The organism is Curtobacterium sp. BRD11, assembly GCF_031844345.1.
Classification (GTDB): Bacteria; Actinomycetota; Actinomycetes; order Actinomycetales; family Microbacteriaceae; genus Curtobacterium.
This window is the reverse complement of sequence record NZ_JAUZUZ010000003.1, coordinates 344,976-459,729: the sequence shown is the minus strand read 5'-3', so window position 1 is coordinate 459,729 and position 114,754 is coordinate 344,976. Positions and strand designations below refer to the sequence as shown.

Annotated in this window: 106 protein-coding genes, 1 tRNA gene and 1 riboswitch (2 of these 108 only partly in view); of the genes, 71 read left to right on the top strand and 36 right to left on the bottom strand. The window is 72.8% G+C overall.

Going from position 1 to position 114,754, the window contains the following annotated elements; genetic code table 11:
• The 10 genes from Q9R28_RS10000 to Q9R28_RS09955 all read left to right on the top strand — a co-directional run.
• On the top strand, nt 1–484 hold the 3' end of the coding sequence (locus Q9R28_RS10000) for a Gfo/Idh/MocA family oxidoreductase (RefSeq protein ID WP_311205991.1). It extends 710 nt beyond the left edge of the window; 484 of the gene's 1,194 nt are visible here — the last part of the coding sequence; its start codon lies beyond the left edge, outside the window; it ends in the stop codon at nt 482–484.
• Nucleotides 484–1,185: a ThuA domain-containing protein gene (locus Q9R28_RS09995; protein WP_311205990.1), complete on the top strand. Its 702-nt coding sequence runs from the start codon at nt 484–486 to the stop codon at nt 1,183–1,185. The genes Q9R28_RS10000 and Q9R28_RS09995 overlap by 1 nt, the downstream gene beginning before the upstream one ends.
• Nucleotides 1,170–2,267: a Gfo/Idh/MocA family protein gene (locus Q9R28_RS09990; protein WP_251155295.1), complete on the top strand. Its 1,098-nt coding sequence runs from the start codon at nt 1,170–1,172 to the stop codon at nt 2,265–2,267. The genes Q9R28_RS09995 and Q9R28_RS09990 overlap by 16 nt, the downstream gene beginning before the upstream one ends.
• An 83-nt stretch (nt 2,268–2,350) precedes the next feature.
• Nucleotides 2,351–3,427: a sugar phosphate isomerase/epimerase gene (locus Q9R28_RS09985; RefSeq protein WP_235426493.1), complete on the top strand. Its 1,077-nt coding sequence runs from the start codon at nt 2,351–2,353 to the stop codon at nt 3,425–3,427.
• A gap of 135 nt (nt 3,428–3,562) precedes the next feature.
• Nucleotides 3,563–4,909 carry an ROK family transcriptional regulator gene (locus Q9R28_RS09980; RefSeq protein ID WP_209683821.1) on the top strand — a complete coding sequence of 449 codons (1,347 nt, stop codon included), beginning with the start codon at nt 3,563–3,565 and terminating at the stop codon, nt 4,907–4,909.
• Entirely contained in the window at nt 4,906–5,952 is a 1,047-nt protein-coding gene (locus Q9R28_RS09975; protein ID WP_066652463.1) for an NAD(P)-dependent alcohol dehydrogenase, read from the top strand. The genes Q9R28_RS09980 and Q9R28_RS09975 overlap by 4 nt, the downstream gene beginning before the upstream one ends.
• Nucleotides 5,953–6,120: 168 nt before the next feature.
• Complete coding sequence (locus Q9R28_RS09970; RefSeq protein ID WP_311205988.1) at nt 6,121–7,500, top strand: MFS transporter; 1,380 nt, start codon at nt 6,121–6,123, stop codon at nt 7,498–7,500.
• Between the two features lie 85 nt (nt 7,501–7,585).
• Nucleotides 7,586–9,013: a bifunctional UDP-N-acetylglucosamine diphosphorylase/glucosamine-1-phosphate N-acetyltransferase GlmU gene (gene glmU, locus Q9R28_RS09965; protein WP_311205987.1), complete on the top strand. Its 1,428-nt coding sequence runs from the start codon at nt 7,586–7,588 to the stop codon at nt 9,011–9,013.
• A 55-nt stretch (nt 9,014–9,068) separates the two neighbouring features.
• Nucleotides 9,069–10,046: a ribose-phosphate diphosphokinase gene (locus Q9R28_RS09960; protein ID WP_066652469.1), complete on the top strand. Its 978-nt coding sequence runs from the start codon at nt 9,069–9,071 to the stop codon at nt 10,044–10,046.
• Nucleotides 10,047–10,092: 46 nt separating this feature from the next.
• Entirely contained in the window at nt 10,093–10,878 is a 786-nt protein-coding gene (locus tag Q9R28_RS09955; RefSeq protein ID WP_311205986.1) for a putative protein N(5)-glutamine methyltransferase, read from the top strand.
• Nucleotides 10,879–10,894: 16 nt separating this feature from the next.
• Here the strand turns inward: Q9R28_RS09955 and Q9R28_RS09950 are convergent, their stop codons facing one another.
• Nucleotides 10,895–12,496: a molybdopterin-dependent oxidoreductase gene (locus Q9R28_RS09950; protein WP_311205985.1), complete on the bottom strand. Its 1,602-nt coding sequence runs from the start codon at nt 12,494–12,496 to the stop codon at nt 10,895–10,897.
• 139 nt (nt 12,497–12,635) lie between these two features.
• Between Q9R28_RS09950 and Q9R28_RS09945 the strand changes: the two genes are divergently transcribed.
• Nucleotides 12,636–13,322 carry a hypothetical protein gene (locus tag Q9R28_RS09945; protein ID WP_251155290.1) on the top strand — a complete coding sequence of 229 codons (687 nt, stop codon included), beginning with the start codon at nt 12,636–12,638 and terminating at the stop codon, nt 13,320–13,322.
• Nucleotides 13,323–13,466: 144 nt separating this feature from the next.
• Here Q9R28_RS09945 and gndA read toward each other — a convergent pair whose 3' ends face one another.
• Nucleotides 13,467–14,939: an NADP-dependent phosphogluconate dehydrogenase gene (gene gndA, locus Q9R28_RS09940; RefSeq protein ID WP_311205984.1), complete on the bottom strand. Its 1,473-nt coding sequence runs from the start codon at nt 14,937–14,939 to the stop codon at nt 13,467–13,469.
• A gap of 113 nt (nt 14,940–15,052) precedes the next feature.
• Between gndA and Q9R28_RS09935 the strand changes: the two genes are divergently transcribed.
• On the top strand, nt 15,053–15,592 hold the full coding sequence (locus Q9R28_RS09935) for a gluconokinase (protein WP_311205983.1): 540 nt from the start codon (nt 15,053–15,055) through the stop codon (nt 15,590–15,592).
• On the opposite strand, the gene Q9R28_RS09930 is transcribed toward Q9R28_RS09935, so the two are convergent.
• Nucleotides 15,579–15,824, bottom strand: a complete 246-nt coding sequence (locus tag Q9R28_RS09930) for an SHOCT domain-containing protein (protein ID WP_209683798.1) — start codon at nt 15,822–15,824, stop codon at nt 15,579–15,581. The two genes, Q9R28_RS09935 and Q9R28_RS09930, sit on opposite strands and share 14 nt — an antisense overlap.
• 216 nt (nt 15,825–16,040) lie before the next feature.
• Here Q9R28_RS09930 and Q9R28_RS09925 point away from each other — a divergent pair, with 216 nt between their 5' ends.
• Complete coding sequence (locus Q9R28_RS09925) at nt 16,041–17,459, top strand: histidine kinase (RefSeq protein ID WP_311205982.1); 1,419 nt, start codon at nt 16,041–16,043, stop codon at nt 17,457–17,459.
• A complete protein-coding gene (locus tag Q9R28_RS09920) occupies nt 17,456–18,139 on the top strand; it encodes a response regulator transcription factor (RefSeq protein WP_251155288.1) in 684 nt (227 codons plus the stop codon). Before Q9R28_RS09925 ends, Q9R28_RS09920 begins: the two co-directional genes overlap by 4 nt.
• Here Q9R28_RS09920 and Q9R28_RS09915 read toward each other — a convergent pair whose 3' ends face one another.
• The 4 genes from Q9R28_RS09915 to Q9R28_RS09900 all read right to left on the bottom strand — a co-directional run bounded on the left by Q9R28_RS09915 (nt 18,140) and on the right by Q9R28_RS09900 (nt 25,200).
• On the bottom strand, nt 18,140–18,763 hold the full coding sequence (locus tag Q9R28_RS09915) for a class I SAM-dependent methyltransferase (RefSeq protein WP_311205981.1): 624 nt from the start codon (nt 18,761–18,763) through the stop codon (nt 18,140–18,142).
• 190 nt (nt 18,764–18,953) lie between these two features.
• Nucleotides 18,954–22,364 carry an SdrD B-like domain-containing protein gene (locus tag Q9R28_RS09910; RefSeq protein ID WP_311205980.1) on the bottom strand — a complete coding sequence of 1,137 codons (3,411 nt, stop codon included), beginning with the start codon at nt 22,362–22,364 and terminating at the stop codon, nt 18,954–18,956.
• 220 nt (nt 22,365–22,584) lie between these two features.
• Nucleotides 22,585–24,024: a glucuronate isomerase gene (gene uxaC / locus Q9R28_RS09905; protein WP_066657811.1), complete on the bottom strand. Its 1,440-nt coding sequence runs from the start codon at nt 24,022–24,024 to the stop codon at nt 22,585–22,587.
• A gap of 135 nt (nt 24,025–24,159) precedes the next feature.
• Nucleotides 24,160–25,200, bottom strand: coding sequence for a LacI family DNA-binding transcriptional regulator (locus tag Q9R28_RS09900; RefSeq protein ID WP_251154665.1), 1,041 nt, complete (start codon nt 25,198–25,200; stop codon nt 24,160–24,162).
• Between the two features lie 143 nt (nt 25,201–25,343).
• On the opposite strand from Q9R28_RS09900, the gene Q9R28_RS09895 reads away from it, so the two are divergent.
• The 9 genes from Q9R28_RS09895 (at nt 25,344) to Q9R28_RS09855 (ending at nt 35,427) form a co-directional block, all read left to right on the top strand.
• A complete protein-coding gene (locus Q9R28_RS09895) occupies nt 25,344–26,696 on the top strand; it encodes an extracellular solute-binding protein (RefSeq protein ID WP_311205979.1) in 1,353 nt (450 codons plus the stop codon).
• Nucleotides 26,696–27,709 (top strand): sugar ABC transporter permease, encoded by a 1,014-nt coding sequence (locus tag Q9R28_RS09890; RefSeq protein ID WP_311205978.1) that lies wholly within the window; start codon nt 26,696–26,698, stop codon nt 27,707–27,709. Before Q9R28_RS09895 ends, Q9R28_RS09890 begins: the two co-directional genes overlap by 1 nt.
• Entirely contained in the window at nt 27,706–28,653 is a 948-nt protein-coding gene (locus tag Q9R28_RS09885; protein ID WP_066652496.1) for a carbohydrate ABC transporter permease, read from the top strand. The genes Q9R28_RS09890 and Q9R28_RS09885 overlap by 4 nt, the downstream gene beginning before the upstream one ends.
• Nucleotides 28,654–28,778: 125 nt before the next feature.
• Nucleotides 28,779–29,615, top strand: coding sequence for a sugar phosphate isomerase/epimerase (locus Q9R28_RS09880; protein WP_209683783.1), 837 nt, complete (start codon nt 28,779–28,781; stop codon nt 29,613–29,615).
• On the top strand, nt 29,612–30,796 hold the full coding sequence (locus Q9R28_RS09875; RefSeq protein WP_251154668.1) for a Gfo/Idh/MocA family protein: 1,185 nt from the start codon (nt 29,612–29,614) through the stop codon (nt 30,794–30,796). Before Q9R28_RS09880 ends, Q9R28_RS09875 begins: the two co-directional genes overlap by 4 nt.
• Nucleotides 30,793–31,665, top strand: coding sequence for a sugar phosphate isomerase/epimerase family protein (locus tag Q9R28_RS09870; RefSeq protein ID WP_251154669.1), 873 nt, complete (start codon nt 30,793–30,795; stop codon nt 31,663–31,665). The genes Q9R28_RS09875 and Q9R28_RS09870 overlap by 4 nt, the downstream gene beginning before the upstream one ends.
• On the top strand, nt 31,662–32,942 hold the full coding sequence (locus Q9R28_RS09865) for a mannitol dehydrogenase family protein (RefSeq protein ID WP_066652516.1): 1,281 nt from the start codon (nt 31,662–31,664) through the stop codon (nt 32,940–32,942). Before Q9R28_RS09870 ends, Q9R28_RS09865 begins: the two co-directional genes overlap by 4 nt.
• The gene (gene manD / locus Q9R28_RS09860) at nt 32,939–34,294 is read left to right on the top strand and encodes a D-mannonate dehydratase ManD (RefSeq protein ID WP_235426496.1); all 1,356 of its coding nucleotides are present in this window, start codon (nt 32,939–32,941) and stop codon (nt 34,292–34,294) included. The genes Q9R28_RS09865 and manD overlap by 4 nt, the downstream gene beginning before the upstream one ends.
• 182 nt (nt 34,295–34,476) lie before the next feature.
• Nucleotides 34,477–35,427 (top strand): hypothetical protein, encoded by a 951-nt coding sequence (locus Q9R28_RS09855; RefSeq protein WP_311205977.1) that lies wholly within the window; start codon nt 34,477–34,479, stop codon nt 35,425–35,427.
• A gap of 13 nt (nt 35,428–35,440) precedes the next feature.
• Here the strand turns inward: Q9R28_RS09855 and Q9R28_RS09850 are convergent, their stop codons facing one another.
• Nucleotides 35,441–36,052 (bottom strand): hypothetical protein, encoded by a 612-nt coding sequence (locus Q9R28_RS09850; protein WP_311205976.1) that lies wholly within the window; start codon nt 36,050–36,052, stop codon nt 35,441–35,443.
• Between the two features lie 115 nt (nt 36,053–36,167).
• On the opposite strand from Q9R28_RS09850, the gene Q9R28_RS09845 reads away from it, so the two are divergent.
• The 7 genes from Q9R28_RS09845 (at nt 36,168) to mfd (ending at nt 47,015) form a co-directional block, all read left to right on the top strand.
• Entirely contained in the window at nt 36,168–37,370 is a 1,203-nt protein-coding gene (locus Q9R28_RS09845; RefSeq protein ID WP_066652525.1) for a sensor histidine kinase, read from the top strand.
• Complete coding sequence (locus Q9R28_RS09840) at nt 37,367–38,023, top strand: response regulator transcription factor (protein WP_251159914.1); 657 nt, start codon at nt 37,367–37,369, stop codon at nt 38,021–38,023. The genes Q9R28_RS09845 and Q9R28_RS09840 overlap by 4 nt, the downstream gene beginning before the upstream one ends.
• A 10-nt stretch (nt 38,024–38,033) precedes the next feature.
• Nucleotides 38,034–38,996 (top strand): hypothetical protein, encoded by a 963-nt coding sequence (locus Q9R28_RS09835; protein ID WP_311205975.1) that lies wholly within the window; start codon nt 38,034–38,036, stop codon nt 38,994–38,996.
• 335 nt (nt 38,997–39,331) lie between these two features.
• On the top strand, nt 39,332–39,964 hold the full coding sequence (locus Q9R28_RS09830; protein ID WP_066652537.1) for a 50S ribosomal protein L25/general stress protein Ctc: 633 nt from the start codon (nt 39,332–39,334) through the stop codon (nt 39,962–39,964).
• 32 nt (nt 39,965–39,996) lie between these two features.
• Complete coding sequence (gene pth, locus Q9R28_RS09825; protein ID WP_058742290.1) at nt 39,997–40,581, top strand: aminoacyl-tRNA hydrolase; 585 nt, start codon at nt 39,997–39,999, stop codon at nt 40,579–40,581.
• A gap of 160 nt (nt 40,582–40,741) precedes the next feature.
• Nucleotides 40,742–43,342 carry a hypothetical protein gene (locus Q9R28_RS09820; protein ID WP_311205974.1) on the top strand — a complete coding sequence of 867 codons (2,601 nt, stop codon included), beginning with the start codon at nt 40,742–40,744 and terminating at the stop codon, nt 43,340–43,342.
• 61 nt (nt 43,343–43,403) lie between these two features.
• Nucleotides 43,404–47,015 carry a transcription-repair coupling factor gene (gene mfd, locus Q9R28_RS09815; RefSeq protein WP_066652554.1) on the top strand — a complete coding sequence of 1,204 codons (3,612 nt, stop codon included), beginning with the start codon at nt 43,404–43,406 and terminating at the stop codon, nt 47,013–47,015.
• A 203-nt stretch (nt 47,016–47,218) separates the two neighbouring features.
• Here the strand turns inward: mfd and nhaA are convergent, their stop codons facing one another.
• On the bottom strand, nt 47,219–48,397 hold the full coding sequence (nhaA, locus tag Q9R28_RS09810) for a Na+/H+ antiporter NhaA (RefSeq protein WP_311205973.1): 1,179 nt from the start codon (nt 48,395–48,397) through the stop codon (nt 47,219–47,221).
• Between the two features lie 103 nt (nt 48,398–48,500).
• Here nhaA and Q9R28_RS09805 point away from each other — a divergent pair, with 103 nt between their 5' ends.
• The 8 genes from Q9R28_RS09805 to Q9R28_RS09770 all read left to right on the top strand — a co-directional run bounded on the left by Q9R28_RS09805 (nt 48,501) and on the right by Q9R28_RS09770 (nt 56,877).
• Nucleotides 48,501–49,163 carry a MazG family protein gene (locus Q9R28_RS09805; RefSeq protein ID WP_311205972.1) on the top strand — a complete coding sequence of 221 codons (663 nt, stop codon included), beginning with the start codon at nt 48,501–48,503 and terminating at the stop codon, nt 49,161–49,163.
• A gap of 324 nt (nt 49,164–49,487) precedes the next feature.
• The gene (gene hisS / locus Q9R28_RS09800) at nt 49,488–50,732 is read left to right on the top strand and encodes a histidine--tRNA ligase (RefSeq protein WP_251159908.1); all 1,245 of its coding nucleotides are present in this window, start codon (nt 49,488–49,490) and stop codon (nt 50,730–50,732) included.
• Between the two features lie 98 nt (nt 50,733–50,830).
• Nucleotides 50,831–52,114 carry a phosphopyruvate hydratase gene (eno, locus tag Q9R28_RS09795; protein WP_058728084.1) on the top strand — a complete coding sequence of 428 codons (1,284 nt, stop codon included), beginning with the start codon at nt 50,831–50,833 and terminating at the stop codon, nt 52,112–52,114.
• Between the two features lie 378 nt (nt 52,115–52,492).
• Nucleotides 52,493–53,050 (top strand): septum formation initiator family protein, encoded by a 558-nt coding sequence (locus Q9R28_RS09790; RefSeq protein ID WP_066652590.1) that lies wholly within the window; start codon nt 52,493–52,495, stop codon nt 53,048–53,050.
• 68 nt (nt 53,051–53,118) lie between these two features.
• Nucleotides 53,119–53,667 carry a DUF501 domain-containing protein gene (locus tag Q9R28_RS09785; protein ID WP_066652599.1) on the top strand — a complete coding sequence of 183 codons (549 nt, stop codon included), beginning with the start codon at nt 53,119–53,121 and terminating at the stop codon, nt 53,665–53,667.
• 47 nt (nt 53,668–53,714) lie between these two features.
• A complete protein-coding gene (locus Q9R28_RS09780; RefSeq protein ID WP_066652606.1) occupies nt 53,715–55,190 on the top strand; it encodes an NAD(P)/FAD-dependent oxidoreductase in 1,476 nt (491 codons plus the stop codon).
• 82 nt (nt 55,191–55,272) lie between these two features.
• A tRNA-Leu gene (locus tag Q9R28_RS09775) sits at nt 55,273–55,346 on the top strand.
• 202 nt (nt 55,347–55,548) lie between these two features.
• The gene (locus tag Q9R28_RS09770) at nt 55,549–56,877 is read left to right on the top strand and encodes a threonine/serine exporter family protein (protein WP_081984684.1); all 1,329 of its coding nucleotides are present in this window, start codon (nt 55,549–55,551) and stop codon (nt 56,875–56,877) included.
• A 390-nt stretch (nt 56,878–57,267) separates the two neighbouring features.
• Here Q9R28_RS09770 and Q9R28_RS09765 read toward each other — a convergent pair whose 3' ends face one another.
• Nucleotides 57,268–59,652 (bottom strand): Ig-like domain-containing protein, encoded by a 2,385-nt coding sequence (locus tag Q9R28_RS09765; RefSeq protein WP_311205971.1) that lies wholly within the window; start codon nt 59,650–59,652, stop codon nt 57,268–57,270.
• Between the two features lie 237 nt (nt 59,653–59,889).
• On the opposite strand from Q9R28_RS09765, the gene Q9R28_RS09760 reads away from it, so the two are divergent.
• On the top strand, nt 59,890–60,471 hold the full coding sequence (locus tag Q9R28_RS09760) for a LemA family protein (protein WP_311205970.1): 582 nt from the start codon (nt 59,890–59,892) through the stop codon (nt 60,469–60,471).
• Nucleotides 60,472–60,494: 23 nt separating this feature from the next.
• Nucleotides 60,495–61,397, top strand: coding sequence for a M48 family metalloprotease (locus tag Q9R28_RS09755; RefSeq protein WP_066652624.1), 903 nt, complete (start codon nt 60,495–60,497; stop codon nt 61,395–61,397).
• A 310-nt stretch (nt 61,398–61,707) separates the two neighbouring features.
• On the opposite strand, the gene Q9R28_RS09750 is transcribed toward Q9R28_RS09755, so the two are convergent.
• Nucleotides 61,708–62,970 (bottom strand): winged helix-turn-helix domain-containing protein, encoded by a 1,263-nt coding sequence (locus Q9R28_RS09750; RefSeq protein WP_271826620.1) that lies wholly within the window; start codon nt 62,968–62,970, stop codon nt 61,708–61,710.
• A gap of 93 nt (nt 62,971–63,063) precedes the next feature.
• Between Q9R28_RS09750 and Q9R28_RS09745 the strand changes: the two genes are divergently transcribed.
• On the top strand, nt 63,064–64,302 hold the full coding sequence (locus tag Q9R28_RS09745) for an AI-2E family transporter (protein WP_066652641.1): 1,239 nt from the start codon (nt 63,064–63,066) through the stop codon (nt 64,300–64,302).
• Nucleotides 64,303–64,367: 65 nt separating this feature from the next.
• Nucleotides 64,368–65,627, top strand: coding sequence for a threonine ammonia-lyase (gene ilvA, locus Q9R28_RS09740; protein ID WP_251159904.1), 1,260 nt, complete (start codon nt 64,368–64,370; stop codon nt 65,625–65,627).
• A gap of 343 nt (nt 65,628–65,970) precedes the next feature.
• Here the strand turns inward: ilvA and greA are convergent, their stop codons facing one another.
• A complete protein-coding gene (gene greA / locus Q9R28_RS09735; RefSeq protein WP_066652650.1) occupies nt 65,971–66,459 on the bottom strand; it encodes a transcription elongation factor GreA in 489 nt (162 codons plus the stop codon).
• Between the two features lie 67 nt (nt 66,460–66,526).
• The gene (locus Q9R28_RS09730) at nt 66,527–66,841 is read right to left on the bottom strand and encodes a DUF4307 domain-containing protein (protein ID WP_268746777.1); all 315 of its coding nucleotides are present in this window, start codon (nt 66,839–66,841) and stop codon (nt 66,527–66,529) included.
• 256 nt (nt 66,842–67,097) lie between these two features.
• Between Q9R28_RS09730 and mca the strand changes: the two genes are divergently transcribed.
• Both mca and Q9R28_RS09720 read left to right on the top strand, forming a co-directional pair.
• Complete coding sequence (gene mca, locus Q9R28_RS09725) at nt 67,098–67,988, top strand: mycothiol conjugate amidase Mca (protein ID WP_144411239.1); 891 nt, start codon at nt 67,098–67,100, stop codon at nt 67,986–67,988.
• Nucleotides 67,985–68,278, top strand: a complete 294-nt coding sequence (locus Q9R28_RS09720; RefSeq protein ID WP_081984689.1) for a hypothetical protein — start codon at nt 67,985–67,987, stop codon at nt 68,276–68,278. Before mca ends, Q9R28_RS09720 begins: the two co-directional genes overlap by 4 nt.
• Before the next feature lie 159 nt (nt 68,279–68,437).
• On the opposite strand, the gene Q9R28_RS09715 is transcribed toward Q9R28_RS09720, so the two are convergent.
• Entirely contained in the window at nt 68,438–69,136 is a 699-nt protein-coding gene (locus Q9R28_RS09715; RefSeq protein WP_209683735.1) for a hemolysin III family protein, read from the bottom strand.
• Between the two features lie 86 nt (nt 69,137–69,222).
• Between Q9R28_RS09715 and Q9R28_RS09710 the strand changes: the two genes are divergently transcribed.
• The 3 genes from Q9R28_RS09710 (at nt 69,223) to Q9R28_RS09700 (ending at nt 72,967) form a co-directional block, all read left to right on the top strand.
• Complete coding sequence (locus tag Q9R28_RS09710; protein WP_235426501.1) at nt 69,223–70,008, top strand: isoprenyl transferase; 786 nt, start codon at nt 69,223–69,225, stop codon at nt 70,006–70,008.
• Between the two features lie 112 nt (nt 70,009–70,120).
• Nucleotides 70,121–71,230 (top strand): aminotransferase class V-fold PLP-dependent enzyme, encoded by a 1,110-nt coding sequence (locus Q9R28_RS09705; protein ID WP_066652665.1) that lies wholly within the window; start codon nt 70,121–70,123, stop codon nt 71,228–71,230.
• A 375-nt stretch (nt 71,231–71,605) separates the two neighbouring features.
• Complete coding sequence (locus tag Q9R28_RS09700; RefSeq protein WP_209683731.1) at nt 71,606–72,967, top strand: PhoH family protein; 1,362 nt, start codon at nt 71,606–71,608, stop codon at nt 72,965–72,967.
• Nucleotides 72,968–73,131: 164 nt separating this feature from the next.
• On the opposite strand, the gene Q9R28_RS09695 is transcribed toward Q9R28_RS09700, so the two are convergent.
• The 5 genes from Q9R28_RS09695 to xseA all read right to left on the bottom strand — a co-directional run bounded on the left by Q9R28_RS09695 (nt 73,132) and on the right by xseA (nt 77,530).
• Nucleotides 73,132–74,505 (bottom strand): class II fumarate hydratase, encoded by a 1,374-nt coding sequence (locus Q9R28_RS09695; protein ID WP_311206001.1) that lies wholly within the window; start codon nt 74,503–74,505, stop codon nt 73,132–73,134.
• 164 nt (nt 74,506–74,669) lie between these two features.
• Nucleotides 74,670–75,284 (bottom strand): carbonic anhydrase, encoded by a 615-nt coding sequence (locus tag Q9R28_RS09690; protein WP_311205969.1) that lies wholly within the window; start codon nt 75,282–75,284, stop codon nt 74,670–74,672.
• Nucleotides 75,285–75,319: 35 nt separating this feature from the next.
• Nucleotides 75,320–75,955 (bottom strand): DUF4245 domain-containing protein, encoded by a 636-nt coding sequence (locus tag Q9R28_RS09685; protein WP_066652670.1) that lies wholly within the window; start codon nt 75,953–75,955, stop codon nt 75,320–75,322.
• Nucleotides 75,952–76,224 carry an exodeoxyribonuclease VII small subunit gene (locus tag Q9R28_RS09680; protein ID WP_066652672.1) on the bottom strand — a complete coding sequence of 91 codons (273 nt, stop codon included), beginning with the start codon at nt 76,222–76,224 and terminating at the stop codon, nt 75,952–75,954. Before Q9R28_RS09680 ends, Q9R28_RS09685 begins: the two co-directional genes overlap by 4 nt.
• Nucleotides 76,225–76,288: 64 nt before the next feature.
• Nucleotides 76,289–77,530: an exodeoxyribonuclease VII large subunit gene (gene xseA / locus Q9R28_RS09675; RefSeq protein ID WP_066652675.1), complete on the bottom strand. Its 1,242-nt coding sequence runs from the start codon at nt 77,528–77,530 to the stop codon at nt 76,289–76,291.
• A 137-nt stretch (nt 77,531–77,667) separates the two neighbouring features.
• Here xseA and Q9R28_RS09670 point away from each other — a divergent pair, with 137 nt between their 5' ends.
• Together Q9R28_RS09670 and Q9R28_RS09665 are read left to right on the top strand one after the other, a co-directional pair.
• Nucleotides 77,668–78,732, top strand: coding sequence for a 4-hydroxy-3-methylbut-2-enyl diphosphate reductase (locus Q9R28_RS09670; RefSeq protein WP_081984691.1), 1,065 nt, complete (start codon nt 77,668–77,670; stop codon nt 78,730–78,732).
• Nucleotides 78,733–78,782: 50 nt separating this feature from the next.
• Entirely contained in the window at nt 78,783–79,487 is a 705-nt protein-coding gene (locus Q9R28_RS09665; protein WP_311205968.1) for a DUF6264 family protein, read from the top strand.
• Between the two features lie 38 nt (nt 79,488–79,525).
• Here Q9R28_RS09665 and Q9R28_RS09660 read toward each other — a convergent pair whose 3' ends face one another.
• Nucleotides 79,526–80,095, bottom strand: a complete 570-nt coding sequence (locus Q9R28_RS09660) for a TetR family transcriptional regulator (RefSeq protein WP_311205967.1) — start codon at nt 80,093–80,095, stop codon at nt 79,526–79,528.
• 85 nt (nt 80,096–80,180) lie between these two features.
• On the opposite strand from Q9R28_RS09660, the gene Q9R28_RS09655 reads away from it, so the two are divergent.
• Nucleotides 80,181–81,302, top strand: coding sequence for a zinc-binding alcohol dehydrogenase family protein (locus tag Q9R28_RS09655; RefSeq protein WP_311205966.1), 1,122 nt, complete (start codon nt 80,181–80,183; stop codon nt 81,300–81,302).
• A 46-nt stretch (nt 81,303–81,348) separates the two neighbouring features.
• Here Q9R28_RS09655 and Q9R28_RS09650 read toward each other — a convergent pair whose 3' ends face one another.
• Together Q9R28_RS09650 and fbaA are read right to left on the bottom strand one after the other, a co-directional pair.
• A complete protein-coding gene (locus tag Q9R28_RS09650; protein WP_251154687.1) occupies nt 81,349–82,608 on the bottom strand; it encodes a M18 family aminopeptidase in 1,260 nt (419 codons plus the stop codon).
• Between the two features lie 94 nt (nt 82,609–82,702).
• Nucleotides 82,703–83,731: a class II fructose-bisphosphate aldolase gene (gene fbaA, locus Q9R28_RS09645; RefSeq protein WP_066652690.1), complete on the bottom strand. Its 1,029-nt coding sequence runs from the start codon at nt 83,729–83,731 to the stop codon at nt 82,703–82,705.
• 120 nt (nt 83,732–83,851) lie between these two features.
• Between fbaA and glpX the strand changes: the two genes are divergently transcribed.
• Nucleotides 83,852–84,841: a class II fructose-bisphosphatase gene (gene glpX, locus Q9R28_RS09640; protein WP_081984693.1), complete on the top strand. Its 990-nt coding sequence runs from the start codon at nt 83,852–83,854 to the stop codon at nt 84,839–84,841.
• Between the two features lie 147 nt (nt 84,842–84,988).
• Here glpX and rmuC read toward each other — a convergent pair whose 3' ends face one another.
• A complete protein-coding gene (gene rmuC / locus Q9R28_RS09635; protein ID WP_066657838.1) occupies nt 84,989–86,251 on the bottom strand; it encodes a DNA recombination protein RmuC in 1,263 nt (420 codons plus the stop codon).
• Between the two features lie 148 nt (nt 86,252–86,399).
• Between rmuC and iolC the strand changes: the two genes are divergently transcribed.
• The 8 genes from iolC (at nt 86,400) to Q9R28_RS09595 (ending at nt 95,408) form a co-directional block, all read left to right on the top strand.
• Nucleotides 86,400–87,413: a 5-dehydro-2-deoxygluconokinase gene (iolC, locus tag Q9R28_RS09630; RefSeq protein WP_066652693.1), complete on the top strand. Its 1,014-nt coding sequence runs from the start codon at nt 86,400–86,402 to the stop codon at nt 87,411–87,413.
• Nucleotides 87,406–88,395 carry a deoxyribose-phosphate aldolase gene (locus Q9R28_RS09625; RefSeq protein ID WP_311205965.1) on the top strand — a complete coding sequence of 330 codons (990 nt, stop codon included), beginning with the start codon at nt 87,406–87,408 and terminating at the stop codon, nt 88,393–88,395. Before iolC ends, Q9R28_RS09625 begins: the two co-directional genes overlap by 8 nt.
• Nucleotides 88,392–89,915, top strand: a complete 1,524-nt coding sequence (locus Q9R28_RS09620) for a CoA-acylating methylmalonate-semialdehyde dehydrogenase (protein ID WP_066652707.1) — start codon at nt 88,392–88,394, stop codon at nt 89,913–89,915. Before Q9R28_RS09625 ends, Q9R28_RS09620 begins: the two co-directional genes overlap by 4 nt.
• Nucleotides 89,916–89,923: 8 nt before the next feature.
• Nucleotides 89,924–90,832: a 5-deoxy-glucuronate isomerase gene (gene iolB, locus Q9R28_RS09615; RefSeq protein ID WP_066652709.1), complete on the top strand. Its 909-nt coding sequence runs from the start codon at nt 89,924–89,926 to the stop codon at nt 90,830–90,832.
• Nucleotides 90,829–92,766: a 3D-(3,5/4)-trihydroxycyclohexane-1,2-dione acylhydrolase (decyclizing) gene (gene iolD / locus Q9R28_RS09610; protein ID WP_245171578.1), complete on the top strand. Its 1,938-nt coding sequence runs from the start codon at nt 90,829–90,831 to the stop codon at nt 92,764–92,766. The genes iolB and iolD overlap by 4 nt, the downstream gene beginning before the upstream one ends.
• A gap of 31 nt (nt 92,767–92,797) precedes the next feature.
• Nucleotides 92,798–93,748, top strand: coding sequence for a sugar phosphate isomerase/epimerase (locus Q9R28_RS09605; RefSeq protein WP_209683706.1), 951 nt, complete (start codon nt 92,798–92,800; stop codon nt 93,746–93,748).
• A 17-nt stretch (nt 93,749–93,765) separates the two neighbouring features.
• Entirely contained in the window at nt 93,766–94,806 is a 1,041-nt protein-coding gene (locus tag Q9R28_RS09600; RefSeq protein WP_209683703.1) for a Gfo/Idh/MocA family protein, read from the top strand.
• A gap of 194 nt (nt 94,807–95,000) precedes the next feature.
• The gene (locus tag Q9R28_RS09595; RefSeq protein WP_066652713.1) at nt 95,001–95,408 is read left to right on the top strand and encodes a tautomerase family protein; all 408 of its coding nucleotides are present in this window, start codon (nt 95,001–95,003) and stop codon (nt 95,406–95,408) included.
• Between the two features lie 18 nt (nt 95,409–95,426).
• Here the strand turns inward: Q9R28_RS09595 and Q9R28_RS09590 are convergent, their stop codons facing one another.
• Both Q9R28_RS09590 and Q9R28_RS09585 read right to left on the bottom strand, forming a co-directional pair.
• Nucleotides 95,427–96,185, bottom strand: coding sequence for a GntR family transcriptional regulator (locus Q9R28_RS09590; RefSeq protein WP_209683699.1), 759 nt, complete (start codon nt 96,183–96,185; stop codon nt 95,427–95,429).
• A gap of 97 nt (nt 96,186–96,282) precedes the next feature.
• Nucleotides 96,283–96,948: an exonuclease domain-containing protein gene (locus Q9R28_RS09585; protein ID WP_311205964.1), complete on the bottom strand. Its 666-nt coding sequence runs from the start codon at nt 96,946–96,948 to the stop codon at nt 96,283–96,285.
• Nucleotides 96,949–96,998: 50 nt separating this feature from the next.
• Here Q9R28_RS09585 and Q9R28_RS09580 point away from each other — a divergent pair, with 50 nt between their 5' ends.
• The 3 genes from Q9R28_RS09580 to ychF all read left to right on the top strand — a co-directional run bounded on the left by Q9R28_RS09580 (nt 96,999) and on the right by ychF (nt 98,901).
• Nucleotides 96,999–97,541: a hypothetical protein gene (locus tag Q9R28_RS09580; protein WP_311205963.1), complete on the top strand. Its 543-nt coding sequence runs from the start codon at nt 96,999–97,001 to the stop codon at nt 97,539–97,541.
• 24 nt (nt 97,542–97,565) lie between these two features.
• Complete coding sequence (locus Q9R28_RS09575; RefSeq protein ID WP_066652723.1) at nt 97,566–97,766, top strand: hypothetical protein; 201 nt, start codon at nt 97,566–97,568, stop codon at nt 97,764–97,766.
• Nucleotides 97,767–97,827: 61 nt separating this feature from the next.
• Nucleotides 97,828–98,901 (top strand): redox-regulated ATPase YchF, encoded by a 1,074-nt coding sequence (gene ychF / locus Q9R28_RS09570; RefSeq protein ID WP_066652725.1) that lies wholly within the window; start codon nt 97,828–97,830, stop codon nt 98,899–98,901.
• A gap of 49 nt (nt 98,902–98,950) precedes the next feature.
• Here ychF and Q9R28_RS09565 read toward each other — a convergent pair whose 3' ends face one another.
• Nucleotides 98,951–99,577 (bottom strand): TetR family transcriptional regulator C-terminal domain-containing protein, encoded by a 627-nt coding sequence (locus tag Q9R28_RS09565; RefSeq protein ID WP_066652727.1) that lies wholly within the window; start codon nt 99,575–99,577, stop codon nt 98,951–98,953.
• Between the two features lie 147 nt (nt 99,578–99,724).
• Here Q9R28_RS09565 and Q9R28_RS09560 point away from each other — a divergent pair, with 147 nt between their 5' ends.
• Both Q9R28_RS09560 and Q9R28_RS09555 read left to right on the top strand, forming a co-directional pair.
• Nucleotides 99,725–100,090: a hypothetical protein gene (locus tag Q9R28_RS09560; protein WP_144411241.1), complete on the top strand. Its 366-nt coding sequence runs from the start codon at nt 99,725–99,727 to the stop codon at nt 100,088–100,090.
• 99 nt (nt 100,091–100,189) lie between these two features.
• Complete coding sequence (locus tag Q9R28_RS09555; protein ID WP_066652733.1) at nt 100,190–100,537, top strand: hypothetical protein; 348 nt, start codon at nt 100,190–100,192, stop codon at nt 100,535–100,537.
• Nucleotides 100,538–100,636: 99 nt separating this feature from the next.
• On the opposite strand, the gene Q9R28_RS09550 is transcribed toward Q9R28_RS09555, so the two are convergent.
• Entirely contained in the window at nt 100,637–100,924 is a 288-nt protein-coding gene (locus Q9R28_RS09550; protein ID WP_066652736.1) for a hypothetical protein, read from the bottom strand.
• Nucleotides 100,925–101,236: 312 nt separating this feature from the next.
• Complete coding sequence (locus tag Q9R28_RS09545; protein WP_311205962.1) at nt 101,237–102,013, bottom strand: isocitrate lyase/phosphoenolpyruvate mutase family protein; 777 nt, start codon at nt 102,011–102,013, stop codon at nt 101,237–101,239.
• A gap of 161 nt (nt 102,014–102,174) precedes the next feature.
• Between Q9R28_RS09545 and Q9R28_RS09540 the strand changes: the two genes are divergently transcribed.
• From Q9R28_RS09540 to Q9R28_RS09530, 3 genes are all read left to right on the top strand, one after another.
• On the top strand, nt 102,175–103,443 hold the full coding sequence (locus Q9R28_RS09540; protein ID WP_311205961.1) for a hypothetical protein: 1,269 nt from the start codon (nt 102,175–102,177) through the stop codon (nt 103,441–103,443).
• Nucleotides 103,440–104,861 (top strand): DUF4041 domain-containing protein, encoded by a 1,422-nt coding sequence (locus Q9R28_RS09535; protein ID WP_251159893.1) that lies wholly within the window; start codon nt 103,440–103,442, stop codon nt 104,859–104,861. Before Q9R28_RS09540 ends, Q9R28_RS09535 begins: the two co-directional genes overlap by 4 nt.
• Before the next feature lie 244 nt (nt 104,862–105,105).
• Nucleotides 105,106–106,293 (top strand): MalY/PatB family protein, encoded by a 1,188-nt coding sequence (locus tag Q9R28_RS09530; protein WP_251159892.1) that lies wholly within the window; start codon nt 105,106–105,108, stop codon nt 106,291–106,293.
• 125 nt (nt 106,294–106,418) lie between these two features.
• Here the strand turns inward: Q9R28_RS09530 and Q9R28_RS09525 are convergent, their stop codons facing one another.
• From Q9R28_RS09525 to Q9R28_RS09515, 3 genes are read right to left on the bottom strand one after another with little or no spacing between them, the layout of a single operon-like run.
• Nucleotides 106,419–106,616 carry a hypothetical protein gene (locus tag Q9R28_RS09525; RefSeq protein ID WP_209683687.1) on the bottom strand — a complete coding sequence of 66 codons (198 nt, stop codon included), beginning with the start codon at nt 106,614–106,616 and terminating at the stop codon, nt 106,419–106,421.
• A gap of 17 nt (nt 106,617–106,633) precedes the next feature.
• Entirely contained in the window at nt 106,634–107,092 is a 459-nt protein-coding gene (locus Q9R28_RS09520) for a GNAT family N-acetyltransferase (protein ID WP_251159891.1), read from the bottom strand.
• A gap of 24 nt (nt 107,093–107,116) precedes the next feature.
• The gene (locus tag Q9R28_RS09515) at nt 107,117–107,602 is read right to left on the bottom strand and encodes a GNAT family N-acetyltransferase (RefSeq protein ID WP_251159890.1); all 486 of its coding nucleotides are present in this window, start codon (nt 107,600–107,602) and stop codon (nt 107,117–107,119) included.
• Nucleotides 107,603–107,670: 68 nt separating this feature from the next.
• Here Q9R28_RS09515 and Q9R28_RS09510 point away from each other — a divergent pair, with 68 nt between their 5' ends.
• Nucleotides 107,671–108,549, top strand: coding sequence for a LysR substrate-binding domain-containing protein (locus Q9R28_RS09510; protein ID WP_251159889.1), 879 nt, complete (start codon nt 107,671–107,673; stop codon nt 108,547–108,549).
• Nucleotides 108,550–108,590: 41 nt separating this feature from the next.
• On the opposite strand, the gene Q9R28_RS09505 is transcribed toward Q9R28_RS09510, so the two are convergent.
• The 5 genes from Q9R28_RS09505 to Q9R28_RS09485 form a co-directional block, all read right to left on the bottom strand.
• On the bottom strand, nt 108,591–109,877 hold the full coding sequence (locus tag Q9R28_RS09505; RefSeq protein WP_311205960.1) for a hypothetical protein: 1,287 nt from the start codon (nt 109,875–109,877) through the stop codon (nt 108,591–108,593).
• A 75-nt stretch (nt 109,878–109,952) separates the two neighbouring features.
• Entirely contained in the window at nt 109,953–110,207 is a 255-nt protein-coding gene (locus tag Q9R28_RS09500) for a hypothetical protein (protein WP_311205959.1), read from the bottom strand.
• Nucleotides 110,204–110,686 carry an FBP domain-containing protein gene (locus tag Q9R28_RS09495; RefSeq protein WP_081985224.1) on the bottom strand — a complete coding sequence of 161 codons (483 nt, stop codon included), beginning with the start codon at nt 110,684–110,686 and terminating at the stop codon, nt 110,204–110,206. The genes Q9R28_RS09500 and Q9R28_RS09495 overlap by 4 nt, the downstream gene beginning before the upstream one ends.
• Before the next feature lie 48 nt (nt 110,687–110,734).
• Complete coding sequence (locus tag Q9R28_RS09490) at nt 110,735–111,469, bottom strand: M56 family metallopeptidase (protein WP_209683672.1); 735 nt, start codon at nt 111,467–111,469, stop codon at nt 110,735–110,737.
• Between the two features lie 13 nt (nt 111,470–111,482).
• The gene (locus Q9R28_RS09485) at nt 111,483–111,872 is read right to left on the bottom strand and encodes a BlaI/MecI/CopY family transcriptional regulator (RefSeq protein WP_066652757.1); all 390 of its coding nucleotides are present in this window, start codon (nt 111,870–111,872) and stop codon (nt 111,483–111,485) included.
• 95 nt (nt 111,873–111,967) lie between these two features.
• Nucleotides 111,968–112,058, top strand: a riboswitch (glycine riboswitch).
• A gap of 170 nt (nt 112,059–112,228) precedes the next feature.
• Here Q9R28_RS09485 and gcvT point away from each other — a divergent pair.
• The 3 genes in view from gcvT to gcvP are tightly spaced (at most 4 nt apart) and all read left to right on the top strand, a layout consistent with a single transcriptional unit that may run on beyond the window.
• Complete coding sequence (gcvT, locus tag Q9R28_RS09480; RefSeq protein ID WP_066652765.1) at nt 112,229–113,332, top strand: glycine cleavage system aminomethyltransferase GcvT; 1,104 nt, start codon at nt 112,229–112,231, stop codon at nt 113,330–113,332.
• Nucleotides 113,333–113,336: 4 nt separating this feature from the next.
• Nucleotides 113,337–113,714 carry a glycine cleavage system protein GcvH gene (gene gcvH / locus Q9R28_RS09475; protein WP_066652768.1) on the top strand — a complete coding sequence of 126 codons (378 nt, stop codon included), beginning with the start codon at nt 113,337–113,339 and terminating at the stop codon, nt 113,712–113,714.
• On the top strand, nt 113,711–114,754 hold the 5' portion of the coding sequence (gene gcvP / locus Q9R28_RS09470; protein WP_311205958.1) for an aminomethyl-transferring glycine dehydrogenase. It continues 1,872 nt past the right edge of the window; only the first 1,044 of its 2,916 coding nucleotides appear in the window; the start codon lies at nt 113,711–113,713; its stop codon lies off the right edge, out of view. The genes gcvH and gcvP overlap by 4 nt, the downstream gene beginning before the upstream one ends.

The window sequence follows — 114,754 nt, the reverse complement described above, 5'->3', positions numbered from 1 at the left end:
GCTCTCCGGCACCGCGTCGAGCGAGCGCGGACAGGTCACCGTCGACGACGCCGCGTTCTTCCTCGGTCGGCTCACCGGCGGCGCTGCCGACGGTGCGATCGGCACCTTCGAGGCCACGCGCTACGCGACCGGGCGGAAGAACGGCCTGACGCTCGAGGTCAGCGGGTCCGAGGGCGCGATCCAGTTCGACCTCGAGTCCATGAACGAGCTGCGCCTGTACGAGTCGTCGGCGCCCGCGGGGGAGCAGGGCTTCCGTCGCGTCCTCGTCACCGAGCCGGAGCACGAGTACATGGCCGCGTGGTGGCCGACCGGGCACCTCATCGGCTACGAGCACACCTTCAGCCACCAGGTCGCCGACCTCGTGCGGGCGATCGTCGCGGGCACCGACCCCTCGCCGTCGTTCGCCGACGGCCTGCACGTGCAGCGCGTCCTCGACGCGGTCGAGCGCAGCGCGTCCGACGGCAGCGCCTGGACGGCGATCTGATGGCCGACACGACGAAGCGAGCGCTGGTCGTCCGTGGCGGGTGGGACGGGCACATGCCCGTCGAGACCACCGACCTGTTCGTCCCCTTCCTGCGCGACAACGGCTTCGACGTCCGCGTGTCGGACTCGACGGCCGTGTACGCCGACGAGTCCGTGATGGCGGACGTCGACCTGATCGTCCAGGTCGTCACGATGTCGACGATCGCCGACGACGAGTTCGCGGGACTGCAGCAGGCGGTGCTCGGCGGCGCCGGGCTCGCCGGGTGGCACGGCGGGATCGCGGACGCCTTCCGGAACACCGCCGACTACCTGCACATGGTCGGCGGGCAGTTCGCGCACCACGCGGGCAAGCACCCGTCCGAGCGCACCGGCGAGCAGTCCGACAACTACATCCCGTACACGGTGCACATCACCGAGGCCGGGCACGAGCACCCGATCACGCAGGGCATCGAGGACTTCGACCTCGTGACCGAGCAGTACTGGGTGCTCTCCGACGAGTACAACGACGTGCTGGCGACGACGACGCAGGAGGCCCGGGACTTCGACGCCTGGAACCGTCCGGTCACCGCGCCGGCGATCTGGACCCGGCAGTGGGGGCAGGGACGCGTGTTCGTCTCGGCACCCGGGCACCGGCTCGAGGTCGTCGAGTCGCAGCCGCTCCGCACGATCATCGAGAGGGGACTCCTGTGGGCAGCCCGATGAAGGTCGGTGTCGTCGGGGTCGGCGTCATCAGCCAGCAGTACTTCGAGCACTTCCCGGCACTGCCCGGGCTCGAGCTCACCGCCGTCGCGGACATCGACGTGGCCCGGGCACGGTCGGTGGGCGAGACGCAGGGCGTCCGCGGTTCCTCGGTCGACGAGCTGATCGCCGCGGACGACGTCGACGTCGTGCTCAACCTGACGATCCCGGCGGCCCACGCCGAGATCGCCACGCGGGCGCTCGAGGCCGGCAAGCACGTGTACGGCGAGAAGCCGCTGGCGATGTCGACGGCCGAGGCGCGCCCCGTGCTCGACCTCGCCCGTCGCTCGGGCCTGCGGGTGGGCAGCGCGCCGGACACCGTGCTCGGCACCGGGATCCAGACGGCGCGGCAGGCGCTCGACAGCGGCGCGATCGGCACCCCGGTCGGCGCCGCCGTGTCGTGGTCGGCGCCCGGGCACGAGCTCTGGCACCCGGCGCCGGCGTTCTACTACCAGCCCGGCGGCGGCCCGCTGCTCGACATGGGGCCGTACTACCTGACGAGCCTCGTGTCGTTCTTCGGCCCGGTCGTCCGGGTCAGCGGAGCCTCGACCCGGTCGGACCGCGAGCGCACCATCGCGACCGGCCCCGCGGCCGGCACCCCGCTCCGGGTCGACATCGACACGCACGTTGTCGCCGTCCTCGAGCACGCGGACGGCGTCGTCTCGACCGTCACGGTGTCGTTCGAGGTCTGGGCCACCAGGGCGCCGCTGTTCGAGGTGTTCGGCACCGCGGGCACCCTCGGCGTCCCCGACCCGAACCGGTTCTCCGACACCGTGTCGATCGCCGACGCCGCCACCCGCGAGTGGCGGGACCTGCCGACGAGCGCCGGGTACGCCGACGCCGGACGCGGCTACGGCCTGGCCGACATGGCGCACGCGATCGCGACGGATCGCCCGCACCGCGCGTCCGGCGACCTCGCGTTCCACGTGCTCGAGGTGATGGAGGCGGTCTCCACCGCGGCCCGCGAGCACACCGTGGTCGAGGTCCGGTCGCGCGTCGACCGCCCCGACACCGTGCCGGCCGGTGCCACCCCCGGGTCCTGGTGAGCCAGACTCGGCAGCAGCAGCAGCAGCAGCAGCAGCAGCAGCACGACGCGACACGACACGACAGGCGAGGAAGGACGACGACGATGACGACGACGGACGGAACCGGCGAGACCGGGGCGAGCGGCGCCTCCAGGCCGGACGGCGGCGGCCGCTCGACCAGGCCGGTGACCCTGTTCACCGGGCAGTGGGCGGACCTGCCCTTCGAGGAGGTCGCACGGCTGGCGGGCGAGTGGGGTTACGACGGGCTGGAGATCGCCTGCTGGGGCGACCACCTGGACGTCCGACGCGCCGCGACGGACCCGGCGTACGTGGCCGACCGGAAGGCGGTCCTGGAGCGCAACGGACTGCAGGTCTGGACGATCGCGAACCACCTGACCGGTCAGGCCGTCTGCGACGACCCGATCGACCAGCGGCACGAGGACATCCTCGCGCCGCACGTGTGGGGCGACGGCGACCCCGAGGGCGTCCGGCAGCGGGCGGCGGAGGAGCTGCAGTGGACCGCCCGTGCGGCCGCTGCGCTCGGGGTGTCGACCGTGACCGGCTTCTCGGGGTCGTCGATCTGGAAGACCGTCGCCGGGTTCCCGCCCGTGCCCCCGGCGATGATCGAGGCCGGGTACCAGGACTTCCACGACCGCTGGTCGCCGATCCTCGACGTGTTCGAGGAGGTCGGCGTCCGCTTCGCGCTCGAGGTGCACCCGTCCGAGATCGCCTACGACTACTGGACCGCGAAGCGGGCGCTCGAGGTGTTCCGGGACCGCCCGTCGTTCGGGTTCAACTTCGACCCGTCGCACTTCGTGTGGCAGGACCTCGACCCCGCCGCGTTCCTGCTCGACTTCGCCGACCGGGTGTACCACGTGCACTGCAAGGAGTCGGTGAAGCAGCTCGACGGCCGCAACGGTCGACTCGGATCGCACCTGCCGTGGGGCGACCCCCGTCGTGGGTGGGACTTCGTCTCCGCCGGGCACGGGGACGTGCCGTGGGAGCGGGTGTTCCGCGTGCTGAACCACATCGGGTACGACGGCCCGACGAGCGTCGAGTGGGAGGACGCCGGCATGGACCGACTCGTCGGCGGCCCCGAGGCGCTCGCGTTCGTGCGTCGCCTGGGGACGATCGCCCCACCGGACGCCGCGTTCGACGCCGCGTTCTCCCGCTCGCGCTGAGCCGCGCGCGGGTACGGACGGACCCGCGAGACTCGGCACCGCGGACAGTTCCGCGGTGCCGAACCCGCGAAGGTGTCCGCCGAGCCGAGACTCGGCCCCCCACACCACACCACACCACCACCACGAGGAGGACCCATGGCCAGGTCGGCCACGACCACGCCCGGGAACGTCGCGCGCGTCCTCCGCATCGTGCACGAGGGCGGGCCGGTCACCCGTGCCGAGCTCACCCGTCGGACGGGACTCAACCGGTCGACGGTCCTGGCGCTCGTCGGGGAGCTCGTCGAGCAGGGGTTCGTGCACGAGGAGCTCCCGGGAGCCGGGGCGGACCGTCCCGCCGGGGTCGGTCGGCCGAGCGCCGTCGTCCGGGCATCGCGCGACGTCGTGGCCGCCGCGGTGACCGTGGAGATCGACGCCGTCGCGGTGGCGCTCGTCGCGCTCGACGGCACCGTGCGCGACCGCCTCGTCGAACCGCAGTCGAGCGTGCCCGGTGCCGCCGCAGCGATCGACGCCGTGGCCCGTGTCCTCGCCACGCTGACCGCACGCGCCGATCCGGCACTGCGGCTCGTCGGCGTGGGCGTCGCTGTCCCGGGCATCGTCCGGGTCGAGGACGGGGTCGTCCGCGACGCCCCGCACCTCGGTTGGCGGGACGAGCCCTTCGCCGGGCCCCTCGCCGAGCGTCTCGGGCTGCCCGTCCGCGCGGCGAACGACGCGAACGTCGGTGCGTGGGCCGAACGGCTCTACGGCAGCGCGCGCGGCGTCGACGACCTCGTGTACCTCAACGGCGGCGCCAGCGGCATCGGCGGTGGGATCGTCAGCGCCGGCCGCCCGTTCAGCGGCGCGGACGGGTACGCGGGCGAGCTCGGGCACACCTTCGTCGCGGCGAACGGCATCCGCTGCCACTGCGGGGCGATCGGGTGCCTGGAGACCGAGGCTTCACGCGGGGCCCTCACCGCGGTGACCCGGACCGCGCCCGACGACCTGGACGCCCTCGCCGCCGCCCTGGCCGAGCGACACGACGCGGTCGAACGGGTCGTGGACCGCCAGGTGACCGCGCTCGCGACGGCGATCCGGAACGCCATCCACACCGTCGACCCGCAGGTCGTCGTGCTCGGGGGGTTCCTCGGCGTGCTGCTCGGGCACGTGGGGGACCGCGTCGAGGACGACGTCCGGGCGCAGACGATGGCCGCGATGACCGACCGGCTGCGCATCGTGCCGGCGGAGCTCGGCCGTGACGTCCTCGTCCGGGGCGCCGCCGAGCTCGGCTTCGCCGACCTGCTGCGCGACGGGACGCTGCCGACCACGACCGGCGCGACCACGACCGGCCCGAGCGGCGCGACTCCGACCGGCGCGACCACGACCGGCGCGACCACGACCGGCCCGAGCGGCGCGACCACGACCGGCGCGACCGGGACCCGCGCGTCCGACACCGACCACACCACAGCCGACCGCGACGACGCGGTCGAGGAAGCGAGATCCGCATGAGCACCACCTCCGACACCCAGCGCGCGAGCGTCCTGCTCGGCACCGAGGACCTGACGATCGAGGACCGCCCCGTCCCCGAGGTCGCCCCCGGCGACGTGCTCGTCCGCGTGGCCGCCGTCGGCGTCTGCGGCTCCGACGTCCACTACTACCGCCACGGCCGCATCGGCGACTTCGTCGTCGAGGAGCCCCTCGTCCTCGGCCACGAGCTCTCCGGCACGATCGCCGCGGTCGGCGAGGGCGTCGACCCCGCCCGCGTCGGCGAGCGCGTCGCCGTCGAGCCCCAGCGCCCCTGCCACCGCTGCGCGCAGTGCCTGGCCGGCCGCTACAACCTCTGCCCGCACATGCGCTTCTACGCGACACCGCCGGTCGACGGTGCCTTCGCGGAGTACGTGACGATCGAGGCCGAGTTCGCGCACGCCCTGCCCGACACGGTGTCCTTCGAGGCCGGCGCACTGCTCGAGCCGCTGTCCGTCGGCATCGCCGCGGCGCGCAAGGCCGGCATCGTGCCCGGCTCGAGCGTCCTGATCGCCGGTGCCGGTCCGATCGGGGTCATCTGCGCCCAGGTCGCCCGGGCGTTCGGCGCGACCCGCGTGGTCGTCAGCGACCTCGTCCCCGAGCGGCGCGAGCGTGCGCTGTCCTTCGGCGCCACCGAGGTCGTCGACCCCGTCTCGGTGGACGTCACGTCGGACATCGTCCCCGTCGACGCCTTCATCGACGCCAGCGGTGCGCCCCGTGCCGTCTCGGACGGCATCAAGGCCGTCGGACCGGCCGGCGCGGCGGTGCTCGTGGGCCTCGGCAACTCCGAGATGGTGCTGCCCGTCGAGCACATCCAGAACCTCGAGGTGACGGTCACCGGCATCTTCCGCTACACGAACACCTGGCCGGTCGCGATCGGTCTGGTCGCTTCGGGCCAGGTCGACCTCGACGCGCTCGTCACCGGGCGCTTCGGACTCGACGCGGTCCGCGAGGCCCTCGAGAGCGACACCGACCCGGCCTCGCTCAAGTCCGTCGTCTACCCGAACGGCGTGCCCGCGGGCGCGTGAGGACGCGAGCCGACGTGCGCGACGCGGGGTCGCGCCGTCCGGTGAGCGGTCGACGGACGGGAGGCGCGGTGCCGGCGGGTGCCGTCCTCCCGTCCGTCGTCCGGTCACCACGGCGAGCCGTGGCCGGGTCGGCCCCGCCGCGACACCGCGACGCGCTACGGTTCGGCCATGACCGCGACACCGGCGGCGGCAGTGCCGCGACGCACCGACCGGCGGGCACTCGTGTCCTGGGCGCTCTGGGACTGGGGGTCCTCGGCGTTCACCGCCGTCGTCACCACCTTCGTCTTCAGCACCTACCTGGCGAGTCGGGCGTTCGTCGACCCGCGGCTCGTCGCTGCCGAGGACTCGTCGACGGCCGCTGCGCAGACGGTCGAGCGGGAGCTGGCGCACAACGCCGCGACGGTGTCGACGGCCCTGACCCTGGCGGGGATCGTCGTGGCGCTCGTCGCACCCGCGGTGGGGCGGCTGGCGGACTCGTCCGGGCACCGCCGCCGGTCCGTGCTCATCGGGACGATCGGGGTGGCGCTGTCGATCGGGGCGATGGTGTTCGTCGCGCCGCAGCAGCCGTACCTGGTGCTCGGCGCAGCGCTCCTCGGCATCGGGACCGTCGCGTACGAGGTCGCCACCGTCGGCTACAACGCGATGCTCGGCCAGGTGGCGTCGGGCCCGCAGACCGGACGCGTCTCGGCGATCGGCTGGGCCGCCGGGTACTTCGGCGGGATCGTGTTGCTCGTCGTCCTGCTCCTGCTCTGCATCCAGGACTTCGGCACCGAGGGCGTCGCCGGCCTGCTGCAGCTGCCGTCGACCGTCGCGTCCGGGTCGTGGGACGTCCGGGTCGCGATCGGGATCGCCGCGGTGTGGCTCGCGGTCAGCTCGGTCCCGCTCTTCCTGACCGTGCCCGAGGCGGCGCCGGACCGTTCGCGCACGGGCGGTCTGCTCAGCGCCTACCGTGACCTCGGACGGCACGTCGCCCGGCTGTGGCGGGAACGCCGCAACGTCCTGGTCTTCCTGCTCGCGAGCGCCGTGTTCCGCGACGGCGTCGGTGCGGTCTTCACCTTCGGCGGCATCGTCGCCGCGCAGGTGTTCGGCTTCAGCCCGTCGCAGGTGATCCTCTTCGCGATCGCGGCGAACGTGGTGGCGGGTGTCGCGACCTTCGCCTCCGGGCGGCTCGACGACCGCTTCGGTTCCCGGGCGGTCATCACGGTCGCGCTCGTCGGGCTCGCGCTCACCGGCATCGGGGTGTTCCTGATCGGGAGCGCGACGGCCGGGTTCTGGGTGCTCGGGCTCACGCTGGCGATCTTCGTCGGGCCGGTGCAGTCGTCGTCCAGGGCGTACCTGGCACGACTCGCCACCCCGGGACGCGAGGGCGAGCTCTTCGGCCTCTACGCGACGACCGGGCGTGCGGCGTCGTTCCTCGCGCCGGCGCTGTTCGGCATCGCGGTGACGGTCGGCGGCTCGACGCGGTACGGGATCATCGGCGTGGTCGTGGTCCTCGTCGCGGGCCTCGTGCTCATGGCGTTCGTGCAGCGGGAGCCCGCGCGGGCGTAGCGCACGGTCCGCTAGCCCCACGCCGGGCCGGCGCTGCCGGTGCGGGTCGAGCACCCGGTCGGAGCACATGCGCCAGGATGGGTGCATGACCGACCAGCGGATCGCCGTCGTCGTCCTCGCCGCCGGGCAGGGCACGCGCATGAAGTCGTCCACCCCGAAGGTGCTGCACCGCCTCGCCGGCCTGCCCCTGCTGGCGCACGTGCTGCGCACGGCGTCCTCGATCGAGCCGGAGCACGTCGCCGTCGTCGTGCGGCACGAGCGCGAGCGCGTCGCGGCCGAGGTCGCCGAGCGTGCCCCCGGGGCGATCGTGGTCGACCAGGACGAGGTCCCCGGCACCGGACGCGCCGTCGAGGTCGCGGTGCAGGCGCTCCCGGCGGACTTCGACGGCTCGGTCGTGGTGCTCTCCGGGGACGTCCCGCTGCTCGACACGGCGTCGCTCCGACGCCTCGTGGACGCGCACGCCGGCAACGCCGTGACCCTGGTCAGTGCGATCGCCCCGGACCCGACGGGGCTCGGCCGGGTCGTCCGCGACGCCGCCGGGGCGTTCGTGCGCGTCGTCGAGCACAAGGACGCCACCGAGGCCGAACGGGCCATCACCGAGGCGAACGCCGGCATCTACGCGTTCGACGTGACCCACCTGCGTGCGGTGCTGCCCTCGCTCACCACGGCCAACGCGCAGGGCGAGAAGTACGTCACCGACGTCCCGTCGCTCGTCGCCGCGCGCGGGGGAGCGATCGACGTCGTCACGCTGACCGACCCGTGGCTCGTCGCCGGCATCAACGACCGCGCGCAGCTCGCCGACGCGGCGCGTGAGCTCAACGCCCGCCTCGTCCGTCGGCACCAGCTCGCCGGTGTCACCGTGCAGGACCCGGCGACCACGTGGATCGACGTCGACGTCACCGTCGAGGCCGACGCCGAGATCCTCCCCGGCACGCAGCTCGTCGGGGCGACGGCGATCGCCGCCGGCGCGGTGGTCGGACCGGACACCACGCTCCGCGACACCGAGGTCGGAGCCGGCGCGGTCGTGAACCGTGTCGACGCGACGCTGGCGGTCATCGGCGACGGCGCCACGGTCGGTCCCTTCGCCTACCTGCGACCGGGGACGGTCCTGGGCGAGCACGGCAAGATCGGCACGTTCGTCGAGACGAAGAACGCGGTGATCGGCCGCGGCAGCAAGGTCCCGCACCTGTCGTACATCGGTGACGCCGAGGTCGGCGAGGACTCGAACATCGGGGCCAACACGATCACCGCGAACTACGACGGCGTGCACAAGCACCGCACCGAGGTCGGCTCGAACGTCCGCACGGGCTCGCACAACGTGTTCGTCGCCCCGGTTAGGATTGGTGACGGGGCGTACACCGGCGCGGGTACGACCGTCCGCAAGGACGTACCGGCCGGGTCGCTGGCGATCAGCTACGCCCCGCAGCGCAACACCGACGGATGGGTCGAGGAACACCGACCCGGTTCGCCGGCGGCCGAGGCGGCTCGGCGCGCGCACGGCGAACAGATCTGACGGCGGTCGGGTCGATCGAGACGACCCCGAGCGGGTCAGGGAGTGAGCACCGCACTTGTCCGGAATCAAGACCACGGGCCAGAAACGACTCGTCCTCGTGTCGGGCCGGGCGCACCCGGAACTCTCGGCGCAGATCGCCGACGAGCTCGGAGTCGACCTGGTGCCGACCGATGCCCGGACCTTCGCGAACGGTGAGCTCTACGCCCGCTTCGACGAGTCGGTCCGCGGTTGCGACGCGTTCGTCATCCAGTCGCACACCGCGCCCATCAACGAGTGGCTCATGGAGCAGCTCATCATGGTCGACGCCCTGAAGCGTGCCTCGGCGAAGCGCATCACCGTCGTCGCGCCCTTCTACCCCTACGCGCGCCAGGACAAGAAGGGCCGCGGGCGCGAGCCGATCTCGGCCCGGCTCGTCGCCGACCTGTTCAAGGCCGCCGGTGCCCACCGCATCATGAGCGTCGACCTGCACGCCGCACAGATCCAGGGCTTCTTCGACGGCCCCGTGGACCACCTGTTCGCCATGCCCGTCCTGCTCGAGCGCTTCCAGCAGATCCTCGACCCGAAGACCCTGACCGTGGTGTCGCCCGACATGGGCCGTGTGCGCGTCGCCGACATCTGGTCCGAGAAGCTCGGTGCTCCGCTGGCGATCATCCACAAGCGGCGCGACCCGCTCGTGCCGAACCAGGTGTCCGTGCACGAGATCGTCGGTGACGTCTCCGGCCGCGTGTGCCTGCTCGTCGACGACCTCATCGACACCGGCCGCACCATCGCGAAGGCCGCCGAGGCGCTCAAGAACGCCGGCGCGACCGGCGTGGTCGTCGCGGCGACCCACGCCGTGTTCTCCGACCCGGCCACCGAGCTGCTGCAGAGCGAGTTCATCGACCGCGTCGTCGTCACCGACACGCTGCCCCTGCCCGAGGACAAGCGCTGGGACCGCCTCGAGGTCCTGCCGATCGCGCCGCTCATCGCCCGCGCGATCCACGAGGTCTTCGACGACGGGTCCGTGACCTCCATGTTCGACGGTGCCGCGTAGGCGGACCGGGCGCGTGTCGGGCGTGACCCGGCCGGCGGGCTGAGCCGTGCCTCCCGTCCACCCGGCACGCGCTGCCCTGGCTGCCCGTCTGCGTGCGACGGGCAGCGTGTTCGCCGAGGACGAGGCCGACCTGCTGCTCGAGGCCGGCGACGGCGATCCCGTGAAGCTGCGCGGGCTCGTGCAGCGGCGACTCGACGGTGAACCGCTCGAGGTCGTGCTCGGCTGGGCCGCGTTCGACGGGCACCGTGTCCGGGTCGTCCCGGGGGTCTTCGTGCCGCGGACCCGCACCACCGTCGTCGCCGAGCAGGCCGCGCGACGCCTGCACCGCTACGACCGGGTCGTCGACCTGTGCTGCGGTGTCGGGGCGATCTCGGTGGCGTTGCTCGGACGGGTCGGCGCACTCGACCTCGTCGCGGCGGACATCGACGCGGACGCCGTCGACGTCGCGGCGGAGAACATCGGCGACCGGGGGATCGTCGTCCTGGGCGACCTGTTCGCGCCGTTGCCCGAGCGCTTCCGCGGTGTCGTCGACGTCATCGCGGTGAACGCACCGTACGTGCCGTCGGACGCGCTGGCCACCATGCCGGCCGAGGCGCGGGAGCACGAGCGGCGCATCGCGCTGGACGGTGGACCGGACGGGCTCGACGTGCACCGGCGAGTGGCCGCGGGAGCGGGGGAGTGGCTGTGCCCGGGCGGCGCGGTCGTCATCGAGGTCTCGTCGACGCAGGCGCCGCAGTCCGCTGCGCTGTTCGAGGGCGCCGGGTTCACCGTGACGGTCGAGTCCGACGAGCAGGTCGAGGGCACCTGCATCGTCGCGGAGCTGCCCGCCTGACACTCGTCCGCCGGGGTCAGCCGGCGCTGACCTGCACCGTGTGCCACCCGGTCGCGCCGTTCGGCGCCGGCGGCCGCTCGACGCTCGTCTGCACTTGACCGTCGGCGCTGACCGCCCGGACCCGGATCGTGTGCGAGCCGGCGTCGGGCGTCCAGCGGTACACCCACTGTCGCCAGGTGTCGGCCGAGACGGAGTCGGCGAGCGTGGCGTCCTGCCACGCGCCGTCGTCGATGCGGACCTGCACGGCCTTCACGCCGGTGTGCGGCTGCCACGCGACGCCGGCAACCGCGACCTGCTGCCCGGCGGTCACCGAGGCACCGCCGCGAGGGGTGTCGATCCGCGACTCGAGCTTCACCGGCCCGCGCTCCGACCACCCGCGGGGTGTCCAGTAGCCCTGGGCGTCGGCGAAGCGGGTGACCTCGAGCTCCGTCACCCACTTCGTCGCGGAGACGTACCCGAACAGCCCGGGCACCACCATCCGCACCGGGAACCCGTGCTCGGCCGGCAGCGGTTCGCCGTTCATCCCGATCGCGAGCAGCGCAGCCGTGCCCTCGTCCTGCAGCACGTCCAGCGGCGTGCCCGCGGAGAACCCGTCGATGCTGCGGGACAGCACCATGTCGGCACCGTCCTGGACACCCGCACGAGCGAGCAGCTCACGGATCGGGTAGCCCAGCCACAGCGCGTTGCCGATCAGGTCGCCGCCGACCTCGTTCGACACGCAGCTGAGCGTGGCCATGTGCTCCTGCAGCGGGAGCGCCAGCAGCTCGTCCCACGTCAGCTCGACCTCGCGGTCGACGGCGCCGTGGATGCGGAGCGACCAGTCCGCGGGGTCGACGGACGGGACCCGCAGCGCGGTGTCGATCCGGTAGAAGTCGGCGTTCGGGGTGACGTAGGGCGTGATCCCGTCGACGTCGAGGGACGCGCCCCCGGGAACGGCGGGCGCGGTCGTCGCCGCACGGGGCAGCCGGACCGCCCGCCGTGCCGCTGCGGCGGCCTGCACCGCCGCGGTGCCGGCTCGCGACGCTCCTCCCACGACGATGGCCGCCACGGCCGTCGTCGTGCTCCACACGAGGAAGGTGCGCCGCTCGGTCGCCGCGGAGCGGGGCGAGGCCGACGGCACGGCGGTCGCTGCCTCCCACCGGCGGAGGTGGCGCAGGAGCACGCGGAGCACGACGATCGCGGCTGCGACGCCGAGGACCGTGGGCGCTCCGTCCCACGTGCCGCTGCCCGAGCGGGTGGTGACGGCGACCAGCGCGAGGACCGCACCGGCCGCGAGGACGAGCGCGCCGAACGGCGGCCGGGCACGTTCGAGCACACCGGCGCCGGCGCTGACCGCGGCCGTCACCACGGCCATGAGCACGAAGAGGGCGACCTTGTCCCCGGTGCCGAACAGGCCGACCATCAGGTCCTTCGCCGCCGGGGGAGCGAGGTCGATCACGGCGGAGCCGACGGCCACCAGCGGACTGCCCGCCCCGCCGAGCAGCAGCGCTCCGAGCTCGGCGACCGCCAGGAACGCGGCGATCGCGATCACGCCGCAGACCGCGGCGAGCAGGGCCGGGCGACGGACCGGGGTCGGGGTCGGTGCCTGCTCGGTGGTCGGTGCCGCTGACGTGCTCACCCGTGCAGCGTAGGTCGGCGCCACCGCGGATGGGCTGACAACAGCACGGCGGTGGACGCCTCGGTCCCGCTCCGCGCCGGGTTCGTCGGTCGTGCTCCGGGACAGCGCCGCCGACCGCGGCCGTGCGAGGATCGGGAGCGTGTTGGACCGACCAGACCGCGTGCCCAGCGGCCGCCGCGCGCACCGGCCGCGGACGCCGGGGAGCGCTGGCCGCCGGTTCGCGGTCCTGCGGTGGACCCTCGTCGGTGTCTGGACCGCGCTCGTCGTCAGCCGCATCGTGGTCGTGGCGGCAGCGCCGCAGACCGACCTGGCGTTCCTCGGCATCGCCGAGCTCGTCGCGATCTCCGTCGGCGTGGTCGGGCTCGTCGTCGCCGTCGTCCGCGCCCGCGCGATCCGTCGGCGACGCGCGGACGAAGCGCTCGCACTGGCCATCCGTCGCATCGACCCGACGGTCTGGCTGGTCCCCGCGGCGCCGACACCGGAACTGCGACAGGACGTGCTGCGGGCCCGCCCCGAGGCCACCCTGGGCGAGCGCGTGACCTGGGCGTTCGGAGCCACCGAGGCGTCGCTCTGGGAACTCGAGGAGCGCCGGGCGACGCGGCTGCTCGTGATCCGCTGGAGCCGGATGGTGCACGTCGGGGTCGAGGACGTCCCGGGGGAGCGCGACGCGAGCGCCGTGGCGATGCACTACGTCCGACCGGACGACTCCGCTGCCGTCGCGACGTTCTTCGTCCGCTCGTCGCCCGGGTCCCGACGGCTGCTCGGACGGGGACCTCGGCTCGAGCGACTCGTCGCCGACCTCGCGCGGGAGCGGATCGTGGCCTGACCGCGTCGCCCGTGTCCGGCCCCGGGGCCGAACGGATCGACCGACCGGCCGCGGCAGCTGCCTCCTCCGGCCGGGCGGGAGCACGCCCCGCCGACCCGGCGGCAGCAGGCCCCGCCGTCCGACGGGGCCTGCTGCCCGACCGGGTCAGTGCGTGGAGGGTTCCTGCTCGACCTCGCGCCGGCCGTCCTCGGACCACAGCGTGTGGAACGTGCCGTCCTTGTCGACGCGCTGGTAGGTGTGCGCTCCGAAGAAGTCACGCTGCCCCTGGATGAGCGCCGCCGGCAGTCGATCGGACGCGAGCGAGTCGAAGTACGCCAGCGCGGACGAGAACCCCGGGGCGGGGATGCCGGACGCAGCGGCGATGCCGACGATGCGACGCCAGGCCGCTTCGCCCTCGGCGACGGCGTCCGCGAAGTACGGGTCGACCAGCAGGCTCTCGAGCGCGGGGTTCTTGTCGTACGCCTCGACGATGCGGTTGAGGAACTGGGCGCGGATGATGCAGCCACCGCGCCAGATCTTCGCGACCGCGCCGAGGTCGATGTCCCAGTCGTACTCCTTCGCCCCGGCGATGATGAGGTCGAAGCCCTGCGCGTACGCGACCACCTTCGACGCGTACAGCGCGGCCCGGACGTCGTCCTCGAACGTGTCGGGGACGTCGACCACGTCCGGTCGGCTCGTCACGGAGCGCTGGACGGCTGCGCGCTGCGACGGCTTCGAGGACACCGCGCGGGCGAAGACCGCCTCACCGATGCCGGAGACGGGGATGCCGAGCCCGACCGCGTTCTGCACCGTCCACACACCCGTGCCCTTGGACCCGGCCTCGTCGCGGATGACGTCGACGAGCGGCCTCCCGGAGTCGGCGTCCTGCTGCTTGAGGACCTCGCCGGTGATCTCGATCAGGTAGGACTCGAGGTCGCCCTCGTTCCACTTCTCGTAGATCTGGACGAGTTCGTCGACCGAGTGTCCGCCGGCACGACGGAGCAGGTCGTAGGACTCGGCGATCAACTGCATGTCCGCGTACTCGATGCCGTTGTGGACCATCTTGACGAAGTGACCGGCGCCGTCGGTACCGATGTGCGTCACGCACGGCTCGCCCTCGGCCACCGCGGCGATCGACTTCAGGATCGGGCCGAGGGTCTCCCACGCCTCGTCCGAGCCGCCGGGCATGATCGACGGGCCCTTCAGCGCGCCCTCCTCGCCACCCGAGATGCCGGTGCCGACGAAGTTCAGGCCCTGCTCACGCAGGTCGTGCTCGCGGCGGATGGTGTCGTGGAAGTTGGCGTTGCCGCCGTCGACGATGATGTCGCCTTCCTCGAAACGGTCGGCGAGCTGCTCGATGACGGCGTCGGTGCCCTTGCCCGCCTGCACCATGATGATCGCGGTGCGCGGCTTCGACAGCGACGCGACGAAGCCGTCGATGTCCTCGGACGCGATGAACCCCATGTCGCCGTGCTCGTCCAGCAACTCCTGGGTGCGCGCGTAGGTGCGGTTGTACACCGCGACCGTGTTGCCCTCGCGCGAGGCGAGGTTGCGGGCCAGGTTCGACCCCATCACCGCCAGACCGACGACACCGATGTTCGCCGTGCCGCCGTCGTCGTGCTGTTCGTTGTCCGCCACCTGAGTCTCCTTCGTCCTGACGTGTCGCGGCCCACGGTACGACCGACACCTTGGGTCGGCACGGGGATCCGGTCAACTGGGGACGGGAAGCGGACGACCCGTACTGTGGAGGGATGACCGACCACGACGTCCTCCCGCCCGTGCTCGTGATGGGTGTCTCCGGCTCGGGCAAGTCCACGATCGGTCAGGCGCTGGCCGACGCGCTCGCCGAGCAGGGCCAGCCGAGCACGTTCGTCGACGCCGACGACCTCCACCCGGCCGCCAACAAGGAGAAGATGCGGCAGGGTACGCCGCTGACCGACGAGGACCGATGGCCGTGGCTGGACGCCTGCGCGGCACGGATCGCCGAGGTGCAGGCGTCGGGGCGCCGGTGCGTGATGGCGAACTCCGCGCTGAAGCGCGCCTACCGCGACCGGCTGCGCAGCGCGGCTCCCGACCTGGTGATCGCCTTCCTCGACGGCTCGCACGACCTCATCGCCGAGCGCCAGGCGCACCGCCACCACGAGTACATGCCGTCGTCGCTGCTCGACTCGCAGTTCGCGACCCTCGAGCGGCCCCAGCCCGACGAGACCGTCGTCGCGGTGTCCATCGAGGGGTCGGTCGACGACACCGTGGCGACGATCACGTCGGCGCTGGCGGTCACTTCCGGCTGAGCTCCGCGAGCCGCGAGCGGTACTCGTCCGCGTCGATGTCACCCCGGGCGAACCGGTCGGCGAGGACGGCCCGGGCATCGGACCGCGCCCGCCAGCCGCCGCGACGCAGGACGCCGAACACGACGGCGGTGGCCAGGAGCACCAGCAGGAAGAACGCCGGGAACAGGAAGAAGGGCGGCCCGCCGTGCCCGAGGGGGCCGACGGCGGCGAAGGTGGTGAGAGCGGTGTGCACGGTTGCCTCCTGGGCGGATCGTGTCGCCCGGTCGGGCGACGTTCCCAGCATCCGGTCCGGAGGCTCGTCCCGCGTCCGCCACGGAGGCCGACTCCCGCCTGCTCCCGCAGCCGTACGACCGGTCCTCCTGCACCGCCGACTACTCCCGTGTGAGTAGTCCACAGCTCCTGCCACGACCCGATGCCGTGCCGCCGAGGCGACCCTAGGCTCGGACGCATGCACCGCACCCCCACTGCCGCCGCCGAGGCGACCGACGACCAGCGAGACGGCGTCCGTCGCTTCGCCCGGTTCGGTCGGGTACTGCCGGTCGCACTCGTGCAGATCGTGGGGACACTGCTGGCGGCGCGTTTCCCGACCGGGCCGACCGACACCGTCGGCCCTCGCGGTGGCCCGCCCTGGGCGACCCACGTCCTCGGCTCCTCGATCGTCGACGCAGCGCAGCCGGGTCCACTCGCGATCGTGCTGCTCGTCGTCGGGGTGCTCGTCCTGCCGTGGCGCTGGCGGTGGCCGACGGGCGTCCTCGCCGTGACGCTCGTGACGACGATCGGCTACGCCTTGCTGGTCAGTCCGCGGGGGCCGTTCGTGGCCGCGCTGACGATGGCGGCGGTGAACGCGTGGCTGCACGGGCGCCGCACCGCAGTGGGTGTCGCGCTCGGACTGGCCGTCACGGCGCTGCCGACCGCCGACGAGTTCCTCGGCCGTGCACCCGCGCGGAACCTCGACGCGGTCGTCCTCGCCGTCGCCTGGGCAGCGGTGACCCTGTCCGTGGCGGAGCTCGTCCGCGTCCGTCTCGACCGCGTCGCGGACCGACGGCGTCGGCGCGCTGCCGCAGAGCAGGAACGCGCCCGTGACGAGCGCGTCCGCATCGCCCGTGAGCTCCACGACTCCGTCGCCCACAGCATGTCGCTCATCAACCTGCAGGCGGGTGTCGCGCTCCACCTGGGGTCCGCGCTCCCCGAGCAGACCCGCACCTCGTTGGCCGACATCCGTGAGACGAGCCGCGAGGCACTGGTCGAGCTGCGGACGATCCTCGGGGTCCTCCGGTCGGTCGACGGGTCCGGGGACCGGGACGTTGACAGGACGGACGGACCGACCGGCGGAACGGCCGACCGCGGGTCCGCCGGGAGCGAGCCGCTCCCCGGCGCCGCGGACCGCACCCCCGTCCCGGGGCTCGACCGCCTGGCGGACCTGGTCGAGCGGGCACGCGCGGCCGGGGTTGACATCAGCGCGACGGTCGACGGTGACCCTGCACCGGTGGACCGGACCACGGACCGCACGGCCTTCCGGATCGTGCAGGAGTCGGTGACGAACGTGATGAAGCACGCTCCCGAGCACCGCGCCCGCATCGCGGTGCGGTTCGGACCGGAGATCGTGGACCTGTCGGTCGAGGACTCCCCGGCCCCGGACCGTGACCCGGCCGACGCCCGGGTCACGCCGCTGCTCGGACCGTCCGGCAACGGCATCATCGGGATGCGCGAGCGGGCCTCCGCCGTCGGTGGCACCCTGTCGGCCGGACCCACGCCGGACGGCGGGTGGCGCGTCGTCGCACGACTGCCCTCGACCGTCGTCGTGCGGTCGTCGGACTCGGCCGAGCACGAGCACGAGCACGAGCACGAGGACGAGGAGCGATCGTGACGACCACCGACGAGGCCATCCGGGTCGTGCTCGTGGACGACCAGGTGCTCATCCGCGCCGGGCTCCGCGCCCTGGTCGACGCCGAACCGGGGATGACCGTGGTCGGCGAGGCCGGCGACGGTGACTCGGCCGTCGCGGCGGTCCGGCGTGAGCGTCCGGACGTCGTGCTGATGGACATCCGGATGCCGGGCACGGACGGGCTCGTCGCGACCCAGCGCATCTCGGCGGATCCGGACCTCGACGGCGTGCACGTGGTGATCCTCACCACCTTCGAGGAGGACTCGTACGTGTTCGAGGCGATCCGTGGCGGTGCGGCCGGCTTCCTGGTGAAGGACACCGAACCCGCCGAACTGCTCCGCGCCGTCCGTACCGTGCACGCCGGGGAGTCGTTGCTGTCGCCGGGTCCGACGCGCTCGCTCGTCGCCGCCTACGCGACGCATGCGAAGCCGTCCGCGCTGGCCCCGTCCCTCGACGTCCTCACCGAACGCGAGCGCCAGGTCATGCAACTCGTCGCCCTCGGCCTGACCAACACGGAGATCGCCGAGCGGCTCTTCGTCAGTCCGATGACCACGAAGACGCACGTCTCGCGCGCCATGATCAAGCTCGGTGCCCGCGACCGCGCGCAGTTGGTCGTCTTCGCCTACGAGACCGGGCTGGTCACTCCGGGATGGCAGCCGTGATCAGGCCCGGTGCGCGACGACGGCCGCGTGCGGGCGCGCTCCGTCGTCGGTGCGTCGGTGCACGGCGTCGACCGTCAGACCCGCGTCCTCGATCGCAGCGACCATCCGCTCGACGGGCCATCGGTGGGCGGTCGTCACCGCGTGGTCGAACGGCTCGAGCGTCGGACCCTCGAAGAACCCGACGAGCAGCCCGCCCCCCGGCGCCAGGATCCGGCGGCACTCCGCGAGCGCGATCGGCACCCGGTCCGGACGGTGGTGCACGAGCGAGTACCAGGAGAGCACACCGCCGACACCGCCGTCGGACAGACCGGTCGCCTCGATCGTCCCGCTCCGGAAGTCGACCTCGGGAGCGGCAGCGCGCGCGAGCTCGACGAACCGCGGTACGGGCTCGATCCCGATGACGGCGTGGCCACGGCGGTGCAGGTGCGCGGTCCAGTGGCCGGGTCCGCACCCCACGTCGAGCAGGAGTCCGTGCGTCGTGTCCGCCCAGTCCTCGACGAGCGTCCGGTCCTCGGGGTGGACGGGGTCCATCGACCCGAGTACCTCGGCGTACTCGTCCGCCCGGTCGTCGTAGGCCGCCACCACACGGGCGTCCGCTCGAGCTGCTGCGCTCGGGGCGCTCATCGAGGCAGGGTCCACGGGGCGACGCTACCGCCGACCGCCGACCGCCGACCGCCGACCGCCGACCGCCGACGTACCGACGGGCGCACGACCGGGGCCGCTGCTGCCCCACGGTGAGCGGGGGGCGCACGCCAGCGGGGTCGAGCCACCCGGAGGTGACCCGACCCCGCCGTGCGGAGCGCCGCATGCCGGGTCAGTCAGACGACCGACGGGACCGTCGTCGGCTGATGAGCACGGTCAGCCCGGGCACGAGGAGCGCGAGCGCCAGCGCCACCGCAGCACCGACGGTCGTCCCCGTGTAGGCGAGTCGGCCGGCGGACAGGGCCTGCGCCGCGCCGGTCCGCTCGTGACCGCTGCCGATCGGCGCGTCACCGCCCGCCTCGGTACCGGTGCCGGCGCCACCCGGACGGCCGCCGTCACCGTCACCGGGGTTCCCCGGACCACCGGTCCCGTCGCCTGCTCCCGGGTCCCCGCCGTCGTCCCCACCACCGCCGTCCCCACCGTCGCCGGGTCCGGCCTCGACCAGGCCGGCATCGACGGTCGTGTCGCGGCGCACCCCCACGAGCGCACCCTCCGCGCTCGTGACCCGGTCGATCATGACCGCCGCGGTCTCACCGTCCGGTCCGGCGTCGGAGTCGACCGCCGGGTCGTCGCCGACGTGCTCCTCGGTGAAGTGCATGCCGTCGGGCGCCGTGAAGTGCACGCGGTAGTCGCCCGGCCGCAGCCCGTCGAAGCGGTACCCGCCGTCGTCGTCGGTGGTTGTCCGCCGCTCGACCGCGTCACCGTGGTCGTCGGTCCCGGTGAGGGTGACGGGGACGCCCCGGACGCCGGGCTCGTCGTCGTCCTGCAGGCCGTCGTCGTTCCGGTCGTCCCACACCCGGTCACCGATCATGCCGGCGACGACCCCGACGGTCGACGGGTTCGACTGCACCGGAAGCGCCAGGTCGGACGTCCGCAGGCCGAACCGGTTCACGTAGCGGTCGCCGTCGTGCGCGCCGCTCGTCGCGAGCACGAGCCGGTGCGTGACGGTCTCGCCGGCGGGGACCGGCGTCTGCCGTTCGATCCGGACGGCGGTCACCCGGTCGAGTGCGTCCGGGCAGCCGCTCGCACCGAACTCGTCCTCGGTGCACCAGCGGGTCGTACCGCCGGGCTGGTTGCTCGGGTCGGCACCGTCGGGGGAGACGTCGGCGGCCTCGGCGTCGGTGTACCGGACGACCTCACCGGCGTCGGGGTCGGTGGGGACCGGCGCCGCGAGTCCGACGGTGCCGTGGAAGTCCGAGCCTCGTGCATCTCCGTGGTGCGGGAGCACGTCGATCAGGTCGAGGCCGCCGATCGCGGCGTCGTCGGTGTTCGTGACGTCGAGGTCCCACTCCGGATCGTCGCCGGTCACGACGACGGGGGCAGGCGTGCGCTTCTCGACCCCGACCCCGCCGGTGGTGACGACCTCCAGGCCGCGCTCGGCGGTGCGCCAGCGCTCGTCGGACCGGTCGGCCGGTGACGCCACCGTCACCGTGTTGCTGATCGGACCGGCCGGCGCCGAGCGGTCGATCCGCGCCGTGTAGGTGATCGGGGTGATGCGGCTGTTCGGTTCCACGTCGTGCAGCGTCCAGGTCAGACGCTGGTGCTCCTGGCCGTCGGCACCCGGCACCGTGTCGACCTCGGGGGTCCTCGACGCACTGTCCTCGACGTACGAGGTGTGCGCGGGCAGGACGTCACGGACGGTCACGTCGGTGGGGCGACCGTCGGCGAAGCCGTTCGTCAGGGTCGGACGGAGCGCGTAGTCGACGGTGTTGCCGGGGACGACCGAGCTCGTCCGGTCCGGGGTGTCCGCAGCGTCGGAACCCGGATCGACGACGACCTTGCCGACGCGGACCAGGTCCTCGGTGAGCTCCACGCTGTCGGCCAGCCCGCCGGCACCGAGCCCGGGGTCCTGGTGGTCGTGCACCCACTCGGGCCGGTGGTCACCGAAGCGGGCGTGCCCGAAGTCGTACACCCGGGTCCCGTCGGGTGCGCGCTGCGTCGTCACCGTGGAGTACAGACCGCCGCTCGCGCCGCCGGCCAGGTCGCCGGTGACGCGGACCGCCCCGACCGCCGCGATGCCGCCGGGGACCTCCGCCGGGTCGTCGAACCAGGGGCCGTCGCCGTCGTCGCAGGTGCGGACCTGGCCTGCCGCCGGTGACGCCATGTCGTACGCGGCGTACTGCACGTGCGCGTGCTCGAGGCCGCTCGACCACGCAGGAGCCCGCCCTGCCACCGTCGTCAGGCGCTGCGTCCGGCGGTCGAAGGTGTCGCAGAGCGCTGCGCCGCGGAAGGGTGCGAGACCGGTGTTCGCCATCGTGACGTCACTGCGGAGTCGGGTGCCGCCCGTGGCCCACGGGTCTCCGTCCTTCGCCGATCCGGCGGTCACGCCGCTGCCGTCGCTCCCGAGGCGCCAGAGCCGCTTGCCTGCGCTGCCCGGTCCGAGCTCGACGAGGTTCCGCCGGGCGCTGTTGTCGGCCGTCGGCTCCGCGCCGCCGGGGAAGTTCGGGGTCCCGCTGACCGAGGTCGTCTGCAGCGGCGTGAAGGTGTTCACCGACTCGACGGACGTCGGCACCGACGGGGTGGGCATCCACAGCGAGATCCACCCGCTCACGACGTACGGCTTCGCGCCGCCGCTGATCGGGCCGCCGCCGATGTTGCGCCCCGGCATGCGCGCGGCGTCCGTCACGGCGCCGTGGATCGTCACGTCGACCTCGCCGCCGGGCGCTGCCTGCGTGCAGGTGACGGTGCCGGAGTCGGCCACGGCTCGGTCGCCTCCGCCGCGGCCGCCCGGCAGACCGCCGAACTGCACGCCGTCCTCGCCGTTGCGGCCGCAGGCGGGTCGACCGCCGTTCCAGAGCACCGCACCCGACGGTCGGTCGCCGAGCAGGTGGGACAGGTCGTCGGTGAAGTGCATGTCGCCCGTGCTCCGCTCGAACCCGAGGAGGCCCTGCCCGGGGACGGGGGACTGCCAGTCGACGGTGATCGGGTAGCGCAGTTGCACGCCGGGGGTGCCGTCCGGCCCCGGCACGTCCGTCCGCAGGGTCGAGCCCACCACGGCCTTGCTGAGGTTGTACCGCGGCGCGGCGGACACGACGGTCGTCGCCGACGTGACCGGTGCGGTGGGCTCGGCGTCGTCCGCGGTCACGGTGCCGGTCACGGCGATGCGGTCACCGTTCCGCAGGTCCCCGGAGACGTCGAGCACGGCCGGCACGGCGACGGCGTGCCCCGAGGGGACGTCGCCGAGGTCGCAGGTGAGCCGCTGGCCCTCGACCGTCGACCCGGCACCCGTGCACGCGAGCGGGACCCCCGCCCAACCCGTGCCCGCCGGAGCGTCGAGGACGAAGCGCTCGTGGTGCGCGGTCCCGTCGCCGGCGTTCACCGTGACCCGGTACGTGACGGCGTCGCGGGTCCGGACGATGCCGTTCGCGGGACCCCGGTCCCCGCCCGGGCCGTCGTCCGGCGTGAAGGGCCCGCGGCCGTCGGCGGCGACCTCGACGGCCAGGCCGACCACCGCTGCCGGCGCGGTCGCGGCAGCGGCAGCACCGGCCGGTCCGAGCAGGACGGAGGGGACCGCGAGGGCCACTGCCCCCAGGGCGCCGACCGCGCGGCCGAGCGAGGGCGGCCCGTCGGGTCGGCCGGGTCGGCCGGAGCGGGCAGGGGCGGGCGAGGGAGGACGTTCGGACGACGGACGACGAGACATGGCGCTCCTCGGTCGGAGATCGGATGGACGACGGACGCCTCACCCTGACCCCGCCGACGCCGAAGGACCGAACACTCCGCATGTCACATGTGCGGCATCCCGCTCAGAGCTTGAACGTCGCCCGTGGGATGTCCGACACGATCCTCCGTGCCGTCCGCACCGCGTCCTCCTCGGAGAGCTGGTGCGACACCACGAGCGACGCCAGGTACGCCGCATCGGCCCGTCGTGCCATGTCGTGCCGTGCCGGGATCGAGCAGTACGCCCGGGTGTCGTCGATGAACCCGGAGGTCTTCGTGAACCCGGCGGAGTCCGTCACCGCCGCCCGGTAGCGGCCGATCGCCGCCGGGGTGTCGATGAACCACCACGGGGCGCCCGCGTACACGGCGGGGTAGAAGCCGGCCAGGGGGCCGATCTCGCGCGAGAAGACGGTCTCGTCCACGGTGAACAGCACGAGGTGGAAGCCGGGTGCGGTCCCGAAGGCCTCGAGCAGCGGCCGGAGCGGCTCCGTGAACGCGCCGACGGCCGGCAGGTCGTGGCCCGTGTCCGGGCCGAACCGCTCGAGGGTCGGCGTGTGGTGGTTCCGGAGCACGCCCGGGTGCAGCTGCATGACGAGGCCGTCGTCGACGCTCATCTCCGCCCACCGGTAGAGCATGTCGTGGCGGTAGGCGACCGCCTCGGCCGCGGTGACGCCCGACGGGCCCTGCATCGCCGCCGCGTGGATGCGCGAGCGCTCGGTCGCGGACAGCGGCGCGGATCCCGCGTCGAGCACGCCGGTGTCGGTGGCGGTCGCGCCGTGCTCGATGAAGTACCGGCGCCGGTCCCGGAGGGCCGCCAGCAGCCCGTCGTGGGTGCCCGTGTCGATGCCGGACGCCTCGCCGATCGACGCGACCACGTGCCTCCAGTCCGGGCGTGACGGGTCGAACACGGCATCCGCGCGGAAGGTGGGGAGCACCCGACCGGTGAAGGAGGGGTCGGCGGCGAGCCGTGCGTGCGCTGCGAGGTCGTCCGCGGGGCCGTCGGTGGTCGCGAGCACCTCGATCCCGAAGGAGTCGAACAGCGCGCGGGGTCGGAGCGCCGGCGTCGCGAGCGCGGCTGCGATGCGGTCGTACTGCGCGTCCGCGTTCGCGGCCGACGGCTGCTCGGTCAGACCGAAGACGTCGTGCAGCTCGGTCTCGAACCAGTAGCGGACCGGCGTGCCGGCGAAGTCGTCCCAGTGCTCGGCGAGCCGGCGCCAGACCTCCCGGCCGTCGGGGTCCGGGTGCGTGCCCGTCAGGTCGCGGCGACCCAGTTCCTGCAACCCGACCCCGTTCGCGTGCAGCAGGCGCAGGACGTAGTGGTCGGGCGTGACCAGCAGCGCAGCGGGGTCCGGGAACGGCTGGTCGTCCGCGATGAGCGCCGCGTCGACGTGCCCGTGCGGGGAGATGATCGGGGCGTCGCGGACCGCCTCGTAGACGGTGCGGGCGACCGAGCGCGTCCCCGGGTCCGCCGGGAACAGCCGGTCGGGGTGCGGTGCGAGCGGCGTGGTCGTGCTGGTGGAGGGCATCATCGGCTCCTTCGGGCAGGCGGGCGAGGTCGGGCGAGCGGGCGAGGTCGGGCGAGGGCGAGCGGGCGGGCAGGCGGGCGAGGTCGGGCGAGCGGCGGGTGGGCGGGCGGGCGGGATCGTGCGGCGGTGCGGGGATCAGCGGGGCCGCACGGGTGCCGGGCCCGTGGACCCCCGGACGGTCAGGTGGGTCGGCAGCGCGACGGCGCCCGACGGGTGCTCACCCGGCGGCTCGTCGGCCGGCAGCGCATCGAGTCGACCGAGCAGCATCCGGATCGCCACCCGACCGGCGCGCTCGATCGGCGACGTCATGGTCGTCAGGGGCGGGTTGCAGAAGTCGGCACCGAAGATGTCGTCGCAGCCGACCACGCTCACGTCCTCGGGCACGCGGACGCCCCGCTCCCGGAACCGCGTCAGCATCCCGATCGCGATGAGGTCGTTGAAGGCGATGCACGCGGTGGCCCCGGCGTGCACGGCGGCGTCGGCGGCGGCCGCTCCGGAGTCGACGAACGGCGCGTGCGGGCCGATGCGGGCGACCCGGACGCCCAGGCGCCCCGCCACGCGGACGAGTGCCCGCCAGCGGCGTTCGTTCGACCACGAGCTGTCCGGGCCGGCCACGTAGAGCACGTCCCGGTGCCCGAGGGAGACCAGGTGCTGCACGGCCTGCTCGACGCCTCCGGGGGTGTCGATGAGGACCGACGGCACCCCGGCCGGGCGACGGTTCACGACGACGAGCGGGGTCCGCTCGGCGAACCGGGCGATCTGCGCGTCGGACAGGCGGGACGCCGTGAGCACGGCGCCGTCGGCCTTGCCGGCGACGGCACGCAGCGCCGCGACCTCGGCCTCGGCGGACTCCTCGGTGTCGACGAGCAGCTGCGTCCACCCGGCGGCGGAGAGCTGGTGCTGCGTGCCGCGGATCACGTCGAAGTAGAAGGGGTTGGTGATGTCCGACACCAGGACGGCGACCGCCCGGGTCCGTCCCGAGGTGAGCGCCCGGGCCTGCGAGTTCGCGACGTAGCCGAGCTCGCGGGCGACCTGCTGGATCCGCTGCTGGGTGTCGCGGTTGACCCGGTCCGGCAGCGAGAGCGCGCGGGACACCGTGGACGGGGCGACCCCGGTCGCGTCGGCGATGTCCCGGATGGTCACCCGCCGCGAGGTGTCCGTGTCTGCGCTGCTCACGAGGCGAAACTAGGCCGGCGTGGCAACAAGTGGCAACCGGTTGCCGGTTGTTGCCACGGCCGGGACAGTGGTGGCACGTCGGCAGCGCAGCCGCCGTCCCGGGCACCGTCGCCCGGGGGAGATGTCGAGGAGGACACCCCCGCATGAGCACAGGAAGACGCAGGACCCGCATCCTGGTCGGTGCCGCCGTCGTCGCCGTCGCCGCCCTCTCGCTGCAGGGCTGCGCGATCGTCGACGGCAGCGGCGACGACCCGGACACCCTCCGCGTGATGATGGGCGCGGACACCACCTACCCGAAGGAACGCGCGCAGTGGCAGCGGGAGACCGCCGCCGAGTTCGAGCGCACCACGGGTGCCGACATCCAGTGGGAGACCTACTCGACCCCGCAGGAGGAGCTCACCGCGATCCAGACCAGCGTCATCTCGGGCCAGGGCCCGGACGTCTACGCGATCGGGACGACCTTCACCCCGACCGCCTACGCCACCGGTGCCTTCGTCGAGATGGGGCCGGAGCAGTGGGACGCGGTCGGCGGCAAGGACCAGTTCGCACCGGCGTCCCTCGGCATCTCCGGTCCGAGCACGGCGGAGCAGATCGGGATCCCCTTCGCCAGCCGACCGTTCGTGATGGCCGTCAACACGGAGCTCCTCGAGCGCGCCGGGATCACGGACCTGCCGACGACCTGGGACGAGCTCACCGAGGACGCCCGGAAGACCACCGGCGACGGTACCTACGGCATGGCGATCGCCTACGCGGACGGCTTCGACCCGTGGAAGTTCGTGTGGGGGATGGCACAGAACGCCGGCAACACGATCATCGACGGTGGGAAGGCCGAGATCGACGCCCCCGCCGTCGAGCAGGCCTACCGCACCTACTTCGACTGGGTGACGGAGGACGGCGTGGTCGACCCCGCGGCGATCGGCTGGAACAACCCGCAGGCCCTCGCGCAGTTCGCCGACGGCAAGGCCGCGTTCTTCCCGATGACCACGACGACCTCCCTGAACTCGCTGCAGGGCTCGGCCGTCGACGGCAAGTACGAGTACGCCCTGCTGCCGACCGTGCCCCCGGGTGCGACCGAGCGTCCCGCCGACGGCATCGAGGCGGCGAGCATCCTGTCCGGGGACAACCTCGTCGTCGCCGACTACGGCTCGAAGCAGGACCTGTCGTTCGACTTCGTGCGGCAGGTGTCCTCGCCCGAGGCGCAGGAACGCTACTTCGAGCTGTTCGGGCAACTGCCGACGAACACCGTCGCGGCGGACCGCATCGCGCAGCAGAACCCCGACCTCGCCCCCATCGTCCGTGCCGGCGAACTGTCGAAGCCCACCGCCTTCACCGGCGCCTGGTCGGACGTACAGCTCTCGCTGGTCGACGTCGTCGTGCAGTCGATCCCGTCGCTGAAGCGCGGCGAGGTCAGCGACGACCAGCTCCGGAAGCGCCTCGCAGCGGCGCAGCGGGACGCCCAGGCAACGCTCGACCGCCAGAAGAACAGAGGGCTGTGATGACCACCACGCAGACCCGACCCCGCCAGGAGACCCCGCGGGAGGTCCGCCCGCACGGGACGACCCCGCTGTACCAGCGCGAGCGTCCGCTCTGGATGCTCCTGCCCGGAGGCGTCCTCATGCTCGCCGTCATCGTCGTACCGCTGCTCGTCGGCCTGTACATCGCGATGCTCGACCTCGACCAGTACACGCTGCGCCAGTGGTTCAGCGCCCCCTTCGTCGGGTTCGCCAACTTCGCCGAGGCCTTCACCGACTCGCCGCTCCTGCACTCGATCTGGATCTCGGTGTCCCTGTCGGTGCTCGTCACCGCGGTCACCGTCCCGATCGGTGTCGCCGCGGCGGTCTCCACGCAGAACCGGTTCCCCGGGCGCGGCCTGGTCCGGTCGATCTACCTCGTGCCGTACGTGCTGCCGGCCTTCGTCGTCGGGACGTTCTTCCGCACGATGCTCCAGCCGCAGGGCGTGGTGAACACCGTCCTCGGCACCGACGTCCTCTGGCTGAACGGCTCCGCGTCCTACTGGGCGCTCGCCGGCGTCATGGTGTGGACGAGCTGGCCGTTCGTCTACCTGCTCTCGCTCGCCGGACTGCAGGCGGTCGACAACGAGGTGCACGAGGCCGCCGCCCTCGACGGCGTGACGTGGTGGGCGCAGCTCCGCTACATCGTCTTCCCGTACCTGCGCGGACCGCTGAGCCTGGCGATCATCATCTCGATCCTGCACAACATCAACAACTTCACGCTGCCCTTCGTGCTCTTCGGCAACCCCCTGCCCTCGAGCGTCGAGGTGATGCCCGTCCTGACGTACATCGCGAGCTTCCAGTCGTTCCGCTTCGGCCTGTCCGCGGCGATGGCGATCTGCTCGCTGGTGATCGTCGCGATCCCGCTGTTCGTCTACCTCCGGGCCGTCAAGCTCGACACCGGAGACGACGCGGGCCCCACCCGGAAGCAGCGTCGCGCGGACCGCGCCCTGCTCGCCGCCCCGGCCGCCGCCGACCTCGAGGGAGCCCGCGCATGAGCGCCTTCAGCCAGACCCGCACCCGTCCGACCGCGACGCTCACCGAGAGCATCACCGCCGGTGGCGCGAAGCGCCCGAAGCGTCCGTACGACACCGACGTCACCCGGCTGCTGCCGCGGTGGCTGCTGGTCACCGTGATCGCGGTCCTCGTCGCGTTCATCGCCGTGCCGGTGCTGTACATCCTGTTCGGCTCGGTGAACTCGGACGTCGCGGTCGCCCGCGGCGAGTACTTCCCGTCCGAGTTCACGCTGTCGAACTACGTGGCGATCTGGGACACCGTGGCGCTCGGGCAGGGCCTGGTGAACTCCCTGCTCACCGCCGGTGCGGTGGCGGTCGCGAGTGCGGCGCTCGCCGTGTCCACCGCCTACGTGCTCGTCCGGTTCCGGTTCCTCGGCAGGCTGACGATCCTCCGCGGGCTGCTCGCCCTGCAGTCGATCCCCGGCACCCTGCTGCTCCTGCCCGTCTTCGTGGTCTTCGCCAACATCGCGAGCGCCACCGGCGTGCAGGTGATCGGCACCCGCTGGGGCCTCTTCGTCACCTACCTGACGTTCGCCCTGCCGTTCTCGACGTGGGTGATGGTGACGTACCTGCGCGGTCTGCCGAAGGAGCTCGAGGAGGCGGCCCGCATCGACGGCGCCTCGAGCACCCGCATCCTGCGGAGCGTCGTGCTGCCCCTCTCGTGGCCCGGCATCGTGGTCTCGGCGATCTTCGCCTTCCTGCTCGGCTGGAACGACGTGCTCTTCAGCACGATCATGACGACCCCGAACACCCGCACGGTCGCCGTGGTGCTGCAGGTGCTCGGCACCGCCCAGGAGGGCGGCGCCGTCCCGATCTACGGCCAGATGATGGCCGCGTCGATCGTCTGCGCCGTGCCGGTCGTCGCGCTCTACCTCATCTTCCAGCGCTACCTGGTCGGCGGGCTCACCGCCGGCTCCGTCAAGTGACCTGGTCGGCGGGCAGGACCCGTCGAGGCCGCCGGCTCCGTCACGTAGCGAACGCAACCACACGACGGACGGGAGGCGCGGTGCCGGCCCGCCACGCGCCTCCCGTCCGACAAGGAAGGAACACGATGACCCAGCCAACGTGGGAGCTCTCCGGCTTCGGCGACGAGATCGATGCCGACCCGGCCGTCCAGGTCGCGGTGCTGCAAGCGCTCGGCGCGAGTGCGATCGAGGTGCGCAGCGCCTGGGGCACCAACGTCGTCGACCTCGACGACGACCAGCTCGCCGGCCTCCACCGCCTGTTCGAGGAGCGCGGGCAGACCGTGTCCGCGATCGCCTCGCCGATCGGCAAGGTGGTCGTCGACCGGCCCGTCGAGCACGAGGTCGAACGGCTGGGCCGCGCGATCGCCGCCGCGCACGCCCTCGGCACGACGAACATCCGGATCTTCTCGTTCTACTTCGACGGGCGCACCGCGGACGAGGTGCGCGACGACGTCATGGTCCGGATGCGCGCGCTCGCCGACCTCGCCGAGCGCGAGGGCGTCACCCTGCTGCACGAGAACGAGAAGGACATCTACGGCGACGTCCCCGAGCGCGTGCTCGACATCGTCGAGAGCGTCGGGTCGAGCGCGCTGCGGCTCGCCTGGGACAACGCGAACTACGTGCAGTGCGGCGTCCGGCCGTTCACCGACGGCTGGGCGCAGCTCGCGCCGTACGTGGACTACCTGCAGGTGAAGGACGCCCTGGCCGCCGACGCGTCCGTCGTCCCGGCGGGGGAGGGCGACGGCGAACTGCTCGAGACCCTGACCGCCCTCCGCGACGCCGGCTACTCCGGGTACGCCTCCCTCGAACCGCACCTCAGCGACGTCACCTCCCTCGGCGGGTTCTCCGGCCCCGCGGCCTTCGGCCGTGCCGGACGGGCCTTCCGTTCCCTCACCGACCAGATCGGAGTCACCCTGCGATGAGCACCCCCCTGAAGTTGGCGGTCGTCGGCGCCGGCGTCATCGGACGCCACCACGCCCGCGTCGCCGTGCAGCACCCGGACCTGCAGGTCGTCGCCCTCGTCGACGCCGTCCCCGCAGCCGCCACCGGCGCGGCGGACGAGATCGAGGCGACGGGCGCCGACCGGCCCGTCACCACCGCGACCGTCGAGGAGGCCATCGCGCAGACCGACATCGACGTCGTCGCGATCTGCTCCCCGTCCGGCATGCACGTCCAGCTGGCCGAGGCGGCGCTCGCCGCGGGCAAGCACGTCGTCATCGAGAAGCCGCTCGACACCACGATGCCCCGGGCGCGCCAGATCGCGGCGCTCGCCGCGGACGCCCGCTCGCGTGGGGTGACGGCGAGTGTGATCAGCCAGCACCGCTTCGACCCGGCCTCGGTCGCGGTCGCGGGAGCCGCGCACGGCGGCGACTTCGGCACCGTGACCTCCGGCGTCGCGAGCGTCGCCTGGTACCGCTCGCAGGGCTACTACGACTCGGGCGACTGGCGCGGCACCTGGGCGCTCGACGGCGGCGGCGCGGTGATGAACCAGGGCGTGCACACCGTCGACCTGCTCGTCTGGGCACTCGGTCGTCCCGAGGAGATCTCGGCGCAGGTCGGGCTCCTCGCGCACGACCGCATCGAGGTCGAGGACACCGCGGTCGCGACCGTCCGGTTCCGCGGCGGCGCGCTCGGCGTCATCCACTGCACGACCGCCGCCTACCCGGGACTCTCCGCGCGCTACGCGGTGTACGGCACGCACGGTTCGGCGATCGTCGACGACGACCGGCTCGCGTACTTCCACGTCGCACCGGACGCGGCGACGCTCGAGTCCGCGTCGACCACGGCGAACGCCACCGCGGTCGCCGACGCCGTCGACCAGAAGCACGACGTCGTCCCGCCGGAGCACGTCGTCGGCGGCCCGCCGGAGCCCGACCACTTCGCCGCGGGGCACGCCCGCCAGTACACGGACATCGTCGCCGCGATCCGCGAGGGGCGCGACCCCGGCGTGACCGTCGACGACGCCCTCGTGTCGCTCGCGACCGTCCGCGGCCTGTACGTCAGCGCGACCCTCGGGCAGCCGGTCCGGATCGACGACGTCATCGAGGGGAAGTACGACGACGTCGAACCGGTCGTCGCTCCCCGGGAAGGAGCAGTCCGGTGAAGTTCTCCGTGTTCACCGCGTCCACGCCCGACTGGACCCCGTCGCAGGCAGCCGACACCCTCGCCGAGCAGGGCTGGGACGGCATCGAGTGGCGGATCGTCGACGACCGCACCGAGGACGGCTCGTCCGGCTTCTGGGCCGGCAACCGGTCGACCTGGCAGTTCACCGGCATCGCGGACCGGGTCGGCGAGATCGCCCGCACCACCGCCGCCGCCGGCCTGCAGTACTCGGGCATCGGCGGCTACCAGCCGGTGTCCGACCACGAGGGCGTCGAGACGATGCTCCGGGTGACGAGCGAACTCGGCGCCCGCCAGGTGCGCGTCACCATGCCCTGGTACCAGCGGGAGCGCGAGCGGACCGGCGCCACCTACGGGGAGCTCTTCGACCGCACGCGCGCCGACCTCGAGTGGGCGGCGGTGCGTGCTGCCGCGCTCGGTGTCAAGGCACTCGTCGAGCTGCACCACATGACGATCACCCCGTCCGCGTCGGCCGCGCTCCGGCTCGTCGACGGGCTCGACCCCGAGCACGTCGGCGTCATCCACGACCTGGGGAACCTCGTGATCGAGGGGCAGGAGGACCACCTCGCGGCCTTCGAGCTCCTCGGGCCGTACCTCGCCCACGCGCACGTGAAGAACGCACGGTGGGTCGACACCGGCGAGACCCGGGCCGACGGCAGCCGGATCTGGCGGAACGAGTGGGTACCGCTGCGCGACGGCCAGGCGTCGGTGTCCGAGTACCTCGACGCCCTGCGACGGCACGGGTACGACGGCTGGGTCACCATCGAGGACTTCTCGACCGACCTGCCGCTCGCCGAGCGCACCGCCGACAACCTGGCGTACCTGCGCTCCCTGGTCCCGGTGACCGCATGAGTCGGCGCCCCGGCATCGCCCACCTCGGCATCGGCGCGTTCGCGCGCGCCCACCTCGCCTGGTACACGCAGCACGCCAGCGGTGATCCGTGGGGGATCACCGCCTTCACCGGGCGCTCGCCCGGAGCAGCCGATGCGCTCGCCGGGCAGGACTGCCGGTACACGCTGGTGACGCGAGCGGCCGACGGTGACACGGCCGAGGTGGTCGACTCGATCGTGGCGGCGCACCCCGGCGGCGACGGCACGGCCTGGAGGCACGTGGTCGCGTCCCCGGGGACGACCATCGTCACGCTGACGGTCACCGAGGCCGGCTACCGCGCCGACGCCGACGTGCCGGCCCGGTTGGTCGACGGGCTCGCCGCACGCCGGGCCGCCGACGGCGGACGCATCGCCCTGGTGTCGCTCGACAACCTGACGCACAACGGCGCCGTGCTCCGCGAGGCGGTGCTGGGGGCGACGGACGACCCGGCACTCCGGTCGTGGATCGAGTCGTCCGTCGCCTTCCCGTCGTCGATGGTGGACCGGATCACGCCGGCCACCACCGCCGCCGACCTCGACGAGATCGGCGACCTGCCCGGGGCGTTCGACGGCGACCGTGTGCCCGTGGTCACGGAACCCTTCGCCGAGTGGGTGCTCGAGGACGTGTTCGACGGCATCGACCGCCCCGAGTGGGAGACCGCCGGCGTCCGGCTCGTGCCCGACGTCACCCCGTACGAGCAGCGGAAGCTCTGGCTGCTCAACGGGGCGCACTCGCTCCTGGCGTACCTCGGCCTGCTGCTCGGCCACGACACCGTGGCGTCGGCGATGGACGACCCACGCTGCCGGACCGCCGTCGAGCAGCTCTGGGACGAAGCCGCCGCCGAACTCCCGCTGCCGGCCGACGAGGTCGCCGACGCCCGGGCCGCGCTCGTCGAGCGGTTCGCGAACCCGCGCATCCGGCACACCCTGCGCCAGATCGCGTCCGGCGGCTCGCAGAAGCTGCCCGTCCGCGTCGTCGACGTCCTGCGTCGGCGACTCGAGCGCGACCCCGACGCCGGGGTCGGCCCGGGAGCCGCGACCCTGCTCGCCGCCTGGTGGGTGCACTGCACCACGCAGGCCGAGCTGGTGGACGACGCCGGAGCACCCGGGCCAGACTCGGACGTGCACGACGTCCTGGGGGTCGTCGCGCCCGACCTCGACACCACCCCAGTGGTGGCCGCCGTCACCGCGGCCGCCGAACGCATCCGCGCCGCCGCGGCACCAGCACGCGGCCCCGTCGACGAAGGAGTCCACGCATGACCGACACCGGCACCACGAACCCCGCTGCGCCCGTCCCCGGCGCTGCCGACGGCGGCGGGGCGACGGACCCGACCGCCGGCCGACCGGACACCTGGGCGTCGGCCGACCGCGGACAGCTCATCGACCGGGCGGAGGTCATCGTCACGAGTCCGGACCGCAACTTCGTCACCCTGCGGATCACCACCGCCGACGGTGTCACCGGGCTCGGCGACGCCACCCTCAACGGCCGCGAGCTCGCCGTGTCCGCGTACCTGTCCGAGCACGTCGTCCCGCTGCTCGTCGGGCGGGACGCCAGCCGCATCGAGGACGCCTGGCAGTTCCTCTACCGCTCGTCGTACTGGCGCCGGGGCCCGGTCACGATGGCCGCCATCGCGGCCGTCGACATGGCGCTGTGGGACATCAAGGCCAAGGTCGCCGGGATGCCGCTCTACCAGCTGCTCGGCGGGGCGTCGCGCACCGGACTCATGGCGTACGGCCACGCCTCGGGCAAGGAGCTCCCGGAGCTCTTCGACTCGATCCGCGAGCACCAGGAGGAGGGCTACCGGTCCATCCGCGTGCAGACGGGCGTCCCCGGGCTCGAGAGCATCTACGGCATCGCGTCGAACCGGACGACCGAGGGCAACGCCGGCGTCCGGTACGACTTCGAGCCGGCACAGCGGGGTGCGTTCCCGGCGATGGAGGACTGGGACACCCGTGCCTACCTGCGCCACGTGCCGACCGTGTTCGAGGCCGTCCGGAACGAGTTCGGGCCCGAGCTGCCGCTCCTGCACGACGGCCACCACCGGATGACCCCGCTGCAGGCGGCCAAGCTCGGCAAGAGCCTGGAGCCGTACGACCTGTTCTGGCTCGAGGACTGCACCCCCGCCGAGAACCAGGAGGCGCTCAAGCTCGTCCGGCAGCACACCACCACGCCGCTCGCGATCGGCGAGGTCTTCAACACGATCTGGGACTTCAAGGACATCATCCGCGACCAGCTCATCGACTACGTGCGCGGTGCCGTGACCCACATGGGCGGCGTCACCCCGCTGCGCAAGACGATGGACTACGCCGCGATGTACCAGATCAAGTCCGGGTTCCACGGGCCGACGGACATCTCACCCGTCGGACTCGCCGCGCAGATGCACCTCGGGATGGCGATCCACAACTTCGGCATCCAGGAGTACATGCAGCACGGACCGAGGACGAACCAGGTGTTCCGGCAGACGTTCACCTTCACGGACGGGTACCTGCACCCGGGCGACGAGCCGGGCCTCGGCGTGACGCTCGACGTGGACGAGGCGGGGAAGTACCCGTACGAGCAGGCGTACCTGCCGTTCAACCGCCTGGCCGACGGCACCGTCCACGACTGGTAGTCCGACGCCGGACCGGCGGCCGACCCCGCCCCGAGCGCCCGCCCCCGAGCGGGCGACGTACGGCACGGTCGCGCACGACGGTGACGTACGCGGCCCGCTCGGTGGAGGACGTACGGCGTGTCCTGCCCGGTCGCTCGTGCTTCCGACGAGAGCGCGGGTGCGTCGACGGGCATGCTGGTGGCATGGAGTTCGCGGACGAGGCGAGGGAACTGCTCCTCGTCGCGCCCGCCGACTTCGTCCGGGAACGCACCGCGCGGCAGCGTGCGGTGCGGAAGGACGACCGAGCGCTCGCGACGCGCATCGGCGGTCTGCGCAAGCCCGCGCCCGCGGCGTGGGTGGTCGACCTGCTCGCGCACGAGGGCGCCCTGGACGAGGCGGTCGACCTCGGCCCGGCGATCCGGCAGGCCCAGGCGGACGCCCACCCCGACGAGATCCGACGGCTCCGCCGCCAGCGGTCCGACGTCGTCGCCGCGCTGGCGCAGGCGGGGGCCGACCTGGCGTCCGACGCCGGGCACCCGCTGACATCCGCCGTCCTCGACCAGGTCCGCGCGACGATCGAGGCTGCGATGGCCGACGGACACGCGGGCGCCGCCGTCCGGTCCGGCCTGCTCGTCCGACCGCTCGAGAGCGCCGGGTTCGACGACGTCGACCTCGACGGGGCACTGGCCGATCCCGACGCGGTCCCGGACGCGTGGTCCGGGACCGACGCCGAACCCATCCCGATCACCAGCGCACGACGGTCCCGGAAGGGGAGCCGAGCCTCCCGGCCGGAGCCGGAGCCGGAGCCGGAGCTGCAGCCGGAGCCGCAGGCCGAGCCGGAGCCGGAGCCGGAAGCCGAACCGCAGGCCGAACCCGGACCGCGTACCGACCCCGCTGCCGAGCGCCGCGCCGCTCGAGAGGCCGAGGCGACCGCTCGGGCCGAGTCCCGCGACGCCGACGCGGCGCTGGACGCCAGAGAGCAGGAACTCGAGGCCGCCGAGGACCGTCGTGCCGAGCTCGAACGGCAGCTCGCCGACGCCACCGCCGAGGTCGAGCGGGCCGAACGCGCGCGCGACGAGGCAGCGGACGCGAGCGATCGCGCGCGGGACCTCCTGCGCGCCGCGCAGCACCACCGCCGAGACGTCGGTCGCTGACCGGTGACGACCCTCAGGAACCAGCCGATCGCTCGGAATGCACCTCCGCGACGAGCCGCTGCACGCGCGACCACCGACGACGTTCAGCGACGGCGAGGACGACCACCAGGACGGCGGTCGCGAGGACGATGGCGGGGAGGAGCGGCCCCGGGGAGCCGAGCAGGACGATCCCCAGTCCGACGAGGCTCGGCAGGGTCGCCGCCGACGTCCGGCGCTGCCACCGGGTGATCGCGTCGACCAGGTCGACCGATCGCGGCGTGGGTACCTCCGCACCGCGGAGCTGTCGGCGGAGGTCCCGACGATCGGCAGCCCCGAGGAGTGCGACCGGAGACCGGGCAGGGAGGAACGGTTCGAGTCGCCCGCGCCGTCGAGCGACCGACCACGCCCCGACCGCCACGACCCACCCGAGGACCGCGACGGCGACGCGCCAGTCGAGCCCACCGAGGACCGCGAGCGGCACGTCGATGCCGGCCACCAGCGTCGCGGCGGCGGAGAGGGCGGCCTGGATCGACGGCCCGCGTCCCCGCCTCGGTCCGCGGGCGAGCGCTTCGGCCGCGCGCGCCGCCGCTGCCCACCGGTCGTCGGTGGCCGGGTCGCGCGCGGGCAGGGACTCGTTCGTCGACACGCCCCGACGCTAGCGACGCGTCCTGACCGCAGGGCTCGACGACACCTCATCCACTCGGATGAAAGGTGCCGCCCGAGCTCGCAGCCGCGTCGACGCCCGCCCTACGCTCGCCGACATGACCTCCTTCCTGCGTCGCCGCGTCCGGCACGTGCTGCCTCCGGTCGTCGGTGCTGTGTACCTGGTGCTCTGGATCGTCGCCGAGGCCGGACGCTCCGAGCTGACCGGCCACGTGCTCGTCGTCGCCGCGTTCGCCGTCGCCATCGGGTTGACGAACTGGATGCCCGCGACGGCGCTCGGCCTGGTCGTGGTGGTCCCGCTGCTGCAGGCGCTGCACCTGCTCGACCGCCCGCGCGCGACGACGTGGCCGGAGTACCTGGCGATCGCGATCGTCGTGGGCGTCGTCGGTGCAGGGCGGTCGGGGCTGCTCCGGTGGCTCGCGGTCCCGGTGCTCGGCGTCGCGAGCATCGCCGCCGCCTGGGCGATGGCGGTGCCGACGGTCGCCGACCCCGACGTCTGGGGCAACTGGACCGGGGCGCACTCGGGGACGCGGAGTGACCTCGTGCTCCTGTCGCTGGCGATCGCCGGCGCGAGCGGCATCGCCTGGGCCGCCGGCGTCGCCGTCGGTGCAGCGTGGCGGATCGGCCTCGCCAGGACCCGCGTCGTCGCGGCCGAGCGGGAGACCGAGGTCACGACCGCCGAGCTCCGCGCGGAACAGGAACGCGCCAGGATCGCCCGCGACGTGCACGACTCGCTCGCACACTCGCTCGCCGTGGTGGTCTCGCAGGCCCAGGGCGCCGCGGCGATCGCCGGTGCCGGCGCACCGGCAGCGACGGCCCTCCGCGACATCGCCGACGTGAGCCGGAGCGCCCTCGGCGACGTCCGTGCACTCGTCGAACGCATCCAGGGCACCGGGTCGGTGGCGGTGCACGGCCTCGTGGACGTCCCCGACCTCGTCGAGGACATGCGCGACCTCGGCATGCGTGCGACGTTCGAGCAGCACGGTGTGCCCGGAGCTGTCGGCACGGCGACCGGGGGAGCGGTGCACCGGATCGTGCAGGAGAGCCTGACGAACGTCCTCAAGCACCAGGGGCGGACGGCGTCGACCCGCGTCGTGCTCGACTGGCGCGGCCCGGGCCTCGGCATCGTGGTCACCTCGCGAGGGGACGCGCCCCTGGTGCAGCTCGACGGCGCGGGCTCGGGCATCGAGGGCATGCGGGAGCGGGCACGGCTCGCCGGCGGGTGGCTCCGGGCCGGTGCGGGTGACGACGCCGACGAGTTCGTCGTGACCGGTTGGGTGCCCGTCGAGGACGCCCGGTGAGCGCGATCCGCGTCGCCGTGGTCGACGACCAGCACCTCTTCGCCTCCGGCATGCGGATGCTCGTCGAGGCCCAGGACGACATGGTCTGCGTCGGCACCGCTGCCGACGGCGCCGCGGCGCTCGAGCTCTGCGCCGACGAGGACCCCGACGTCCTGCTCCTGGACCTCCGCATGCCGGTGCTGAACGGCATCGAGACCACCGCACGCCTGGCCGCGCAGGGCGGAGACCGTCCGAGGGTCGTGGTGTTGACGACGATCCGCCGCGACGAGGCCGTGCTCGCCGCCCTCCGTGCGGGAGCGGCGGCGTTCCTGACGAAGGACGCCCTGCCCGAGGTGGTGCTCGGCACGATCCGCGACGTCCACGAGGGGCGTCCGGCGCCGACCGAGGCCGAGGCGCTCGACCTGCTCCGCGCCGACGGGACCCTCGTCGAGACCCCGCGCCCGGACGAGGTGCTCGACGTCCTCACCGCCCGGGAGCGCGAGGTCTTCCTGCTCGTCGCGAAGGGGCTCAGCAACCAGGAGATCGCGGCGACCGTGTTCCTCAGCGAGGCCACGGTCAAGACGCACGTCCGCGCGGTGCTCACGAAGCTCGGACTCCGGAACCGGATCCAGGTCGTCATCACCGCACACGAACGCGGACTCGTCCGCGCCTAGGGGGAACACCATGCGCATCACCCAGCGTGCCGCGAAGTCCGGCGCACTCGTCCTCGTCCTCGCCGGCCTCGGGGGAGCCGTGCTGCACAGCCTGCCCGAGCCCGCCGACCACGCCGTCCGCCCGACGGTGGAGCGCGACCTCGACACGTGGTCGATGCCGCTCGACGGCTACGCCCAGCCCGGTTGGTCCGAGACCGGGTACGCCGAGTCGCTCCTCGACCAGTCCTGCCTGCGTGACGTCGGCATCGACTTCCCGGTGCCGTGGGCGACGTCCGCGGGCCTGCAGGCAGAGTCGATCGCCGACGAGACGCCGGAACGCGGCAACGACGCTCCCGCACTCGACTGGTCACGACCGCTGAGCAAGGCGGCGGCGGCGGACCTCGGCTACCACCGGCCGTCGGCACGGGGTGCGAACCGTGACGGCTGGCGGCAGTGGGCAGAGGACCCCGAGCACAACGCGGCGTTCGACCGCGCCGACCGGTCCGCCGTCGATCGGTGCTTCGAACGTTCCCGTCGCGCGCTCGGCACGGACGACGACGGGGAAGCCCAGGGCGCCTCGATGACCGCGAAGCGCCTCACCTACCTCGCCGCGGACGAGGCACGACGAGAACCGGCGGTCGTCGCTGCGGCGGCCCGCTGGCGCACGTGCCTGGGACCGCACGCCCCGAGCGCGCTCCCAGAGGACCCGCACGGGATGCCGACCGCTCCGATGCGCCAGGCGTTCGGCATCAGCGGCCTCGCACTGCCCGTCACGAAGCCCGAGATCGCCCTCGCCGAGCACGACCTGGCCTGCCAGCAGTCGTCCGGCTACCGGGAGGCGCTCTACGACGCGCAGTGGTCCCGGCTCCTCCACGTCACCGCCACCGACGCCGCCGTGCTGGCAGCCGCCCGGCCGGACCAGCTCGCGGTCGCCGACCGCGTCGCCAGGACGATCGAGCGACTGGCGCCGGAGGCACCGGAGGACGTCGACTGACGGGCGCCGGCGACGGACCCGCGGTCGCGGGCAGGTGGACCTGGGGGGACCGGTCCGCGACCGTGCGCAGGGACGGACGGGAGGCTCGTGGCGGCACCGCCACGAGCCTCCCGTCCGGTGGTGGGCGGTGCCGCGGTGCGACACGCCCGACGTCCCCTGCTAGACTCACAAACCGACTTCGGCGAGGGCCGCGCAGCGCGCGTCCGTGATCGACGCGGTAGGGAGACCCGGCCCAGTCCTGGGAGCGTTCCTCACGCGTGCACGCGTTCGAGTTGCAACACCACAGACCCCCCGATGCCGGCACCCCGGCGTCGACCCCGACACCAGGAGGCACCATGGCCGACTACACCAAGCTCGCAGCGGAGACCCGCACCAAGTTCGGCAAGGGCGCTGCGCGCAAGCTCCGCGCCGCCGACAAGATCCCCGCGGTCGTCTACGGCCACGGCACCGAGCCGCAGCACATCACCCTCCCGGGCCACGAGACGATGCTGCTCGTCCGTACCGCCAACGCGGTCGTCGACCTCGACATCGAGGGTGCGGCCCAGCTCGCCCTCGTCAAGGACGTCCAGCGCGACCCGGTGCGCCAGATCATCGAGCACATCGACCTCGTCGTCGTGCGCCGTGGCGAGAAGGTCACCGTCGACGTCCCCGTCGTCGTCGAGGGCGAGTCGTTCTCCGGCACGATCCACGTCCAGGACCTCTCCTCGGTCTCGCTCCTCGTCGAGGCGACCGACATCCCGGAGCACGTGACCGTCGACGTCGAGGGCCTCGAGGACGGCACCCAGGTGCTGGCCTCGCAGCTCGAGCTGCCGACCGGCGCCGAGCTCGAGACCGACGGCGAGGCGCTCGTCGTGCAGATCGTCACCCCGCGTGGCACCGCTGACGACGACGCTGCCGACGAGGCCGCTGCCGAGGCGGGCGCCGAGGCCGGCGCCGAGGGCGGCTCCGCCCCGGTCGACTCCGAGTAACACACCCTCCGCGGAACGTCTGGCCGACGCTGATGACAGGAACGACCCTCGTCGTGGTCGGGCTCGGGAACCCCGGGCCCGGCTACGCGGGGAACCGTCACAACGTCGGCCAGATGGTCCTCGACGAACTCGCCGCCCGCATGGGTGCGACGTTCAAGAAGCACAAGACGCCGAACCAGGTCGCCGAGGGGCGCCTGGTGCCCGGCGGACCGAAGCTCGTCCTGGCGAAGCCGGGATCCTTCATGAACACCTCGGGTGGCCCGGTCTCGAGCGTGCTCGGGTTCTACAGCGCCACCCCTGCGGACCTCGTCGTCGTCCACGACGAACTCGACCTGCCGTTCGACACCGTCCGTCTCAAGGGCAGCGGCGGGCACGGCGGCCACAACGGGCTCCGCGACATCATCAAGGCGACCGGCACGAACGAGTTCACCCGGGTGCGGATCGGCATCGGCCGTCCCCCGGGTCGCCAGGACCCCGCCGACTACGTCCTGCGTGACTTCTCGCCGACCGAGAAGAAGACGCTGCCGAACCTGCTCGCCGACGGCGCCGACGCCGTCGAGGCGATCGCGGAGCTCGGGCTCCTCGCCGCGCAGCAGCGCGTGCACGCGCCCTCCTGACGCGTCCGGTCGAGTTCGCGGATCCGGCCGGGAGGCACGGTGTGGGTCGTCCACGCTGCTGTCCGGTTCCCGCCGGGTCCCCGAACTGGGGGACCGTCACGTCCCCCGGTCGTCGGTAGGTTCGCCGTCGGGGCGACCGTCCCGACGACGAGGGGGCGACGTGGGGCGAGCACGACACCGGGCAGGACCGACAGACGTCGCACAGCGCTCCGGCACGGGGGTGCGTGCGGTCCTCGCCGTCGTCCCGGCCGCGGTCGCGCTCATCGCGGTCGGCATGGCCTCCCTGCTGACCCAGGACGGCGCGGTCGCCGCGACCGAGACCTGGACACCGACGAGCGCCGAGTCGTCCGCGCCACCGGTCGCGAGCAGCTTCTCCGCCCCGAACGACGTGCACCACGACGTCGACGGACGACTCCTGGTCGCCGACTTCGCCGGGAACGGCCTGCTGCGCCGCGGACTCGACGGCACCTGGAGCGTGGTCGCTCCGTTCGGCACGGCGCCGGGCGACATGTGGAACCCGTCGGCCGTGACCACCCTCGACGACGGCCGCATCCTCGTCGCCGAGGCCGGGCGGCGGTCGATCACGCTCCTCTCCCCGGACGGGCTCGTCGTCTCCCGGTGGGCCCCGCCTCCGAGCGGACGAGCCGTCTCCGAACTCGCGGTGCAGGGGACGACGGTCTTCGCGGCCGTGCCCGGCAGCGGATCGCTCTGGACGGCCGAGCTCGGCAGCGGGACGTGGACGGCGGTCGCGGGTCCGTGGTCCGACCCGAGCGGCGTCGCGATCTCCGCCGACGGTGGAACGCTCACCGTGACGGACGCCGGACCCGACGAGGTGTGGCAGGTCGACCGCGCGTCGGGCGTCGTCAGCGCGCTCGGGTTCCCGGCCGACGGGCAGACCCGGCTCCGCGGGGTGGCGGTCGACGACGGGGACGTCTTCGTCGTGGACAACGGGAACGGCCGCGTCTGGTCGGACGCCGGTGGCGCGTGGGCTCCGGCGTTCTCGACGGCGCCCGACGGATCGGCACTCGCGAACCCGACCGCGGTGTCCGTCGGCCCGGGTCGGAGCCTGGTCGTGGCGGACTACAACCGGCAGCGGATCGTCACCGCGACGTCGTCCGGCCGCGTCGAGGAGAGCCCGGGTACGAGCCCGACCGCACCGACGGCGGAGCCCCTGCCGTCGGACACCCTGACGCCCGAGCCGACGGCTGGCCCCACGACCGCCCCGTCTCCCGGACCTTCGGCGGAGCCGACGACTCCGGCGACCGGCGAGCCGACGACGCCGGCGAGCAGTGACCCGAGCAGCGGTTCGACCCCCTCGCCGACGGCCGACCCGACCGACCCGCCGACGGCGGAGCCGACCGTCTCGCCGACGGCCGACCCGACCGACCCGCCGACGCCTGACCCGACCGCCTCGCCGACGTCCGACCCGACGGGGGAGCCCACCCCCGATCCGACGTCGGAACCGACCGCTGCACCGACGTCCGACCCGACGGGGGAGCCCACCCCCGGGCCGACGTCGGAACCGACCGCAGCGCCGACGTCGGATCCGACCGACCAGCCGACGCCCGCGCCGACGCCGAGCAGCGAGCCGGGTGCGGACCCGTCGGCGCCGGCGGCCGACGAGCCCACCCCCGCCCCCACGGGTGCGCCGACCGACGAGCCCTCCGACGAGCCGAGCGCGACGCCGACGGTGACCCCTGCACCGACCTCGTCGCCCTCCCCGACCGACGATCCCACCGCGGAGCCGACCGCCACGCCGCAGCCCGATCCGTCGACGGAGCCCGGTCCTTCGACGGAGCCCGGTCCCTCGACGGACCCGGAGCCGACCGACGAGCCGGGCCCCACCCCGACGCCGCCCGCCCCCGGACCGACCACCCCGGAGCCGACCCCGTCGCCGTCGGGCACCCCGAGCGCGACACCGACGACCGACCCGGACCCCCGACCCGAGCCGGATCCCGACCCGACGTGGGAGGCGAGCGCGACCCCGACCCCCTCCGCCCCGGCCACGGCAGGACCGCTCCCGACCGGGACACCCTCGACGGGAGCGCAGCCGTCGCCCGCACCGTCCCCGACGGCCGAGCCGACCGCGGGGCCGGAGCCCGGAGCGACCTCCGCGCCGGAGCCGACCACCGCGCCCGGACCGACGACCGCGCCGCAGCCGACCACGGCGCCCGGACCGACGACCGGGCCGGAGCCGACCACCGCCCCCGAGCCGACCACCGCGCCCGAGCCGACCACCGCGCCCGAGCCGACCACCGCGCCCGAACCGACCACCGCGCCCGAGCCCACCACCGCGCCCAGACCCACCACGGCGCCCGAGCCGACCACCGCGCCCGGACCCACCACGGCGCCCGAGCCGGGGGCGACCACCGCCCCGGAGCCCGGACCGTCGCCCTCGCCCGACGTCTCGTCCGGACCCACCCCCGGTCCGACCGGCGCCCCCGGACCGACGCCCGCACCCGACCCCGACCCGTCGCCCGGCCCGGACGGCACCACCGGCGGGGGAGGACCGACCGCCCCGACCCCGACCGCCCCGACCCCGAGCGCCGACCCGGGGGCGGCCGCCGGCCGCGGCGGGACCACCGGCGTGACGGGTGCCGACGCGGCGGACGGTGCCGCGCCTCCCGACCGGGCCGGCTCCACGTCTGCGGACCGCAGCCCGACCACCCTCGCCTGGACCGGCGCCGCACCCGTCGCGCCCGCGCTGCTCGTGGCCGCGCTGCTCGTCCTGATCGGGTCCCGACTCCGTCGCCGCAGCTGACCGTGTTCGCCGCCCGCGCACGCCGGGCCGGGTGTCGGACGCCGCCGGTACCATCGACTGAGTGACGATCTCGGGCATCATCCCTGCGCTCTCGCGCGCCTCCGCGTTCGATCGCGTCCTCCGCGCTGCCGGGCGTGACGCGGACTTCTCCGTCGTCGACGGCCTGCGGGTCCCGTTGCTCGGCGCGCTGCTCGCCGAGCGCAACGGTCCCCAGTGCCTCTTCGTCGTCACCGCCACCGGGCGCGAGGCCGAGGCGGTGCGCGGCGCCTTCACGTGCACGGTCCCCGACGCCGAGGTCCTCGAGTTCCCCGCGTGGGAGACCCTGCCGCACGAGCGCCTCAGCCCGAGCGCCCAGACGGTCGGCACCCGCATCGCGACGCTCCGCAAGCTCGCCGCGTGGCAGGACGCCGATCCGGCCGACCGCCGCACGATCGTCGTGGTCGCGAGCGTCCGCGCCGCACTGCAGCCCATCGCGGGCAACCTGACGTCGCTCGCCCCGGTCGCACTCGCGACGGGTTCACGCGGCAACGACCTCGCGGCCATCGCGTCGCAGCTCGTCGACCTGGCCTACGCCCGGGTCGACCTCGTCACCCGCCGCGGCGAGTTCGCGGTGCGCGGTGGCATCCTCGACGTCTTCCCGCCCGGTGCCGACCACCCGGTGCGCGTCGACTTCTTCGGCGACGAGATCGAGGCGATCAAGGCGTTCTCGGTCGCCGACCAGCGCACCACCGACGACGACCTCGGCTCGGTCGAGCTCACCGCCTCGCGCGAGCTCCTGCTCAGCGACGACGTGCGCCAGCGGGCACGCGAGATGCTGCACGAGTTCCCGAACCTGTCGCAGATGCTCGCGAAGATCGCCGAGGGGATCCCGGTCGAGGGCATGGAGTCCCTCGCGCCGGCGCTCGTGCAGGACCTCGTGCCGATCACCACCTACCTGCCCGAGACCGCCACGATCGCGGTCCTCTCGCCCGAGCGGGTCGCCGGTCGCGCGCACAGCCTGGCCGAGACGAACACCGAGTTCCTGCAGGCCGCGTGGAGTGCCGCGGTCGCGGGCGCACAGGCACCCATCGACCTCGACGCGGGCAACTTCCTGTCCGTGCAGCAGCTCAAGAACACCCGTGGCCAGCGCACCTGGTGGACGGTCACGCCGTTCGACTCGGGGCTCGACGAGGGTGACCGCGAGCGCGTGCTCACCGACGCCGAGGCCGCTGCCGAGGCCGGTGAGTACATCCGCGTCCGAGCGGAGTCGATCCCGAGCTTCGCGGGCAGCGCGGACGGGGCCGTCGAGCACGTCAAGCAGCTCGTCGACGACGGCTGGGGCGTCGTCGTGACGGCGCAGGGCAAGGGGCTCGTCGAGCGCGCGGTGCAGGTGCTCGCGGACGCGGGTGTCGCGGCTCGTGCCGAGGACCTCACCGCCCCGCCCGAGCCGGGTGTCGCGATCGTCACCACCGCCACCGTCGAGGCCGGCTTCGCGACCCCCGACCCGCGGATCGCCGTCCTGAGCGAAGCCGAGTTCTACGGCCGCAGCGTCCAGCAGGGCGCCCGCACCGTCAAGAAGCTCGCCGCCCGCCGCAAGAACGTCGTCGACCCGCTGCAGCTGAAGCCGGGCGACGTCGTCGTGCACAACACCCACGGCATCGGCAAGTTCGTCGAGCTCGTCTCGCGCGAGGTCAGCTCCGGCGGTCGCAACGCCGTGAAGACGCAGCGTGAGTACCTCGTGCTCGAGTACGCCCCGTCGAAGCGGAACTACCCGGGCGACAAGCTCTTCGTCCCGACCGACCAGCTCGACCAGCTCTCCCGGTACGTCGGCGGCGAGAACCCCACCCTGTCCAAGATGGGCGGCTCGGACTGGTCCGCAGCGAAGTCGAAGGCGCGCAAGGCCGTCCGCGACATCGCCGTCGACCTCGTGAAGCTGTACTCGGCGCGCATGGCCTCGAAGGGGCACGCGTTCGGCCCGGACACCCCGTGGCAGCGTGAGCTGGAGGAGGCCTTCCCGTTCGCCGAGACCGCCGACCAGCTCACCACCATCGACGAGATCAAGCGCGACATGGAGAGCCCGATCCCGATGGACCGCCTGCTCTCCGGCGACGTCGGCTACGGCAAGACCGAGGTCGCGATCCGCGCGGCGTTCAAGGCCGTGCAGGACGGCAAGCAGGTCGCCGTGCTCGTCCCGACGACGCTGTTGGTGCGTCAGCACATGGAGACGTTCCAGGAGCGCTTCGCGGGCTTCCCCGTGCACCTCCGCGCACTCAGTCGCTTCCAGACCGAGAAGGAGTCGAAGGAGACGATCGCCGGCCTCGCCGACGGCACCGTCGACATCGTGATCGGCACACACCGCATCCTGTCGCAGAACATCGCGTTCAAGGACGTGGGGCTCGTCATCATCGACGAGGAGCAGCGGTTCGGCGTCGAGCACAAGGACCAGCTCAAGAAGCTCAAGACCAACGTCGACGTGCTCGCGATGTCCGCGACCCCGATCCCGCGGTCGCTCGAGATGGCCGTCACCGGCATCCGGGAGATGTCGACGCTCGCGACCCCGCCGGAGGACCGCCACCCCATCCTGACCTTCGTCGGGCCGCAGTCCGACCTGCAGGTCGCCGCCGCGATCCGCCGCGAGCTCCTGCGCGAGGGCCAGGTCTTCTACGTGCACAACCGCGTGAAGGACATCCAGTCGGTGGCGTCGCACCTGGCCGAGATCATCCCCGAGGCCCGGATCCAGGTCGCCCACGGGCAGATGTCCGAGGGCACCCTCGAGCAGGTCATGGTCGACTTCTGGGAGCGCAAGTTCGACGTGCTCGTGTCGACGACCATCGTCGAGACGGGCTTGGACATCGCCAACGCGAACACGCTGATCATCGACAAGGCCGACAAGTACGGGCTGTCCCAGCTCCACCAGCTCCGAGGTCGCGTCGGCCGCGGGCGTGAGCGCGGGTACGCGTACTTCCTCTACGACGCCGACAAGCCGCTCTCCGAGACCGCGCAGGACCGTCTCGAGACCATCGCCGCGAACAACGAACTCGGCGCCGGTATGCAGGTGGCCATGAAGGACCTCGAGATCCGGGGTGCCGGCAACCTGCTCGGTGGTGAGCAGTCCGGGCACATCGCGGGGGTCGGGTTCGACCTCTACCTGCGGATGATCGGCGAGGCCGTGTCCCAGTTCCGGGGAGACGTCGCCGAGGGGCAGACCGAGCTCCGGCTCGAGATCCCGGTCGACGCGCACATCCCCGAGGACTACGTCGAGTCCGAGCGGCTCCGGCTCGAGGCGTACCAGAAGCTGTCGGCCGCATCGGCTCCGGCTGCGCAGCCCGAGGCGATCGACATGGTGCTCGACGAGCTCACCGACCGCTACGGCCAGCCGCCGCAGCCGGTGCTCACCCTGGTCGAGGTGTCGCGCCTGCGGCGCATGGCGCAGCAGGTCGGCCTGTCCGACGTCGTCGTGATGGGGTCGAACCTGCGGATCGCGGGCAAGGAGCTCGCCGACTCGGCCCAGGTCCGGCTGAAGCGCATGTTCCCCGGCGCGCGCTGGTTCCCGCAGCAGGACGCCGCGAGCATCCCGCTGCCGAAGCCGCACGGCGAGACGCTGCCCGACGACGGGCTCATCGAGTGGGTGGAGAGCATCCTGACGGCCGTCTACGGCGCGTCCAAGGCCCCCGCGGAGGCGCCCGCCTCCTGACACGGTCCGGCGCGAAGTGACGCGGCCCGACGCGGCCTGGAGGCGCGGTGCCAGTCGGTACCGCGCCTCCAGGCCGTCGGGTGGCCGTCTTCCGACATCGCACGTGTCGATCGACCCGTGCGGAGTCGCACGATGCGCCTGCAACGACACGTCCGCGGTCGTCCGACCGCGGACGTGTCGCAGCGCAGCGGCCGCTCGGTGCGCTACTCGGTGGCCTCGGCCTCGGAGAGCTCGCGTCGCGCGCGGTAGCGGCGGGCGCGCAGGCTGACGACGACGGCGGACGCGAGGATCGCGATGCCGGACCCGACGAGCACGGCGAGGACGCCCTCGTCGAGGATCTCCTCGTTCCGGGCGAACGCCAGCTCGTTCATGAGCAGCGAGACCGTGAAGCCGATCCCGCCGAGCACGCCGACCGTCACGATCGACCAGAACGAGAGCGTCGATCGACCGGGGGCGCGGAAGATGCGCGTCGCTACGGCACCGAACAGCGTGATGCCGATGACCTTGCCGACCGGGAGCGCGAGGACGACGGCCCAGAACGTGGGGGAGAGCTCGCCGATGCCGACGCTCGGGATCACGACCGCCGCCGAGGCGAAGGCGAACACCGGCAGGACGACGGCGTTCGACCACGGCTCGACGTTCTCGTGCAGCGTGTGTCCCGGACGGCGGGGCAGGACGAGACCGAGCGCGACGCCGGCGATGGTCGCGTGCACGCCCGAGTGGTACACGAGCCACCACGTCACGAGGCCGACCAGCACCATCGCGGCGAGGATCCACACGCGGCCGGTGCGGCCCGGTCGCAGCAGCCGACCGAGCACCGCGAAGACGGCGAGGGCGACGACCGCACCGCCGAGCGCGAGGAAGTCGGTGCCGTGCGCGAAGACGACGGCGATGATGACGATCGCGATGAGGTCGTCGAGCACCGCGAGCGCGAGCAGGAAGACGCGGAGCGTGGAGGGCAGCCCTCGACCGAACATCGCCAGGACCCCGAGCGCGAACGCGATGTCCGTCGCGGTCGGGATGGGCCACCCGTGCTGGTAGGGCGTGCCCGAGGTCACCAGGAGGAAGATCCCGGCCGGCACGAGCACGCCGCCGACCGCGGCGATCGCCGGGATGACGGCCGTCTTCGGGTTCGAGAGTTCCCCGTCGAGCAGCTCCTGCTTCAACTCGATCGCGACCAGCAGGAAGAAGACCGCGAGCAGGCCGTCGCTGATCCAGTGCGACACGGACAGGTCGAGACCGACCGCTCCCCACGGCGAGTGCGCGTCGAGGGCTCGTTCGAGGCCCGGTCCGAGCGGCGAGTTCGCCACGAGGAGGCCGAGCACGGCGGCGGTCAGGAGCGCGATCGCGCTGAAACGGGGGGAGCGGACGAGTGCCGACATGGATCTCCGACGGTGTGCGGGTACGGGTACGGAACCGTCGACCAGACTTCCCGACACACCAGGGGTCAGCCTACCGGAGCGGCCTGCGTGCGAGCATGACGCCATGACCGCCGTCACGGACCTCGTCGAAGTCGTCGACCGCCTGCTCGCCCCCGAGGGTGGTTGCGTGTGGAACCGTGCACAGACCCACGCATCGCTCGCGCGGTACGCCGTGGAGGAGTCGTACGAACTCGTCGACGCCATCGACTCCGGCGACGACGACGACCTCCGCGAGGAACTCGGCGACGTGCTCTACCAGGTCGTGTTGCACGCCGGACTGGCTGCAGCGCAGGGCCGGTTCGACCTCGAGGACGTCGCCGCCGGTGCTCGCGACAAGATGGTCCGTCGGCACCCGCACGTGTTCGGTGCCGAACGTGCGGACACGGAGGCGGAGGTCGTCCGGGTGTGGCGGGCGGCGAAGTCGGCCGAGAAGGCGTCGCGCACGAGCGTCCTCGACGGGGTCCCGAGGGCGATGCCGCCGCTGGAGCGAGCCGTGAAGCTGCTCGAACGCCTGGAGGAGCGTGGCGACGCCGCCACGGTCGTCGCCGCCGTCACGTCGGCGGCCGCGCCTGCTGAGGGCAGCCGGTCGGAGGGCGCCGTCGACGACCGGTGGGGTGCGGGGATGCTCGCCGAGGTCGCAGCGGCGCGCGAGGCGGGCATCGACGTCGTCGCCAGCCTGCGGGACGCGGTGAGCCGGCTCGAGGCCGGCGCGCGCGTCGGGGAGTGAGCTGCGCCTCCTGTTCGGAGCGTGCGGGTGAGTGGGCTGCGCCTCCTGTTCGGAGCGCGCGGAGGAGTGCCGGACGGGCAGACGAGAGAGCGGGCACCCTCCCAACCCGAAAAAGGAGGGTGCCCGCGAGCGGGCCACGACGTGCCAGGGGGACACGACGACAGGGACGCCCGCTCGAACCGCGGGGCACCGTTGCAGCACACCGGCCCCGCGAACGATCTGGTGGCCGGATCAGGAGGCCGCCAGACCGAGGTTCTGCATCCAGAGTATCAGTGGACCGGATGTGGCGCAAGGTCGTGCCCTGGTTCTGGCAGGATTGGCGGCATGGCGACGACCGTGACGGCTCCCCGTGGCATGCGTGACTTCCTCCCGGCGGACAAGGCCCGTCGCGAGCACGTCCTCGGGGTGGTCCGGGACGTGTACGCGCGACACGGGTTCGACGAGATCGAGACCCCGGTCGTCGAGGACGCCGCACGCCTGCACTCGGGGCTGGGCGGCGACAACGAGAAGCTCGCGTTCGCGGTGATGCGCCGAGGGCTCACCACCGAGGACCTCCAGAAGGCGGATGCGCCGCTCGACCTCGCGGACCTCGGGCTGCGCTTCGACCTGACGGTCCCGCTCGCCCGCTTCTACGCCTCGCACCGCGCCGAGCTGCCCTCGGTGTTCCGTGCCGTGCAGATCGCACCCGTGTGGCGTGCCGAGCGTCCGCAGAAGGGGCGCTACCGGCAGTTCGTCCAGTGCGACATCGACATCCTCGGCGAGCCGGGGCAGCTCGCGGAGATCGAGCTCATCCGCGCGACCACCGCCGCGCTCGACGCGCTCGGCATCGCGGACACCACCATCCGCATCAACGACCGTCGCATCCTGCTCGCGCTGCTCGCCTCGTGGGGGATCACCGACCCGGACGCCGCGGACCGGGCGCTGATCACGGTCGACAAGCTCGACAAGATCGGTGCGGACGGGGTGGCCGCCGAGCTCCGCGCGACGATCGGCGCCGACCTGCCGGGCCTCGAGGACACGATCCGTGCGCTCGAGGCCGCGGACTGGGCGTCCGTCGAGGGGGCGCCGTGGCTCGATGCCGAGGCGTTCGCGGACCTGCTCCGCCTCCGCCGGGCCCTGCCGGGCGTGGACCTGCGCTTCGACCCGACACTCGTGCGCGGCATGGGCTACTACACGGGCACGATCTTCGAGGTCGCCCACCCCGACTTCGGCTACAGCCTCGGCGGTGGCGGTCGCTACGACGGCATGATCGGACGCTTCCTCGGGCAGGACGTGCCCGCGGTCGGGTTCTCGCTCGGGTTCGAGCGGCTCGTCGACCTCGTCACGCTGCCGGAGTCGGCCGAGTCGGACGCCGTCGTGCTCCTGTACGACAAGGACGTCGACCCGGTCCGCCTCGCGGCGCTCAAGACCGAGGCGCTCGCGTCGCACCGTCGCGTCCGGCTCGAGCGGCGGCCGAAGAACACCAAGAACCTGCTCGCGAGCCTCGCCGAGCAGGGCTTCGCGGCCTTCGCCGGTGTGCGGGCCGACACCGAGACCCTGGAAGGTGTCGAGTTCCGCCCGCTGGCGTGAACTCCTCCACACCCGACGTCATCCGCGGCGAGGCGTCCACCGCGCCTCGGTAGGATCGACCCGCTGTCCACCACAACCGAACTCGTAGGGAGTACCCCGTGGCCCAGATCGATGCCGTAGGCGCACGCGAAGTCCTCGATTCCCGAGGCAACCCGACGGTCGAGGTCGAGGTCCTCCTCGACGACGGCGTGGTCTCGCGCGCGCTCGTCCCGTCCGGTGCCTCCACCGGTGCGTTCGAGGCGTACGAACTCCGCGACGGCGACGCGAACCGCTACGGCGGCAAGGGCGTCCTGAAGGCCGTCGACGCCGTCCTCGACGAGATCGGCCCGGCGCTCGAGGGCTTCGACGCCACCGACCAGCGTCTCGTCGACGCCGCGCTCATCGAGCTCGACGGCACCGAGAACAAGTCCCGCCTGGGCGCCAACGCGATCCTCGGCGCCTCGCTCGCCGTCGCCCGTGCCGCCGCCGACTCGGCCGACCTGCCGCTGTTCCGCTACCTCGGTGGCCCGAACGCGCACACGCTGCCCGTCCCGCTCATGAACGTCGTCAACGGTGGCGCGCACGCCGACACCAACGTCGACATCCAGGAGTTCTTCCTCGTGCCCTACGGCGCCGAGAGCTTCTCGGAGGCCCTGCGCTGGGGCGTCGAGACCTACCACGCCCTCAAGGGTGAGCTGAAGAAGCAGGGTCTCGCGACCGGCCTCGGCGACGAGGGCGGCTTCGCCCCCGAGCTCGCCTCGAACCGTGCTGCGCTCGACTTCCTGCTCGCCGCGATCGAGAAGGCCGGCTTCACCCCGGGCAAGGACATCGCGCTCGGCCTCGACGTCGCCGCGACCGAGTTCTTCCACGACGGCAAGTACGCGTTCGAGGGCAAGCAGCTCTCGAGCGAGGAGTTCACCGGGTACTTCTCGGACCTCGTCGCGAACTACCCGCTCGTCACCATCGAGGACGCCCTGGCCGAGGACGACTGGGAGGGCTGGAAGCACCTCACCGCCGAGCTCGGCTCGAAGCTGCAGCTCGTCGGCGACGACCTGTACGTCACGAACCCGAAGCGTCTGCAGCGGGGCATCGACGAGCAGGCCGGCAACTCGATCCTGGTCAAGGTGAACCAGATCGGCACGCTGACCGAGACCCTCGACGCCGTCTCCCTGGCGCACCGCCACGGCATGACCGCGATCCTGTCGCACCGCTCGGGCGAGACCGAGGACACCACCATCGCCGACATCGCGGTGGCCGTCGACGGTGGCCAGATCAAGACCGGTGCCCCGGCCCGCTCGGACCGCGTCGCGAAGTACAACCAGCTGCTCCGCATCGAGGAGGAGCTGGGCGACGCCGCGGTCTACGCCGGCCGCACCGCGTTCCCCCGCGCCGCTGCGCTCTAGGTCGCACCCGCACCACCACGAGACGCCGTCCTCCTCCGGGAGGGCGGCGTCTCGCCGTCCCCGGGCACTCCCGGTGTCGCCGTCGCGCCGGTCCGCCCTCGCCCTCGAATCGGTCTGCTCTCGCCCTCGAGCGGGCAACATCTGCGACGTTCGGCGCAGCAGTCCGACGGATCTCGCCCACTCGGCGGACGCGAGCGGCACGTCCTGCCCGTTCGGCGGCCAGCTGGCCCAGCGGTGGACGCTCGGCGGTGGGTGGCGGACGGGAGGCGCGTGGCGGCCGTGCGCCGCGCGTCCCGGCCGCTGGGAGGGTGCCGAGCGACGCACGACGGTCCGCGTGCCGGGTCACGTGACCGTGCCGTGCCGGGTTATCGTCGAGCCGTGCCCAGCCAGAAGCCCCGCGTCCGCCGCATCCCCGTGGCCGTGCCGGAGTCCGGTGCGCACGAGCAGCCCTGGTACCGGTCCATCCGGTTCTCCGGCTTCAGCCTCCTCATGCTCGCGATCATCGTGCTGTTCGTCGTCGTGCTCGCCCCCTCGCTGCGGACGCTCATCCAGCAGCAGGAGCAGATCGCGCAGCAGCAGCGCGAGGTCGCAGCGCAGAAGGCCGACGTCGCGCAGAAGAAGCAGGACGTCGCGCGGTGGGACGACCCGGCCTACATCGAGGCCCAGGCCCGCGACCGGCTGCTCTACGTGTACCCGGGCGAGGAGAGCTACCTCGTGATGGGTGCGGAGCAGGCGAAGGGGTCGGACAGGGCCGAGACCGACTCCGGCAGCCCGGTCAGCTCGACGGTGCAGACGCCGAAGGTCGACTGGGTGCAGGCGATGCTCTCCAGCGTGCTGCAGTCAGGACTGACCGAGAAGACCACCGAGCAGCTCGTGGCGCCCGACGTCTCCGGCACCGGAGACCCGACCGGCGCCGCGACGAGCGACAGCAAGTAGGGCAGCCGGGGGCGCCGCGGCGTCACGGAGTGGGACGGCGACCAGGACTCGGGTAGGCTCACGTGCCCGTGACGACCCCTCCCTTCGATCCGCCGTCCGACCGCGACATCCAGGTCGTCTCGGCGCAGCTCGGGCGACCGGCCCGCGACGTCGTCGGGATCGCTGCACGGTGCGCCTGCGGCAACCCCACCGTCGTGTCGACGAAGCCCCGACTCGCGAACGGCACCCCGTTCCCGACGTTCTACTACCTGTGCCACCCCGCCGCCACCGCGGCCGTGAGCACGCTCGAGGCGAACCACGTCATGCCCGAGCTCGCCGCCCTGCTCGAGGACGAGACCGTCGCGGCGCAGTACCGCGCGGCCCACGAGTCCTACCTGGCGGACCGCGAGTCGATCGAGCACGTCGACGAGATCGACGGCATCAGCGCGGGCGGCATGCCCACCCGCGTGAAGTGCCTGCACGCGCTCGTCGGCCACGCCCTCGCTGCCGGACCCGGCGTCAACCCCATCGGCGACCTCGCGCTCGAGCGCGTGGACTGGTCGCCCTCCCGCTGTGAGTGCCGGGCGTATGATGGCATCGCAGACGCTGGAGTCGGGGCGGGTGGCGGCGAAGACTGACCAGCCTCCCGGCAAGCAACCACCCCACTCCAAGGAGATCATCCCCCGTGCCCAAGATCCTCGTCGTCGGCGGCGGCTACGCCGGTTTCTACACCGCCTGGAAGCTCGAGAAGCACCTGCGTCAGGGTGAAGCCGAGGTCACCATGGTGGACCCGCTGCCGTACATGACGTACCAGCCGTTCCTGCCCGAGGTCGCCGCCGGCTCGATCGAGCCGCGTCACGCGATCGTGTCGCACCGTCGTCACCTGAAGAAGACCCGTGTCGTCACGGCGAAGGTCACGAAGGTCGACCACGCCACGAAGACCGCGACGATCACCCCGGCCGAGGGCGAGGCGTGGGAGGAGTCCTACGACCAGATCGTCATGACCGCCGGTGCCGTCTCGCGCACCTTCCCGATCCCGGGCGTCGCGGACGAGGCCATCGGCCTGAAGACCATCGAGGAGGCCGCGGCGATCCGCGACAAGATCCTCACGAACTTCCACAAGGCGGCGAACCTGCCGGCCGGTCCCGAGCGCGACCGACTGCTCACCGTCGTCGTGGTCGGCGGTGGCTTCGCCGGCATCGAGGTGTTCGCCGAGCTCCGCTCCTTCGCGTCCGACCTGCTGAAGAGCTTCCCGCAGCTGTCCTTCGACGACACGCACTTCCACCTGGTCGAGGCGATGGGCCGCATCATGCCCGAGGTGTCGCTCGAGACCTCGCACTGGGTGCTCGAGAACCTCGCGTCCCGCGGCGCGACGGTGCACCTCGAGACCCAGCTGGCCTCGGCCGAGGGCGGCGTGTGCCAGCTCAAGGCCAAGGACGAGTCGATCGAGACCATCGAGTCCGACCTCATCATCTGGACCGCCGGCGTCATGGCGAACCCGATGGTCAAGGGCACCGACTTCCCGCTCGAGCAGCGCGGTCGCATCCGCGTGCAGCCCGACCTCCGCGTGGTCGACGACAACGGCGTGATCGCCGACGCGTGGGCCTGCGGTGACGTCGCGGCCGTGCCGGATCTGACCGGTGGCGGTGTCGGCGGCTTCTGCGTGCCGAACGCCCAGCACGCCGTGCGTCAGGCGAAGCAGCTCGCGAAGAACCTGGTCGCGGTCGTCCGCGGTGAGGCGACGACGGACTACAAGCACGAGAACCTCGGTGCCGTCGCGGGCCTGGGTCTCGGCACGGGTGTGTTCCAGTCCGGCAAGTTCGCCATGAAGGGCTTCCTGGCCTGGGGCGCCCACCGCGGGTACCACGGCCTGGCGATGCCGTCGTGGGAGCGCAAGTGGCGCGTCATCGGCGACTGGGTCGGCGGCTTCTTCCTGGGCCGTGACATCGCGTCGCTCGACGACCGTGAGACCCCGCGTGCCGCGTTCGAGGCCTTCGCGTCGCGCCCGAAGCCCGCTGCAGCCGAGGAGCCCAAGGCCGTCGCTGCCCCGGCTCCGGCGGAGGGTCAGCCGGCCGACGCCGCCGGCCCCGCGTACGCCACCCCGGCCGAGGACGTCTCGAAGGACGCTGCGCCCGTCGCAGCCCCGGCGGACGCCAAGTAGCACCAGCACCAGCACCAGCACCGACGGCCGTCGCCCCACGTGGGGCGACGGCCGTCGTCGCGTCGGTAGGCTGTTGCGGCCCGCCCCCGTGGCCCAATCGGTAGAGGCATGCGACTTAAAATCGCCGAGTTGTGGGTTCGAGTCCCACCGGGGGTACGCGAGGCGCGGCGCGCCGCCGGCCGCGCCGCCGGCCGCGCTGGCCGCGCCGCCGGCAACGGCGGGCGAGTCTCGGCTCCGCGGACACTTTCGCGGGTCTACCGTCGCGAACGTGTCCGCACAGGCGAGTCTCGTGCGAGCGCCCCGCCCGCACAGACGCCCCGCCCGCACAGACCCCAGCCGCGCAGTAGCATCGACGTCCGTGGTCGGACTCGGAAGCGCTCTCGCGAACCTGCGCAACGCGCTCAACCGACCCGAGGCGCACGTCGAGGTCGTCGACGGCGAGACGGTCCCCACCGGGATGCTGCTCGGGACCCTCGGTGCCCTGCTGCTCGACGCCGGCAGCTCCGTCACCGACGTCCGCTCCGCGCTCGAGAAGGCCCGCGACGCCGCCGGGGTCGGACCGACGCTCGCCGTGGGTGTCCTGCCCGCACTCGTCATGGTCAGTGAGGTCGCCACCGGCGCCGCCACCATCGTGAACGCCGAGGGCGTCGAGCTCTCGTCGCGTCAGGCAGCGCGGGCGAACCGCCTCGTGCTCGGCCTGGAACGCGGTTCCATCGCCCTCGCCGAGATCCCCGCCCGGGTGCGCGCGATCCGGACCGGTACCGTGCCGCCGCCGGCGCTGCCGTGGATCACCGGGAACGCCCTCACCTCGGTCGGACTGGCCGTCGTGTTCCGCTGCCCGTGGTGGGCGATCGTGCTCGCGCTCGTCGTCGGTGCCCTGGTCGGTGTGCTCAGCCTGGTGCTCCGCCGCTTCCGCGAGGCCGTCGCGATCATCCCGTTCCTGGCCGCGTTCATGTCGACGAGCGTCGTCGGCCTCGTCGCCGCCGGCACCGGGTTCGACCACGTGCCCCTGTTCGCGGTGTGTGCGCCCGTCGCGGTCTTCGTGCCCGGCGCGCTGATCACGAACGCGCTGCTCGAGCTGACGGCCGCCGACATCGTGACCGGAGCCTCGCGCCTGGTGCAGGGGCTCATCACGCTCGGCTTCATGGCCGCCGGTATCGCCGCGGGGAGCGCCCTCACCGGCCTGCGCGTCGACCCGTCGTCGGCGGCCCTCGTGGGCGAGGTCGCCGGCGTCGGCACGCTCCGCGGTGGTTGGGAGGCCGTGCCGTCCTACTGGGTGTCCTGGGTTGCGGTGGCAGGCCTCGCGGTCGGCCTCGGGCTCGTGTTCCGCTCCGGCTGGCGGCTCACCGTCGTGTCCGTCGCCGTCATGATCAGCGCGTACGCGGTCGTGAGCGGGACGACGCCGGTGTGGGGTAGCGTGGTCGCGACCGGAGCTGCGGCCGCACTGCTGTTCGTCGCGACGCGGTTGCTCGAGCGTGTGGTCCCGGTGATCCCGGCGACGGTGTCGTTCTTCCCCGCGTTCCTGCTGCTCGTTCCCGGCACCGTGGGACTCGTCGCGGTGACCACGTTCGACCCCGTCGCGCTCGGCACGCCCCTGGCCACGTTCGTCAGCCTGTGCATCGGGACGAAGATCGGCGGCCTGCTGCCCGGTCTGTTCCGGCGGAACGCCCCGCACCGCGTGGCCTGAGACCTGGGGCTCGCGGCGGTCGGGAGGCGCGCGGCGGCCCCGTCACGTGCCTCTCGTCCGACCGGTGCGGGCCGGGAGGCGCGTGGCGGGCGAACCCGGCGCCTCCCGTCCGGTGGGTGGCGGGCCAGGAGGCGCGTGGCGGGCGGGCGCGGCGTCTCCCGTCCGGTGGGTGGCGGGCCGGGAGGGGCGTGGCCAGCGGGCGCGGCGCCTCCCGTCCGGTGGGTGGCGGGCCAGGAGGGGCGTGGCGGGCGGGCGCGGCGCCTCCTGTCCGGTGGATGGCGGGCCGGGAGGGGCGTGGCCAGCGGGCGCGGCGCCTCCCGTCCGGTGTGTGGCGGGCCGGGAGGGGCGTGGCGGGCGAGCCCGGCGCCTCCCGTCCCGTGGACGGACCGGTCAGCGGTGCTGTGCGGCGGTGCGCGAGCCGCGCAACCAGACCCAGCAGCAGGCGACGGCGGCGGCGCACAGGGCGGAAGCCACCGCGGTCTCGGTCGGTGAGGGGACAGCGGGAGCTCCCGCGCCCGCCGTCACCGCCGCCAGCGCGACCCCAGCGGCGGTGAGGCCGACCCAGCGCGCACGCGCCCCGGCGACGAGCACCGCACCCGTCGACCCGGGCAACGGCAGCAGCGACACGACGAGTGCCCCGACCGCGCCGACGCAGAGCGTGGTGGCGAACTCGGCCGTCAGCGTCGTCCAGAAGCCCGACCCGTGCACCAGCGAGTGCAGGACCCAGCCGACGGTGGCGACGCCGAGCAGCGCGGCCGAGCGGGCCGTGGCGCTCCGGACCCCGCGGGCGAGGCTCGAGCCCAGTCGCAGGGCGGCGGTGTCGGCGCCGGGGCGGCCGACCGGGACGAGGACGGCCCCGACGACCAGGGCGGGGGAGAGGTCGGTGACGCGGGTCAGGGCGCAGCCCAGCACGGCGGCGAGCACGAGCCAGGGGGAGACGCGGAAACCGACGGCGGCGCGGTCCTTGCCGGCCGCCCAGCGGGTGGCCAGGACGACGACCCCGGTGGTGACCGCCGAACCGAGCAGCACCGCGAGCGCGAGCCGGACGTAGCGGGCCTCGAGCGCGACGCCGACACCGAGGAGCGTCGTGACGACCACGATCCCGACGCCGACGGCCGCCGCGGCCCAGGTGGGCAGGACCTCGTCCCCGAGTCGTCGCTCCGTGCGCGAGCGGTTGCGGCCGAGCAGCGCGGCGAACGGGTTGCGCAGGCGACCCCGGGCCGCGGCGCCGACCACCGCGAGCGGCACGGCGACGAGCACGAGGAACCCGGCGGCGACGCCGGTGGCGAGCAGGACGGTGCCCCACGAGAACGAGGCCTGGATCGTCGGGACGCCGCGGTCGTAGGCGGTGTCGGCGGTCCAGTCGCCCGCGGGGCCGGACCAGTCGGGCACCCCGCTGGTGCTGCCCCCGGCGCCTACCGTGCCGCTGCCCTCGGCCGTCCCGGTCGACCCGCCGCCGCTCGTGCCGGTGTCGGTCGGGGTCCCGGTGCCGTCCGTCGCACCGGACGTGTGGTCCGGCGTCGTCCCCGGCGTGCCGGACGACGACGTCTGCCCGCCCGGGGCCCCGGAGGCACTCGCGCTCGGCCCGGCGCTCGGCGCTGCGGTCGCGTCGCTCAGCACGACGCGGACCCCAGACGACGACGGTGAGGAGTTGCCCGCGGCGTCCTGCTGCATCGCGCTCACCACCCGGGTCCCGGCGGGTGCGGTCGCGCCCGTCGTCGTGCACGCCCACCGGCCGTCGGCACCGACGTCGGAGCGGCACACCGGCGAGCGGTCGACGTACACGGTGAGGACGGCGCCGGGCTCACCGGTGCCGCGCACGGTGAACGGCTGGGAGCGGACGCGCTCGTCGGACTCCGGCGTGGTGACGACCGGTGCTGCCGGGGCGGTCCGGTCCACGACCACCGTCCGCGGGGCCGAGGGGGCGCTCCGCAGGTCCGAGCGGAAGCCGTTCGCGGTGCTCGCGGTCTGTGCCGCGGAGACCGTGATGCGCCCGTCGCGCGTGCTGCCGGGCAGCGGGACGGTCCAGTGACCGCCGGCGTCCACCCGCGCGGTGCGGTCGGTCGGGGTGCCGGAGACCGACACGGCGACGGTCGCTCCGGGCAGGCCGGTGCCGGACACGGGACCCGAGGTGGGACCGTCGGTCGTGACGGCCGGCGGGACGACGACGTCCGAGGCCGGAGCGCGGGACGACCCGAGCGCGGCGTCGGTCTCGTCGGCGACCGTGAAGACCTGCTGCGGGCCCGAGCGGACGGTGGCGATGCACGACCAGGACCCGTCGGTCGCCACGGTCGTCGTGCAGCCGCTCGAGCCCGTGGCCGCCGGTCCGGTGACGCGCAGCCGGTGCCCGGGGGTGCCGGCGCCGTGCAGCCGGACGGTGGCGGTCGTGACGTCGCCGGGGTCGGCGATGCTCGGGCGGACGGCGGGGCGGTCCGTCGGCGAGGGTGCCGGGGAACCGGTGTCCGGTGGCAGGGTGCCGAACTGGGGGAAGGGCGTCGGGGAGGCGGTCCGGGCCGCGTCGTCGTCCTGCTGCGGCACGGTGTCGGTGGTGGACGTCGTGGACGTCGTGGACGTCGTGGTCGTGGTCGTGGTCTTGGACGTCGTCGCGGGCGCGGCTGCGGCGGGCTGTGCGCCGAGCAGGACCGTCCCGGTGGCGAGCACCGTCACCAGCGCCGCGGCCAGCAGCCCGACGCGCGATCGGGGTCGACCGACGGGACCGCCGCCCCCGACGGTCCCCTCCTGCGCGTTGTCCCCGAGCCTGTCCACCGTCTCCATCACACGCGATCATCGGGCTCGGGTCAATCCACCACCCGGATGATGTGTCCCGGGACCGATCCCCGGCTGGGGGTCCCCGGACGGTGGGTGTGCGCCACTCGGGAATCCCCCGTGAACCAGACTGCGCGAACGGGTCGTGCCGGTGCGCCTCGGTACACTCGTGGACGGTCGTCCCACGGCCACGCACCGGCCGCGGTCCCACTGCGCCGGACCCGAAGCGCAAAGGAGTACGCCCAGATGGACACCGGACTCGTCACGACGCTGATCGTCGTCGGAGTGGTGGTGGTCCTGCTCGTCGTGGTCGGGGTCTACCTCTGGGTGACCTACAACTCGCTCGTCACGCTGAAGCTGCGCGTGGACGAGGCGTGGAGCGACATCACGGTGCAGCTGAAGCGCCGCGCGGACCTCATCCCCACCATCGTCGAGACGGTGAAGGGGTACGCCGCGCACGAGAAGTCCGTGTTCGAGTCGGTGACGCGCGCCCGCGCCGAGACCCTCGGCGCATCGGACGCCTCGAGCGCCTCGGTGGCCGAGGGGCACATGCAGAAGGCCCTGAAGGGTGTGTTCGCCGTCGCGGAGGGCTACCCCCAGCTGCAGTCGAGCCAGAACTTCCTGCAGCTGCAGTCGGAACTCGTCGACACCGAGGACAAGATCCAGTCCGCCCGGCGCTTCTACAACGGTGGCGTGCGCGAGCTGAACACGAAGATCCGGGTCTTCCCCAACTCGACCTTCGCGAAGAGCAAGGGCTTCAGCGAGGCGACGTTCTTCGAGACGGCCGAGCCCGCGGCGATCGCCGAACCGCCGCGCGTCCAGTTCTGACGCCGACCGGGGCGGCCTGACCCGTGTACAGCGCCATCGCGCGGAACAAGCGCAACACCGTCGTCATCATCCTGGTCTTCCTGCTCATCGTCGGGGCGCTCGGGTTCCTGGGCGGCTACCTCGCGGGCAACGTCTCCGTGGGCGTCATCGTGCTGCTCGTCGCGCTCGGGTACGCGGTGCTCCAGTACTTCCTGGCCGGGCGGCAGGCGACGGCCATCGCCGGCGGCGTCGAGATCGACCGGAACACGGAGCCGCGGCTCTGGCGGACGGTCGAGAACCTGGCGATCACGAACGGCATGTCGATGCCGCGGGTGTTCGTCATCGAGGACCCGGCACCGAACGCCTTCGCCACCGGACGGGACCCGGAGCACGCGATCGTCGCGGCGACGACCGGGTTGCTCGCGATCATGGACGACAGCGAGCTGCAGGGCGTCATGGCCCACGAGCTCGGTCACGTCAAGAACTACGACATCCGCGTCTCGACCATGGTGTTCGGCCTGGTCGTCGCGGTCGGGTTCCTGGCGGACGTGCTCCTGCGCATCTCGATCTTCAGCGGGCTGAGCGGGCGCGGGCGGAACAGCGACTCCGGGGGTGGAGGCGGCAACCCGATCGTCCTCGTCGCGGGGATCGTGGCCGTGCTCGTCGCCCCGATCGCGGCAGCGGCGGTGCAGGCGGCCGTCTCGCGGCAGCGGGAGTACCTCGCCGACGCCACGGGTGCGATGACCACGCGGTACCCCGAGGGACTCGCTCGTGCGCTGGAGAAGCTCCAGGCGTACGGCCGACCGACCCGGTCGCAGAACTCCTCGATGGCGCACCTGTGGATCGCGGACCCGATGCGACCGGGCGTGATGGACCGGTTGTTCTCCACGCACCCGCCGCTGCCCGACCGGGTCGCGCGACTCCGGGGGAGCCTCGACCGGTTCTGACGGGCGCTGCCGCCGTCACCGCCGTCGCCGTCGCTGCGATGCCGGCGCCGAGACGCCGGTGTCCACACGAGACGGACTCGTGCCGGCGAGACGCCCTCGGAATCCGCGGCGTCTCGACGACGAAGCGGTGTCTCGACGACGAAGCGGTGTCTCGACGACGAAGCGGCGTCTCGACGACGATGCGGCGTCGCCGCGACGCGGCGGCGTTCCGCGGGCCGTGCACGACCGGCGCGACGGAGCGGCGGGTGACGGGACCTCGACCCGAGCCGGACGGGCGGGGCGGACGGGCGCCGTGCCTCCCGGCCGCTGGTCACACGACCGTGTCGTCCTCGGGAGCCGGAGCATCGGCGTCGTCCGCCGCCTCGTGCGGGACGAGCGCGACCCCGAGCGCCGCGGCCACCGCACCCGCGGCGGTGCCGCGATCCGTGACCTCGACGCCGTCGAGGCCCTGCCACGCCGCCGCCCGCCGCAGCGTCTCGGCGAGGCGCTCCGCGTCGAGGTGCTCGCCGGGCTCCTGCCAGGCAGTCCGGACCCGGAGCACGCCGCGCTGCCGATCGCTCTTCAGGTCGACGCGTCCGGTCAGCCGGTCGTCCTGCAGCACCGGCAGCACGTAGTAGCCGTACACACGCTTCGGTGCCGGCGTGTAGATCTCGATGCGGTAGTGGAAGTCGTACATGCGCTCCGCGCGACGCCGGAACCACACGACGGGGTCGAACGGGCTGAGCACCGCGTCGGCGGCGACGTGGCGTGGGACCCTGGCATCGACGTGCAGCCAGGCACGGTCCCGCCAGCCCGCCACCCGCGCCGGCACGAGTTCGCCGCGCTCCTCGAGCTCCGTGATCGCGGCGGCGGTGTCGTCCGCACGCAGGCGGAAGTAGTCGGCGAGGTCCGCGCGGGTCCCGACGCCGGACGCGCGCGCGGCACGCCGGACCAGCTCCGTGACGGCCGTGTGGCGGTCGGGCGCGGCCTCGAGCGTCCCCACCGGCAGCACCTGGTCGGGCAGGGCGTAGACACGCTCGAACCCGGCGCGTCCGGCGCTCACGACCTCGCCCCAGCGGAACATCTGCTCGAGCCCCGCCTTCACGTCGCTCCACCCCCACCACGGCCCGCGTCGGACGTTCGCCTCGTGCTCGACCGCGCTGGCGGGCAGGGGCCCCTCGGCGGCGAGCAGTGCGCGGAGCTCCCGGCGGACGCTCGCGGTCCGTTCCACGCCGGCGATTCGGTTCGGTCGGGCGTCGCGTTCGCGGTACGCGTCCATCCGCCACCGGAAGAGCGGGAGGTCCGTCCGCGGCAGGAACGCCGCCTCGTGCGCCCAGTACTCCGCGTAGGGGCCGGAGCGCCGCATGGTGAGCCGGTCCAACGTGTCCCGGTCGTAGGGACCGAGGCGGGCGAAGAGGGGCAGGTAGTGGCTGCGTTCGAAGACGTTGACCGAGTCGATCTGCAGCAACCCGAGCCGGCCGATCGTGCTGGTCAGGGTGCGGGTGCCCACCGCGTCGCGCGGGGGTGCGCCGAAGCCCTGGGCCGCCAGCGTGACGCGGCGGGCCTCGGCGGCGGAGAGCGTGGACCGGACCATGGCACGACGCTACCGATCGGCGCCGACACCGGGGTCGCGCCGACGTATGCCGCATCTGGAACACACACCGGCACGCGTCGGTACACTCACCGCATGGCCTGGGGAAAGAAGACGCATCCGGATCCCGTCGTCGAACAGGTCGTGCCGACGGGCATGCGGATCGCGGGCGCGTGGTCGTGGCGCGTGCTGGTGGTCGTCGGCGTGGTCGCGGTCTTCATCTACCTCGTGACGCTGTTCAGCGAGGTGCTCATCCCGTTCCTCATCGGGATCGTCGTCGCCGCCCTGCTCGTGCCGCTGTCGAACTGGATGCAGCGCCACCACGTGCCGAAGTGGATCGCCGTCGTGGTCAGCCTCGTCGGTGGCCTCGCGGCCGTCGGCGGACTCATCTGGCTCGTCGTCGACCAGATCGCGGCGGCCTACCCCTCGCTCCGCGACCGGACGCTCTCGCAGTACGACAACATCCGCGAGTTCGTCCTCAGCTCCGGTCTGGGCATCAGCCAGTCCGACCTCAACAACTACCTCAACCAGGCGACCGACTGGCTGTCGAGCAACTCCGGCTCGATCCTGTCCGGGGTCGCGAGCGCGGGATCGTCGCTGACGCACCTGCTCACCGGCTTGTTCGTGGTCATCTTCACGGTGATCTTCCTGCTCATCGACGGCAAGAACGTGTGGCGCTGGACCGTCCGGCTGTTCCCGAAGAACGCCCGCGCCGCGATCGACGGCGCCGGGGTCGCCGGGTGGACCACCCTGACGAGCTTCATCCGCGTGCAGATCTTCGTCGCGTTCGTCGACGCCGTCGGCATCGGCATCGGTGCCGCCGCGCTGCAGCTGCCGCTCGTCATCCCGATCGCCGTGTTCGTGTTCCTCGGCGCGTTCATCCCGGTCGTCGGCGCCATCGTCACGGGCTTCCTCGCCGTCTTCATCGCCCTGATCTTCAACGGCTGGGTCGCGGCGCTCGTCATGCTCGGCGTGATCCTCGTCGTGCAGCAGGTCGAGGGGCACATCCTGCAGCCGCTCGTCATGGGCAGCGCGGTCAAGGTGCACCCGCTCGCCGTCGTCCTCGGCGTCACCGCGGCGTCCGGGCTGGCCGGCATCGCCGGAGCCTTCTTCGCGGTGCCGCTGATCGCGACCGTGAACTCGATGGTGACGACGATCGCGAGCGGCCGGTGGAAGGGGCTCGACTCCGACCACGTGCTCGAGGCGAAGCAGCGCGACCACCACGCGAGCGTCGAGGCGAAGAAGCGCCGTCGCTGGCGGAAGCGCCACCCCGACGGCGTCCCGGCCCCGGGCAGCGACGAACAGCCCACCGCCGCGAAGGGGACCGCGGGCTGAGCGGGCGTTCACCGACGGACCGTCACGAGTTCGCCGTGACGGCTCCGACGGACGATGATGGGTCCGTGACCGACACCTCCGCGCCCCAGCAGCAGACCGACGCGTTCCCGACGCTGGCGGACATCGAGGCCGCTCGGCAGACCATCGCGGGCGTCGCACGCGTCACGCCGATGGAGACGTCGCAGTTCCTCGCGGAGCTGCTCGGCTCGCCGGTGCACCTGAAGTGCGAGAACCTGCAGCGCACGGGCGCGTACAAGGTGCGCGGTGCCTACAACCGACTCGCCGCCCTCAGCACCGAGCAGCGAGCGGCGGGCGTCGTCGCCGCGAGCGCCGGCAACCACGCGCAGGGAGTCGCCCTCGCCGCTCGTGAGCTCGGCATCCCGGCCACGATCTTCACCCCGGTGGGCGTCGCGCTGCCGAAGCTCCAGGCGACGCGGCACTACGGCGCCGAGGTCGTGCTGCGGGGTCACTCGGTGGAGGAAGCGCTGAGCGCCGCGAAGGACTTCGCCGCCCACACCGGTGCGGTGTTCATCCCGCCCTTCGACCACCCGGACGTCATCGCGGGCCAGGGCACGCTGGGCCTCGAGATCATCGACCAGGTGCCCGACGTCGACACGGTGGTCGTGCCGATCGGTGGCGGCGGGGTCATCTCCGGCATCGCGCTCGCGGTGAAGGGCATGTCCGAGCGCCTCGGTCGTCCGATCCGGGTGATCGGCGTGCAGGCGGAGAACGCCGCGGCGTACCCGTCGTCGATCACCGCGGGAGCACCGGTGACGATCACGACGAAGCCGACGATCTCGGACGGCATCGCGGTCGCCCGACCGGGCGACCTGAACTTCCCGATCATCCGCGACCTGGTCGACGAGATCGTGACCGTCTCGGACGACGACACCGCCCGTGCCCTGCTGGTGCTGCTCGAGCGCGCGAAGCTCGTGGTCGAGGCCGCCGGCGCCGTCGGCGTCGCGGCGATCATGTCGGGCGCCGTCCGCGACACCGGCCGCACCGTCGTGCTGCTGAGCGGTGGGAACATCGACCCGCTCATGATGGAGCGGATCATCACCCGCGGTCTCGTCGCGGCGTCGCGCTACATCGGCATCCGGATCATGCTGCCCGACCGCCCCGGGCAGCTCGCCCGCGTCGCCCAGGTCATCTCGGACGCCGGCGCCAACGTGGTCGAGGTACTGCACACCCGGCACGGGCAGGGCCTGGTGATCAACGAGGTGGCCCTGGACCTGTCGATCGAGGCACGCGGTCCCGAGCACGCGCAGGAGGTCATCCAGCGCCTGCACGAGGTCGGCTTCCGCCCGGAGCTGCTCGAGAACTGACCCCGCCGCGCTGGCTGCACGCGTCGGTGTCAGCGGTGCGCACGGGACGGCCGCGCAGGCCTCAGGGTCGCGTGAGCGACACCGCGGACGGCCGGGAGGCGCGTGGAGCTCCCGTCATGACCCTCACGGTGATCCTGCCCTCGCTCCGCGACGTGGTCGCGCACTGACCGGCGCCGAGAGCCCAGTCGGCCCCTGCACAACGAAGAGCAGCTCGCGCCACGTGGTTCCGTGGTGCGAGCTGCTCCTCGTTGTGCACTGGCACGTCGCGCCGCCTGCTGGCCCGCCGCGCGCTCTGCGCCGCCCGCCCCGGCCGTCGCGCCGGGCGCACTGCGGCGCCGGGCGCCTACGGCTCGTAGCGCTCGACCTTCGTCACCTTGGCGCTGATCTCCTTGCCGTTCGGCGCGGTGTAGGTCGTCTCGTCGCCCGCGCGCAGCCCGAGGATCGCGGCACCGACCGGGCTCACCGGGCTGTACACGGTCAGGTCGGACCCCTCGGCCACGATCTCGCGGTTGCCCACGAGGAAGGTCGACTCGTCGCCGGCGATGACCGCCGTGACGACGGTCCCCGGCTCGACGGTGCCGTCGAAGTCGGCCTCGCCCACGGTGGCGTGCTTGAGCAGCTCGGTGAGCTGCCGGATGCGGGCCTCGATCTTGCCCTGCTCGTCCTTCGCGGCGTGGTAGCCGCCGTTCTCCTTGAGGTCGCCCTCTTCACGCGCCGCCTCGATGCGGTCCGCGATCTCCTTGCGGGCCGGGCCCGACAGCTGTTCGAGCTCGGCCGTGAGACGGTCGTGCGCCTCCTGGGTCAGCCAGGTGGTCTGCGTGTCGTTGCTCATCGGTCTCCCTTTCGACAAAGGACGAGACCGGCCGGTGTGGCCGGTCTCGTCCGCGAATCAGTCGAGTCTAGGGAACCCAGCAGTCGTGGATCAAGCCGGTCACGCCGCGGGTCGTGGTGTTCACCTCGGTCGAGATCGAGCGGGTGCGCTGCTCGGATGCCGGCAGCGTCACCTCCTTCCACCCGACGATCGAGTACGACTTGTCGAGCACCTGCACGGCGCACCGGACCTCGGTGCCCGGGTCGGCCGACACCTGTGAGTGCACGACGGTGCGGTGGTCGGAGACGACGGTGTACCCGAGCTCGGTGTTGTCGAGCCCGTGTGACTCCTGGTCGAGGCCGGCCCAGACCACCCACGCGACGAACACGAGCACGACGGCGATCGCCGCGGCGACCCCGAACAGCTTCCCGCGGCGCCGACGATCCGGCGTGCGCCCGTACCGGTCGTCCAGCGACGCGGCGGTGGCCGTGGCCGTGGCCGACGCAGCGGTGGGGGTGGGGTGCAGCGGTTCGGACAGTTCGGGGCTCCTGGGGTGATTATCCTGGTCCCAGGGTAGTTCACGCCCCGCTGTGCGCTGCCCCCACGCCCGGGTCGATCCGTGCGCGTTCCGCCCGCTCCGTCACCCGTGAGGATCCTCCGTGCCGTACCGCCTGCTGGCCGTCCACGCCCACCCCGACGACGAGTCGAGCAAGGGTGCCGCGACGGCCGCGAAGTACGTCGCCGAGGGGCACCAGGTGATGGTCGTCTCCTGCACCGGCGGCGAGGCCGGGGACATCCTCAACGACCAGCTCGGTGAGCCGGCGACGAGCCGCGCCCACCGCGACATGGCGGGCTACCGGCGCACCGAGATGGCGGCTGCGCAGGCAGCGCTCGGCATCGACCACGTCTGGCTCGGCTACCACGACTCCGGGCTGCCGGACGCCGAGAAGGGCGAGACGGTCCGTCCGGGCACGTTCTCGACGGTGCCCCTCGAGTACTCGACCGAGGCACTCGTCCGCGTCGTCCGCCGCTTCCGTCCGCACGTGCTCGTCACCTACGACGAGAACGGCGGCTACCCGCACCCCGACCACATCCGCACGCACGAGGTCTCGGTCGCCGCCTGGCGCGCCGCCGCCGACCCCGCGGAGTACCCGGACGCCGGGGAGCCGTGGTCGATCAGCAAGCTCTACTACGAGCGCACCATGAACCCGCGCCGCTTCCGCACGATCTACGAGGCACTGCGCGAGCGCGACCCGGACAGCGCCGCCGTCGAGCAGCTGCGCGAGTGGGTGGAGCGGTTCGCCGACCGGCCGGACCTGGCGACGACCCACGTCGACGTCCGCGACCACTTCGACGCCCGCGACGCCGCCCTGCACGCGCACGCCAGCCAGGTGCCGCCGGACAGCGTCTTCTTCTCGTGGCCGAACGACCTCCTCGCGACGGTGTGGCCCACCGAGGACTACCAGCTCGTCGAGGCCCGCGTGCCCACCGACCTGCCGGAGTCCGACCTGTTCGCGGGGCTCCCTGACGACGAGGACACCACCGCGTGAGCACCATCCTGACGGCCATCGCCGCCGCCCCCAGCCCGAGCCCGTCGGTCGTGCCCGACGTCGACGTCACCCCCGGGGTCGCCGGCTTCGTCGCGATCGCGGTCGTCGCGGTCGTCACGATCCTGCTCGTGGTCGACATGACCCGCCGGATCCGTCGGACCCGCTACCGCGCGGAGATCCGCCAGCGGCTCGAGTCCGACGCGGGCGACGGCACGTCGACGGACGAGCCGGTGCGTCGCGCCGACGAGGACGGCCGGACCGACGTGGGCGACGACACCGAACGCGGCTGAGCCCGCGACGTCGGCAGCGGCGACACCAGCAGCGGCGACGTCGGCAGCAGCGACGTCCCCAGCAGACGGACGGGAGGCCCGTGGCGAGCGTGCCACGGGCCTCCCGTCCGTCGTCCGGTCGCCCCTGCCGGCCGGTGCCGCGGTCCGCAGCGGCTGCGGTCAGCGCACCGGGTCGAGGGCCACGATGAGCACGCCGACCCACTGCGCGGCGAACGCGACGACGGTCAGTGCGTGGAAGACCTCGTGGAAGCCGAACACGGTCGGGGCGGGGTCGGGGCGCTTGAAGCCGTAGACGAGGGCACCGATGACGTACGCCAGGCCGCCGGAGAGCACGAGGACCGTCATGGGGACGCTCGCGGCGAAGAACTGCGGGAGCAGACCGAGCGCGGCGCACCCGAGCACGAGGTAGATCGGCACGTACAGCCAGCGCGGGGCGCCGATCCACAGGACGCGGAAGGCGATGCCCAGCGCGGCTCCGGACCACATCACCCAGAGCACGACCACCATGAGCGTGTGCGGCAGCGCGCAGATCGCGATCGGCGTGTAGGTGCCGGCGATGAGCAGCAGGATGTTCGTGTGGTCGATCCGCTTGAGGACCTTCTTCACCGTCGGGCCCCACGGGAAGCGGTGGTAGGTCGCGGAGACGCCGAACATGAGCAGCGACGTCGCCATGAACACCGCGCTGCCGGCCTTCGCGGCCCCGCTGTCGGCCAGCGAGATGAGCACGATGCCCATCGCGATGGCGAACGGGAACGTGCCGAGGTGGATCCAGCCGCGCCAGGCGGGGCGCGGCGGCTCGGTGGTGTCCGCTTCCTCGGTGAACGGGACGTGGGGGAGCGTGGCGGTCTCGTCCTGCATGGGGCGACAGTAGGGCCCCCGGCCGAACGGCAGCAGGGAATGCACAGCCCCGCACGACCGGCGCCACGGTGCACTACAGTCGTGGCGTGACCGGCAGGGTGGGATGGGCAGGGCGCGGCGTCCTCTACCGTGCCTACCAGCGTCGTATCCGCCGCCAGATCGACGGCCAGGCGATGCCGAAGCACGTCGCCATGATCGTCGACGGCAACCGTCGCTGGGCCAAGCAGCTCGGCCTCGAGTCGGCCGCCCACGGGCACCGTGCCGGCGCCGCCAAGATCCCCGAGTTCCTCGACTGGTGCGACGAGCTCGGCATCGAGGTCGTCACGCTCTACCTGCTGTCCGCCGACAACCTGACCGGTCGGGGCGGCGAGGAGCTCGAGCAGCTCGTCGGCATCATCGGCGACCTGGCCGGGACGCTCGCCGTGCACCGCGACTGGCGCGTGCAGCACGTCGGTTCCGACGAGGGGCTGCCCGCGGGTCTCCTCGGGGCGCTCGCGGACGCCGAGGCCCGGAGCGCAGCCCACACCGGCCTGCACGTCAACCTCGCGGTGGGCTACGGCGGACGCCGGGAGATCGCCGACGCCATGCGGAGCATCGTCCGGGCGCACGGCGAGGGCGGCGGCACGCTCGACACCCTGGCCGAGGTGCTGACGCCCGAGCTCATCGGCGACCACCTGTACACGCAGGGCCAGCCCGATCCCGACCTGGTGATCCGCACCTCGGGTGAGCAGCGGTTGTCGGACTTCATGCTGTGGCAGAGCGCGCACAGCGAGTTCTACTTCGTCGAGGCCCTCTACCCGGACCTGCGCGAGGTCGACTTCCTGCGGGCCGTGCGCGACTTCGGCCTGCGCTCCCGTCGTTTCGGCGGCTGATCGCGGGAGGCTCCCGACGGCGGTGGCGAGTGCGTCGGGCGGCTCAGGTTCGCGCGGCCTCCGTGCGTCCCAGTAGACTCACAGGGTTTTCGTCCCACGGAAGGTTGCCCCTGTGAACATCGCCGAGTACGCGGCCGGCTTCGACGAGGAGCCCGGGTACCTCGACCACGCCGCCTTCGGGCCGGTGCAGACCGCCGTGCTCGAGGAGCAGCGGGTGCTCGGGACGATCCAGGAGCGCATGCGCTTCGGCGCCGTGGAGACCCTCGACGAGCAGGACGCCCGGGTGCGCACCGTCGCTGCCCGGCTCGTCGGCCGTCGCGAGGACCAGGTGGTCTCGCAGACCGCCACGACGCCGGGGCTGCTGCACACGGCGTTCGGCCTGACCGGCGGTGTCCTGGTGGCCGCCGACGAGTACCCGTCGCTGCCGCTCGCACTGGCGAGCGCCGCCTCGGCGACGGGTGGCCGCGTGCAGCCCGTCGTCGTCGAGTCCGGTGCCGGCTGGATGACCCCGACGCTGGTCCGGGAGCGCCTGACCGACGACGTCGCCGCCGTCGCCGTGTCGCTCGTCGACTGGCAGACCGGGTACCTCGCCGACCTCGCTGCGATCCGGGAGGTCATCGGGGACCGCCTGCTCATCGTCGACGCGATCCAGGGCTTCGGCGTCGTCGACGCCCCGTACGAGGTCGCCGACGTCGTCGCCACCGGCGGGCAGAAGTGGCTGCACGCCGGGTGGGGCACGGGTTTCCTCGCGTTCAGCGACCGCGCCCTGAACCGCCTGCGCCCGGCGCTGTCCGGGCCGCACGGCACGACCGGCTGGCCGACCGAGGTCCCCTCGGTGAAGCCGGGCGCCGCGGGGTACCAGATGACGCGCGTCGACCCGGTCGCCCAGGCCCGGATGGCGGTGTCCCTCGAGCGGCTGGTCTCCGTCGGGGTCGGGGCCGTGCAGGAGCGCGTGGCCGACCGGGTCGAGCGGGTGCTCGACATCGCCGACGAGTTCGGCCTGTCGGTCGAGTCCAGCCGTGACCCGCGCGAGCGTGCCGGCATCGTCGTGCTGCGTCCGCCGCAGGGTCGGCTCACGGCGCTGTCCGCGGCGCTGCACAACCACGGGGTCACGGCGACGACGCGGCTCGGGGTCGCGCGGGTGTCGGTGTTCGCGTCCACCACGGACGCGACGCTCGACATGTTCCGCGACGCGTGCCTGTCCTACGCCACGATGCAGTAGCGCGCCCGCGCGCCGCCGGCCGCCCGCCGGCCCGCCGGCCTGGCCGCGGTCCGCGAGACTCGGCCGGGCGGACGTGTTCGCGCCTCCCAGCCCGCGAATCCGTCCGCGTCCGCGAGTCTCGCCGCTGCGCGCCTGCGCCCGAGGCGGCCGGGAGGCCCGTGGCGGGCCCGCCCCGCGCCTCCCGGCCGTCGTGGTGCGCGTTCACGTGACCGTAACCTCGGGGACCGCGTGTCGCGGTCCGGCTGTCGGGGGCCGGTCGTAGCTTGGCCCCACCGGGCACGGTGCCCGGTCGGAGCGGCCAGGCAACGGTGCTTCGGGACCGCTCTCCGGCCGCGTCGAGGACACTGACCGGGCCGAGCGCGGCCCGGGGATGGAGTGGTCGTGACCTCTCGCAACGTCGCTCGCGAACCCGCCCAGCGGTCCACCGCGGACTCGTCCACGTCGGTCGCCCAGCGCACGTACGTGCTCGACACGTCGGTGCTCCTCAGCGATCCGCGGGCGCTGTTCCGCTTCGCCGAGCACGCCGTGGTGCTGCCCGTGGTCGTCGTCAGCGAGCTCGAGTCCAAGCGCGACGACCCGGAGATCGGGTACTTCGCGCGCCAGGCCCTGCGGCTGCTCGACGAACTACGGGTCGAGCACGAGCGGCTCGACTTCCCCGTCGCACTCGACGACGGCGGTTCCTTCCGCGTCGAGCTGAACCACTCCGAGCAGTCCGTGCTCCCGTCCGGGCTCCGGCTCGGGGACAACGACTCGCGGATCCTCGCGGTCGCGTCGAACCTGGCGAACGACGGGCTGGACGTCGTCGTCGTGTCGAAGGACCTGCCGCTCCGCGTGAAGGCGTCGTCGATCGGCATGGCCGCCGAGGAGTACCGCGCCGAGCTCGCCGTCGACTCCGGCTACACGGGCATCACCGACCTGCAGGTGTCCGGCGAGCAGATGAGCGACCTGTACGAGCACGAGGAGATCCGGTCCTCGCGGCTCGACGGCGTCCCGGTGAACACCGGCGTCGTCATCCACTCGGAGCGCGGGTCGGCCCTCGGCCGCGTGCACGAGGCCGGCGCGGTGTCGCTCGTCCGCGGCGACCGCGAGGTCTTCGGGCTGCGCGGGCGCTCCGCCGAGCAGCGGCTCGCGATCGACGCCCTGCTCGACCCGGAGATCGGCATCGTCTCGCTCGGGGGATCGGCCGGCACCGGCAAGTCGGCGCTCGCGCTCTGCGCCGGGCTCGAGGCGGTGCTCGAACGACAGCAGCACAAGAAGATCATGGTGTTCCGGCCGCTCTACGCCGTGGGTGGGCAGGAGCTCGGGTACCTGCCCGGCGACGCCTCCGAGAAGATGAACCCCTGGGCGCAGGCCGTGTTCGACACCCTCGGCGCGCTGGTGTCCGACAACGTCCTCGACGAGGTCGTCGAGCGCGGGATGCTCGAGGTGCTGCCGCTCACGCACATCCGCGGGCGGTCCCTGCACGACGCGTTCGTGATCGTGGACGAGGCGCAGTCGCTCGAGCGGAACGTCCTGCTGACCATGCTGTCGCGCATCGGGCAGAACTCGCGCGTGGTGCTCACGCACGACGTCGCCCAGCGGGACAACCTGCGGGTCGGCCGGCACGACGGTGTCGCGAGCGTGATCGAGCGCCTGAAGGGGCACCCGCTGTTCGCGCACGTGACGCTGACCCGCTCCGAGCGGTCGGCGATCGCGGCGCTCGTGACGGAGCTGCTCGACTCGCCCGACCTCGGGTAGCGCGGCTGGTCGGCCGCCGGCGGGACTCGCCTGGGCGGACACGTTCGTGGCCGCAGGACTGCGAACGTGTCCGCAGGCGCGAGTCTCGGGGGTGAGCCGACGACGGACGGGAGGCGCGGTGCCAGCCGGCACCGTGCCTCCCGTCCGGCAGTGGGTCCCGTGGGTCAGTTCGGGTGCGTCATCGACAGCACGTCCAGCGCGCTGTCGAGCTGCTCCTCGGTGACCTCGCCGCGCTCGACGTGGCCCAGGGCGACGACCGCCTCGCGCACGGTGATGCCCTCGGCGACGGCGTACTTGGCGACCTTGGCCGCGGCCTCGTACCCGATGACGCGGTTGAGCGGCGTGACGATCGACGGGGACGACTCCGCGAACGCGCGGGCGCGCTCGAGGTTCGCCTGCAGCCCGTCGATGGTCTTGTCGGCGAGCACCCGCGAGCTGTTCGCGAGCAGGCGGATCGACTCGAGCAGGGCCGTGCCCATCACCGGGATCGCGACGTTGAGCTCGAAGGCACCCGAGGCGCCGGCCCAGGCGACCGTCGCGTCGTTGCCGATGACGCGTGCAGCGACCATCAGGGTGGCCTCGGGGATGACCGGGTTCACCTTGCCGGGCATGATCGACGAGCCGGGCTGCAGGTCCGGGATGTGCAGCTCGCCGAGGCCCGTGTTCGGCCCCGAGCCCATCCAGCGCAGGTCGTTGTTGATCTTCGTCAGGCTGACCGCGATGACCTTGAGGGCGCCCGACGCCTCGACCAGTGCGTCCCGGGCACCCTGCGCCTCGAAGTGGTCGAGCGCCTCGGTGATCGGCAGGCCGGTGTCCGAGGCCAGGCGGGCGATGACCTGCTGCGGGAAGCCCTTCGGCGTGTTGATGCCGGTGCCCACCGCGGTGCCGCCGAGCGGGACCTCGGCGACGCGGGGGAGCGTGGCCTGCACGCGCTCGATGCCGAGCCGGACCTGGCGGGCGTAGCCGCCGAACTCCTGTCCGAGGGTGACCGGGGTGGCGTCCATCAGGTGGGTGCGTCCGGACTTCACGGCGTCGGCCCAGAGCGTCGCCTTGGCCTCGAGCGACTCCGCCAGGTGCTCGAGCGCGGGGACGAGCGTGCGGATGAGGGCCTCGGTCACGGCGACGTGCACGGAGGTCGGGAAGACGTCGTTCGACGACTGGGACGCGTTCACGTGGTCGTTCGGGTGGACGTCCGTGCCGGCGACGCGGGTCGCCAGGGTCGCGAGGACCTCGTTCATGTTCATGTTCGACGAGGTGCCGCTGCCCGTCTGGTAGACGTCCACCGGGAACTGGTCGTGGTGCTCGCCGCCGATGATCGCGTCGGCCGCCTGTGCGATCGCCTCGGCCACCGTCGGGTCGACGATGCCGAGGGACCCGTTGACGACCGCCGCGGCGCGCTTGATCCGGGCGAGGGCGACGATCTGTGCCGGCTCGAGACCGCTGCCCGAGATCGGGAAGTTCTCGACCGCGCGCTGTGTCTGGGCACGGTAGAGGGCGTCCACCGGGACCCGGACCTCGCCCATCGTGTCGTGCTCGATGCGGAAGCCGTCACCGCCCGTCGCGGTCCGGTCGGTCGCGGTCTGGTCGGGCTCGCTGGTGTGGGTCACGTCGTCGTGGTCCTTCCTGTGGTGCACGGCCGGAGCGGTCGCCCCGGTGTCTTCGGCGGCCCGGTGGTGTCCGGGCGTCGCGTCGTGGCGGCCGGTCAGGCCTGGCCCACGACGGTGTCGATGGCGACCTCGCCCGTGGAGAGGTCGTAGGTCGCCCCGACGACGGCCAACCTACCGTCGGCGACCGCGTCGGAGACGACACCGGACCGCTCGATCACCTGGCGGAGCGTGGCCTCGAGGTGCGCGGCACCGACGGCCTCCTGCGGGAGCTCGGCGTCGGTCGCGCGGACCCGCTCGACGCTCGGAGCGATCGCGTCGACGAGCGACTGCAGGTGCGGCGCGGGCACGGGCTCGCCCGAGCGCGCTGCGGCGACGGCCCCGCACGCGGTGTGGCGGAGGACGACGACGAGCGGGGTGCCGAGGGCGACGACCGCGAACTCGATGGAGCCGAGCACGACGTCGTCGACGATCTGACCGGCGTTGCGGATCGCGAACAGGTCACCGATGCCCGCGTCGAAGACGTGCTCGAACGGCACGCGTGAGTCGGAGCAGCCGAGCACGGTCGCGAAGGGCGCCTGCGAGCCCGTGAGCTCGCCACGGCGGTCCGGGTCGATCCGGCCGGTGCGGCGCTTGTCGGCGGCGAAGCGGGCGTTGCCCTCGACGAGCAGGCGGAGGGCGTCGGACGGGGTGGAGGCGGCGCGGTCGGGCATGGTCTTCCTCGTGCTTCGGGTTCGGTCGGGCGGGGTCAGTTCGCGAGCTGCTCGGTGACGGCCTTCGCGACGGTCGTGAACGACGAGTCGTCGGCCGTGCCGGACAGGACGATGGTGTCGCGGCCGAAGGTGTGCACGAGCGAGTACGCGTGGTTCCCGGCGTCCTTGCCCTCGTCACGACGGTCGTACACCGTCCACTTCGTGCCGTCGATGGTGCGGTCACCGGTGGCGGGCTCCTGGTCGAGCTGGTTGGCCACCCACGACGCGTTCGCATCGATGCCCTGCTGGAGGCCGATGTACTGGCGGTCCGGGGTCACGAGGCCGACCGTCCAGACCCGCACGCCGTCCGACGTCTTGTCCTGGAAGTCGGCGCGGTTCGAGGTGAAACCGTCGGGCAGGTCCGGTGCCGCGAGCGTCACGCCGGGCACGTCGGCACCGGCGGCGACCTGCTGGTAGTCCACGGACCGGTCGACGGTCTGGTCCGGCCGCACGACGACGGCGACCAGGAAGAGCACGATGCCCAGCGATGCGATGAGCGCCAGCACGAGGTTGAAGGCGGTCTGGTGCTCGCGGCGGGAGCGTCGCGCGGCGTCCTTGCGGGCCCAGGTCTCCTCCGGGGTCTCCGGGCGGCCGAGCTCGGCGACGATCGGCCGTCCGTCGGGGTCGGTCACCGTGCTGCTCCGTCCGGGTCGCCTGCGGTGTCCGCGGTGCCGTCACCGGCCGACGCGGCACGGGCGGCGTCCAGCCGGGCGCGCGCACCGACGAGCCACTCCTCGCACCGGGCCGCGAGGGCTTCGCCACGCTCCCAGAGCGCGAGCGAACGCTCGAGCGTCGCGGACCCCTGCTCCAGCTCACCGACGACGCGCACGAGTTCGTCGCGCGCTGCCTCGTAGCTCAGCGACTGCACGTCGGACGGCACGGGTTCCTGCTGGGATGACACACGCCGATCCTACCGAGCACCCTCCGTCGGCGGTGCACCGCCGACGGAGCCCGTGGAGACCGGGCTACGCCCCGGAACCGTCCGGCCCCGGTCCCTCCGGCTCGAGTGTCCCCGTCGCCGTGCCCGCGCCGAGGGTGACGTGGACCGGCGTCGCGCCGTCGAGGTCCTCGGTGCCGCGCACGACCCCTCCGTCACTCCGCTGCACGATGGCGTAGCCGCGCCGCAGGGTGTCGCGGGGCGAGAGCGCGCGCAGCCGCCCGGTCAGGTGCCCGACGTCGCTGTGCGAGCGCTCGAGGCGTCGGTCGAGCAGCTCACGGGCACGGGACAGGTCGCGTGCGACCTCCTCGGCCCGGGTGTCGACGAGCCAGGCGGTCGACGCCAGCGCCGGGCGCGACCGGAGGGCGGCGATCCGGTCGGCCTCGACCGACAGGGTGTGCGAGAGCCGCAGCCCGAGCCGGGCCCGGGCCTGGCGGACGTTCGCGAGCTCCTCGGCCACGTCGGGCACCACGCGCTTCGCGGCGTCCGTGGGGGTGGAGGCGCGCAGGTCGGCGACCTCGTCGAGGATCGGACGGTCCGCCTCGTGCCCGATGGCGGAGACGATGGGGGTGGTGGCGGCAGCGGCGGTCCGGACGAGTCCCTCGTCGCTGAAGCCGAGCAGGTTCTGGAAGTCGCCGCCACCCCGGGCGACGATGATGACGTCGACGGTCGGGTCGGCGTCGAGCTCGACGATCGCGGCCGTGACCTCGCCCACGGCCCGCTCGCCCTGCACCGCCGTGTGCACCGTGCGGAACTCGACCTGCGGCCAGCGGAGCTGCGCGTTCCGCTTGACGTCCTTCTCGGCGTCGGAGTCCTTGCCGGTGATCAGGCCGATCCGGTGCGGCAGGAACGGCAGACGCTTCTTGCGGGACGGGTCGAACAGGCCCTCCGCCGCCAGGGTGCGCCGGAGCCGTTCGAGCCGCTCGAGCAGGTCACCGAGGCCGACGTGCTTCATCTCGACCACCTGCATGGTGAGCGAGCCGCCCTTGACCCAGTAGTTCGGCTTCACCGCGGCGACGACGCGAGCGCCCTGCCCCAGGTCCGCGGGCACCCGGGAACGCACGCTCGACCAGATCGAGAAGGACACGGTCGCGTCGACCTCGACGTCCTTGAGCTTGCCGTAGACGTTGCCGCCGGCGACGTTCCACTGCGTGATCTCGCCCTCGACCCAGGCGGTGCCGAGTCGGTCGATCCAGTCGCGGAGCTTCGCCCCGAGCAGGGCGACGGGCCACGGGTTGTCGGCCGTCGGCGGGCCCTGTTCGATCGCCATGCCCACCATCGTGCCGCATCCCGGCGACAGCGCCGGCCCGCGGCGCCGCACGCCGGTGCTCCACCACGTCGTCACGGCCCGGCTCGGCCCCGGACGCACCCAGGCCCCGCGCGTGCCCGGCACCTATCATCGGGGACGTGACGATCACCAACGGCCGCACGGTCCCGCTCGCCCCGCCGCGGGTGCACGCAGCGCGTGGTCGGCTGCGGGACGAGCCGGTCGCCGGCACGAAGAAGGTCCTGCTCGCCGCGCCCCGCGGGTACTGCGCGGGTGTCGACCGTGCCGTGGTCGCCGTCGAGAAGGCGCTCGAGCAGTACGGCGAGCCGGTCTACGTGCGGAAGCAGATCGTCCACAACGTCCACGTCGTCTCCACGCTCGAGCAGCGCGGCGCGGTGTTCGTCGACGACGTCGCCGAGGTCCCGCGCGGCGCACACGTCGTCTTCAGCGCGCACGGCGTCGCACCCGCCGTCGTGGCCGGTGCCGCAGAACGCGACCTGCACGCGATCGACGCGACCTGCCCCCTCGTCACCAAGGTCCACCGCGAGGCCACCCGCTTCGCGAAGGCGGACCGCACGATCGTCCTGATCGGCCACGCCGGTCACGAGGAGGTCGAGGGCACCATGGGCCACGCGCCCGAGCGCACGATCCTGGTCAACGGACCCGAGGACGTCGCCGCGCTCGAGGTGCCCGACCCCGACAACCTCGTCTGGCTGTCGCAGACCACCCTGAGCGTCGACGAGACGATGGAGACCGTCCGCCTGCTCCGTGAGCGGTTCCCGTCCATCGAGAACCCGCCGTCGGACGACATCTGCTACGCCACGCAGAACCGCCAGGTCGCGGTGAAGAAGGTGGCGCCCGACGCCGACCTCGTCATCGTCGTCGGTTCGGCGAACTCCTCGAACAGCGTGCGCCTCGTCGACGTCGCCCTCGAGTACGGTGCGGCGTCCGCCCACCGGGTCGACTACGCCGAGGAGATCCGCCAGGACTGGCTCGACGGTGTCCGCACGGTGGGTGTGACCAGCGGTGCCTCGGTGCCCGAGGAACTCGTCACCGAGGTGCTCGAGCAGCTCGCGGACGCCGGCTACGGCACCGTGGAAGAGGTCGTGACGGCGCACGAGGACCTCATGTTCTCGCTCCCCAAGGAGCTCCGCACGGACGCCGCGGGCAACCCCACCCGCGCCCTCGGCGGGCGTCGCTCGTGAGCGGCCTCCGCGGCGACTGGTCGTCGGCACCGGCCCGTGAACCGGGGCATGTGGACGAGACCGCCCTCGGCCTGGAGGCCCGTCCCGCCTCCGCCGCACCGGCCTCCGGTCGACGGGACGGCCGGGTCCACGGCACGCCCGCTCCCGAGTACGGCGAGTACGCGCCGGAGGGCTGGGTGAACCCGGTCCTGGTCGAGCAGGAACGGCGCGACCGGCAGCGGCGCGAGGCCGACGACCGTGCCCGCGCGGCGACCCAGGGGCCGACCGACCGTGGCACGGCACGCACGACCCGTCCGACGGACCGCCGCACGCCCGGTGGCACCGGCGCCGGGCCGTCGCGGGGTGCCGCGGCCGGTCAGGAGCGGCCGACGCTCTCGAGCCGCTTCGGGGCGTCGCAGTTCGACTTCGTGGTGACGGTCGCCCTGTTGGCGTTCGGTCTGCTGTCGGTCGTGCAGTCGCTCGCCGTGAGCGACGTCGCCTCCGCCGTGCGCAGGGCGTTCGAACAGCAGGGCCTGGAGCTCTCCGACCCCACGGCGCTGTCGACCGCCGCTGCCGTCGGAGCCATCGGCAACGTGGTCGTGTTCGCCCTCGTCGCGTGGTGGTCCCTGCGTCGGCTGGCCGCTCGGAGGTGGACGTTCTGGGTCCCGCTGCTCGGCGGGGCCGTGGCGTCGCTCGTCAGCCTGGTCGCCTTCGCCGTGGTGATGTTCCAGGACCCGGGCTTCGTGCAGGTGCTGATGCAGCAGTCCGGGGCCTGACCCTCGGGCCCTCCTGTCGTGTGCGGGCCGTGCGCCCGTCAGCGACCGGTGTCGAGCAGTCCGGTGACCCGGTCGACCGTGGCGTCGATGTGGTCCTGCAGCGGTGTTCCGTCCGCGTCCTCGAGCCACGTCTCGAGCGCGGTCTGCAGGACGAGGACCGTGAGCCCGGCGACGGAGCGGGCGGTCCGGTCGTCCTCGCCGCGGCGACGGAAGCCGTCCCGGACCGCCGCCCGCAGGTCCTCCTGCTTCCGCAGGTCCCGCTCCCGCAGGTCGGGCTCCTCGCTGATGATCCGTCGTGCGGCGAGCACCTGGTCGCGGCGGGGGTCGAACCGCTCGGCCGCGAGCCGTCGGAGCCCGTCGAGGACCACGCGCATCGGTGCCTCCTCGGCCGGCGCGGTCTCGATCATCCGGGTCGCGATCGCGGGGATCTCGTCATCGCCGAAGAAGACCTCGCGCTTGTCGCTGAAGTGGCGGAAGAACGTGCGCCGGGTGACGCCCGCCCGCGCGACGATGTCGGGGACCGTCGTCGCATGGAAGCCGCGTTCCGCGAAGAGCTCCATCGCGGCCGTCCGCAGTCGCTCACGGGTGTCCGGTGCCCATCTCGCCATGGGGACACCCTAGTGATGACACTCGGTGCCGAGGGCGGGTAGAGTGACGACACCAGGTGTCATCGCTCGTGACGAAAGGCCCGCCGTGCCCGACAACTCCGCCGCTCTGCTCCGTGAACCCCGGGGCGCACTCGTCGTCGACCGGGTACCGGTCCCCGTCCCCGCCGAGGACGAGGTGGTCGTGCGCGTCCGCGCCGCTGCCGTCAACCCCGTGGACTGGGTGATCCAGGGCACGGGGCCGGTGACCTACCGCTGGCTCCGGACGCCGGCGGTGCTCGGCTCGGACGTCGCCGGCGAGGTCGTCGCCGTCGGCTCCGGCGTCACCCGCTTCGCGGTCGGCGACCGCGTCGTCGGACTCGCGACCGGGACCGACCGTGGCCGCGACCCGGTGCACGAGGGCGCGTTCCAGGAACACACCGCGCTGCTCGAACGCCTGACCGCCGCGGTGCCGGACGACGTGCCCCTCGAACAGGCCGCGGTCCTGCCGCTCGGGGCCTCGACCGCCGCCTGCGCGCTGTTCCAGCCGAAGCACCTCGGGCTCCCGCTCCCCGGGGCCGCCGACGCGCCGTCGGACCGCTCCGGCGTCGTCGTGGTCTGGGGTGGTTCGACGAGCGTCGGGATGAACGCGGTGCAGCTCGCCCGTGCCGCCGGGTACGCGGTCGTGAGCACCGCGTCGCCCCGGAACGCCGCGACCGTCCGGTCGCTCGGGGCCGAGGTCGTCGTCGACCACGGTTCGCCGACGGCGGTGGACGACCTCGTCGCCGGCGTCGCCGGACGCCCCGTCGTCGGTGCCGTCGCGCTCGGGACGACCTCGACGGCCGCGTGCATCGAGGTGCTCCGCCGGACGGGTGGCACCGCGCTGGCGATGGCGAGCACGCCGGTCTCCCTCGACCGGATCGCCGGCCGTCGGCGACTCTTCCCGGCGATGCTCCCGGTGTTCACCCGCCTCGGACTCGCCACGCTGGCGCTCACGCTGCGTGCCCGTCGTGCGGGGATCCGGGCCGCGTTCGTGTGGGGGAGCAGCCTGCGCGACGACGACCTGGGCGCGGAGCTGTGGGGCCGGGTCCTGCCCGAGGGGCTCGCCGACGGCTCGATCCGACCGATGCCGGAGCCGCTCGTCGTCGGGCACGGGCCGGGCGCGGTGCAGGGCGCGATCGACCGGCAGCGCGCAGGGGTGTCCGCGCGCAAGGTGGTCGTGACGCTCTGACCAGCGGGCCAGCCGGCGCTGTCCGGCCGGGCAGGCCGTGACCCGCCTACCCGGCGAGGAAGGCGGCGACGGCGCCGTGCAGTGCCGCGAGGTCGTCCACGTGCACGAGCTCACGGACCGAGTGCATCGACAGCAGGCCGACGCCGATGTCGATCGTCGGGATGCCGAGCCGCGTCGCCGCGATCGGGCCGATGGTCGAGCCACCGGGGATGGTGTTCACGTTGACGAAGGGCTGCCAGGAGACGCCGGCGGCATCACAGGCGGTCGCCCACACGGCCTCGCCCTTCGCCTCGGTCATGTAACGCTGGTTCGCGCTGATCTTCAGGAGCGGGCCCGCTCCCGGACGCGGACGGTTCGTCGGGTCGTGCTTCTCCGGCTGGTTCGGGTGGACGAGGTGTCCGGCGTCGCTCGACAGGAGCCAGGACGCCCGGAACGCCCGGGCGGCCTCGGAGCGGGTGGCACCGAGCCCCTCCTGCACGCGGCCGAGCACGTCCTCGAGGAACGGGCCCCCGGCACCGGACGGGGTCGAGGAACCGATCTCCTCGTGGTCGAACGCCGCGAACACCGGGATGTGGTCGCCGTCGGTCGGCGCGTCGACGACCCCGCGGAGCCCGGCGTGCACGCTCGTCAGGTTGTCCATGCGGCCGGACGCGAGGAACTCCCGATCGATGCCGATGCGCGCCGGGGGCTGCGTGTCCGCGAGGAAGAGGTCCCACGAGACCGCGTCCTCCCCGAGCCGGCCGCGCAGCCACCCGAGCACGTCGGTGCCACCGGTGGTGCCGTCCGTGCCGACGACCGGCAGGGTGTGGCGCTGCCGGTCGATCTCCTTGCCGTCGTTCACCCCGCGGTCGAGGTGGATCGCGAGGTTCGGGATCCGCGCGACCGCGTCGGTCGACACGAGCCGCACCGATCCGTCGGCGTCGACCACACGTCCGGCGATGCGGAGGTCGCGGTCGAACCAGGTCGACAGGAGCGCGCCGCCGTAGACCTCGACGTTGAGCTGCTCCCACCCGCCCACGCGCACGGCCGGGTTCGGCTTGATGCGGAAGCCGGGGGAGTCGGTGTGGGCACCGAGGATCCGGAAGGGGGTGGTGGGCGTCGCCGACTCCGGCAGACGCCAGGCGATGACCGCGCCGTCGCGGACGACGACGTAGGCGCCCGCCTCGGTCGGCCAGGCGTCGAGTTCCGACAGCTCGGTGAACCCCGCTGCGACGAGCTGGTCCCGCGCGACCGCGGCCGCGTGGAACGCGGTGGGGGACTCGGTGACGTACTGGGCGAACGAGGAGGCGATGGCGTCGGAGGTCACCCGCCCATCGTGGCACGGGCGGTGGCGGTGACCGGACGCGGAACGGGGCGCGTCCTTGCGGACGCGCCCCGTTCCTCCCGGCTGGTGGTGCCGATCAGCCCTTGCTGTTGCCGGCCGAGCCGAGGACCTTCGCCGCCTCGACGACGCGGGCCGCCATGGCGGTCTCGGCGACCTTGCCCCAGGCACGCGGGTCGTACTGCTTCTTGTTGCCGACCTCGCCGTCGATCTTCAGCACGCCCTCGTAGTTCCGGAACATCGAGTCGGCGATCGAGCGCGTGAACGCGTACTGCGTGTCCGTGTCGATGTTCATCTTGATGACACCGTTGCGCACGGCCTCGTGGATCTCGTCGTCGGTCGAGCCGGAGCCGCCGTGGAAGACGAGGTCGAGCGGGTTCTCACCGGTGCCGTGCTTCTGCGCGACCGAGGCCTGGATCTCGCCGAGGAGCTCCGGGCGCAGCTTGACGTTGCCCGGCTTGTAGACGCCGTGCACGTTGCCGAACGTGAGCGCGGCGATCCAGCGACCCCGGTCGCCGAGCCCGAGCGCGTCGACGACCTTCTCGACGTCGTTCGGGGTCGTGTAGAGCGCGTCGTTGGTGCCCTCGTGCTGGACGCCGTCCTCTTCTCCGCCGACGACGCCGATCTCGACCTCGAGGATCGCGTTGATGTTGCGCGTCTTCTCGATCATCGTGCGCGCGATCTCGATGTTCTCGTCGAGCGGCACGGCCGACCCGTCCCACATGTGCGACTGGAAGATCGGGTTGCGGCCCTGGCGGACCTCCTCCTCGCTCGCGGCGATGAGGGGCATGACGAAGCCGTCGAGGGCGTCCTTCGGGCAGTGGTCCGTGTGCAGCGCGACCGTGACGTCGTAGTTCTTCGCGACCTCGTGGGCGAAGCGGGCCATCGCGAGGGCGCCGGCGGCGCGGTTCTTCACGGTGTGCCCGGCGAAGTAGTCGGCGCCACCGGTCGTGACCTGGAGGATGCCGTCCGAGCCGGCCTCCTGCAGGCCCTGGAGGACCGCGTTGATCGTCTGGGAGGAGGACACGTTCACCGCGGGGTAGGCGAACTTGCCGGCCTTCGCTCGTTCGAGCATCTCGGCGTACTGTTCCGGCGTTGCGATGGGCACTGCGATCTCCTTCGACTGGTGGTTCCCCGCCGAGCCTAGTCAGGGCTCCTCAACGGGTTACAGCGTGCACGTCCGTGCACCCGTGCGGCCGCCCCGGAGCCCGGTCGGTAGGCTCTGGTCGTGACTCCCACGACTGAGACCGGCTCCCTGTTCCTCCAGCCCGACCGCAACCTGGCGCTCGAGCTCGTGCGTGCGACGGAGGCCGCCGCGATCCGTGCGCAGCCGTGGGTCGGCCGGGGCGAGAAGAACCTCGCGGACGGCGCAGCCGTCGACGCGATGCGGAAGTTCCTCGGCACGGTGAACTTCGACGGCGTGGTCGTCATCGGCGAGGGCGAGAAGGACGACGCCCCGATGCTCTTCAACGGCGAGCACGTCGGCAACGGCCACGGCCCGGCCTGCGACATCGCGGTCGACCCGATCGACGGCACCTCGCTCACCGCCGCCGGCCGGCAGAACGCCATCTCCGTGATGGCCGTCTCCGACCGCGGCTCGATGTACGACCCGTCGGCGGTGTTCTACATGGACAAGATCGCCGCGGGCCCCGAGGGTCGTGGCGTCCTCGACCTCGAGAAGCCGATCGGCGAGAACATCCGCGCGCTCGCGAAGGCGAAGCACAAGGACATCGAGGACATGCAGATCGCCGTCCTCGACCGTCCGCGCCACGACGAGCTCATCCGCGCGATCCGCGCAACGGGCGCCGGCACGCGCCTGCTGCTCGACGGCGACGTCGCCGGTGGCATCTCGGCGGCACTGCCCGGTTCGAAGATCGACATGTGCGTCGGTGTCGGCGGTACGCCCGAGGGCATCATCACCGCGTGCGCGATCAAGGCGCTCGGCGGCGTGATCCTCGGCAAGCTCCAGCCCAAGGACGACGAGGAGCGCCAGAAGGCACTCGACGCCGGGCACGACCTGGACAAGGTCCTCGACCAGGACGACCTCGTGACGGGCGACAACACGTTCTTCGTCGCGACGGGCGTCACCGACGGTGTCCTCGTGGACGGCGTCCGCCGGTCGCGCGGTGTCATCCACACCGACTCGCTCGTGCTCCGCTCGCGCTCGAACACGATCCGCCGCATCCAGGCCGACCACCGCGCCGAGAAGTGGTTCTGATCCGTCCCGGCCGCTGACGGCCGTCGGGACGCCTGACCGCTCGCACGACGAGAAGCACCCCGAACCACGCGATCACGTGGTTCGGGGTGCTTCTCGTCGTGCCGGAGCACCTCGCGCCGTGGCGCCTCGTGCCGTGGCGCCGCGCGGTCAGTCCTCGTCGAGGGCGCCGACGAGCTCCGGCGCGGTGAGCAGCCGCGGCTCGTCGTCGATCGTCGCCGGGTCGGCGAGCACCTTCGACTCGTCGAGCAGCGACAGCCGCCGGGCGCTCGGCAGCACCTGGCGCTCGAGCGACCCCACGAAGCGGTTGTAGTCGACGACGGACCCCCGGATCGCCCGGCCGAGCTTGTCGACGTGCCCGCCCATGGTGGCCAGGCGGCCGTACAGCTCGCGGGACACCCGGAAGAGCTCGCGTGCCTCGGCGGTGACGACGTCCTGCTGCCACGAGAACGCCACCGTCTTCAGCACCGACCACAGCGTGACGGGTGACGCCAGTGCGATGCGCTTGCGGAAGGCGTGGTCGAGCAGTCCGGGGTCGGCGGCCAGCGCGCTCGAGACCAGCGACTCGGACGGGATGAACGCGATCGTCAACTCGGGCGACGCGTCGTAGCCCGTCCAGTACTCGCGGGCGGCGAGGGCGTCGACGTGCGCCCGGAGCGCCTTGACGTGCTGCGCGATGAGCTGCTCGCGCCGGGCACCCTCGGCACCCGTCGCGCTCGCCGGGATCTCGGCCGCCTGCAGGTAGGCGCTGAACGGCACCTTCGCGTCGACGGCGATCGTCTTGCCGCCGGGCAGGTGCACGACCATGTCGGGTCGGGCGGTCCCCGCGGTCGTCGTGACGGAGGACTGCACGTCGAAGTCCACGCGTTCGAGGAGCCCCGCGGCCTCGACGACGTTCCGGAGCTGTGTCTCGCCCCACACGCCGCGGGTGCTGTTCGAGGACAGGGCGCTCGCGAGGGTGTCCGCCGTCGCGCGGAGCCGTTCCTCGGACTCGGCGGCGGATCGCAGCTGCGCGGAGAGGGCACCGTACTGCTCGCTGCGGGACTGCTCGAGTTCGGCGATCTTCGCGCGCATGACGTCGAGCGTCTGCGCGACCGGGCTCAGCGCCGACAGCACCTTCGACTCGCCCTGGTTCCGCGCCGCGTCGGCGCCGTGCATGCGCTGCACGAGGTGCTCGAGCTCGGCGGCACGGCGTTCGAGGGAGTCGACCTGCCGGCGGTACTGGGCGTCCTGGGCGTCGAGGCGCTCCTCGGCGTCGGCGCGCACCGAGTCGAGCTGCGCACGCAGCACGTCGGCCGTCGCCCGTGCGGCTGCCGCGTCCACCCCGGCGCGCGAGCGGGCGAGCGACCACGCGACGACGGCACCGACGGCCGTACCGAGGACGAGGCCGATGACCAGGGCGAGGATCTGCATGTCGTGACCCTGGCAGGTCCCACCGACACGCGCCTCCGGGCCGGAGAGGCGCCCGACAGCAGCCCGGTCCATGTACTGACATCAGCGCAAAGTCCGTGTACAGTCGTGCTCGTCCGCCGATGAAGCCGCCCGGAAGGTCCCGCGTCGCATGACCGACGAAGCCCCGCACGTCCACGACGTGATCACGATGGGACGCGTCAGTGTCGACGTCTACCCGCAGCAGACCGGACCGCTCGAGGACGTCACCACCTTCTCGAAGTCCGTCGGTGGGAGCGCGACCAACGTCGCCGTCGCCGCCGCCCGGCACGGCGCGGACGCAGCGGTGATCACCCGCACCGGCAACGACCCCTTCGGCCGCTACATCGCCCGCACCCTGCCCGAGTTCGGCGTCGCGAACGACTTCGTCGAGCCGGTCGAGGGCCTCAACACGCCCGTGGCGTTCTGTGAGATCTTCCCGCCGGACGACTTCCCGCTCTACTTCTACCGCGCGCCGAAGGCGCCGGACCTGATGATCACGTCGGAGTCCCTGCCGCTGCACGCGATCGAACGGACGCGGGTGTTCTGGACGACCGTGACGGGACTCAGCGAGGAGCCGAGCCGCAGCGCGCACGACGCGGCCGCCGCGGCACGGAGCGCGGCACTGCGGGCGCCGGGCGCCACCGGGCGGCACACCGTGCTCGACCTCGACTACCGAGCGGTGTTCTGGCCCGAGCCGGCGGCCGCGACGCGCGAGGTCGCCGTCGCTCTCGACCACGCCACCGTCGCCGTCGGCAACCGTGAGGAGTGCGAGATCGCCGTGGGGGAGACCGACCCCCTGCGCGCCGCCGACGCCCTGCTCGAGCGCGGCGTCGAGCTCGCGATCGTGAAGCAGGGCCCGAGGGGCGTGCTGGCGAAGACCCGCGACGAGACCGTCGCGTACCGACCGCACGCCGTCGACGTCGTCAACGGCCTCGGGTCCGGCGACGGGTTCGGCGGAGCACTCGTGCACGGGCTGCTGCAGGGCTGGAGCCTCGACCGCACCCTCGCCTTCGCGAACGCGGCCGGGGCGATCGTCGCCACCCGGTTCGAGTGCTCGACCGCGATGCCGACGAGCGACGAGGTCGAGGGCTTCCTGCGCACGAACCCCGCGCCGGCGACCGCGGAGGAGGGCGTCGGTGCCTGAGGTCAGCCCGGCCGACTTCGCCCGGTTGCGCGACCTGCGCGCCGGGTCACCGGAACGCGTCGCGGAGGTCCTGCGGACCCGGATCCGCCGTCCGCTGCTCGCCGAGGACGGCAGGCTCCTCATCGTCGCCGCGGACCACCCCGCGCGCGGTGCGCTCGCGGTCCGCGACGACGCCTCGGCGATGGCCGACCGGTACGACCTGCTCGGACGGCTCGTCGTGGCCCTCGGCCGCCCGGGCGTCGACGGGGTCCTCGGCACGCCGGACGTCCTCGAGGACCTGGCGCTCCTCGGGGCGCTCGACGGCAAGGTCGTCGTCGGCTCGATGAACCGCGGCGGCCTGCGCGGAGCATCGTTCGAGCTCGACGACCGCTACACCGCGTACTCGGCGCAGGCGATCACGGACGCCGGGCTCGACGTCGCGAAGCTGCTCGTCCGGATCGCGCTCGACGATCCCGGCACCGCCTCGACGCTCGAGGCGACGGCGCGGGCGGTGACCGAGGCCGCGGCCCTGCAGCTGCCGATCATGCTCGAGCCGTTCATGTCCTCGTGGCGGGGCGGCAGGGTCGTCAACGACCTGAGCGCCGACGCCGTCATCAGGTCGATGGCGATCGCCGCCGGCCTGGGCGAGTCGAGCGCCTACAGCTGGCTCAAGGTCCCGGTCGTCGACGACATGGCACGCGTGATGGCTGCGACCACCCTGCCGACGCTGCTGCTCGGCGGCGACCCGTCGGGCAGTCCGGACGAGACGTACGCCGCCTGGGACGACGCGCTCGCCCTGCCGGGCGTCCGCGGGCTCGTCGTCGGTCGCACCCTGCTCTACCCGCAGGACGGCGACGTCGCCGCCGCCGTCGACGTCGCCGCCGCCCTCGTCCACAGCCGGGAGGCACGGGGCGATCGCTCCACACCGGCTCGCCGTCGCGCCGACTCGCCTGCCCCGTCCGCCGCCCTGGACCCGTCGGTCCCGGAAGGAAGCACCGCATGACCACCAGCACCGAGACCAGCGCCGGCAGCACGACGGTCGGGCACTGGATCGACGGCGAGCACGTCGCCTCGGCCTCCGGTCGGACCGCCCCGGTCCACGACCCGGCGCTCGGCGTCGTGACGAAGCGGGTCGCCCTGGCCGACGAGGCCGAGGTCCAGCGGGCGATCGCGAGTGCCAAGGCGGCGTTCCCGGCGTGGTCGGACCTGTCGCTCGCGAAGCGCCAGCAGATCATGTTCGCGTTCCGTGAGGTCCTCAACCGGGACAAGGCCGAGCTCGCCGAGATCATCACGAGCGAGCACGGCAAGGTCATCGACGACGCCCTGGGGGAGATCGCCCGCGGGCAGGAGGTGGTCGAGCTGGCGACGAACATCCCGTCGCTGATGAAGGGCGAGTTCTCGGACCAGGTGTCGACCGGCATCGACGTGTACTCGATCCGTCAACCGCTCGGCGTCGTGGGCATCATCTCGCCCTTCAACTTCCCGGCGATGGTGCCGCTCTGGTTCCTGCCGATCGCGATCGCCGCCGGCAACACCGTCGTGCTCAAGCCCAGCGAGAAGGACCCGTCCGCCGCGATGTGGCTCGCGCGGAAGTTCCGGGAGGCCGGTCTGCCCGACGGCGTGTTCACGGTGCTCAACGGCGACAAGGCAGCGGTCGACGGGCTCCTCACCAGCCCCGACGTCGAGTCGATCTCGTTCGTCGGGTCCACGCCGATCGCCCGGTACGTGTCCGAGACGGGCACGAAGCACGGCAAGCGCGTCCAGGCGCTCGGCGGGGCGAAGAACCACATGCTGGTGCTGCCGGACGCGGACCTCGACCTCGTCGCGGACAACGCGGTCAACGCGGGCTTCGGCTCGGCCGGTGAGCGCTGCATGGCGATCTCGGTGGTGGTGGCGGTCGAGCCGGTCGCCGACGAGCTGATCGCGAAGATCAGCGAGCGCGCGGCGACGCTGCGCGTCGGCGACGGACGTCGGGGCTGCGACATGGGCCCGCTCGTCACCGAGCAGCACCGCGACAGGGTCGCTTCGTACATCGAGGTCGCCGAGCAGGACGGAGCCGAGGTCGTGGTGGACGGCCGCACCGTGCGACCCGACGGCGACGAGAACGGCTTCTGGCTCGGCCCGACGCTGATCGACCGGGTGCCGACGTCGAGTCGCGTCTACACCGAGGAGATCTTCGGTCCGGTGCTCTCGGTCGTTCGGGTGCAGTCCTACGACGAGGGGCTCGAGCTGATCAACTCCGGCGCCTTCGGCAACGGCACCGCGATCTTCACGAACGACGGTGGAGCCGCTCGACGATTCCAGCGCGACGTGCAGGTCGGCATGATCGGCATCAACGTGCCGATCCCGGTGCCGGTGGCGTACTACTCGTTCGGCGGCTGGAAGAACTCGCTGTTCGGCGACCACAAGGCGTACGGCGCCGACGGGGTGGCCTTCTTCACCAGGCAGAAGGCGATCACCTCCCGCTGGCTCGACCCGGCAGTGCACGGCGGTGTCGACCTCGGCTTCCCGTCGAACGGCTGACGCGCAGCATGGCGAACGAACAGCAGCAGCGCGACCGCTGGTTCATCCCGGCGGGCTCCCGCCCCGAGGCGGGCTGGACCGACGTGGTCGACGGCCGCGTCGAGGGGTGGACGCACACCGGTCTGCGGACCGGCGCCCTGCAGGACGGGGGCGAGCTGCGCCTCCCGGCCGACGCGGTCGAGCGCCTCGTCGTCCCGCTCGCCGGCAGCTTCACCGTGGCGTACGACGACACCGAGCAGGCGCTCGAGGGACGCACCGGCGTCTTCGAGGGGCCGACCGACGTCCTCTACCTGGGGTCCGGCACCGCCGCGACGATCACCGGCTCCGGTCGTGTCGCCGTGGCCGAGGCGCCCACGGCGACGGTCCGGCCGAGCACGTACATCGCCCGCGTCGACGTCCCCGTGGAACTCCGCGGCACGGGGCAGTCGAGCCGGCAGGTGCACAACTTCGGGACCCCGGCCGCCCTCGACGCGGTGCGGTTCATCGTCTGCGAGGTGATCACGCCGGCCGGCAACTGGTCGTCGTACCCGCCGCACAAGCACGACACGAACCGCCCGGGCGAGGAGTCGGACCTCGAGGAGATCTACTACTACGAAGCCGCCGTGGCCCGTGGTGTGCAGGCTCCCGAGCAGGCCGACCCCTTCGCCCTGCACCGCACGTACGCCTCGGACGACCGGCCCATCGACGAGTTCCGCCAGGTGCGGACCGGGGACATCGCCCTCGTGCCGTACGGCTGGCACGGACCGGCCGTCGCGGCACCGGGCTACGACATGTACTACCTCAACGTCATGGCCGGACCGGACCCGGAGCGCGTCTGGAACATCACCGACGACCCCGCCCACGGGTGGGTCCGGCAGACGTGGACCTCGGAACCGATCGACCCGCGACTGCCCTACGAGAAGGAGCCCTCCCGATGAGCCAGCACGCCGGCCCGGAGCAGACCCGTCGGATGACCGTCGGTCAGGCGCTCGTCGCGTTCCTGGCGAACCAGTGGACCGTCGACGGTGATCACCGCGAGCGCACGATCCCGGGGATCTTCGGCATCTTCGGGCACGGCAACGTCGCCGGTCTCGGGCAGGCGATCAAGCAGCTCCACGTCGACCAGCCCGGCCTGCTGCCGTACCACCAGGCCCGCAACGAGCAGGCGATGGTGCACCAGGCCGTCGGGTTCGCCCGGATGCACCGCCGCCGGGCGACCTTCGCGTCGACGGCCTCGGTCGGCCCCGGCGCGGCGAACATGCTCACCGGCGCCGCGCTCGCGACGACGAACCGGCTGCCCGCGCTCCTGCTGCCGTCGGACACCTTCGCCACCCGCAGGACCGATCCGGTGCTGCAGCAGATCGAGATGCCCCACGACCCGTCGCTGCAGGTGACGGACGCGTTCCGGCCGCTGTCGCGGTTCTTCGACCGCGTCGAACGGCCCGAGCAGCTGTTCCCGATCGCGCTCGCCGCGATGCGGGTGCTCACCGACCCGGCCGAGACCGGCGCCGTGACGATCGCCCTGCCCGAGGACGTCCAGGCCGAAGCGCTCGACGTGCCGGTGACGTTCCTGCAACCGCGCGAGTGGCACGTCCGGCGTCCGCTGCCGGAACGCGGACCGCTGGCCCGTGCGGTCGAGGCGATCCGGAGCGCCGAGCGTCCCGTGGTCGTGGCCGGTGGTGGCGTGCTCTACTCGGGTGCCGAGGACGAACTCGCGGCCTTCGTCGAGACGACGGGCATCCCCGTCGGCACCTCGCAGGCGGGCGGCGGCTCGCTCGTCTGGGACCACCCGCAGTACCTCGGCGGCATCGGGGCGACGGGGACGGCTGCGGCGAACGCGATCGCCGCACGGGCCGACGTCGTGATCGGCATCGGCACGCGGTACAGCGACTTCACCACGGCGTCCCGGACGGCGTTCCAGGACCCCGACGTGACCTTCGTCAACGTGAACGTCGCCGCGTTCGACGCCCACAAGCACGGCTCGCAGCTGCCGCTGGTCGCGGACGCCCGGGAGGCGCTGGTCGCGCTGACCGAGATGCTCACGGCAGGTTCGTCGGACGCCCCGTCGTACGCCGTCTCCGCCGGGTACGCCGCCGAGGTCGCGTCGCGGAAGCAGGAGTGGGACGCCGTCGTCGACGCCGCGTCCGTGCCGTCCGGACGCGCGGTCCCGGGCCAGTCGGAGATCATCGGCGCGGTCCGGGCGGCGACGGACCCGCGCGACGTCGTGGTCCAGGCGGCCGGCTCGCTGCCCGGCGACCTGCACAAGCTCTGGCGGGTCCGCGACCCGCTCGGGTACCACGTCGAGTACGCCTTCTCGTGCATGGGCTACGAGATCGCCGGCGGCATCGGTGTGCGACGCGGCGCCCCGGACCGCGACGCGATCGTCCTCGTCGGCGACGGTTCGTACCTGATGCTGCACACCGAGCTGGTGACGGCGGTCGCCGAGGGCATCAAGATCGTCGTCGTGCTCGTGCAGAACGACGGCTACGCGTCGATCGGCCGCCTGTCCGAGACCGTCGGTTCCGAGCGCTACGGCACGGAGTACCGCTACCGGGACGACACCGGGTCGTTCGAGAACGACGAGGTGCTGCCCGTCGACCTCGCCGCGAACGCGCGCTCCTACGGCGTCGACGTGATCGAGGTCCGCCCCGGCCCGGACGTGATCGCCGACCTGACCGCGGCCGTGCGGCAGGCCAAGGCGAACGACCACACCACGCTGGTGCACGTGCACGCCGACCCGCTCGCGCCCGCCCCCGAGGGTGACGGCTGGTGGGACGTCCCCGTCGCCGAGACCTCGACCCTGCCGAGCACCCGGCAGGCCCGCGCCGAGTACGAGCAGCAGGTCGCGTCGCAGCGCCCCCTGCTCGGCTGAACGAACCCATCCCACGAAGGACGACGACGTCATGACCGACACCGCCGACACCGCTGCCACCGACGCAGCGGCCGCCCCCGCCGCGATCCGCATCGGTACCGCCCCCGACTCCTGGGGCGTCTGGTTCCCGGACGACCCGGGCCAGGTGCCGTGGCAGCGCTTCCTCGACGAGGCCGCAGCAGCCGGCTACACGTGGATCGAGCTCGGTCCGTACGGGTACCTGCCCACCGATCCGGCGCAGCTGTCCGACGAGCTCGAGTCCCGCGGCCTCCGGCTGTCCGCCGGCACGGTCTTCACCGGGTTCCACAAGGGTGACGACCAGTTCCAGCGGGCGTGGGACCAGGCGGTCGCGGTCGCCGGGCTCGCGTCGGCGCTCGGTGCCCGGCACCTCGTGACGATCCCGGACCTCTGGCGCTCGGACGCGACCGGTGCGGTGCTCGAGTCGCGGACCCTGACCGACGAGCAGTGGGAGCGCCTCGGCAGGGGACACGACCAGCTGGGCAAGGCGCTGCTCGAGGAGTTCGGCGTCCGCCAGCAGTTCCACACGCACGCCGACAGCCACGTCGGCACGTACCGCGAGACCGTGCGCTTCCTCGAGGAGACCGACCCGCGGTACACGAACCTGTGCCTGGACACCGGGCACTTCGCCTACTACGGCGGCGACAACCTCCGCATGATCGCCGAACACCCGGAGCGCATCGGCTACCTCCACCTCAAGCAGGTCGACACCGAGCTGCTGTTCGACGTGCTCAAGAACGACGTGCCCTTCGCGACGGCCGTGGCGCAGGGCATCATGACCGAGCCGCCGCGCGGCACCCCCGAGCTCGCCCCGGTCATCGAGGCCGTCGCCCGGATCGACCCGGACGTCTTCGGCATCGTCGAGCAGGACATGTACGGCTGCTCGGTCGACGCCCCCGGCCCGATCGCCGAGCGCACCGTCCAGCACATCCTCGGCTCGACCGCCTCGGCGCGCGTCCGCTGACCCCCCAGGAGAACCCCGTGAGCACCACCGAGAACCTCCGCGTCGCCGTCGTCGGAGCCGGCGCGATGGGCAGCGACCACGTCCGTCGCATCACGTCCACGATCGCCGGCGCAGACGTCGTCGCCGTCGTCGACCCGGACACCGCCCGGGCCACCGCCACCGCCGAGCGGGCACCGGGGGCGCTCACCGCAGCGTCGTTCGAGGACGCCCTCGACGCGACGCCGATCGATGCCGTGCTCGTCGCGACGCCCGGGTTCCTGCACGAGCCCGTCCTCGTGCCGGCGATCGAGCGCGGTCTCGCCGTCCTGTGCGAGAAACCCCTCACCACGAGCGCGGAGGACTCCCTGCGCATCGTCGAGCTCGAGCAGGCGAGGTCCGACCGCCCGCGGATCCAGGTCGGCTTCATGCGTCGCTTCGACAAGGGGTACCAGGAGCTCCGGGCACTCCGCGAGTCCGGCACGAACGGCGCGCTGCTCGCCCTGCACCACGCGCACCGCAACCCGACGACGCCGCCGAACTTCAGCGAGTCGATGCTCATCCACGACTCGGTCATCCACGAGATCGACATCATCCCGTTCCTCACGGGCGAGCCGATCGTCGCGGTCGAGGTGAAGAAGCCCCGCAGGAACTCGCTCGGACCGGTCGACCTGCCGGAGCCGCAGTTCGTGCTGTTCACCACCGCGTCGGGCACCATGGCGATCGTCGAGATCAACGTCAACGCGCAGTTCGGGTACCAGGTGACGACCGACGCCGTGTTCGAGTCCGGCGTCGCGTACATCGGGCGCGAGACGACGATGAACGTCGTGTCGGCCGGTGTCTCGGGCCAGGGCGTCACCCCGTCCTTCGTCGAGCGCTTCGGCGCCGCGTACGACGAGGAGGTCCAGCGCTGGGTGGACGCTGCCCGCACCGGGGGCATCGACGGGCCGAGCGCCTGGGACGGCTACACGGCGTCGGTCGTCGCCGAGGTCGCCGTGCGGGCGCAGCAGACCGGCGCCCTCGAGCACGTGACCTACGCCACCGCGAAGCCCGCGTTCTACGAGACGACGCCTGACGCCTGAGGACGCACCCTGACGAAGGACGCCCGACGGCGGCGCCCGACGGCGGCGCCCGGCGGCGGGCGCCCGGCGACGGAGGTGCCGGCACCGGTGCTGGAGACGGGCCGTGTACCGGACGGGAGGCGCGGTGCATGCTGGCACCGCGCCTCCCGTCCGCGACGGCGCACCGCCACCCCCACGCACCCCCAGGAGGCACCATGCCGCTCGTCCGCATCGATCTCGTCACCGGTCGCACCCCGGAGCAGGTGCGTGCCGTCGCCGACGCGATCCACACCGCCATCGTCGCCGAGTACGGCATCCCCGAGCGCGACCGGTTCCAGGTGATCACCGAGCACCCGGCGCAGCAGATCATCGCGCAGGACGCCGGTCTCGGCTTCGAGCGGACCGAGGGCGTCGTCATGGTCCAGGTCTTCACCCAGGGTGGTCGGAGCGACGAGGCGAAGCAGGGTCTCTACCGCGCCGTGCACGACCGGCTCGCCGAGGTCGGCGTCGCGAGCGAGGACGTCTTCATCGGCTACGTCGAGAACGGCCCGCAGGACTGGTCGTTCGGGTTCGGCCGCGCCCAGTACGTGACCGGCGAGCTCGGCGTCCCCTCCGCCGGCTGAGGCAGCGGGTCCGCCGGCCTACTTGTCGACGAGGGTGACCTCGAACGAGTAGCGGTCCGGGCGGTAGCAGTGCACCCCGTACTCCACCGCCCGGCCCGACGCGTCGTACGCCGTGCGGCTCATCGTCAGGACCGGGTCACCGTCCTCGATCTCGAGCAGCGAGGCCTCGTCGTCGGTGGCCGCCCGTGCCCCGATCCGTTGCTTCGCGACCCGCATCGTGACACCCCGGCCGCGGAGCAGCTGGTACAGCCCGTGCGTCCGCAGGTCCTCGTCGGTGATCGCCGTGAACTCGGGCGGCAGGAAGTTCTCGAGGATCGCCATCGGGACGTCCTCGGCGAAGCGGACGCGGCGGATGTGGACGACCGGCGTGCCCGGGGCGGTGCCGAGGGCCTCGGCGACGACGTCGCTCGCCGGCAGGTCCGTGCGCTCGAGCAGCGTGGTCGCCGGTGCCTGCGAGCCCTGCGCGAGGTCGTCGTACAGGCTCGTCAGCTCCACCTTGCGCGTCACGGGGCCGTGCACGACCTGCGTGCCGATCCCTCGACGACGGACGAGCAGCCCCTTGTCGACCAGGTCCTGGATGGCTCGGCGGATCGTCGGGCGCGAGAGCCCGAGTCGCTCGCCGAGGGCGATCTCGTTCTCGAGCCGTGCGCCGGGCGGCATCGCGCCGGAGCGGATCGCCTCCTCGAGCCGCGATGCGACCTGGAAGTACAGCGGCACCGGCCCGGAGCGGTCCAGGTCCGTGGAGAAGTCGGACGGCAGCTGGCCCTCGTTGGTCATCGCGGTCCTCCGGGTGGGGAGGGCACCGGCGACGGCACCCCACGGCTATGTCGTGACAATAGCACCGGACTCCGCGCGGCCCGGCCCCCCGGGATCGTCAGTCGGCGAAGATCATCGGACGGTTCGACAGCCGCGGCTGGGCTGCCGCGCGGGGCTGCTCCGTCCGCGGTCGCACCGGCGCGATGTGCACCCGGGTCGCCGCACCGAGTGCCTCGACCGTGTCGCACCCGTGCTGCGCCGCTGCGTGCACCACGATCGCGGCGCAGGCCTCGGCGTCGGCAGCGGCGTCGTGGTGCTGGAAGCCCTCGTACCCGGCCGCGCGGGCCGCCATCGGGAGTCGGTAGGAGTCGAGCGTGTAGGTCTTGCGCGCCACCTGGAGCGAGCACAGCGAGTGGTGCTCCGCCAGTTCCGTGCCGGTCGCCGAGCAGCCGCCAGCGATCACACCCATGTCGAACCGGGCGTTGTGCGCGACCAGGACGTCCCCCTCGGCGAACGCCACGATGTCCCGGTACTGCTCGGCCCACCCCTTCGCCCCGACCACGTCCGTCGCGACGATGCCGTGGATGCGGGTGTTCCACTCGAGGAACGCGTCGTGGCCCAGCGGTGGCTGGATGAACCAGGAGGCCCGCTCGACCACGCGGCCGCCGCGGACCTTGACGAGTCCGACGGAGCAGGCGCTCGCGGGGGAGCTGTTCGCGGTCTCGAAGTCGATCGCGGTGAAGTTCAACGGCACGCCCTCGATGGTCGCACGGGGTTCCGACATCACCCGCGCGCGGCCTCGGCGTTGCGGCCCGGCGCGGTAGCGTCCGAGGCGTGACCGCCACCGCCACCACGACCCCGCTCGTCCTCGTCCTGCTCGGTGCCGGGTACGGGCAGCAGGCGCCCCTGCTCTGGTGGACGCGCGCGATCGCCGCGCAGCACGGCGTCGAGGTCGTCGCGCCGGCGTGGACGGTCGACGCCGCAGCGAAGGACGACCCGGTGGCCTTCGTCGAGCGCCAGGTGGCAGGCGCACTCGACGGCCGCCGCCCGGACCTCGTCGTCGCGAAGTCGTTCGGCTGCTCCGCCCTGCCCTGGGCGGTCCGCCACGACGTCGACGGGGTCTGGCTCACGCCGGTCCTCACCGATCCGGCCGTCGTCGCCGCGCTCGCCGCGGCGGGCACCGGTTCGCTCGCCGTCGGCGGCTCCGCCGACCCGATGTGGCTGCCCTCCGCGGTCGGGACGACACGCGCCGGACTGCACACGGTGGACGGTGCGGACCACGCGCTCGAGGTGCGCGGTGACTGGCGCGGTTCCCAGCGCCTCCAGGCCGAGGTGCTCGCCCTGGTCGACGAGCGCATCGGAGCGCTGGTGTCCTGACCCGCCGCGACGTACAGTCGGCGCATGGGGGAGCCGCGGGACCTGGACGAGCTGTTGGCGGGCGCACACCGCGTGGACGCGCGGCCGCACACGGTGCGGCGTGGGATCGGTCTCGGGACCACCCTGCTCGTGACCGCGGTGCTGGTCGCCGGCATCGTGCTCGGGATCGCGCACGGCCTGCTGCTCACGTTCGTGAGCTTCCTGTCCGGCATCTGGCCGTCCTGACGGCACCGGCCTGGAGGACCGGGTCGGCTCCGGCGGGCCGCCGCCGGTAGGCTGTGCTCCCGTGGCTCTCACCATCGGAATCGTCGGTCTCCCGAACGTCGGCAAGTCGACCCTGTTCAACGCCCTGACCAAGAACCAGGTCCTCGCCGCGAACTACCCGTTCGCGACGATCGAGCCGAACGTCGGCGTGGTGAACCTGCCCGACCCGCGGCTCGACCAGCTCGCGACGCTCTTCAGCTCCGAGAAGACCGTGCCCGCGCCCGTGTCGTTCGTCGACATCGCCGGCATCGTGAAGGGTGCGAGCGAGGGCGAGGGCCTCGGCAACAAGTTCCTCGCGAACATCCGCGAGGCCGACGCCATCGCGCAGGTCGTCCGTGGCTTCACCGACGACGACGTCGTGCACGTGGCGAACAAGGTCTCGCCGAAGGACGACCTCGAGGTCATCAACACCGAGCTCATCCTCGCGGACCTCGAGACCATCGAGAAGGCGCTGCCCCGGTACGAGAAGACCGTGAAGCTCAAGCAGGCCGAGCCGATCGTGCTCGAGACCGCGAACGAGGCGAGGGCGGCGCTCGAGCAGGGCACGCTGCTCTCCGCGACCTCGATCGACCTCGCGCCGATCGCCGAGCTCGGCCTCCTGTCGGCCAAGCCGTTCATCTTCGTCTTCAACGTCGACGAGGCGATCCTGACCGACGAGTCCCGCAAGGCCGAGCTGGCCGCGCTCGTGGCACCGGCGCAAGCCGTGTTCCTCGACGCCCAGGTCGAGTCGGAGCTCATCGAGCTCGACCCCGAGGACGCCGCCGAACTGCTCGAGTCGACCGGGCAGACCGAGTCCGGCCTCGACCAGCTCGCCCGCATCGGGTTCGACACCCTCGGGCTGCAGACCTACCTGACCGCCGGGCCGAAGGAAGCCCGGGCGTGGACGATCGGCAAGGGGTGGAAGGCTCCCCAGGCTGCCGGCGTGATCCACACCGACTTCGAGAAGGGCTTCATCAAGGCCGAGGTCATCTCGTTCGAGGACCTCATGGCGGCGGGCTCGATCGCGGAGGCCCGTGCGCACGGCAAGGCCCGCATCGAGGGCAAGGACTACGTCATGCAGGACGGCGACGTGGTGGAGTTCCGCTTCAACAACTGACCGGTACGCGGCGGCCGACGGCTGTCGGCCGCCGCGCTCGGAAGTCCGGTCAGGCCGTCTCGAGGTCCCACACCGGCGGCACGTACTCGCGCGACCAGCCCTCGCGGAGTCGGGTGACCGCGCGGTCGAACGACTCGAGCAGGTCCATCTCCGGCCGCACCATCGACTGCAGCTGCAGCCCCTCGTACGTCGCGAGGAGCTGCTCGGCGCCACGAGCCGGCTCCATGGTGCGCGGCTCCCGGCCGAGCTCGACGTCCCGCTGCAGGGCCGCCAGCACGAACCCGTGGAAGCGACGCCAGCGCAGGTGGAGCATCGGTGCGAGCGGGTGGTGCGGCGTCGCGGCGATGTTGAGCGTCGAGGTCAGGAAGCGCATGAGCGACGGGTCGGCGACGTTCGCGCGGACGATGGCGCGGAGGAACACGATCGTGCCGCTGCGCTCGGCGATCGGCAGCAGCGCGGTGGTCCGCTGGTCGTTCCACTGGTCGATGGTGGCGAGCAGGAGTCCGTCCCAGGTCGGGAACACCTCGGTGACGACGTCGAGCGGCTGCGACGCCTCGGTGGCCACGTGCTCGTACGACACCTCGTGCAGGGCGTTCGCACGGAGCACACGGATCATCGCGTCGACGATCTCGACCCGGAGCAGCGCTGACGTGTCGAGGGGGTGGAACGATCGCATGGGTCCAGTCCACCGGGTGCGTGCTGCCCTGACCAGTCCCCAGAACTGGGAAGAGCCGATCTCCGCAGCCGCGCAGTCCCGGCGTGGCGGAGGAGCAGCGCGTCCCCCGAGGCCCGTCCGAGCTGAGTGCCCACCGAGGATGCAGCGTTGACTGGACCGATGAAGTACGTGGTCTACGGAGAGAACCGAGTGATGACCGGCGACGCGATCGCCGAGGCGGTGCTCGCCTACGCCGCTGCGCTCGGCGAGAACGGCACGACGGACATCGTCGAGATCCCGACCGCGGACGCCGAGGGCTACGGCACCACGGCGGAGGTCCTGCTCGGCCCGGCTTCCCAGATCATGGTCGAGGCGGCGCCGGACGACGAGCTGGAGCCCGAGGACGAGGACCTGGTCAACGAGCTCGGGCGCCGCATCGCGGTGGTGGGCGGCGGACGGTTCACGGACGCCGCGTCGTCGCACTCCGACGAGCCGGAGGCCAAGCGCCTCCGGACGGACCCGCCTGAGGTCTGACCGCCGCACGCCCCGAGGAGTGGACTGGCCACGGAACGCACACTCCAGACCTCCTCGCACACGCGGTACCTACCGTCGAGGGAGAGATGAGGAGCAGACGTGAAGTACATCAACTACGACGCGAGCCAGATCCTCACCGGGGACCTGATCGCGGACGCGGTCGCCGACTACGCGGCCGTCCTCGGAGCGAACTCGCGCACCGACACGATCACGGTGCCGAGCGTCGGTGACGACGGCTCGGTGTCGACGTCGATCCTGCTCGTCGGCCCGGCGAGCGAGCTCTGCGTGACGGTCGCCCCGGACGACGAGCTCGAGCCCGAGGACCCGGCGTTCATCCGTCGCCTGCGCGACGCGGCACGGCGTGCGGGTCCGGCGCTCCCGGTGAACGCGGACGGTGGCACGCGCTTCCGCGGAGCCGAGGGGCCGTCGTCGTACGGGCCGGCCTGACACCCCGAAGGCACAGACGACGAACGCCGCCGGCGCTGAGCCGGCGGCGTTCGTCGTGTGTGGACCGGGAACCGTGTGAGCGGTTCCGGCGGGTCCGACCTAGGCGGCCAGGGCGAGCTCGCCCTTGCCGACGCGGCGCGCGAGCAGGATGGTCCGGCTCGACTCGCCCCGCCAGGAGCGGCCGGGTACGGTCCAGCCGGCCTCGCCGTCGATGTCCACGCGTGCGTCACGCGTGACGAACAGGCGCAGGTCGTCGGCCGCGATGCGGACGAGGTACTCGCGCTGCGAGCGGTCGTCGCGGACCGGGAACTCGGCGATGCGGTCGGGGGAGACGGTGGGGGCCGCGAGTGCGGTCCCGGAGATGGTGATGCGGTCGTTGCTGGTCATGGTGGTGCGGTACTTCCTGGTCGTTCGGCACCCGGCCGTGCTCTGGTCGGCGGACTCCGTGGTCCGGCACGACGCATCGGCTGCGGGTGCGCACGTCGTGTCTCGACGTGCTGCTCGTCCGTTCGGATCGAGCGGTGGTCTCGGTGGAATGCGACCCGGCGGGTCGGTACGAGACGTGCTGGTGTGCGCGAGTCAGATGGGTTCGCTGCAGTGCACCAATGAGACACTATACGTCGCTTCGTCCGGAACGTCCAGCAAGACGGACGGGAGGCGCGGTGCGAGCGTGCACCGCGCCTCCCGTCCGGTGGGCCGTCAGTTCAGAGCGGGGGTGTCCTCCGGCACGACGCCGTCGCCGTACAAGTCGGTCGCCAGGTCGCGGAGCGCGCGCAGCGCGACGCGCTGCGTCAGCGGACCGTAGGAGATGCGGGCGACGCCGAGGGCCTCGTACTCGGCAGCCGGCAGGGCGCCCGGCAGTCCGATCACCGAGAGCTTGCCGCGACCGAGCCCGTCGACGAGTCGTTCGACCACGTCGCGCTGGATCGCACCCGGCACGAAGACGAGTGCGGCGCCGTTGTCGAGGAACGCCTTCCCGCGGGCGATGGCGTCCTCGATGCTCTCGTCGATCGGGCGGTCGCCACCCCGGGCGATCGCGTCGGTGCGGGCGTTGAGCTGGAAGGCGACGCCCTCGGCCTCGGCTGCGGCGGTGATCGCGGCGACGCGGGCGACGGCCTCGTCGAAGGGACGGAGGCGGTCCTCGACGTTCGCGCCGACGATCCCGGCGGCGATCGCGCGACGGATCGTCTCGGCCGGGTCCGCGTACCCGCCGTCGAGGTCCGCCGTGACGGGCAGGTCCGTCGCGGCGGCGACGGTCGCGGCGCCCGCGAGGGCCACGTCGAGCGGCATCCCGCCGTCGTCGTAGCCGTGGCTCGCGGCGATGGAGTGCCCGGCGGTCGCGATCGCCTTCGTCTCCGGCAGGTCGCTCACGACCTTCGCGCTGATCGCGTCCCACACGTTGACGACGCGCAGGATCTCGGGGGCTTCGTGCAGCTGCTTGAGGGTGGTCGCCTTGTCGGCGGTGCTCGTGCTCATGGTGCCGAATCTACGGGCACCCGTGCTGACGCGTCCGTGCGCCGTCGCTGCGGCTACGCGGCGGTGCTCACGAGTCGTCAGAACGTCTACGCTGCTTCGAGGATCGCTCGCCCTCCGGGCAGTGGTGAGTGACGCAATGGGCGTCGAACGAGGGGAAGAACTTGGCACGCAGACGCGGTTTCTTCGCGGAGATTCAACATCAGCAGCGGCTCGCAGATCAGCGAGCCGCACGAGCGCGTCGTGAGCGCGCGGCTGCCCAGGCTGCCATCGAGCGCTCGCGAGCGCAGGCCGAACGGGCTCGGGCGCAAGCGGTACGAGCGGCAGCGGCTTCCGAGCGCGCCTCCGAGGCCGAGCGGAAGCGGGCGGAGCGCGAGGCACAGGCTGCCTACGCCGAGGCGCGCAAGGCTGAGGCCGACGACCAGAACGAGGTACTTCGTCTCACGAACGCGGCCGTCGGAAGCCTTCTCGGGGCGACCCTGAACGTCGACGATCACGTCGATCTGGAGCAGCTCAAGCGGACGGCTCACCATCCGCCCTTCCCGCACCCGGACCTCGAGGTTCCGATCCCGCGGCCGATGCCGCTGGCGTTGCCGCCCGCGCCGATCTGGCAGGAGCCGGCGGCGCCGAAGGGACTGTTCGGAAAGCGCAAGAAGCACGAGGAGCTGAAGCAGGAGGCGTGGGCCGCGTTCCAAGCCCATGGTGCTGAATGGGAGAGGCTTCGTGACTCCCTCCCAGCTCGCCAGGCCGACGCCGATCGCCAGCACGATGCGCTTGAGCACCGCCGTCGAGAGCAACTGGAAGTGGAACGAGGCCGGTACCAAGCCACTTGCGAAGCCCGTCAACGTGAGGTCGACGAGCACAACGCTGAGATCGATGCCTTGATCGCGGGTCTTGGTTACGGAGTCCCTGAAGCTGTCCAGGAGTACCTGGACATCGTTCTTGCAAACTCCGTCTATCCGGAGGACTTCGAGGTTCGGCACGAAGCAACCTTCGACGCAGCGTCCGGTGAGGCGGCCATCCGCGCAGTCGTGCCCGCGCCGGAGCTCCTCCCTGCGGTGAAGGCCTACCGGTGGGTGAAGGCATCGGACGAGATCGTCGGCGCCGCGCTGACAAAGAAGGACCAGAACGAACGGTACGGGGACGCTCTCGCGCAGGTTGCGCTCCGAACGCTGCACGAAGTCTTCGAAGCCGATCGCCGAGGGGTCGTTCGGTCGATAGCGCTCGAGGTCGGGCCCGCGACGAAGGATCCAGCGACCGGACTCGACCGGTTCTTCCCCCTCGTCGCGGTGGGCGCATCGCGCGATCACTTCGTCGAGTTCGACCTGGCATCTGTCGTACCGACCGCAACGCTCCAGCACCTTGGTGCAGCTATCTCAAAGAACCCGATCGCGCTCACCGTTGTCGATCCCGGTGGAGTGCGACGGTCGTGAGCAACCGCCGCTTCAACCCACCTCCGTCCTGGCCGCCGGTTCCCGCGGGCTGGCAACCCCCGACCTCCTGGAGCCCGCCCGCCGATTGGCCGGCGCTTCCGGAAGGTTGGTCACTCTGGATCGAAGACCAGCAGTCGAACCCTGAACGTCGACGTGGGGGCCCGACGCTGCCAGCGCCGCACAACGACGTGGCGGGAATCACCATGGACGTTCCATCGCGGGTCGAGGATGACGGGATCAGTGGTGAGGAACTGATGGTCCTCCTGCCGGTGAAGGATTCGGCACTCAGCAGCTTCGACGACCCCCGAGACGCTCGCATCGCTCAGCTGGAGGCGGAAGTGCGTAGTCTTCGGGCTGACACCTCCGCTGGAGTGAACGTCGCTGTCCCCCTCGACGACCAACAGGTCCTGCAGTCAGTCGGGATATACCGCTACCACCATCCGCTCGAGAACGCAGCCGCGTACAAGGAGCGGCTGGCGGTGATCGAGGCAACCGTCGCCGCGCTCGTCCGCGACGGCCGAGCGATTCACCGTTCCAACATGTTCACGTTCGACAACTCGCTCGCCAAGGGACGCAAGATGAGCGACGACCTGTCGAAATTGATGTTGCGCGCGTACAACGCCGAGGCGGACAGTGCTGTCCGGGCGCTCCGTGCAGGTAACGTCGAAACGGCAAAGCGTCGCCTGGAGAAGTCGCGGGATGCCATTGCTCGCCTGGGCGCGATGATGGAAATGCAGATCGCTCAGGAGTATCACGACCTTCGCATCGAGGAGGTTGAGCTGACGTCGGACTGGCTGATGCGGAAGCAGGAAGAGCGGGAGCGAGAGCGGGACGAACGTGCTCGACTGCGCGAAGAGAAGCGGGTACAGCAAGAGCTCGAGGCGGAACGCGAACGGCTCGACAAGGAGCGTGCCCTCATCGAGCAGACGCTCGAGCGGCTACGGGCGAACGGCGAATCCGACCCCGTCCTTGAGGCGCGGTTGGGCCAGATCGACGTGGCAATCGAGCAGAACGACTTCCGAGCTGCGAACATCCGAGCTGGGTACGTGTACGTCATTTCGAACCGGGGGGCGTTCGGGCCGGACGTCGTGAAGATCGGGCTGACGCGCCGCCTGGAACCGGCTGACCGGGTGCATGAGCTCGGCGGAGCTTCTGTACCGTTCCGATTCGACGTGCACACGATCTACTTCTCCGAGGACGCAGTCTCCTTGGAGACCGAACTTCATCGGCACTTCGCGGCGCGCGCACTCAACCAGGCGAACCCACGGAAGGAGTTTTTCTTCGCCAGCCCGGCAGAGGTGCGAGAGGTCCTCGCGGAGAAGGTGGGGGCGCTCCTAGAGTTCCGCGAAGATGCCGAGGCAACCGAATACCTACAGTCGGTCGGCGCTTGGCCGGACCGCGCTGCGCTGTCTGCCTGAACCAGTCTGACGTCCTGCCAGTTCTCGCGTGCAAAGGGTGGTGGTGCTGGCTGCCGATCACCGGAGTTGACGTGATCGGCTCGTCGGTGGAGTAGAACGTGTCGGATCCGCCGGAGTAACCCGACGCGTTCTGCGCTACGGCAGTCGATTCGTGCTGGTGAAGTGCCCGGGAGGTGATCGCTGGACGACGCGGGATGACGGCCGGACTCGCACCGGGCCTCCCGGTCGATGCATGCTGGGACGCATGGCTGACGACGAACAGGACCCGGTCGGCACGCTCCGCGGGGTCCGCACGAGCATCAAGTGGACGCGCTACGCGCCCGACGTGCTGCCCCTGTTCGTCGCCGAGATGGACCACGACGTGGCGCCGGCGATCCGGCAGGCACTGGTCGAGCGGGTGCAGCAGTCCGACCTCGGGTACCTGGACGGCCCCGGGCCGCTCGCGCCGGCGTTCGCGCAGTTCGCGCGCGACCGGTGGGGCTGGGCGGTCGACCCGGAGCGTGTGCACCTGGCGACGGACGTCAGCGTGGGGATCGTCGAGTCGCTCCGGCTCGCGCTGCCCGAGGGCGGACGCGTCGCGATCACCCCGCCGGTGTACCCGCCGTTCTTCGAGCTCGTCGAGGAAGCACGATGTCAGGTCGAGGAGGTTCCGCTGACCGAGCAGTGGGGCGTCTACCGGCTCGACCTCGCCGGGCTCGAGCGCGCCTTCGCCGACGGCGTCCGGGTGTTCCTGCTCTGCAACCCGCACAACCCGATGGGACTCGTGCACGACCGGGCCGACCTCGAGGCGCTCGCCGAGCTGGCGGCACGGTACGACGTGCTCGTCGTCAGCGACGAGATCCACGCGCCGCTCACGCACCCGGGCGTCCGCTTCACCCCGTTCGCGATGGTCGCCGAGCAGCACGGCGCCCGCAGCGTCTGCGTGACGAGCGCGAGCAAGGGCTGGAACCTCGCCGGCGTGAAGTGCTCCGTCATGGTCGCGGGGGACGACCGGACCGCGGCGCTCCTCGACACGCTGTGGGAGGAGGTCGCCTGCCGCACGAGCATCCTCGGGCTGCACGCGAACCTCGCCGCGTTCACCCTCGCGACGGACTGGCTCGACGACGTCGTCGCCCGCATCGTCGCGAACGAGCGGCTGCTCGGCGCCCTGCTCGCCGAGCACCTGCCCGGGGTGGTCTACACGCGGCCGCGGGCCGGCTACCTCGCATGGCTCGACTTCCGGGGGATCGGCCTCGGCGACGACCCCGCGGTGCCGCTCCGTGAGCACGCGTACGTGGCGCTGAACTCCGGGCTCGGCTTCGGCGCCCAGGGGCGGGGGTTCGCGCGGCTCAACCTGGCGTGCTCGCCGGAGACCCTGCGCGAGGCCGTGCACCGCATCGCGGCGGCCTACCCGTCGAGCGCGCAGGAGGGACTGGTCTGGCACGTCGCCTGAGCGGTCGGTCGCGCTCGGACGAGTCTCGCGCCCAGCGACCCGTCCCGGGCCCGGGCGCGCGAGGGACGTCGCGCAGCTCGAGCCTCACCGCGGGAGGACGCTCGCGGAGGAGCGCCGCGACGGCGTCAGTCGGACAGCTCGTCGACGTACTGGTTGCGGCCGACGACGCGGATGCGCAGGTCGTCGTCGCGGTCCATCGCGAGGAACTCCCGTGCGACCGGACCGACGGAGGACCAGCGGAGCACCTCGGTGATCGGGGTCCCCTCGATGAACACCTGCCACACGCCGCGCTCACGGACGGCCTGCACCTCGTACGTCGCCATGCGGCGAGCGTACCGGCTCACTGCAGGCGCTTCTCGTACCACCGCATGGTCGGGACGGTCCCGTCCGGCTTCGCCCAGTCCGCGGGAGACCGGTGGGTCAGCCGCCAGCCGCGGCGTTCGTACAGCCGCCACGCGCCGGGGGTCTCCTCGGTCACGTCGAGCCGCAGGACCGGTGACGCCGCGGAGGCCTCGGCCGCCGCCAGCAGGGCGTCGGCGACGCCCTGCCCACGGTGGTCCGGGTGGACGACGAGTCGGGTGACCAGCGGTGCCGCGGCCGCGGCGGGAGCGGCCAGTCCGACGTGACCGACCACGCTGCCCGACGACCACGCGGTCCACGCCGAGCGGTGCCCGGGCGGGGTCAGCCACGCGACCGGATCGTCGGGCCAGTGCGCCGGGAAGCCGTCCTCGTCGTGCGTGCGCCGGAGCACCCGGACCAGGTGCTCCAGCTCGTCGTCGCGGCGCGGTCGGATGTGCACGAACGTGACGCTACCGGGTCGGGGTCAGACCAGGTCGAGCACCATGTGGACGTCCGCGCGGGCGTACGGGCTCGGCGCGATCTCGTCGTGTGCGAGGTGCCGGAAGCCGAACGCCTCGTACAGGTGCACGGCGCTCGCCAGGGCACTGTTGCTCTCGAGCGCGACCCGCTGCGCGCCGAGGGACCGGGCGCGGTCGAGTGCTGCGGCGATGAGCTTCCGTCCGGTGCCGTGCCCCTGGTGCACCGGCGAGACCGCCATCTTGACGAGTTCGAACACGCGCTCGCCCACGGGCATGATCCCGATGCAGCCGATGACCTCGTGGTCGAGCCGCGCGACGAACACCGCACCGCCGGGCTCGATGATGCGGCCGACCGGATCGCCGAGGATCGCGCGGTCCTCGTCCTCGAGCGTGAAGTACTGCTCGATCCACGCCTCGTTGAGGGTGCGGAACGCCGTGGCGTCGGCGGCGGTCTCGAACTCGGCGATGGTCAGCGTGGGCGTCTCGGGCACGGATCCATCCTCGACCAGGGATCTGATCGCGTCCAATACTCGTTCCCGCTCATCGATAGGCTGCGTGCATGGATGTCGACCTGCGGCAGCTCCGGGCGTTCCTCGCCGTCGCCGACGAGCTGCACTTCGGGCGGGCCGCCGAACGGCTGCGCATCGCCCAGCCCGCGCTCTCGCAGCAGATCCGACGGACCGAGCGTGACCTCGGGGTGGACCTGTTCGTCCGCACCTCGCGCAGCGTCGCGCTCACCGCCGCCGGTCGGGTGCTGCAGGGCCGTGCACGCTCGCTGCTCGACCAGGCAGCGCGCGACGTGGACGAGGTCGTGCGGGTCGGACGCGGTGAGGCCGGACGGCTGGACGTCGGGTTCGTCGTCTCGGCGTTGCCCCTCGGTCCGATCGAGCGCGTGCAGGCCTTCCGGCAGCGGTACCCGCTCGTCCGCGTCGAACTCACCGAGGGCTACTCGTCGACGCTGCTCGCCCGCATCGTCCGCGGCGAGCTCGACCTGGCGGTCCTGCGCGACCCCGACCCGGACCCCGCCGTGCGGTTCCTGCCGTTCCGCTCCGAGCCCTTCGTCGCGGCGGTCCCGCACGGGCACCGGCTCGCGGAGCGGGTGTCGATCCGCGGCATCGAACTGGTCGACGATCCGTTCGTGTTCTTCCCGGCGATCGCCGGTGCGGTCGCGACCGAACGCAACCTCGCGCCCGTGGTCGTCGAAGGACGGCGACCCGAGGTCGTGCAGGAGGCCACGACGTGGGCCACCGTGCTCCACCTGGTCGGAGCGGGGCTCGGTGTGACGATCGCCCCGGAGAGCGCGACCCTCGCGGCACCCGACACCGTCGTCCTGCTCCCGCTGCAGGACGACCCGCACCGCAGCGAGCTGGTCTGGGCCGTCCGCGTCGACGACGACCGCGAGATCCTCCGCAACTTCATCGCGGCCACCGAGCCCTGAGCTGTTCCCCGCCGCAGCATCGAGCCCGCTCCGGGGTGGCGTCAGCGAGCGCAGACGGACCGGACGTGCAGGCTGATGCCCTCGGTCGTGCCGCGGATGTCCGCGCTCGCGACGCCGTGCGGTGTCGGGTCGTCGGCGGTCCACAGGTCGAGTCCCGACGCCCGGCCGCCCATCGTCAGTCCCGCGGCCGTCCAGGTCGCCGTGACCCGGTCGAACGGCACCTGCGCGTCCCGGTAGCGGGTGAAGACCGGGACGACGGCGGACGCGACGGCCCGCGTCCCCTGCTCGTTCCCGAGTGCCTCCCGGCCCACCGCGCACGGTTCGATCGTCGTCGTCACCTCGGCGGCGACACCGGTGCGCTCCACGGACTGCGCCGCGAAGGACCGCACGGCCTCGGTCTCGGCGGTGACGTCGACCGGTGCCCACGGCAGGGCCGGCGCCTCGAGGTCCTGCGGCTCCGCGGACCCGAGGGGGAGTCCGAGCAGTCCCTCGGTCGTGGCCTCGGCACCGCCCGGGCCCGTCAGCGAGAACGCGGTGCGCGGGGCGATCCCGGCCTCGGCGGCCTCGTCGGGTGTCGTGGCGAGCACCGCGGCGGTGGCGGCCGGGTCCGGTACGGTCGCGTGCAGCGAAGGCCGTGCCGGTCCGCCGCCCACGCTGCGGTCGTAGCGCGTCCCGGCCTCGGAGCGGACGTCCCGGGCACCGACCCGGTCGAGCACGCCCAGCACGGCCTGTCCGGGCTGCAGCGCGTCGACCTCGACGGAGGAGTCGCCCGACTCCACGGTCACGGAGCGTCCACCGGCATCCGCGCGGACCCGGCGCACGGTGTCGGTCCAGGACGGCAGGTCCACCGCGGTCACCCGCGTCGCGTACCGATCAGCACGGACAGCGCGGACGAACGACTCGGTCCGCAGGCGGTCCGCCACGTCGACCAGTCCCGCGTCGAGCGGGTCGACGACCCCCGCCGCCCGGTCGTCGCCGGCCGGTACCGAGAGGTCGATGACGAGTGTCGTGCCGGGCACGGGGCGGGCCCCTCGAGCAGACGCCGTGCTCCGCACCGCAGCCGCCACACCGAGGTCGCTCGACCGCGCCTGCACGGTGACGTCGGCGAGCCAGTCGGTCGGGTGGTCCTTCTCGTCGACCTGGCGCACGTCGCCTTCTGCACCGGCCACGTCGGGCAGCGTCCGGAGGTCGTCGAGCAGCGCGCCGAGGGCATCCTCGGACCCCTTCGGGGGCGGGGTCTCGAGGAACCCCCTGGTGCACCCGCCGAGCAGGATCGTCGTCAGCAGAGCGAGGAGGACGGCGAGTGCGGTCGGTGGTGCGGTGGTCACGGCACCGACCCTAGGAACGCCGGGCCGACGGCAGCGCTCAGCCGCGACGTGGTGTGCCCGAGGACACACGGTCGCTCACCCGAGCGGCAGCACCGGTGCGCGCTGGTCGCCGAGTTCGTCCTCGCGCCACGGCCGCGCACCGCGGAGCGTCAGTCCGAGCTGCACCAGGACGAACGCCACGTGCGGCTCGACGTCCGGGTCCCACGGCCCCTCGACCCCGAGGCCGAGCGCGCCGAGCTCGTCGTCCGCCTCGTCGCGGATGCTGAGGCGCCAGCGCCCGTCGCCCTGTTCCTCGACGACGGCCCACCGCGCGGTGGCGAACCGGCTCACGCGGTCTTCGCCACGTCCTCGGTGAAGTTCCGCACGCGCCCGAGCAGGGCCTCGCCGCGCATCGCGATCGTCGCGGGCGGGTTGAGGTGCGGCGGCGCCGTCCGGATGAGCATCGAGCAGCCGAGGTCCTCGCAGATGTAGGACCCGATGGTGTTGCCGTTCCGGCCGGACTCACCGGCGCGGGCGGCGGAGAACAGGCGGACCTGCGTCGCCGGCTGCGGGGAGTGGCAGAACGAGCACATCGCGGCGATGCCCGGGCGGAGCGAACCGCCGGCGGAGCGGACGACGATGCCGACCGGGCGATCGTCGATCCACGACACGATGTAGCCGCGTCGGGCGGCCTGCGGGTCGCGCCAGCCGAGGAACTCGCGCTCGTCCCACAGCATCTCGTGCAACCCCGGGATGGGGAGCTGCTCGAGCTCGTCCGGGGTGGCGTTCACGAACGACGAACGGATGTCTGCTTCGGTCAGTGGCTTCACGGTGCCTGCCACCCTATGCCTCGCCCCCGACAGGCGTGACCGGTGGGCTCAGCGCAGCCGGGAGGCACGGACCGCCCCGAGCGCGCTCGTCCCGTCCGCCACGAGCACCGCCCGGCGCAGGGCGTCGCGTCCGACGCGTCGGGCCGCCGCGTCGTCGGCCGCGAACTCGACGAGGACGCGCGTCGAGCGCGCCATGGCGCGCGCCCCGGGAACCCACGGGACCGCACGCTCGATGGACTCGGCGACCGCGACGGCCACGGCGTGGCGCTGCGTCAGGTGGGCCCGCTCGTGGGCGACCACGGCCTCCAGTTCGTCGGTCCGCAGCAGGTCGGCGAGCCCGGTGCTCACGAGCACGCCGCCGGACCGACCGGGGACCGCGCAGGCGAGCGCGTGGTCCGCCTCGACCAGGGCGACGGTGGTACCGTCGATCTGTCGGTGCGGAGCGGTGCCCGACCGCATGGCCTGCCGCACGGCCTCGTGCTCGGCGCCGGGACGAACGCGGACCGCGACGACGAACGCTGCCACGCCGAGGAGTGCGACGCCGAGGTTCAGGCCGTGCGTCGGGGACTCGGTGAGCCGGAAGGGGTCGAGCGGCCGGTCGGCCGCGACGACGAGGGCGACCCCGACGACGAAGCCGACCACGCCGAGCAGGACCGCGACGGACCACGAGACCAGCGCCGTGCGTGGGTGGTCGATCGTCCAGGCGGACCGGGTCAGGACGCGCGGGGCGACCACCACGACGACGAGGGCGAGGGCGATGAGGGCGACTCCGACGACGACCACTGCTCGGTTCCGGTCAGGAGCGGGCTCGGGCGTCGAGGGCGCGGCGCAGGACGTCGAGGTCGTCCGAGGCGAGCGATCCGGTGAACTGGAGCAGCGCGGCCTCGCGGTCCGACGCGGCGGCCAGCGCGTTCGACATCAGCGATGCCGTCTGCTGCTCACGGCTGTGCACGGCGCGGAAGGTCAGCGGGGCCTCGGCGTGCTCCTGCCGCTCGACCTGGCCCTTGCGTCCCAGGCGGTCGAGCACGGTCAGCACCGTGGTGAGCGCCGGACGCGGCTCCGGGAAGGCGTCCAGCACCTGCCGTGCCGTGCACCCGTCCACGACGCCGCGGTCGGCCGCAGCGCGCAGGGTCTCGAGGACCGCCTGCTCGAGCTGCCCACGGGGGCGCGATCGCTGTCCTGCCATCCCCGCATTCTACGAGACGTCGAAGGGGCGACCACGACACATGCCGGAAACGCGGGGTCGGTATGCTCGGGCCTGCACAACTCAACACCGGCCGCACACCCGCCGCGGGAGAGCCGAGCGCACGCGCACGGCACCGAAGGAGCAACCTCCCCGTCAATCTCTCAGGTCCCACACCGCAGCGGACAGGCCACTCTGAAAAGCAGACACGCGTCCCCGCCGGGCCCGCGCGGCGTCTCGCCCACGGTGAAAGCCGCCGGACCTCACGGGCCGCGGTGAAACTCTCAGGCCCATGACAGAGGGGGAGTTCCCACCCGACGACGGCCGTCGGGTCCTGCCGATGCCAGGAGAACTCCGTCATGCGTTCCTCCCCACTCGAGTCCGCGCACGAGGCTGCGGGCGCCACCTTCACCGACTTCGCCGGGTACCGGATGCCCGTGCGGTACTCGTCCGACCTCGCCGAGCACCACGCCGTGCGTCAAGCCGCGGGCGTCTTCGACCTGTCGCACATGGCCGAGGTCGGCGTCGTCGGCCCCGACGCCGTGCCGTTCCTCGACCACGCGCTCGCCGGGTCCTTCGGCGCGATGCCCGTCGGTCGCGCGAAGTACTCGCTGCTCCTCGCCGAGGACGGCGGGATCCTCGACGACCTCGTGGTCTACCGCACCGGCGAGGACGTCTTCCTCGTCGTGGCGAACGCCGCGAACCGCTCCGTCGCGGTCGATGCGCTCGTCGCGCGCTCGGGCGGCCACGACGTCGAGGTCACCGACGACTCGGACACCACCGCCCTCGTGGCGATCCAGGGTCCGGCCGCGGCGGGGACGCTCGACGCCCTGGTCGTGGCGGACCGCCTGCAGCCGGAGACCCCGCTCGACGAACTCCGGTACTACCGCGTGCTGCACGCGCTGTTCGACGGCGCCGAGGTCCTCGTCGCCCGGACCGGCTACACCGGCGAGGACGGCTTCGAGATCTACAGCGACACCGACGTCGCGTCGTCGATCTGGGACGCCCTGCTCGAGACCGGCGCCGACCGCGGCGTCGTGCCCGCCGGGCTCGCCGCGCGGGACACCCTGCGGCTCGAGGCCGGCATGCCGCTCTACGGGCACGAACTGTCGACCGAGGTGCGACCCGCCCAGGCCGGTCTCGGTCGTGTCGTCGCGACCTCGGGCTCGTTCGTGGGGGACGCCGGCGTGGTGCCCGCCCCCGGCGCCCGCGTGCTCGTCGGCCTCGTGACCGAGGGACGCCGTGCGCCGCGCGCCGGGTACGACGTCGTGCACGACGGGCAGGTCGTCGGCACCGTCACGTCCGGGGCGCTCTCGCCGACGTTGGGACACCCCGTCGCCATGGCCTTCGTCGATCCGACCGTGGCCGGCGAGGGACAGCTCCTGCACATCGACGTGCGCGGGACCGCGATCCCCAGCACCGTCACCCCCTTCCCCTTCTACCGCCGCACTCCGAGAGGCTGATCCCGTGACCGACCAGACCGCACTGCAGTACACCGCCGACCACGAGTGGATCCTCGTCGAGGGCGACACCGTGACCGTCGGCATCACCGACCACGCCGCCGAGCAGCTCGGGGACGTCGTCTACGTCGAGCTCCCCGCCGTCGGTACCACCACGACCGCCGGCGAGCAGATGGGCGAGATCGAGTCGACCAAGAGCGTCGGCGAGCTCTTCGCCCCGATCGAGGGCGAGGTCGTCGCGATCAACGACGCCGTGGTCGACGCCCCCGACACGGTCAACCAGGACCCGTTCGGCGCGGGCTGGCTCGTGAAGCTCAAGGTCGAGGGCACCTCCTTCCCCGAGGACCTGATGGACCACGACGCGTACCGGGCGTCCCTCGCATGACCGGCGCGCAGCAGAACCTCCAGACGTCCTTCGCCGACCGGCACATCGGCACGACGAGCGCCGACCAGCAGGTCATGCTCGACGTGGTCGGGCAGCCGTCCCTCGACGCCCTCGTCCGCGCGGCGATCCCGGAGTCGATCCACGCCGCGCCCACCACCGACACGGTCGTCCCCGCGGCCGTCGGTGAGACCGAGGCGCTCGCCGAGCTCCGCGCGAAGGCCGGGCGGAACACCGTCCGTCGCGCCATGATCGGCCTCGGCTACCACGGCACCCACACGCCCGCGGTGATCCAGCGGAACGTGCTCGAGAACCCGAGCTGGTACACGGCTTACACGCCCTACCAGCCGGAGATCTCGCAGGGCCGACTCGAGGCGCTCATCAACTTCCAGACGATGGTGTCCGACCTGACCGGCATGGCCACCGCCGGCGCGTCGATGCTCGACGAGGGCACGGCCGTGGTCGAGGGCATGCTCCTGGCCCGTCGTGCGTCGAAGGTGAAGGGCGACGCGTTCCTGGTGGACGCCGACCTGCTGCCGCAGACCCGCGCGCTGCTCGACCACCGTGCCGACGCGGTCGGGATCGCCCTGCGCGAGTTCGACGCGGCGACCGGGCCCAGCGACGACGACCTGGACGGCGCCTTCGGCGTGATCGTGCAGTACCCCGGTGCCTCCGGGCGCGTGGTCGACCCCTCGACGACCATCGAGCGCGTGCACGCCGGTGGCGGCATCGCCGTGGTCGCGGCCGACCTGCTCGCGATGACGCTCCTGGCGAGCCCGGGCGACCTGGGTGCCGACGTCGCCGTGGGCACGAGCCAGCGCTTCGGCGTCCCGCTCGGCTTCGGCGGCCCGCACGCCGGGTACCTCGCGGTCCGTGCCGGACTCGAGCGGCAGCTGCCCGGCCGGCTCGTCGGCGTCTCCTTCGACGCCGACGGACAGATGGCCTACCGGCTGAGCCTGCAGACGCGTGAGCAGCACATCCGTCGCGAGAAGGCCACGAGCAACATCTGCACCGCGCAGGTCCTGCTCGCCGTGATGGCCTCG

What these genes read in the sequence shown, in the direction of transcription:
- Q9R28_RS09745 (WP_066652641.1), top strand. Translation starts at nt 63,064, where the DNA reads ATGGCCTGGGGAAAGAAGACGCATCCGGATCCCGTCGTCGAACAGGTC.
- hisS (WP_251159908.1), top strand. Translation starts at nt 49,488, where the DNA reads ATGGCGACGACCGTGACGGCTCCCCGTGGCATGCGTGACTTCCTCCCG.
- iolD (WP_245171578.1), top strand. Translation starts at nt 90,829, where the DNA reads ATGAGCCAGCACGCCGGCCCGGAGCAGACCCGTCGGATGACCGTCGGT.
- greA (WP_066652650.1), bottom strand. Translation starts at nt 66,459, where the DNA reads ATGAGCAACGACACGCAGACCACCTGGCTGACCCAGGAGGCGCACGAC.
- Q9R28_RS09765 (WP_311205971.1), bottom strand. Translation starts at nt 59,652, where the DNA reads ATGGAGACGGTGGACAGGCTCGGGGACAACGCGCAGGAGGGGACCGTC.
- Q9R28_RS09880 (WP_209683783.1), top strand. Translation starts at nt 28,779, where the DNA reads ATGACCCAGCCAACGTGGGAGCTCTCCGGCTTCGGCGACGAGATCGAT.
- Q9R28_RS09935 (WP_311205983.1), top strand. Translation starts at nt 15,053, where the DNA reads ATGACCGACCACGACGTCCTCCCGCCCGTGCTCGTGATGGGTGTCTCC.
- gcvT (WP_066652765.1), top strand. Translation starts at nt 112,229, where the DNA reads ATGCGTTCCTCCCCACTCGAGTCCGCGCACGAGGCTGCGGGCGCCACC.
- Q9R28_RS09595 (WP_066652713.1), top strand. Translation starts at nt 95,001, where the DNA reads ATGCCGCTCGTCCGCATCGATCTCGTCACCGGTCGCACCCCGGAGCAG.
- Q9R28_RS09895 (WP_311205979.1), top strand. Translation starts at nt 25,344, where the DNA reads ATGAGCACAGGAAGACGCAGGACCCGCATCCTGGTCGGTGCCGCCGTC.
- Q9R28_RS09585 (WP_311205964.1), bottom strand. Translation starts at nt 96,948, where the DNA reads ATGTCGGAACCCCGTGCGACCATCGAGGGCGTGCCGTTGAACTTCACC.
- Q9R28_RS09565 (WP_066652727.1), bottom strand. Translation starts at nt 99,577, where the DNA reads ATGCGATCGTTCCACCCCCTCGACACGTCAGCGCTGCTCCGGGTCGAG.
- Q9R28_RS09805 (WP_311205972.1), top strand. Translation starts at nt 48,501, where the DNA reads ATGACCGCCGTCACGGACCTCGTCGAAGTCGTCGACCGCCTGCTCGCC.
- Q9R28_RS09995 (WP_311205990.1), top strand. Translation starts at nt 484, where the DNA reads ATGGCCGACACGACGAAGCGAGCGCTGGTCGTCCGTGGCGGGTGGGAC.
- uxaC (WP_066657811.1), bottom strand. Translation starts at nt 24,024, where the DNA reads ATGCCCTCCACCAGCACGACCACGCCGCTCGCACCGCACCCCGACCGG.
- Q9R28_RS09835 (WP_311205975.1), top strand. Translation starts at nt 38,034, where the DNA reads ATGCGCATCACCCAGCGTGCCGCGAAGTCCGGCGCACTCGTCCTCGTC.
- Q9R28_RS09575 (WP_066652723.1), top strand. Translation starts at nt 97,566, where the DNA reads ATGGGGGAGCCGCGGGACCTGGACGAGCTGTTGGCGGGCGCACACCGC.
- Q9R28_RS09605 (WP_209683706.1), top strand. Translation starts at nt 92,798, where the DNA reads ATGACCGACACCGCCGACACCGCTGCCACCGACGCAGCGGCCGCCCCC.
- Q9R28_RS09750 (WP_271826620.1), bottom strand. Translation starts at nt 62,970, where the DNA reads ATGGTCCGGTCCACGCTCTCCGCCGCCGAGGCCCGCCGCGTCACGCTG.
- xseA (WP_066652675.1), bottom strand. Translation starts at nt 77,530, where the DNA reads ATGGCGATCGAACAGGGCCCGCCGACGGCCGACAACCCGTGGCCCGTC.
- Q9R28_RS09855 (WP_311205977.1), top strand. Translation starts at nt 34,477, where the DNA reads ATGGAGTTCGCGGACGAGGCGAGGGAACTGCTCCTCGTCGCGCCCGCC.
- manD (WP_235426496.1), top strand. Translation starts at nt 32,939, where the DNA reads ATGACCGACACCGGCACCACGAACCCCGCTGCGCCCGTCCCCGGCGCT.
- Q9R28_RS09660 (WP_311205967.1), bottom strand. Translation starts at nt 80,095, where the DNA reads ATGGCGAGATGGGCACCGGACACCCGTGAGCGACTGCGGACGGCCGCG.
- Q9R28_RS09690 (WP_311205969.1), bottom strand. Translation starts at nt 75,284, where the DNA reads ATGCCCGACCGCGCCGCCTCCACCCCGTCCGACGCCCTCCGCCTGCTC.
- Q9R28_RS09525 (WP_209683687.1), bottom strand. Translation starts at nt 106,616, where the DNA reads ATGGCGACGTACGAGGTGCAGGCCGTCCGTGAGCGCGGCGTGTGGCAG.
- glmU (WP_311205987.1), top strand. Translation starts at nt 7,586, where the DNA reads ATGACCGACCAGCGGATCGCCGTCGTCGTCCTCGCCGCCGGGCAGGGC.
- Q9R28_RS09590 (WP_209683699.1), bottom strand. Translation starts at nt 96,185, where the DNA reads ATGACCAACGAGGGCCAGCTGCCGTCCGACTTCTCCACGGACCTGGAC.
- Q9R28_RS09985 (WP_235426493.1), top strand. Translation starts at nt 2,351, where the DNA reads ATGACGACGACGGACGGAACCGGCGAGACCGGGGCGAGCGGCGCCTCC.
- Q9R28_RS09510 (WP_251159889.1), top strand. Translation starts at nt 107,671, where the DNA reads ATGGATGTCGACCTGCGGCAGCTCCGGGCGTTCCTCGCCGTCGCCGAC.
- pth (WP_058742290.1), top strand. Translation starts at nt 39,997, where the DNA reads ATGACAGGAACGACCCTCGTCGTGGTCGGGCTCGGGAACCCCGGGCCC.
- Q9R28_RS09830 (WP_066652537.1), top strand. Translation starts at nt 39,332, where the DNA reads ATGGCCGACTACACCAAGCTCGCAGCGGAGACCCGCACCAAGTTCGGC.
- Q9R28_RS09485 (WP_066652757.1), bottom strand. Translation starts at nt 111,872, where the DNA reads ATGGCAGGACAGCGATCGCGCCCCCGTGGGCAGCTCGAGCAGGCGGTC.
- iolC (WP_066652693.1), top strand. Translation starts at nt 86,400, where the DNA reads ATGACCGACGAAGCCCCGCACGTCCACGACGTGATCACGATGGGACGC.
- Q9R28_RS09760 (WP_311205970.1), top strand. Translation starts at nt 59,890, where the DNA reads ATGGACACCGGACTCGTCACGACGCTGATCGTCGTCGGAGTGGTGGTG.
- Q9R28_RS09545 (WP_311205962.1), bottom strand. Translation starts at nt 102,013, where the DNA reads ATGAGCACGAGCACCGCCGACAAGGCGACCACCCTCAAGCAGCTGCAC.
- Q9R28_RS09890 (WP_311205978.1), top strand. Translation starts at nt 26,696, where the DNA reads ATGACCACCACGCAGACCCGACCCCGCCAGGAGACCCCGCGGGAGGTC.
- rmuC (WP_066657838.1), bottom strand. Translation starts at nt 86,251, where the DNA reads ATGCAGATCCTCGCCCTGGTCATCGGCCTCGTCCTCGGTACGGCCGTC.
- Q9R28_RS09885 (WP_066652496.1), top strand. Translation starts at nt 27,706, where the DNA reads ATGAGCGCCTTCAGCCAGACCCGCACCCGTCCGACCGCGACGCTCACC.
- nhaA (WP_311205973.1), bottom strand. Translation starts at nt 48,397, where the DNA reads ATGTCGGCACTCGTCCGCTCCCCCCGTTTCAGCGCGATCGCGCTCCTG.
- Q9R28_RS09715 (WP_209683735.1), bottom strand. Translation starts at nt 69,136, where the DNA reads ATGCAGGACGAGACCGCCACGCTCCCCCACGTCCCGTTCACCGAGGAA.
- Q9R28_RS09550 (WP_066652736.1), bottom strand. Translation starts at nt 100,924, where the DNA reads ATGACCAGCAACGACCGCATCACCATCTCCGGGACCGCACTCGCGGCC.
- Q9R28_RS09875 (WP_251154668.1), top strand. Translation starts at nt 29,612, where the DNA reads ATGAGCACCCCCCTGAAGTTGGCGGTCGTCGGCGCCGGCGTCATCGGA.
- Q9R28_RS09865 (WP_066652516.1), top strand. Translation starts at nt 31,662, where the DNA reads ATGAGTCGGCGCCCCGGCATCGCCCACCTCGGCATCGGCGCGTTCGCG.
- Q9R28_RS09975 (WP_066652463.1), top strand. Translation starts at nt 4,906, where the DNA reads ATGAGCACCACCTCCGACACCCAGCGCGCGAGCGTCCTGCTCGGCACC.
- Q9R28_RS09620 (WP_066652707.1), top strand. Translation starts at nt 88,392, where the DNA reads ATGACCACCAGCACCGAGACCAGCGCCGGCAGCACGACGGTCGGGCAC.
- Q9R28_RS09970 (WP_311205988.1), top strand. Translation starts at nt 6,121, where the DNA reads ATGACCGCGACACCGGCGGCGGCAGTGCCGCGACGCACCGACCGGCGG.
- Q9R28_RS09925 (WP_311205982.1), top strand. Translation starts at nt 16,041, where the DNA reads ATGCACCGCACCCCCACTGCCGCCGCCGAGGCGACCGACGACCAGCGA.
- Q9R28_RS09530 (WP_251159892.1), top strand. Translation starts at nt 105,106, where the DNA reads ATGGCTGACGACGAACAGGACCCGGTCGGCACGCTCCGCGGGGTCCGC.
- iolB (WP_066652709.1), top strand. Translation starts at nt 89,924, where the DNA reads ATGGCGAACGAACAGCAGCAGCGCGACCGCTGGTTCATCCCGGCGGGC.
- Q9R28_RS09980 (WP_209683821.1), top strand. Translation starts at nt 3,563, where the DNA reads ATGGCCAGGTCGGCCACGACCACGCCCGGGAACGTCGCGCGCGTCCTC.
- Q9R28_RS09845 (WP_066652525.1), top strand. Translation starts at nt 36,168, where the DNA reads ATGACCTCCTTCCTGCGTCGCCGCGTCCGGCACGTGCTGCCTCCGGTC.
- Q9R28_RS09915 (WP_311205981.1), bottom strand. Translation starts at nt 18,763, where the DNA reads ATGAGCGCCCCGAGCGCAGCAGCTCGAGCGGACGCCCGTGTGGTGGCG.